Origin of the sequence: Streptomyces sp. NPDC050147 (genome assembly GCF_040660195.1) — a bacterium.
GTDB lineage: Bacteria > Actinomycetota > Actinomycetes > Streptomycetales > Streptomycetaceae > Streptomyces.
In genome coordinates this window covers 1-113,797 of record NZ_JBFALJ010000016.1, presented here as the reverse complement: position 1 = coordinate 113,797, position 113,797 = coordinate 1, and the positions used below count along the sequence as shown (strand labels likewise).

At 71.4% G+C, this 113,797-nt stretch carries 100 protein-coding genes and 1 riboswitch (1 of these 101 cut by a window edge); of the genes, 52 read left to right on the top strand and 48 right to left on the bottom strand.

Features of this window, described 5'->3' with window-relative positions; translation table 11 throughout:
• Window positions 1-1,582, bottom strand: partial view of an MMPL family transporter gene (locus AB0I94_RS24210; protein ID WP_363311711.1) — the 5' portion only. 620 nt of this gene lie to the left of the window's left edge; the window shows 1,582 of its 2,202 coding nt (coding positions 1-1,582); its start codon is at window positions 1,580-1,582; the stop codon falls past the left edge of the window.
• 132 nt (window positions 1,583-1,714) lie between these two features.
• On the opposite strand from AB0I94_RS24210, the gene rpe reads away from it, so the two are divergent.
• From rpe to AB0I94_RS24185, 5 genes are all read left to right on the top strand, one after another.
• Window positions 1,715-2,401, top strand: a complete 687-nt coding sequence (gene rpe, locus AB0I94_RS24205; protein WP_363311710.1) for a ribulose-phosphate 3-epimerase — start codon at window positions 1,715-1,717, stop codon at window positions 2,399-2,401.
• A gap of 223 nt (window positions 2,402-2,624) precedes the next feature.
• Window positions 2,625-3,623: a sugar-binding domain-containing protein gene (locus tag AB0I94_RS24200; RefSeq protein ID WP_363311788.1), complete on the top strand. Its 999-nt coding sequence runs from the start codon at window positions 2,625-2,627 to the stop codon at window positions 3,621-3,623.
• Between the two features lie 99 nt (window positions 3,624-3,722).
• A complete protein-coding gene (locus tag AB0I94_RS24195) occupies window positions 3,723-4,124 on the top strand; it encodes a ribonuclease domain-containing protein (protein WP_363311709.1) in 402 nt (133 codons plus the stop codon).
• The gene (locus tag AB0I94_RS24190) at window positions 4,121-4,498 is read left to right on the top strand and encodes a barstar family protein (protein ID WP_363311708.1); all 378 of its coding nucleotides are present in this window, start codon (window positions 4,121-4,123) and stop codon (window positions 4,496-4,498) included. The genes AB0I94_RS24195 and AB0I94_RS24190 overlap by 4 nt, the downstream gene beginning before the upstream one ends.
• A gap of 174 nt (window positions 4,499-4,672) precedes the next feature.
• Complete coding sequence (locus AB0I94_RS24185; RefSeq protein WP_363311707.1) at window positions 4,673-6,115, top strand: GuaB1 family IMP dehydrogenase-related protein; 1,443 nt, start codon at window positions 4,673-4,675, stop codon at window positions 6,113-6,115.
• A 70-nt stretch (window positions 6,116-6,185) separates the two neighbouring features.
• On the opposite strand, the gene AB0I94_RS24180 is transcribed toward AB0I94_RS24185, so the two are convergent.
• Complete coding sequence (locus tag AB0I94_RS24180; protein WP_363311706.1) at window positions 6,186-6,998, bottom strand: NAD(P)H-binding protein; 813 nt, start codon at window positions 6,996-6,998, stop codon at window positions 6,186-6,188.
• A 131-nt stretch (window positions 6,999-7,129) separates the two neighbouring features.
• On the opposite strand from AB0I94_RS24180, the gene AB0I94_RS24175 reads away from it, so the two are divergent.
• A complete protein-coding gene (locus AB0I94_RS24175; protein ID WP_363311705.1) occupies window positions 7,130-7,558 on the top strand; it encodes a helix-turn-helix domain-containing protein in 429 nt (142 codons plus the stop codon).
• On the opposite strand, the gene AB0I94_RS24170 is transcribed toward AB0I94_RS24175, so the two are convergent.
• From AB0I94_RS24170 to AB0I94_RS24160, 3 genes are read right to left on the bottom strand one after another with little or no spacing between them, the layout of a single operon-like run.
• Window positions 7,534-8,754 (bottom strand): GDSL-type esterase/lipase family protein, encoded by a 1,221-nt coding sequence (locus AB0I94_RS24170; RefSeq protein ID WP_363311704.1) that lies wholly within the window; start codon window positions 8,752-8,754, stop codon window positions 7,534-7,536. The genes AB0I94_RS24175 and AB0I94_RS24170 overlap by 25 nt on opposite strands.
• The gene (locus AB0I94_RS24165) at window positions 8,751-9,641 is read right to left on the bottom strand and encodes an SDR family oxidoreductase (RefSeq protein WP_363311703.1); all 891 of its coding nucleotides are present in this window, start codon (window positions 9,639-9,641) and stop codon (window positions 8,751-8,753) included. The genes AB0I94_RS24170 and AB0I94_RS24165 overlap by 4 nt, the downstream gene beginning before the upstream one ends.
• Window positions 9,638-10,753, bottom strand: coding sequence for an LLM class flavin-dependent oxidoreductase (locus tag AB0I94_RS24160; protein WP_363311702.1), 1,116 nt, complete (start codon window positions 10,751-10,753; stop codon window positions 9,638-9,640). The genes AB0I94_RS24165 and AB0I94_RS24160 overlap by 4 nt, the downstream gene beginning before the upstream one ends.
• Before the next feature lie 307 nt (window positions 10,754-11,060).
• Here AB0I94_RS24160 and AB0I94_RS24155 point away from each other — a divergent pair, with 307 nt between their 5' ends.
• Together AB0I94_RS24155 and AB0I94_RS24150 are read left to right on the top strand one after the other, a co-directional pair.
• Window positions 11,061-12,530, top strand: coding sequence for an amino acid permease (locus AB0I94_RS24155; protein WP_363311701.1), 1,470 nt, complete (start codon window positions 11,061-11,063; stop codon window positions 12,528-12,530).
• 10 nt (window positions 12,531-12,540) lie between these two features.
• Window positions 12,541-12,996: an Lrp/AsnC family transcriptional regulator gene (locus AB0I94_RS24150; RefSeq protein ID WP_363311700.1), complete on the top strand. Its 456-nt coding sequence runs from the start codon at window positions 12,541-12,543 to the stop codon at window positions 12,994-12,996.
• A gap of 15 nt (window positions 12,997-13,011) precedes the next feature.
• Here the strand turns inward: AB0I94_RS24150 and AB0I94_RS24145 are convergent, their stop codons facing one another.
• Together AB0I94_RS24145 and AB0I94_RS24140 are read right to left on the bottom strand one after the other, a co-directional pair.
• On the bottom strand, window positions 13,012-13,566 hold the full coding sequence (locus tag AB0I94_RS24145; RefSeq protein WP_363311699.1) for a Repetin: 555 nt from the start codon (window positions 13,564-13,566) through the stop codon (window positions 13,012-13,014).
• A 183-nt stretch (window positions 13,567-13,749) separates the two neighbouring features.
• Window positions 13,750-14,382, bottom strand: coding sequence for a Repetin (locus tag AB0I94_RS24140; RefSeq protein WP_363311698.1), 633 nt, complete (start codon window positions 14,380-14,382; stop codon window positions 13,750-13,752).
• A gap of 333 nt (window positions 14,383-14,715) precedes the next feature.
• On the opposite strand from AB0I94_RS24140, the gene AB0I94_RS24135 reads away from it, so the two are divergent.
• The gene (locus AB0I94_RS24135) at window positions 14,716-15,504 is read left to right on the top strand and encodes a carbon-nitrogen hydrolase family protein (RefSeq protein WP_363311787.1); all 789 of its coding nucleotides are present in this window, start codon (window positions 14,716-14,718) and stop codon (window positions 15,502-15,504) included.
• Window positions 15,505-15,609: 105 nt separating this feature from the next.
• Complete coding sequence (locus tag AB0I94_RS24130) at window positions 15,610-17,319, top strand: NAD(P)/FAD-dependent oxidoreductase (RefSeq protein WP_363311697.1); 1,710 nt, start codon at window positions 15,610-15,612, stop codon at window positions 17,317-17,319.
• Between the two features lie 123 nt (window positions 17,320-17,442).
• Here the strand turns inward: AB0I94_RS24130 and AB0I94_RS24125 are convergent, their stop codons facing one another.
• Both AB0I94_RS24125 and AB0I94_RS24120 read right to left on the bottom strand, forming a co-directional pair.
• A complete protein-coding gene (locus AB0I94_RS24125; RefSeq protein ID WP_363311696.1) occupies window positions 17,443-18,375 on the bottom strand; it encodes an LLM class F420-dependent oxidoreductase in 933 nt (310 codons plus the stop codon).
• 88 nt (window positions 18,376-18,463) lie between these two features.
• On the bottom strand, window positions 18,464-19,168 hold the full coding sequence (locus tag AB0I94_RS24120; protein ID WP_363311694.1) for a DUF5995 family protein: 705 nt from the start codon (window positions 19,166-19,168) through the stop codon (window positions 18,464-18,466).
• 229 nt (window positions 19,169-19,397) lie between these two features.
• On the opposite strand from AB0I94_RS24120, the gene AB0I94_RS24115 reads away from it, so the two are divergent.
• Window positions 19,398-20,525 (top strand): glycoside hydrolase family 6 protein, encoded by a 1,128-nt coding sequence (locus AB0I94_RS24115; RefSeq protein WP_363311785.1) that lies wholly within the window; start codon window positions 19,398-19,400, stop codon window positions 20,523-20,525.
• Here AB0I94_RS24115 and AB0I94_RS24110 read toward each other — a convergent pair.
• Both AB0I94_RS24110 and AB0I94_RS24105 read right to left on the bottom strand, forming a co-directional pair.
• Complete coding sequence (locus tag AB0I94_RS24110) at window positions 20,504-21,922, bottom strand: solute carrier family 23 protein (RefSeq protein WP_363311692.1); 1,419 nt, start codon at window positions 21,920-21,922, stop codon at window positions 20,504-20,506. The two genes, AB0I94_RS24115 and AB0I94_RS24110, sit on opposite strands and share 22 nt — an antisense overlap.
• A 77-nt stretch (window positions 21,923-21,999) precedes the next feature.
• Window positions 22,000-23,205, bottom strand: a complete 1,206-nt coding sequence (locus AB0I94_RS24105) for an MFS transporter (RefSeq protein WP_363311691.1) — start codon at window positions 23,203-23,205, stop codon at window positions 22,000-22,002.
• A 97-nt stretch (window positions 23,206-23,302) separates the two neighbouring features.
• Here AB0I94_RS24105 and AB0I94_RS24100 point away from each other — a divergent pair, with 97 nt between their 5' ends.
• From AB0I94_RS24100 to AB0I94_RS24050, 11 genes are all read left to right on the top strand, one after another.
• A complete protein-coding gene (locus AB0I94_RS24100) occupies window positions 23,303-24,454 on the top strand; it encodes an ROK family transcriptional regulator (RefSeq protein WP_363311690.1) in 1,152 nt (383 codons plus the stop codon).
• A 135-nt stretch (window positions 24,455-24,589) separates the two neighbouring features.
• A riboswitch (FMN riboswitch) is annotated at window positions 24,590-24,720 on the top strand.
• A gap of 218 nt (window positions 24,721-24,938) precedes the next feature.
• A complete protein-coding gene (ribD, locus tag AB0I94_RS24095; protein ID WP_363311784.1) occupies window positions 24,939-25,994 on the top strand; it encodes a bifunctional diaminohydroxyphosphoribosylaminopyrimidine deaminase/5-amino-6-(5-phosphoribosylamino)uracil reductase RibD in 1,056 nt (351 codons plus the stop codon).
• Between the two features lies 1 nt (window position 25,995).
• On the top strand, window positions 25,996-26,625 hold the full coding sequence (locus tag AB0I94_RS24090; RefSeq protein ID WP_363311689.1) for a riboflavin synthase: 630 nt from the start codon (window positions 25,996-25,998) through the stop codon (window positions 26,623-26,625).
• Between the two features lie 56 nt (window positions 26,626-26,681).
• Window positions 26,682-27,269, top strand: a complete 588-nt coding sequence (locus AB0I94_RS24085; RefSeq protein WP_363311783.1) for a nicotinamide mononucleotide transporter family protein — start codon at window positions 26,682-26,684, stop codon at window positions 27,267-27,269.
• A complete protein-coding gene (locus AB0I94_RS24080; RefSeq protein ID WP_363311688.1) occupies window positions 27,266-28,567 on the top strand; it encodes a bifunctional 3,4-dihydroxy-2-butanone-4-phosphate synthase/GTP cyclohydrolase II in 1,302 nt (433 codons plus the stop codon). The genes AB0I94_RS24085 and AB0I94_RS24080 overlap by 4 nt, the downstream gene beginning before the upstream one ends.
• Window positions 28,568-28,638: 71 nt before the next feature.
• The gene (ribH, locus tag AB0I94_RS24075; protein ID WP_160503731.1) at window positions 28,639-29,124 is read left to right on the top strand and encodes a 6,7-dimethyl-8-ribityllumazine synthase; all 486 of its coding nucleotides are present in this window, start codon (window positions 28,639-28,641) and stop codon (window positions 29,122-29,124) included.
• Window positions 29,125-29,159: 35 nt separating this feature from the next.
• Window positions 29,160-29,432: a phosphoribosyl-ATP diphosphatase gene (locus AB0I94_RS24070; RefSeq protein ID WP_135330016.1), complete on the top strand. Its 273-nt coding sequence runs from the start codon at window positions 29,160-29,162 to the stop codon at window positions 29,430-29,432.
• 51 nt (window positions 29,433-29,483) lie between these two features.
• Window positions 29,484-30,332, top strand: coding sequence for an ATP phosphoribosyltransferase (gene hisG / locus AB0I94_RS24065; RefSeq protein ID WP_363311687.1), 849 nt, complete (start codon window positions 29,484-29,486; stop codon window positions 30,330-30,332).
• A gap of 21 nt (window positions 30,333-30,353) precedes the next feature.
• Complete coding sequence (locus tag AB0I94_RS24060) at window positions 30,354-30,791, top strand: PH domain-containing protein (RefSeq protein WP_363311686.1); 438 nt, start codon at window positions 30,354-30,356, stop codon at window positions 30,789-30,791.
• Window positions 30,792-30,989: 198 nt separating this feature from the next.
• Window positions 30,990-32,333, top strand: a complete 1,344-nt coding sequence (locus AB0I94_RS24055; protein ID WP_363311685.1) for a hemolysin family protein — start codon at window positions 30,990-30,992, stop codon at window positions 32,331-32,333.
• Entirely contained in the window at window positions 32,330-33,406 is a 1,077-nt protein-coding gene (locus AB0I94_RS24050) for a hemolysin family protein (protein WP_363311684.1), read from the top strand. The genes AB0I94_RS24055 and AB0I94_RS24050 overlap by 4 nt, the downstream gene beginning before the upstream one ends.
• A gap of 17 nt (window positions 33,407-33,423) precedes the next feature.
• On the opposite strand, the gene AB0I94_RS24045 is transcribed toward AB0I94_RS24050, so the two are convergent.
• Window positions 33,424-35,295: an AAA family ATPase gene (locus AB0I94_RS24045; RefSeq protein ID WP_363311683.1), complete on the bottom strand. Its 1,872-nt coding sequence runs from the start codon at window positions 35,293-35,295 to the stop codon at window positions 33,424-33,426.
• A gap of 433 nt (window positions 35,296-35,728) precedes the next feature.
• Window positions 35,729-36,373, bottom strand: coding sequence for a hypothetical protein (locus tag AB0I94_RS24040; protein WP_363311682.1), 645 nt, complete (start codon window positions 36,371-36,373; stop codon window positions 35,729-35,731).
• Window positions 36,374-36,577: 204 nt separating this feature from the next.
• On the opposite strand from AB0I94_RS24040, the gene AB0I94_RS24035 reads away from it, so the two are divergent.
• A complete protein-coding gene (locus tag AB0I94_RS24035) occupies window positions 36,578-37,942 on the top strand; it encodes a peptidase C39 family protein (RefSeq protein WP_363311681.1) in 1,365 nt (454 codons plus the stop codon).
• Window positions 37,943-38,010: 68 nt separating this feature from the next.
• Here the strand turns inward: AB0I94_RS24035 and AB0I94_RS24030 are convergent, their stop codons facing one another.
• The 4 genes from AB0I94_RS24030 to AB0I94_RS24015 all read right to left on the bottom strand — a co-directional run bounded on the left by AB0I94_RS24030 (window position 38,011) and on the right by AB0I94_RS24015 (window position 41,592).
• Entirely contained in the window at window positions 38,011-39,135 is a 1,125-nt protein-coding gene (locus AB0I94_RS24030; protein WP_363311680.1) for a hypothetical protein, read from the bottom strand.
• The gene (locus AB0I94_RS24025; RefSeq protein WP_363311679.1) at window positions 39,122-39,535 is read right to left on the bottom strand and encodes a hypothetical protein; all 414 of its coding nucleotides are present in this window, start codon (window positions 39,533-39,535) and stop codon (window positions 39,122-39,124) included. The genes AB0I94_RS24030 and AB0I94_RS24025 overlap by 14 nt, the downstream gene beginning before the upstream one ends.
• A gap of 254 nt (window positions 39,536-39,789) precedes the next feature.
• The gene (locus AB0I94_RS24020; RefSeq protein WP_363311678.1) at window positions 39,790-39,981 is read right to left on the bottom strand and encodes a hypothetical protein; all 192 of its coding nucleotides are present in this window, start codon (window positions 39,979-39,981) and stop codon (window positions 39,790-39,792) included.
• A gap of 126 nt (window positions 39,982-40,107) precedes the next feature.
• Entirely contained in the window at window positions 40,108-41,592 is a 1,485-nt protein-coding gene (locus tag AB0I94_RS24015; protein WP_363311677.1) for a M1 family metallopeptidase, read from the bottom strand.
• Window positions 41,593-41,869: 277 nt separating this feature from the next.
• On the opposite strand from AB0I94_RS24015, the gene AB0I94_RS24010 reads away from it, so the two are divergent.
• Window positions 41,870-42,031 carry an SCO1431 family membrane protein gene (locus tag AB0I94_RS24010; RefSeq protein ID WP_363311676.1) on the top strand — a complete coding sequence of 54 codons (162 nt, stop codon included), beginning with the start codon at window positions 41,870-41,872 and terminating at the stop codon, window positions 42,029-42,031.
• On the opposite strand, the gene AB0I94_RS24005 is transcribed toward AB0I94_RS24010, so the two are convergent.
• From AB0I94_RS24005 to AB0I94_RS23995, 3 genes are all read right to left on the bottom strand, one after another.
• Window positions 42,009-42,929: a hypothetical protein gene (locus tag AB0I94_RS24005; protein WP_363311675.1), complete on the bottom strand. Its 921-nt coding sequence runs from the start codon at window positions 42,927-42,929 to the stop codon at window positions 42,009-42,011. The two genes, AB0I94_RS24010 and AB0I94_RS24005, sit on opposite strands and share 23 nt — an antisense overlap.
• A complete protein-coding gene (locus tag AB0I94_RS24000; RefSeq protein WP_363311674.1) occupies window positions 42,926-43,849 on the bottom strand; it encodes a DUF6114 domain-containing protein in 924 nt (307 codons plus the stop codon). The genes AB0I94_RS24005 and AB0I94_RS24000 overlap by 4 nt, the downstream gene beginning before the upstream one ends.
• A gap of 71 nt (window positions 43,850-43,920) precedes the next feature.
• Entirely contained in the window at window positions 43,921-44,535 is a 615-nt protein-coding gene (locus AB0I94_RS23995) for a DUF6230 family protein (RefSeq protein WP_363311673.1), read from the bottom strand.
• 170 nt (window positions 44,536-44,705) lie between these two features.
• Between AB0I94_RS23995 and AB0I94_RS23990 the strand changes: the two genes are divergently transcribed.
• A complete protein-coding gene (locus tag AB0I94_RS23990) occupies window positions 44,706-45,332 on the top strand; it encodes a TetR/AcrR family transcriptional regulator (RefSeq protein WP_363311672.1) in 627 nt (208 codons plus the stop codon).
• 71 nt (window positions 45,333-45,403) lie between these two features.
• On the opposite strand, the gene AB0I94_RS23985 is transcribed toward AB0I94_RS23990, so the two are convergent.
• A complete protein-coding gene (locus tag AB0I94_RS23985; protein WP_363311671.1) occupies window positions 45,404-46,681 on the bottom strand; it encodes a glycoside hydrolase family 18 protein in 1,278 nt (425 codons plus the stop codon).
• A 399-nt stretch (window positions 46,682-47,080) separates the two neighbouring features.
• On the opposite strand from AB0I94_RS23985, the gene AB0I94_RS23980 reads away from it, so the two are divergent.
• Window positions 47,081-48,256 (top strand): acyl-CoA dehydrogenase family protein, encoded by a 1,176-nt coding sequence (locus AB0I94_RS23980; RefSeq protein ID WP_363311670.1) that lies wholly within the window; start codon window positions 47,081-47,083, stop codon window positions 48,254-48,256.
• Here the strand turns inward: AB0I94_RS23980 and AB0I94_RS23975 are convergent.
• Complete coding sequence (locus tag AB0I94_RS23975) at window positions 48,219-48,542, bottom strand: hypothetical protein (RefSeq protein ID WP_363311794.1); 324 nt, start codon at window positions 48,540-48,542, stop codon at window positions 48,219-48,221. The genes AB0I94_RS23980 and AB0I94_RS23975 overlap by 38 nt on opposite strands.
• A gap of 431 nt (window positions 48,543-48,973) precedes the next feature.
• Here AB0I94_RS23975 and AB0I94_RS23970 point away from each other — a divergent pair, with 431 nt between their 5' ends.
• Both AB0I94_RS23970 and AB0I94_RS23965 read left to right on the top strand, forming a co-directional pair.
• Entirely contained in the window at window positions 48,974-50,101 is a 1,128-nt protein-coding gene (locus AB0I94_RS23970; protein WP_363311669.1) for a hypothetical protein, read from the top strand.
• 13 nt (window positions 50,102-50,114) lie between these two features.
• On the top strand, window positions 50,115-51,215 hold the full coding sequence (locus AB0I94_RS23965; protein ID WP_363311668.1) for a phosphotransferase family protein: 1,101 nt from the start codon (window positions 50,115-50,117) through the stop codon (window positions 51,213-51,215).
• A gap of 3 nt (window positions 51,216-51,218) precedes the next feature.
• On the opposite strand, the gene AB0I94_RS23960 is transcribed toward AB0I94_RS23965, so the two are convergent.
• Window positions 51,219-51,656: a hypothetical protein gene (locus AB0I94_RS23960; protein ID WP_363311667.1), complete on the bottom strand. Its 438-nt coding sequence runs from the start codon at window positions 51,654-51,656 to the stop codon at window positions 51,219-51,221.
• A 199-nt stretch (window positions 51,657-51,855) separates the two neighbouring features.
• Between AB0I94_RS23960 and AB0I94_RS23955 the strand changes: the two genes are divergently transcribed.
• The 4 genes from AB0I94_RS23955 (at window position 51,856) to fxsA (ending at window position 56,192) form a co-directional block, all read left to right on the top strand.
• Window positions 51,856-52,296 carry an Lrp/AsnC family transcriptional regulator gene (locus AB0I94_RS23955; protein WP_160503714.1) on the top strand — a complete coding sequence of 147 codons (441 nt, stop codon included), beginning with the start codon at window positions 51,856-51,858 and terminating at the stop codon, window positions 52,294-52,296.
• A 58-nt stretch (window positions 52,297-52,354) separates the two neighbouring features.
• A complete protein-coding gene (locus tag AB0I94_RS23950; protein WP_363311666.1) occupies window positions 52,355-53,998 on the top strand; it encodes an amidohydrolase in 1,644 nt (547 codons plus the stop codon).
• Between the two features lie 489 nt (window positions 53,999-54,487).
• Window positions 54,488-55,465, top strand: coding sequence for a glycosyltransferase (locus tag AB0I94_RS23945; protein WP_363311665.1), 978 nt, complete (start codon window positions 54,488-54,490; stop codon window positions 55,463-55,465).
• Between the two features lie 145 nt (window positions 55,466-55,610).
• Entirely contained in the window at window positions 55,611-56,192 is a 582-nt protein-coding gene (gene fxsA / locus AB0I94_RS23940) for an FxsA family membrane protein (protein WP_363311664.1), read from the top strand.
• 119 nt (window positions 56,193-56,311) lie between these two features.
• Here the strand turns inward: fxsA and AB0I94_RS23935 are convergent, their stop codons facing one another.
• The 4 genes from AB0I94_RS23935 to AB0I94_RS23920 all read right to left on the bottom strand — a co-directional run bounded on the left by AB0I94_RS23935 (window position 56,312) and on the right by AB0I94_RS23920 (window position 59,839).
• Window positions 56,312-56,686: an RNA polymerase-binding protein RbpA gene (locus tag AB0I94_RS23935; protein ID WP_030360404.1), complete on the bottom strand. Its 375-nt coding sequence runs from the start codon at window positions 56,684-56,686 to the stop codon at window positions 56,312-56,314.
• Window positions 56,687-56,942: 256 nt separating this feature from the next.
• A complete protein-coding gene (locus tag AB0I94_RS23930) occupies window positions 56,943-58,295 on the bottom strand; it encodes an MFS transporter (protein ID WP_363311663.1) in 1,353 nt (450 codons plus the stop codon).
• Between the two features lie 48 nt (window positions 58,296-58,343).
• Window positions 58,344-59,111, bottom strand: coding sequence for a glycerophosphodiester phosphodiesterase (locus AB0I94_RS23925; protein WP_363311662.1), 768 nt, complete (start codon window positions 59,109-59,111; stop codon window positions 58,344-58,346).
• Window positions 59,108-59,839: a hypothetical protein gene (locus AB0I94_RS23920; RefSeq protein ID WP_363311661.1), complete on the bottom strand. Its 732-nt coding sequence runs from the start codon at window positions 59,837-59,839 to the stop codon at window positions 59,108-59,110. Before AB0I94_RS23920 ends, AB0I94_RS23925 begins: the two co-directional genes overlap by 4 nt.
• A 64-nt stretch (window positions 59,840-59,903) precedes the next feature.
• Here AB0I94_RS23920 and AB0I94_RS23915 point away from each other — a divergent pair, with 64 nt between their 5' ends.
• Window positions 59,904-61,403 (top strand): PLP-dependent aminotransferase family protein, encoded by a 1,500-nt coding sequence (locus AB0I94_RS23915; protein WP_363311660.1) that lies wholly within the window; start codon window positions 59,904-59,906, stop codon window positions 61,401-61,403.
• A 25-nt stretch (window positions 61,404-61,428) separates the two neighbouring features.
• Here AB0I94_RS23915 and AB0I94_RS23910 read toward each other — a convergent pair whose 3' ends face one another.
• Window positions 61,429-63,117 (bottom strand): ATP-binding protein, encoded by a 1,689-nt coding sequence (locus tag AB0I94_RS23910; RefSeq protein WP_363311659.1) that lies wholly within the window; start codon window positions 63,115-63,117, stop codon window positions 61,429-61,431.
• Window positions 63,118-63,164: 47 nt separating this feature from the next.
• Window positions 63,165-63,359, bottom strand: a complete 195-nt coding sequence (locus tag AB0I94_RS23905) for a hypothetical protein (RefSeq protein ID WP_160503705.1) — start codon at window positions 63,357-63,359, stop codon at window positions 63,165-63,167.
• Between the two features lie 297 nt (window positions 63,360-63,656).
• Between AB0I94_RS23905 and AB0I94_RS23900 the strand changes: the two genes are divergently transcribed.
• From AB0I94_RS23900 to AB0I94_RS23880, 5 genes are all read left to right on the top strand, one after another.
• Window positions 63,657-64,049 (top strand): ankyrin repeat domain-containing protein, encoded by a 393-nt coding sequence (locus AB0I94_RS23900; RefSeq protein ID WP_363311658.1) that lies wholly within the window; start codon window positions 63,657-63,659, stop codon window positions 64,047-64,049.
• A gap of 300 nt (window positions 64,050-64,349) precedes the next feature.
• Window positions 64,350-65,768 (top strand): HEAT repeat domain-containing protein, encoded by a 1,419-nt coding sequence (locus AB0I94_RS23895; RefSeq protein ID WP_363311657.1) that lies wholly within the window; start codon window positions 64,350-64,352, stop codon window positions 65,766-65,768.
• A 110-nt stretch (window positions 65,769-65,878) separates the two neighbouring features.
• Window positions 65,879-67,009: a glycosyltransferase family 1 protein gene (locus AB0I94_RS23890; RefSeq protein WP_363311656.1), complete on the top strand. Its 1,131-nt coding sequence runs from the start codon at window positions 65,879-65,881 to the stop codon at window positions 67,007-67,009.
• Window positions 67,006-68,247, top strand: coding sequence for a glycosyltransferase (locus tag AB0I94_RS23885; RefSeq protein WP_363311654.1), 1,242 nt, complete (start codon window positions 67,006-67,008; stop codon window positions 68,245-68,247). The genes AB0I94_RS23890 and AB0I94_RS23885 overlap by 4 nt, the downstream gene beginning before the upstream one ends.
• On the top strand, window positions 68,244-69,098 hold the full coding sequence (locus AB0I94_RS23880; protein WP_363311653.1) for an SGNH/GDSL hydrolase family protein: 855 nt from the start codon (window positions 68,244-68,246) through the stop codon (window positions 69,096-69,098). Before AB0I94_RS23885 ends, AB0I94_RS23880 begins: the two co-directional genes overlap by 4 nt.
• 47 nt (window positions 69,099-69,145) lie before the next feature.
• Here AB0I94_RS23880 and AB0I94_RS23875 read toward each other — a convergent pair whose 3' ends face one another.
• The 5 genes from AB0I94_RS23875 to AB0I94_RS23855 are packed head-to-tail and all read right to left on the bottom strand — an operon-like array spanning window position 69,146 to window position 73,548.
• Window positions 69,146-70,015: a biotin-dependent carboxyltransferase family protein gene (locus tag AB0I94_RS23875; RefSeq protein ID WP_363311652.1), complete on the bottom strand. Its 870-nt coding sequence runs from the start codon at window positions 70,013-70,015 to the stop codon at window positions 69,146-69,148.
• The gene (locus AB0I94_RS23870) at window positions 70,012-70,662 is read right to left on the bottom strand and encodes an allophanate hydrolase subunit 1 (RefSeq protein WP_363311651.1); all 651 of its coding nucleotides are present in this window, start codon (window positions 70,660-70,662) and stop codon (window positions 70,012-70,014) included. Before AB0I94_RS23870 ends, AB0I94_RS23875 begins: the two co-directional genes overlap by 4 nt.
• Window positions 70,659-71,423 carry a 5-oxoprolinase subunit PxpA gene (locus AB0I94_RS23865; RefSeq protein WP_363311650.1) on the bottom strand — a complete coding sequence of 255 codons (765 nt, stop codon included), beginning with the start codon at window positions 71,421-71,423 and terminating at the stop codon, window positions 70,659-70,661. Before AB0I94_RS23865 ends, AB0I94_RS23870 begins: the two co-directional genes overlap by 4 nt.
• 35 nt (window positions 71,424-71,458) lie before the next feature.
• A complete protein-coding gene (locus tag AB0I94_RS23860; protein ID WP_363311649.1) occupies window positions 71,459-72,250 on the bottom strand; it encodes a putative hydro-lyase in 792 nt (263 codons plus the stop codon).
• Window positions 72,247-73,548, bottom strand: coding sequence for an MFS transporter (locus AB0I94_RS23855; RefSeq protein WP_363311648.1), 1,302 nt, complete (start codon window positions 73,546-73,548; stop codon window positions 72,247-72,249). Before AB0I94_RS23855 ends, AB0I94_RS23860 begins: the two co-directional genes overlap by 4 nt.
• 151 nt (window positions 73,549-73,699) lie before the next feature.
• Here AB0I94_RS23855 and AB0I94_RS23850 point away from each other — a divergent pair, with 151 nt between their 5' ends.
• The 4 genes from AB0I94_RS23850 to AB0I94_RS23835 all read left to right on the top strand — a co-directional run bounded on the left by AB0I94_RS23850 (window position 73,700) and on the right by AB0I94_RS23835 (window position 81,749).
• Window positions 73,700-74,416, top strand: coding sequence for a GntR family transcriptional regulator (locus AB0I94_RS23850; RefSeq protein ID WP_363311647.1), 717 nt, complete (start codon window positions 73,700-73,702; stop codon window positions 74,414-74,416).
• Window positions 74,417-74,497: 81 nt separating this feature from the next.
• Window positions 74,498-76,024 (top strand): hypothetical protein, encoded by a 1,527-nt coding sequence (locus tag AB0I94_RS23845; RefSeq protein ID WP_363311646.1) that lies wholly within the window; start codon window positions 74,498-74,500, stop codon window positions 76,022-76,024.
• A 76-nt stretch (window positions 76,025-76,100) separates the two neighbouring features.
• Window positions 76,101-76,994 carry a hypothetical protein gene (locus tag AB0I94_RS23840; protein ID WP_363311645.1) on the top strand — a complete coding sequence of 298 codons (894 nt, stop codon included), beginning with the start codon at window positions 76,101-76,103 and terminating at the stop codon, window positions 76,992-76,994.
• A 63-nt stretch (window positions 76,995-77,057) separates the two neighbouring features.
• The gene (locus AB0I94_RS23835; RefSeq protein WP_363311644.1) at window positions 77,058-81,749 is read left to right on the top strand and encodes a hypothetical protein; all 4,692 of its coding nucleotides are present in this window, start codon (window positions 77,058-77,060) and stop codon (window positions 81,747-81,749) included.
• Here the strand turns inward: AB0I94_RS23835 and AB0I94_RS23830 are convergent.
• From AB0I94_RS23830 to AB0I94_RS23810, 5 genes are all read right to left on the bottom strand, one after another.
• Window positions 81,746-82,873 carry an aromatic ring-hydroxylating dioxygenase subunit alpha gene (locus AB0I94_RS23830; protein WP_363311643.1) on the bottom strand — a complete coding sequence of 376 codons (1,128 nt, stop codon included), beginning with the start codon at window positions 82,871-82,873 and terminating at the stop codon, window positions 81,746-81,748. The genes AB0I94_RS23835 and AB0I94_RS23830 overlap by 4 nt on opposite strands.
• A gap of 13 nt (window positions 82,874-82,886) precedes the next feature.
• A complete protein-coding gene (solA, locus tag AB0I94_RS23825) occupies window positions 82,887-84,041 on the bottom strand; it encodes an N-methyl-L-tryptophan oxidase (protein WP_363311642.1) in 1,155 nt (384 codons plus the stop codon).
• Between the two features lie 83 nt (window positions 84,042-84,124).
• A complete protein-coding gene (locus tag AB0I94_RS23820) occupies window positions 84,125-86,545 on the bottom strand; it encodes an FAD-dependent oxidoreductase (RefSeq protein ID WP_363311782.1) in 2,421 nt (806 codons plus the stop codon).
• An 89-nt stretch (window positions 86,546-86,634) separates the two neighbouring features.
• Window positions 86,635-87,720: an S-(hydroxymethyl)mycothiol dehydrogenase gene (locus AB0I94_RS23815; protein WP_363311641.1), complete on the bottom strand. Its 1,086-nt coding sequence runs from the start codon at window positions 87,718-87,720 to the stop codon at window positions 86,635-86,637.
• A 203-nt stretch (window positions 87,721-87,923) separates the two neighbouring features.
• Window positions 87,924-88,775, bottom strand: coding sequence for an IclR family transcriptional regulator (locus tag AB0I94_RS23810; protein WP_363311639.1), 852 nt, complete (start codon window positions 88,773-88,775; stop codon window positions 87,924-87,926).
• Between the two features lie 189 nt (window positions 88,776-88,964).
• On the opposite strand from AB0I94_RS23810, the gene AB0I94_RS23805 reads away from it, so the two are divergent.
• Together AB0I94_RS23805 and AB0I94_RS23800 are read left to right on the top strand one after the other, a co-directional pair.
• Window positions 88,965-89,285, top strand: coding sequence for a bifunctional 3-phenylpropionate/cinnamic acid dioxygenase ferredoxin subunit (locus AB0I94_RS23805; RefSeq protein WP_363211107.1), 321 nt, complete (start codon window positions 88,965-88,967; stop codon window positions 89,283-89,285).
• Window positions 89,282-90,439, top strand: a complete 1,158-nt coding sequence (locus AB0I94_RS23800) for an FAD-dependent oxidoreductase (protein ID WP_363311638.1) — start codon at window positions 89,282-89,284, stop codon at window positions 90,437-90,439. The genes AB0I94_RS23805 and AB0I94_RS23800 overlap by 4 nt, the downstream gene beginning before the upstream one ends.
• 35 nt (window positions 90,440-90,474) lie before the next feature.
• On the opposite strand, the gene AB0I94_RS23795 is transcribed toward AB0I94_RS23800, so the two are convergent.
• Window positions 90,475-91,026, bottom strand: coding sequence for a hypothetical protein (locus AB0I94_RS23795; RefSeq protein WP_363311637.1), 552 nt, complete (start codon window positions 91,024-91,026; stop codon window positions 90,475-90,477).
• Window positions 91,027-91,466: 440 nt separating this feature from the next.
• On the opposite strand from AB0I94_RS23795, the gene AB0I94_RS23790 reads away from it, so the two are divergent.
• Genes AB0I94_RS23790 through AB0I94_RS23770 form a run of 5 tightly spaced genes read left to right on the top strand, consistent with a single transcriptional unit; the run spans window position 91,467 to window position 99,650 of the window.
• Window positions 91,467-94,496 (top strand): nitrate- and nitrite sensing domain-containing protein, encoded by a 3,030-nt coding sequence (locus AB0I94_RS23790; protein ID WP_363311636.1) that lies wholly within the window; start codon window positions 91,467-91,469, stop codon window positions 94,494-94,496.
• Entirely contained in the window at window positions 94,493-94,933 is a 441-nt protein-coding gene (locus AB0I94_RS23785; RefSeq protein WP_363311635.1) for a roadblock/LC7 domain-containing protein, read from the top strand. The genes AB0I94_RS23790 and AB0I94_RS23785 overlap by 4 nt, the downstream gene beginning before the upstream one ends.
• 9 nt (window positions 94,934-94,942) lie before the next feature.
• On the top strand, window positions 94,943-95,347 hold the full coding sequence (locus AB0I94_RS23780) for a DUF742 domain-containing protein (protein WP_363311634.1): 405 nt from the start codon (window positions 94,943-94,945) through the stop codon (window positions 95,345-95,347).
• A gap of 24 nt (window positions 95,348-95,371) precedes the next feature.
• On the top strand, window positions 95,372-99,064 hold the full coding sequence (locus AB0I94_RS23775) for a hydantoinase B/oxoprolinase family protein (protein ID WP_363311633.1): 3,693 nt from the start codon (window positions 95,372-95,374) through the stop codon (window positions 99,062-99,064).
• On the top strand, window positions 99,045-99,650 hold the full coding sequence (locus tag AB0I94_RS23770) for an ATP/GTP-binding protein (RefSeq protein ID WP_363311632.1): 606 nt from the start codon (window positions 99,045-99,047) through the stop codon (window positions 99,648-99,650). The genes AB0I94_RS23775 and AB0I94_RS23770 overlap by 20 nt, the downstream gene beginning before the upstream one ends.
• An 83-nt stretch (window positions 99,651-99,733) precedes the next feature.
• Here AB0I94_RS23770 and glpK read toward each other — a convergent pair whose 3' ends face one another.
• The 5 genes from glpK to AB0I94_RS23745 all read right to left on the bottom strand — a co-directional run bounded on the left by glpK (window position 99,734) and on the right by AB0I94_RS23745 (window position 104,958).
• Window positions 99,734-101,254 (bottom strand): glycerol kinase GlpK, encoded by a 1,521-nt coding sequence (gene glpK, locus AB0I94_RS23765; RefSeq protein WP_363311631.1) that lies wholly within the window; start codon window positions 101,252-101,254, stop codon window positions 99,734-99,736.
• Window positions 101,255-101,268: 14 nt separating this feature from the next.
• On the bottom strand, window positions 101,269-102,024 hold the full coding sequence (locus AB0I94_RS23760; RefSeq protein ID WP_363311630.1) for an MIP/aquaporin family protein: 756 nt from the start codon (window positions 102,022-102,024) through the stop codon (window positions 101,269-101,271).
• Window positions 102,025-102,418: 394 nt separating this feature from the next.
• Entirely contained in the window at window positions 102,419-103,609 is a 1,191-nt protein-coding gene (locus AB0I94_RS23755) for a lipid-transfer protein (RefSeq protein WP_363311629.1), read from the bottom strand.
• Window positions 103,606-104,049 (bottom strand): zinc ribbon domain-containing protein, encoded by a 444-nt coding sequence (locus tag AB0I94_RS23750; RefSeq protein WP_363311781.1) that lies wholly within the window; start codon window positions 104,047-104,049, stop codon window positions 103,606-103,608. Before AB0I94_RS23750 ends, AB0I94_RS23755 begins: the two co-directional genes overlap by 4 nt.
• 102 nt (window positions 104,050-104,151) lie before the next feature.
• Window positions 104,152-104,958 (bottom strand): M15 family metallopeptidase, encoded by an 807-nt coding sequence (locus AB0I94_RS23745; RefSeq protein WP_363311628.1) that lies wholly within the window; start codon window positions 104,956-104,958, stop codon window positions 104,152-104,154.
• Between the two features lie 108 nt (window positions 104,959-105,066).
• Between AB0I94_RS23745 and AB0I94_RS23740 the strand changes: the two genes are divergently transcribed.
• Window positions 105,067-105,600 carry an NUDIX domain-containing protein gene (locus AB0I94_RS23740; RefSeq protein ID WP_363311627.1) on the top strand — a complete coding sequence of 178 codons (534 nt, stop codon included), beginning with the start codon at window positions 105,067-105,069 and terminating at the stop codon, window positions 105,598-105,600.
• Here AB0I94_RS23740 and AB0I94_RS23735 read toward each other — a convergent pair.
• Window positions 105,591-107,957, bottom strand: a complete 2,367-nt coding sequence (locus AB0I94_RS23735; RefSeq protein WP_363311626.1) for a TIM-barrel domain-containing protein — start codon at window positions 107,955-107,957, stop codon at window positions 105,591-105,593. The genes AB0I94_RS23740 and AB0I94_RS23735 overlap by 10 nt on opposite strands.
• Before the next feature lie 213 nt (window positions 107,958-108,170).
• Here AB0I94_RS23735 and AB0I94_RS23730 point away from each other — a divergent pair, with 213 nt between their 5' ends.
• On the top strand, window positions 108,171-110,153 hold the full coding sequence (locus tag AB0I94_RS23730; RefSeq protein ID WP_363311625.1) for an acetoacetate--CoA ligase: 1,983 nt from the start codon (window positions 108,171-108,173) through the stop codon (window positions 110,151-110,153).
• A 76-nt stretch (window positions 110,154-110,229) separates the two neighbouring features.
• Window positions 110,230-111,123: a hypothetical protein gene (locus AB0I94_RS23725; protein WP_363311624.1), complete on the top strand. Its 894-nt coding sequence runs from the start codon at window positions 110,230-110,232 to the stop codon at window positions 111,121-111,123.
• A 58-nt stretch (window positions 111,124-111,181) separates the two neighbouring features.
• On the opposite strand, the gene ptsP is transcribed toward AB0I94_RS23725, so the two are convergent.
• Window positions 111,182-112,852 (bottom strand): phosphoenolpyruvate--protein phosphotransferase, encoded by a 1,671-nt coding sequence (ptsP, locus tag AB0I94_RS23720; RefSeq protein WP_363311623.1) that lies wholly within the window; start codon window positions 112,850-112,852, stop codon window positions 111,182-111,184.
• A gap of 74 nt (window positions 112,853-112,926) precedes the next feature.
• The gene (locus AB0I94_RS23715) at window positions 112,927-113,376 is read right to left on the bottom strand and encodes a PTS glucose transporter subunit IIA (RefSeq protein WP_363311622.1); all 450 of its coding nucleotides are present in this window, start codon (window positions 113,374-113,376) and stop codon (window positions 112,927-112,929) included.
• Window positions 113,377-113,797: the final 421 nt, after the last annotated feature.

Below are 113,797 nucleotides of genomic sequence, written 5' to 3'. Positions count from 1 at the left end.
CGCCCACCTTCGCGTCCGCGTCGGGCACCTCGTGCACCGCGTCGCGCACCCGCTCCACGGTCTGTTTGGCCGCCTCGCTGTCGCCAGGGTCGGTCGGTGTCGCCTCGAACAGGACCCTGCCACCGGACTCCGCCTTCGTCCCGGGCGGTACGGCGATGCTCGCCGGGTCCACCCCACGCGTCCGCGCGACCGCGTCGCGGACCTCGTCGCCCTGGTCCGCGTCCGCCACGATCACCAGCGGATCACCGCTGCCCGCGGGGAAGTACTTTCCCTGCACCTCCTGGCCCACGATCGAGTCGGGCTTGTCCGTGAAGGAGTCCGCGTTGCTGAGTCCTTCGGCGCGCAGCTGAGTCAGGCCGAGGGCCAGGGCCGCGAGCGCCACCGCGGTGATGCTCCAGGTCAGGCGGGGGCGGCGGGCGATGCGGCGGCCCGCGCGGGCCCAGACGCCGCGTTCCGTGGGCTCGTCCGAGCCGTTGTGCGGGATCAGCGGCCAAAAGAGCCACCGGCCGCAGACCACCAGGAGCGCGGGGAACAGCGAGAGCATCGCGAGCAGGGCCACCGCGACGCCGATGGCGGAGACAGGGCCGAGGCCGCGCGTCGAGTTCATGTCGGCGGTGAGCAGCACCAGCATGCTGACCACGACCGTGGCGCCCGACGCGATGACCGCGGGCCCGGCCCGGTGCAGGGCGAGCTGCATCGCCTCGTGCCGGTCCTCGTGGCGGCGCAGCTCCTCGCGGTAGCGGGCGACAAGGAGCAGGGCGTAGTCCGTCCCCGCGCCGAACACGAGGACCGTCAAGATGCCCGCGCTCTGGCCGTTGACCGTCAGGCCCGCGTGCTCCGCCAGGAGATAGATCAGCGCCTGCGCGGTGAAGAGGGAGACGACCGCCGCGAGCAGCGGGACGATCAGGAGGACGGGACTGCGGTAGGTGATCAGGAGGATGACGATGACGACGGCGGCAGCGGAGAGGAGCAGCGTCGAGTCGATGCCCTCGAACGCCTCGGAGAAGTCCGCCGACGTACCGCCGGGCCCGGTGACGTGCACCGAGAGGCCGTCGGTGCCTTCGCCGGTCCCGCCCACACGCTCGCGCATGGAGTCGACGGCGGGCGTGATCTTCTCCCAGCCCTGCTCGTCCATGGTGATGGGCACGAAGATCTGAGCCGCCTCGGCCGCGTCGGCACCCGAGGTCTCCTTCGTGTCGAAGACGGGGCCACGGGTCTCGGCGCCCCGGACGCCGTGGGCGCGCAGGTCCTTGAGCTCGCTGACGTCCTCGGCGATCCGCGCCCGGTCCTCGGACGTCAGCCCGCCGTCACGGGCGTACACGATGATCGCGGGAATCTGTTCGGGCCTGAACTCCTCGGAGATGTCCAGGACTTGGGTGGATTCCGCGGAGCCGGGCAGCCAGGAGGAAGCCTGGTTGTCCTGGGCGTCGGTGAGCTTCTGGGCGAGCGGTGCGGCGGCGACGATGACCACCAGCCAGAACAGCACCACCAGCCACTTGGTGCGCCGTCCGCACACCAGCCAGGCCACCCCGCGGCCCGCTTGCCGCTGTCCGCCCGCTCCGTCCGACCGTTCGTCCGGCATCGCTACCCCCGCTGCCCCACGTGATCCCGGTGGACCGCCCAGCATGGCATGCGGTCCATGGTCAAAGGAGCCGGTCGGCTCACGCTACGGACCGCGGATGGCAACGAGCGCGGGGCATGGCAGTCTTGGGGCATGGCCGTGCAGATCAACCCCAGCATCCTGTCCGCGGATTTCGCCCGTCTTGCCGAGGAGGCAAGGGCGGTCGAAGGTGCCGACTGGCTCCATGTCGACGTCATGGACAACCACTTCGTCCCCAACCTCACCCTCGGGGTGCCGGTCGTAGAGTCTCTCGCCCGGGCGACGGACACGCCCCTGGACTGCCATCTGATGATCGAGGACGTCGATCGCTGGGCTCCGCAGTACGTCGAAGCGGGCGCCGGGTCGGTCACCTTCCACGTGGAGGCGGCCGCGGCTCCCGTACGTCTGGCCCGTGAGATCCGCGCCCAGGGCGCCCGCGCCTCCATGGCGCTGAAGCCCGCGACGCCCATCGAGCCGTACGAGGACCTGCTCTCCGAGCTCGACATGCTGCTGATCATGACCGTCGAGCCCGGGTTCGGCGGCCAGGCGTTTCTCGACATCATGCTCCCGAAGATCCGCCGTACCCGCGAGTTGATCAGCAAGCACGGCCTCGAACTCTGGCTCCAGGTCGACGGCGGTGTCTCGGCCGCGACCATCGAGCGCTGCGCCGAGGCCGGCGCCGACGTCTTCGTCGCGGGCTCCGCGGTGTACGGCGCGGACGACCCCGCGGCGGCGGTACGTGCACTGCGCAACCAAGCGGCCGGGGCGACCTCCTCGGCTCCATGGGCATGCGGACACTGAGCCACGGATACATGAACGCAGTCCTTCAGGGCTGATCAAGTACGCCGGATCTGCAAGGATGAACGACGAACCCAGGTTGCGCTGCGGCAATGCGCGAGAAGCCGTGGCCATGCACGCGAAACCGCACCCATGCGCGTGAACGCGTATGCGTGTGAATGCGTGAACAACAGTTGCTTGAAATGACAGTGAGGAGATCGTCGTGTCGACGGGCGGCCGGTCAGCCATGCGGATGGGACCCGCGGAGCTGGTGCAGGCGGCGGCCATGGCCCGCCGCTTCTATCTCGAGGGCAAGTCGAAGATCCAGATCGCCGAGGAGTTCGGCGTCAGCCGCTTCAAGGTGGCCCGGGTCCTGGAGACCGCCCTGGAGCGTGATCTCGTACGGATCGAGATCCGTGTGCCCGCCGAGCTGGACGCGGAGCGCTCGGACGCGTTGCGCGCCCGCTACGGCCTGCGGCACGCGGTCGTCGTGGAGTCACCGACGTCCACCGACGAGATCGACGACTCTCCCGACCCCGAGAACCTCGGCGAGGTCGCGGCCGATCTCCTCGGCGAGCTGGTCAACGAGGGCGACGTGCTCGGCCTCGCGTGGGGGCGCTCCACCATTCACATGGCGGCCGCCCTCGACCAGCTGCCGCCGTGCACAGTGGTGCAGCTGACGGGTGTGTACGACGCCGGGACCGCCGAACGCGGCTCGGTGGAGGCCGTGCGGCGTGCCGCCCAGGTCTCCGGCGGCGAGGCCCACCCCATCTACGCGCCGATGCTCCTGCCGGACCCGGCCACCGCGGCGGCACTGCGCAACCAGACGGGCATCGCCCGCGCCTTCGAGTACTTCGACAAGGTGACCGTGGCTGCGGTGTCCATCGGCTCCTGGGAGCGCGGCATCTCCACCGTCCACGACATGCTCAGCGACGAGGAGCGGGCACATTACGCCTCGCTGGGAGTGGCCGCCGAGATGTCCGCGCACCTCTTCGACGCCGAGGGGCGTCGGGTCGGCCGGGATCTGGGGGAGCGGTGCATCACCGTCGAGGCCGACCGGCTGCGACGGATTCCCGAGGTTGTCGCCATCGCCGGTGGGCAGCGGAAAGCCGCCGCGATCGACGCGGTGCTGAGGTCCGGGCTTGTCACCAGCCTGGTGACGGATACGGCTGCTGCCGATCAGTTGCTGGTCATGGGGCACACGCCGCATCCCGCCTTGGACCGGGCGGATCCGGACGGGGCCTGATCCCCCGCGGCTCCGCTGTGGCTGGTCGTGCCCACGCGGCGGAGCCGCACATGTCGCAGCCCCGCGCGCCTGCCAGGGCGCCGTGGCAGCATCTGTCGCATGCTGACCCGGTTTGTCCTCCGTGTGCTGGCGGCGCTGCTGGTCTGTCTCGCTGTCCTCGTCACCGGGTGTTCCTCCGGAAGTGGCGGGGAGGCGGAGACCTCCGCTCCCGCCTGGGCGCACGGCATGCCCACCGTCCCCGCCGACCGGCTGCCCGCCGAGGCGCGGCGGACGTTGCGGCTCATCGATGACGGCGGGCCCTTCCCGTACGCCAAGGACGGGTCCGTCTTCGGCAACTTCGAGGGCGAGCTGCCGAAGCGGCGGCGCGGCCACTACCGCGAGTACACCGTGCCCACGCCCGGCGAACGCGACCGGGGCGCGCGGCGGATCGTCACCGGGAGCGGTGGCGAGACCTACTACACGGACGACCACTACACGTCCTTCAAGGCGGTACTGAGATGACGCCCGAACCGTCGGCGGCCGAGCCGCTGGCACCCGTCCTCGAGGCCGTCCGCGCCGCAGGACTGAGCACCGTCGCGCTGGACCTGACCGGGGTGAGCGACAAGGCCGCCTTCATGGAGCGCTGCGCCCGCGCGCTCGGCCTGCCCGACTGGTTCGGGCGCAACTGGGACGCGCTCGCCGACTGCCTCACCGACCTGGAACGGGCGCCCGCCGCACCCGGACGGCTGCTCGTCGTCACCGGCTGGCAGGAGTACGCCGAAGCGGCGCCCCAGGAGTGGACCGTCGCCCAGGAGGTGTTCGGGGGCGCGGTGGAGTACGCCCGGGAGCGCGGGACCGGCCTGGAGATCGTTCTCGCGCTCGGCACGCGCGCCTGAGCGGACGGTGACCGCCGCGGGCCGGTCTTGGAGGATCCGACCAGGCCGCTCGCCGCACGGCTGGGTGATCGTCCCAGGCGGCGCATCACCCAGGACATGGGACACTGAAGTACGTGCTTTTCCCTCGGCCTAACTGTCCGGGGGCCACCTCTGATCGACTGGGATGAGCAGCACGTGCGTTTCCTCAATGACATCCAGCCTGCGTACGACCTCACGTACGACGACGTCTTCATGGTGCCGCGGCGTTCCGCCGTCGGATCGCGTCAGGGCGTGGACCTCTCCTCGCCGGACGGCACCGGCACCACGATCCCGCTGGTCGTCGCGAACATGACCGCGATCGCGGGACGCCGGATGGCCGAGACCGTCGCCCGCCGCGGTGGCCTCGTCGTGATCCCGCAGGACATTCCGATCGAGGTCGTCACCGAGGTCATCTCCTGGGTCAAGACGCGCCACCACGTCCTTGACACCCCGATCGTCCTGGCCCCCACGCAGACCGTCGCCGACGCGCTCGCCCTGCTGTCCAAGCGCGCGCACAACGCGGGCGTCGTGGTGGACGACGACCAGAAGCCGGTCGGCGTCGTCACCGACACGGACCTGAACGGCGTCGACCGCTTCACCCAGCTCTCCGAGGTCATGTCCAGGGACCTCGTGCTGCTCGACGCGGACATCGACCCGCGCGACGCCTTCAACAAGCTGGACCACGCCAACCGCCGGTACGCCCCCGCGGTGGGCAAGGACGGCCGCCTCGCCGGCATCCTGACCCGCACGGGCGCCCTGCGCGCGACCCTCTACTCGCCGGCCCTCGACGCCAACGGCAAGCTGCGCATCGCCGCCGCCGTCGGCATCAACGGCGACGTCGCCAGCAAGGCCAAGCAGCTCCTCGACGCGGGCGCGGACACGCTCGTCGTGGACACCGCGCACGGCCACCAGGAGTCGATGATCGCCGCGGTCAAGGCCGTGCGCGCGCTCGACCCGCAGGTGCCGATCGTCGCGGGCAACATCGTCGCCGCCGAGGGCGTACGGGACCTGATCGAGGCCGGTGCCGACATCATCAAGGTCGGCGTGGGCCCCGGCGCCATGTGCACCACGCGCATGATGACCGGCGTCGGCCGCCCGCAGTTCTCCGCGGTGCTCGAATGCGCCGCCGAGGCCAAGAAGTTCGGCAAGCACGTGTGGGCCGACGGCGGTGTCCGGCACCCCCGTGACGTCGCCATGGCGCTGGCCGCCGGTGCGTCGAACGTCATGATCGGCTCGTGGTTCGCCGGGACGTACGAGTCCCCGGGCGACCTGCAGCAGGACGCCAACGGCCGCCTCTACAAGGAGTCGTTCGGCATGGCCTCGGCCCGCGCGGTCAAGAACCGCACCAGCGAGGAGTCGGCGTACGACCGTGCCCGCAAGGCGCTGTTCGAGGAGGGCATCTCGACTTCGCGGATGTTCCTCGACCCGGAGCGTCCCGGCGTCGAGGACCTGATCGACTCGATCATCGCGGGCGTCCGCTCCTCCTGCACGTACGCCGGTGCGGGCTCCCTCGAGGAGTTCGCCGAGCGGGCCACGGTGGGCGTGCAGAGCGCTGCCGGGTACGCGGAGGGCAAGCCCCTCCACGCCTCCTGGAGCTGACCGCCGCGCGGGGACTGCCGGATGCCACTGCGGGATCGCCGTGGCTGGTCGCGCAGTTCCCCGCGCCCCTTCAGGGGCGCACCGTCGCCGCGTACACCTCGATGGCCGGGCGTGGCTCCCTGCCCAGCAGGGTGCGCAGCGCCCCTCGGTCCTCGATGCCCGTGCCGTCCAGGAAGCCGCCCGCGATCGCCGCGTACGTGCTCAGGAGCATCGGCACCTGGAAGGGCAGCGCCTGTCCCGCCGCGGTGATCGCCTCGCGGGTCGCGGCGAGCTCACCGGGTTCGTACGAGCCGCCGGTCGCGGCGGCGAGGTCGGCGCCGCCCAGGGCGTGTTCGCCGACCAGTTCGTAGGTGCGGCCCGCGTGGGCGGCCGGAGCCGTCGCCACCCGTACCGCGACGTCGGCCAGGTCTTCGCGCGCCACGGCTGCCAGGCGCCCCTCGCCGAGCGGCGCGGCGATGGTTCCGTCGGGTCCCGGAGCGGCGACGGCCGCGAGGAACTCCGCGTACAGGCCGTTGCGCAGGACCGTCCAGTCCAGCGAGGAGCCGCGCAGTCTGCGTTCGGTCCAGCGGTGGGCGAGCGCGTAGGTCAGGTGGTCGCCGTCGCCGCTGAGGCTGGTGTAGACGAGGTGGCCGACGCCCGCCTTCTCGGCGGCGGAGATCACGGTCTCGTGGCGGGCGATGACCACGTCGTCCTCGGCGGCGCCCGCGGAGATGACCAGCAGGGTGTCGACGCCGGTGAAGTCCAGGGACGCCGGGTCGTCGAAGTCGACGCGGCGGCCGCCGGGGGCGGGGTCGCGGGTGCCGATGACGACGTCGTCGCGGCCCGTGAGACGGGCGGTGACGAGCGTGCCGAGGGCGCCCGTGGCACCTGTGATCATGAGCATGGGAAGGTTCCCCCGTGGTCGGTGGTTGTGCCCGCTGTCTTGTCCGGGGTGTCCGGGCGGGACGGGACCGGGCGTCCGGCTCCTGTGACCATGGTGAACGGCGCGACGCCGCCGCATAAGGAGGCACTCTCATGTCAGCAGGGCACACGGCGGTAACCACCTCGCAAGGCGCCCCGGCCCCCGTCGAGCCGGTGATCAGCTGTGAGACCCCGCAGGACGAGTGCGGGGTGCGCGACGTCCTGGACCGGCTCGGGGACAAGTGGTCCGTGTACGTGGTGGTGGAACTCGCCTCGGGCGTCCGGCGGTTCAAGGAGCTGCAGCGCAGGATCCACGGCGGCATCTCGCAGCGCATGCTCACCCTCACCGTGCGCCGCCTGGAGCGCGACGGGCTGGTCAAGCGCACGGTGTACCCGACGATTCCGCCGCAGGTCGAGTACGAGCTGACCGAGATGGGCCACAGCCTCACGCACCTCGTCAAAGCCCTCGCCGACTGGTCCATCGACCACCGTCCCGCCATCGCCGCCGCCCGCGAGGCCTACGACGAAGCGGCCCAGGAGTGATCCTTCGGCGGCTTCGGCGGCTTTGGTGACTTGGGTGGTTTGCGCAGCTTCCGCAGCGCTGACGCCACCGCCTCCGCGAGGACGCCGTGGCCCGCGTCGCCCGGATGCACCCCGTCCACCAGGTGTCTGGCGTCAAGGAGACCACCGCCCGGCAGCAGCTCGGCCCCCGCGTCCAGGGCCGCCCGCTCCACGGCGGCCCGCAGGTCCCGCAGGGTGGCGCCGAGCAGGTTCGGCACCGCTTCCGCGTCCGGGCGGACCACCGGGGAGACGACCAGGAGGGGGACGTCCGGGTGGCCTTGGCGCACCAGATCCAGGAACGACCGTGCCGTCTCGTACAGCAGCCTCGCCGAATGCGGCGTACGCGACCAGCAGTTCGTACCGAAGGCGAGAGTGATCAAGTCGGCGTCCAGCGAGGCGAGTTGCTGGGCCGAAGCAAGCTCCCCGCGCGCCGCGCCCGCGTACCCGAGGTTCACCGTCTCGATCCCGAGGGCACGCCCCGAGAGCGCGGGCCACGCCAGGTGCGGGCGGCTCGTCGACCAGCCCTCGGCGATCGAGTCGCCGTACACCAGCCAGCGCGGCTGCCTTTGCCGGGGTTCCAGCGTGCCGCCGCCGACGGCACGGAAGCCGGTGAGCGCGGGGCGCAGTGCCTCCGGGAGGTGGAGGACGAAGTCGCCGTCCGGGTGGGGGAGTTGGATGACCACCGTGTGAGAACCCGGCGCCGCGGGGGTGTCCCAGACGGCTCGCGTGCGGCCGTCGCGCGGTGCGGGCGGGCCGGTGGCAGGCACGTGTGCGCCCTGCGTGTCGGTGTGCTGCCGCGCGAGACCGTCGTCGTCCGCCCCCGCGTCGTCCGTGCCCGTGTCGCCTGTACCCGTGTCGCTTGTCCTCGCGTTGCCCGTGCCTGCGTTGCCCGTGTCACCCGCCCCCGCGCGGATGCCGCCCCTCTCGCCGCCGGAGTCCGTGAGCAGTGTGAAGACGGGAGGCGCGGTGCCGTACGCATCTGTTCGCGACGGTGGCGACGCGGTGTACGCGACCTCCACTGCGCTGACTGCGCGCGCGGTGAACTCAAGGCGCACTCCGGCCGGGAGACCCGCCCGCTCCCAGGTGTCCCCGGCCAGCCGCGCGCGGTCGGCCGGGTCGGCGCGCACCACCCGGCCGTCCTCGGTCCACCAGGGCGCACCCCGTACGAACTCCCTCACCGCGCACCCCCGATGGTCGGATACGGGAACTTCACGCCGACCCCACCGTCCACGACGAGCGTCTGCCCGGTGACGTACGACGAGAGCGGCGAGGCGAAGAAGAGCAGGGCCGACGCGATGTCCGAGGTCTCGGCCACCCGGTCGAGCGGGGCGTTGCGGGCGTTGCGCGCGCGGCCCTCCTCGCCGATCAGGCCCGCCACGCGCGGCGTCCAGACGACGCCGGGCGCCACCGCGTTCACCCGTACCCCGCGCGGGCCGTACTCCACCGCCGCCGAGCGGACCAGGGAGATCAGGCCCGCCTTGGCAGCGCCGTACGCGGCGTGCAGGGGCGCCGCCGTCAGGCCCGACACCGACGCGACGAAGACCAGAGGGCCGCCGCCCGCGTCGGCGAGCGCCGCACCGCCGTACTGCACCGCCAGCCAGGCGTGCCGCAGGACGAGGGAGAAGTGCCAGTCCCAGGACGCGTCGTCAAGATCCTCCAGAGGCGTGTAGCGGGCCATGCCGACGATGTCGACGACACCGCCGAGCGGGACCGACTCCCGCCGCACGTAAGCGAAGAGCGCCCGCATGTCCTCGCGCCGCGTCACGTCGGCGACGTACGCGGTGCCGCCCGTCTCGGCCGCGACCGCGTCCGCGCGGCCCTTGTCGAGGTCCACGCACAGGACCCGCGCGCCCGCGGCCGTGAGCGCGTGCGCGGTCTGGCGGCCGATGCCGTTGCCCGCGCCGAGCAGCACGAAGGCGCGGCCGTCCAGGCGGTGGAGGGTGGCGTAGTCGGGGACGGGGGAGGTGTCGAGGGGCTCGCCCACGGCAGCGCCCGTCGCTGTTTTGCTCACGGCGGCGCCCGTCGCTGTCTCGTTCGCGGCGCCGCCCGCCGGTGTCCCGCTCACGGTGCCGCCCGCCGGGGCCGGTAGGCGGCCAGCTCCGGGATGACCTCCTTGCCCAGGATCTCGATCGTGCGCAGGATCTCCTGGTGCTCCAGATAGCCCCACTGGACGTAACAGATGAGCTGGTCGATGCCGAGGTCGGCGTAGCGCTTGGCCTTGCGGACGATCGTCTCCGCGTTGCCGATCAGGATCATGTCGCCGTCGCTGAACTCCTCGACGGGGACGTTCCCTTCGATGATCGGGGTGAGGAAGGGGAAGGTCCGCTCGCGCTCCTCGGGGGACAGGTGCGGCAGCTCCCAGTCGAGCGTGAACTGGGCCAGGTTGCGGTACCACCAGGCCACCGAGGACCAGACCCGCCGCGAGGGGCGGTCCGCCACGTGCACCAGTGTGTACGCGCTCACGCGGTCCGTGGTGACGTCCGTGATCGGGGACGGCGTGCGCGCAGCCGCGCGGTAGGCGGCGACCTGGCGGGCCATCGCCTCCAGCGGCTGCATGATCGAGAACGAGAGCAGGCCGAGGCCCGCCGCGCCCGCCACCTCCGCCGAACCGGGGGAGGTGGCAGCCATCCAGCACGGGGGATGTGGGTCCTGGACCGGCTTCGGCGTGACCATCCGCCGGGGGAAGGTGAAGCGCTCCGACTCGTACGCGAAGTACTCCTCGCGCCACATGCCCGTCACGATCTCGATCGCCTCGCGCCAGTCGGACCGCGACTGCTCCCTGTCGACGCCGAAGGCCGTCTGCTCCATGGGAGTGGAGCGTCCCGTGCCCCATTCCACGCGGCCTTCCGACAGCACGTCCACGGCCGCCACCTTCTCCGCGATCCGCTGCGGGGGAGTGAAGCCGAAGGGAGTGAGGGTGACGCCGAAGCCTAGGCGTATCCGTTCGGTGAGTGCCGCGAGATGGGCGAGAAGCACCTCCGGGGCGGGGCAGTGCGAGCGGCCCTCGCGGAAGTGGTGCTCCACCGCCCACACCGTTCGGAAGCCGACCCGGTCCGCGAGGCGGATCTGTTCCACGGCCTCGCGGTAGGCACGCTGCTCGGCGGTGCGCTGGCCGCGCGGATGGGGTCCGTTCCACGGCTTCGGTACGTCGATCTCGTACAGCACATCGAGGTCCATGGCCTGCTGCCTCCCTCTCGACCGGGGTGCACGATGAGGCAGATCTGACGAAGTGTCAACCACTTCCCCGGAGCCCCGGCACGCAACGGACGAAACGGACTGCGCAACGAAGACCCGCAGGAAGGGGAAGTACGCAACGATCATGCGGTCCTGCGCAAGGTTGCTGCATTACGTACGTGAAGCACGTCTCATAGAGTCATCCGCTGTACGTGGTGTGGCGGGGACCGCCTGCTCGGCGGTCCCCATCCATGCGTGGGTGCTGCCGCCGGTCCCGCCGCCCTGACCGGCAGCGATGAAGGAGCCACGCGTGCTCGACCAAGGCGCACCCCCGCAGAACCGCCCAAGCCCCCCGGGGGGCTCGGGACTCGGCGCCCGCTTGATGCGGCGCAAGCCGGTGGAACTCCTGGTCGCGGAGGGCGGTCAGGGTGAGGGCGGCTCGCTGCGGCGCTCCCTCGGCATGTGGCAGCTGACCATGATCAGCATCGGTGCCACGCTCGGTACCGGCATCTTCGTCGTCCTCGGCGAGAGCGTCCCCAAGGCCGGACCCGCCGTCACGATCTCCTTCGTGATCGCCGGACTCACCGCGCTCTTCTCCGCACTCTCGTACGCCGAGCTGGCCGGCACCATACCGGTCGCGGGCTCCTCCTACTCGTACGCGTACGCAACCATGGGCGAACTCGTCGCCTGGGTCTGCGGCTGGTGCCTGGTCCTGGAGTACGGCGTTTCCGTGGCCGCCGTGGCCGTCGGCTGGGGCGAATACCTCAACGAACTGCTCGACGGCACCATCGGGGTCACCATCCCGGACGCCCTCTCGGCGGCGCCCGGCGAGGTCGACGGCGCCATCATCAACCTGCCCGGCCTGATCGTCGTGCTGCTCGCCATGGTGTTCCTGCTCGGCGGCGCCAAGGAGTCGGCGCGGGCCAACACGATCATGGTCATCGTGAAGATCGCCGCGCTCGTGCTCTTCTGCACCATCGGCTTCATGGGCTTCAAGTCCGGCAACTACTCCGACTTCATGCCGCTCGGCACGGCCGGTGTCAGCGCCGCCGCCGCGAGCCTCTTCTTCTCGTACATCGGCTTCGACGCCGCCTCCACCGCCGGTGAGGAAGCCAAGAACCCGCAGCGCGACCTGCCCCGCGCGATCATGCTCTCGCTGGTCATCGTCACCGCCCTCTACGTCCTGGTCGCCGCCGTCGCCGTCGGCGCCTGGAACTGGAAGGACTTCGAGGGCTCGGAGGCCGCGCTCGCCGCGATCATGAACGACGTCAGCGGCCAGAGCTTCTGGGGCACGCTGCTCGCCGCCGGCGCCGTCATCTCCATCGCGTCCGTCGTCCTGACCGTCCTCTACGGCCAGACCCGCGTCCTGTTCGCCATGTCGCGCGACGGCCTGGTCCCCAAGGCGTTCGGCAAGGTCAGCAAGAAGACGGGCACGCCCCGTGTGAACACCGTCATCGTGTCGCTGTTCTGCGCCGCGCTCGCCTCGGTGATCCCGCTCGGCAAGCTCGTCGACGCCACCAGCATCGGTACGCTCTTCGCCTTCGGCCTGGTCAACATCGCGGTGGTCGTGCTGCGCCGGACCCGCCCGGACATGCCGCGCACCTTCCGCGTGCCGCTGGGCTGGCTCTTCCCGGTGCTCGGCTTCGCCTTCTGCGCGTACAACATGTTCAGCCTCGACTCCGTCACCTGGGTCGTGTTCGGTGTCTGGATGGCCGTCGGCCTCGTGTTCTACTTCCTGTACGGCATGAGCCGCTCCCGATTGGCCTCCGCAGAGAAGTGACCCACCCCCAGTGCGACTGAACGATCTCGACGAACGCATCGTGCACGCCCTCGCCGAGGACGCCCGCCGTTCCTACGCCGACATCGGCCAGCTGGTCGGGCTCTCCGCGCCCGCCGTGAAGCGGCGCGTGGACCGGCTGCGGGAGACGAAGGCCATCACGGGATTCACCGTGCGGGTCGACCCGGCCGCACTCGGCTGGGAGACCGAGGGGTTCATCGAGATCTACTGCCGTCGCAACACCTCGCCGGAGGCGATCCGGCGAGGTCTCGAGAGGTATCCGGAGATCGCGTCCGCGTCCACCGTCACCGGTGACGCGGACGCGGTCGTCCAGGTCTTCGCCGCGGACATGCGGCACTTCGAGCGGGTCCTTGAGCGGATCGCGGGGGAGCCGTTCGTGGAGCGGACGAAGTCCGTGCTGGTGCTCTCGCCGCTGATGCGGAGATTTTCCTCCGGGGCGCCTGCCTAGGGCCCTTCCGCGGCGCTACTTCATCGGCAGTACGCGCAGGTCGCCGCTGCCGGGCTTGGTTCGGTCGAAGGGGGCCGCGCTCACGCACTTGGGCATGTCCTTCGGAAGGTCGTTCGGGATGCCGACCATGGCCCAGCTGTAGCCGAAGCGGTCCTGCTTGCCCTGGTCGTGGACCGTCATGCCGACGCGCTTGCCGATCGCCCCTTTCAGGCCGCCGTCCGCCTTCGTGACGACCGCCGACACCGTGGCGACCTTTCCGCCGGTCAGCAGGCAGTCCACGCGGGCCTCGGCGGAGCCGCCGAACTCGGGGTTCTTCATGTAGTGGCTGAACTTGATGGTGCCGTGCGCGGCCCCGGGGTCGTTCTTGTCCTTGGCGTCTAGATGGGCGTCGAAGGTGATGGTGGCGTTGTCGCCGGGCGGCCGGTCCAACTTGGCGGTTCCGGTCAGGGCGGCGGCCTCCCTCCCGGGGTGCGGGGCGTCCGACGCGGTCGCGGAGCCTGCGGCGCCGGCGAGCGCGAGGAGCGTGGCGCCCACGGCGACGACTCGGATGAAGGTGGAGCGGCGGTGCATGGGAAGCCCCCGTCTGGCTGTGGTCAGCCCGGTCCCTCCGGGCGTGATCCACATTCCCGTGGGCCGATGCCCGGTGCATCGTGCCTGAGGGGGTGACCGCCTCCGCCGTGCGGCGGGGTGCGGCGCTTCCCGAGGAGGAGACGCCGGGCCCGCCCGATCCCTCGTACGGGCGGGCCAGGCGGGTCACCGGGTCGGGTACGGCACGTTCCAGGGAAGGACGCGGAAGTCGCCGGTGCCGTTCTTGACCTTCTCGAACGGGGCGGCGCTGTTGCACTTCGACAGCTTCTTGGTGCCGTCGGGGCCGCCCGTCGCGGCCCAGCTGTAGCCGACGCGGTCGTGCTTGCCCTGGTCGTGGACGCTGAAGCCGACGCGGCCGCCCTTGGTCGAACGCATCATGGCATCGGGGCTGGTCTCGGTGATGATCCCGGTCGCCGTGGCCACCTTGCCGCCCGTGGCCAGGCAGTCGATGCGGCCCTTCGCCCAGCCGCCCTTGCCGCCCGGCTTGTCCAGGTGGACGAACTTGAAGGTGCCGGTCGCCTTGTCCGGGCGCTTGTTGTTCTCGGCGGCCAGATGCGCGTCGAAGGTGAACGTCACGTCCTCGGTGGTCTTGCGGTACAGCTTCGCGCTGCCGGTGAGGGCGGCGGCTTCGCGGGCCTGCGTCTTCGAGGAGGCCTCGTGCGTCCCGCCGTCGTCCGACGCGACGGCCGCTCCCACCGCCCCCACCGAGAGCAGCAGGGCGGTCCCTACGGCGACCACCCTGCCGCGGGTGCTTGTCAGGCGGCTGTCAGCGATCCGGGTGCTTGCGTTGCGGCTCACGTGGAGCCTCCGTCCGAAGTGCCGTTCACCCGGTCCTTCCGGGCGAGATCACGCTCTCGCGGAAGGTGGTCCCGGCACGTCCGGCCACGGGCGGCAATCCGCCTCCGCCGTGCGGCGGGGAAGACCCCGCGCCCCCTGGGCCCAGTGGCGGACACCACTACGACCCCGGTCGCACACCGCCACACAACGAATCGCCGCCGCGGGCCCACAGTGCGCAACAGATCGAGCATCCGCCCGCAACGCTCGCGTCTTGTCCGGACAGCGCCGCTGACCGTAACGTCTAACGGACCCCACCTGCCCCTTCGTACGCCCCGAGGATCCGCCATGCCTGCGCTGCGCACCGCCCTGCTCCAGAGTTCCGGGCAGCTCGGCTCCGTCGCCGAGAACCTCAAGGCGTTCGACGACGCGGCCGGCCGTGCGGCGACGGCGGGGGCGGGCCTCCTGGTGGCGCCCGAGCTGTACCTCACCGGGTACGCGATCGGCGACGACATGCCGCGCCTCGCCGAGGCCGCCGACGGGGCGTCGGCCGCCGCGATCGCGGAGATCGCCGTACGACACGGCGTCGCGGTCGCCTACGGCTACCCGGAGCGGGACGGCGAGACGGTCTTCAACTCCGTCCAGCTGATCGGCCCCGACGGCTCGCGTCTGGCGAACTACCGCAAGACCCACCTCTTCGGCTGCTTCGAGCGCGACCACTTCACCCCCGGTGAACAGGCCGTCGTACAGGCGGAGTTGGGAGGTCTGCGGATCGGCCTGATGATCTGCTACGACGTGGAGTTCCCGGAGAACGTCCGCGCCCACGCCCTGGCGGGCACCGACCTGCTGCTCGTGCCCACGGCGCAGATGCACCCCTTCCAGTTCGTCGCCGAGTCGGTCGTGCCGGTGCGGGCCTTCGAGAACCAGATGTACGTCGCGTACGTCAACCGGGTCGGCAAGGAAGGGGAGTTCGAGTTCGTCGGGCTCTCCACGCTGGCCGGCCCCGACGGTGTCGCGCGCACCCGCGCCGGACGGGACGAGCAGCTGGTGTTCGCCGACGCGGACCCGGCCTTCCTCGCCGCGTCGCGCGAGGCCAACCCCTATCTGCGCGACCGCCGCCCGGGTCTGTACGCGTCCCTGATCTGACACCTCGATCTGACACCCCGATCTGACGGTTCCGACACCCCGATCCACCCCCTCCCGAGCCTCCCGTTCTTCTGTCCTGCCGTTCCCGCAAGGAGTCCGTACCCCATGACGTCCACGGTGCCCACCGCCGTCCAGCACACCGACGCGCAGCCGCCGATCACCATGTTCGGTCCGGACTTCCCTTACGCGTACGACGATTTCCTCGCCCACCCGGCGGGCCTCGGCCAGATACCCGCGACCGAGCACGGCACTGAGGTCGCGGTCATCGGCGGCGGCCTGTCCGGCATCGTGGCGGCGTACGAACTGATGAAGATGGGCCTCAAGCCCGTCGTCTACGAGGCCGACCAGATCGGCGGCCGACTGCGCACCGTCGGCTTCGAGGGCTGTGACGGCGACCTGACCGCCGAGATGGGCGCGATGCGCTTCCCGCCGTCCTCGACCGCGCTGCAGCACTACATCGACCTGGTGGGCCTCAAGACCCAGCCGTTCCCCAACCCCCTCGCCGAGTCGACCCCCTCGACGGTCGTCGACCTCAAGGGCGAGTCGCACTACGCCGAGACCGTCGCCGACCTGCCGCAGGTCTACCGCGACGTGGCGAAGGCGTGGAGCGACTGCCTGGAGGAGGGCGCGGACTTCTCCGACATGAACCGCGCGCTGCGTGAGCGCGACGTGCCGAAGATCCGCGAGATCTGGTCCAAGCTCGTCGAGAAGCTCGACAACCAGACCTTCTACGGCTTCCTCTGCGAGTCCGAGGCCTTCAAGTCCTTCCGGCACCGCGAGATCTTCGGCCAGGTCGGCTTCGGCACGGGCGGCTGGGACACCGACTTCCCGAACTCCATCCTGGAGATCCTGCGCGTCGTCTACACCGAGGCCGACGACCACCACCGCGGCATCGTCGGCGGCAGCCAGCAGCTGCCCCTGCGCATGTGGGACCGCGAGCCGCAGAAGATCGTGCACTGGGCGCCCGGTACGTCCCTGAGCTCGCTGCACGAGGGCGGTGTGCCGAAGCCCGCCGTGACCCGTCTGGACCGCACCGCGGGCAACCGCGTCACCGTCACCGACTCCTCGGGCGACATCCGCACCTACCAGGCGGCGATCTTCACCGCCCAGTCCTGGATGCTGCTCTCGAAGATCGCGTGCGACGACTCGCTCTTCCCCATCGACCACTGGACGGCGATGGAGCGGACCCACTACATGGAGTCCTCCAAGCTCTTCGTCCCGGTCGACAGGCCGTTCTGGCTCGACAAGGCCGTCGACGACAGGGGGAACCCGACCGGGCGTGACGTCATGTCGATGACGCTCACCGACCGGATGACGCGCGGCACCTACCTGCTCGACGACGGACCGGACAAGCCCGCCGTCATCTGCCTCTCCTACACCTGGTGCGACGACAGCCTGAAGTGGCTGCCGCTGTCGGCGAACGAGCGCATGGAGGTCATGCTCAAGTCGCTCGGCGAGATCTATCCCAAGGTCGACATCCGCAAGCACATCATCGGCAACCCGGTGACCGTGTCGTGGGAGAACGAGCCGTACTTCATGGGCGCCTTCAAGGCGAACCTGCCGGGCCACTACCGCTACCAGCGGCGCCTGTTCACGCACTTCATGCAGGAGTCGCTGCCCGAGGACAAGCGAGGCATCTTCCTCGCCGGTGACGACATCTCCTGGACGGCGGGGTGGGCCGAGGGTGCGGTGCAGACCGCCCTGAACGCGGTCTGGGGGGTCATGCACCACTTCGGGGGTGCGACCGATGCGTCCAACCCCGGGCCGGGGGACGTGTACGACGAGATTGCTCCCGTCGAGCTGCCAGAGGACTGACAGCGCCGTTCTGGCTGGGGCGCGTGGGAATCTGCGGGACCATTGCGGCTGGTCGCGCCCACGCGGCGGAGCCGCACATGTAACAGCCCCGCGCCCCCAGGACAGCGCCCCTTCGGGGCAGTCCTATACTCCGGCCGCCCGCGCCGCCTCGTACACCTCCGCCGCCACGTCCTTCAGCTCCTCCGCGTCCCGCGTGCTGCCCGCGAGTTCGATGAGGATCTCCTCCACCGCGCCCGTCGAGGCGTGCGCCTGGAGGTCCTCCACGATCTGCGCGACGTTGCCCCGGAAGGGGGCGCGCTTCTCGCCCTCGTACGCGGTCGGCGTGTACCGCGCGTTGGCCCGAAGGACGCTCTGGACCGGCCGTGTGCGCCCCCGCTCGGCGGCCAGTTCCTTCAGCGCCTGGGACTGCTCGGCCAGCTTCTCGGCGCCCACGCCCACCGGCATCCAGCCGTCGGCGCGGTCCACCAGCCTGCGCCTGGCGCGCGGGCTGTTGGCGGGCAGCAGGATCGGGATGGGACGCGCGGGCTTGGGTCCGACCACCGAGGGGGCGATCGTGGTCAGCTCACCCTCGTACGACACCGGGTCCGGGCCCCACACCGCGTGGCAGACGTCGATCAGCTCGTCCAGGACCTTGCCGCGCTTCTCGAAGGGGGCCACCCCTGAGGCCGCGTACTCGTCGTGGGACCAGCCCGTGCCGAAGCCCGCGACGACGCGGCCGCCGCTCGCCGCGTCCAGGGTGGCCAGGGAGCGCGCCAGCTGGAACGGCACGTGCAGCGGGCCGACCAGGACGCTGGTGCCCAGGCGGGCCCGCTCGGTGGCGGCCGCGGCCAGGGTCAGCGTGATCAGCGGATCGGCCACCGAGCGGTAGGTGTCGGGCCAGGGCAGGCCCTCGACGCCGTACAGACCCTGGGTCGCGGGCTCGGGGAACAGGACGCGTTCATAGACCCACAGGCTCTCGTACCCGATCTCCTCGGCCGCGCGGGCGACAGCCGGGACGTCCCGTCCGATGCTGTACTGCCGGCCCTGCGGGAGGCCGAGACCGAGTCGTGTGGCCATGCTGGTGCTCCTTCGCATCCGGGGTCACTGCGTTCAACGTACAGCTACTGTCCGGGGGTTCCTCGGCGGCGAGCGCGGAGCGGGCGGATCAGTCCGGCAGGGGAGTGAGCAGCATCCGGCTCACCAGGCCGACCGCTCCGTCCAGGCGGCACCTGAACTCGTCCGCCACGGCGGGCAGGTCATCCAGCGCCCGCATCGCCAGTGCCGTCGCCCAGGCGCTGTCCCTGGCCCGCTCCAGGCTCCAGGAGCCAAGGAGGTGGGTGAGCGGGTCGGCGATCTGGAAGAGGTCGGGACCCGGCATCAGATCTTCGCGGATGCTCTCCTCCAGCGAGACGAGGATGTCGCCCACGCGGTCGAACTCGTCCTCCAGATCCGCCGGTTCGCAGCCGAGCGTACGACAGGCGTCCATGACGGCCAGCGGAAGGTCGTGCCCGATGTGCGCGTTGATGCCCGCGAGCGCGAACTGCAGGGGACGTACGCCGGGATGGCGCCGCAGCTGGAACAGCGGGCGCCAGCAGGCGGGCGGCCTGCGGTCGGTGGCCACCGCGTCGACCGCCCGCAGATAGCGTTCGGCGAACAGGACGTCCAGCGTGACCGCGGCTCCGGTGTCCGGGAATCGGCCGTTGTCGAGATGGCGGCCGACCTCTTCGGTCACCGACAGATAGACCCGGTTGAAGACTCCGACCCCGTCGCCCGAGCGGAAGCCGGCGCCCAGCGCGCGCATCCGCGTCAGCACGCCGTCAACCCCGTGTGCCGAGCCTGTGAACTCCGCGAACCGCTGCGACTGCGCCATGGTGGCAGGGTCCCAGTCCTAGGCTGGTCCGAGTGCCACCGCACCGGCCGCTTCCCCAGAACGGGGGAACGGCGACCGTGTGTGCCCCTGGGGAGGGGCGTCGGCACGCCGTGTCAGGGGGACACGGCGGAGGGGGAGGAACAGTACTGTGACAGGAAAGCGCGCACGACACCGCGCAGAACGACGGGCCGATCGGCGGGCCGAGCGCGGCGCCGCCCGTCGTGGCGTCATGGTCGCCGCGGCCTCGGTCGTGGCCGCCGTCGGCACCGTCACCGGAATGGTGTCCGCCCTGGACGAGGGCGGCGGCAGGGACCAGGCGCGCCCGAAGGTGACGAGGTCGCCGACGCTCGAACCGCTGCCCGCGGTGCCCACGCCGTCCGCGTCGAAGTCCTCGGCGAAGCCGTCCCCGGCGAAGACCTCGGCCAAGCCGCGACCGAAGCCGGAACCGAAGACTTCGACGCAGCGTCCGAAGGAGCCGCGCAGCGCCGCTCCCTCGGCCGATTCCCTCTACCGGCACGGCGACTCCCAGGTCCTCGACTGGGTCAGAGCGAACCGGAGCGATCCGCGCAGGCCGCTCATCGAGTCCCGGATCGCCGACCGTCCCGCCGCCGTGTGGTTCGCGGAGTACGCCCCTGAGACGATCACGTCGCGCGTGCGCGCGGTGACGGCGAACGCCGGGAGCCGAGTGCCCGTCGTCGTGCCGTACGCGATACCGGACCGTGACTGCGGGGGCGCGTCGCAGGGCGGTGCGCCGGACCTCGCGGCGTACGACGCGTGGATCGGGAAGTTCGCCGCGGGCCTGGGCTCGGGCGAGGTCGTCGTCATCCTGGAACCGGACGCGATCGCGCTCTCCGAGTGCCTCTCCGCGAAGCAGCGCACCGCGCGCTATGCCTCGCTCGCCCGCGCCGGCCGCACCCTGAAGGCCGCCAACCCCAGGGCCAGGGTCTATTACGACGCCGGGCATTCCGGCTGGAACAACGCGGCCGAACAGGCCGGACGGCTGCGTGCGGCGGGGGCGGCGTCGATCGCGTCGTCCGACGGCATCTTCACCAACGTCTCGAACTTCCACCGCACCGGCGCCGAGGCCGCGTACGCCCGCAAGGTCCTGGCCGCGCTCGGCGGCCCCGCGGGCCTCGGCGCCGTCATCGACACGAGCCGCAACGGCAACGGCGCCCCGGCGGACGGCGAGTGGTGCGACCCGGCGGGCCGGGGGCTCGGGGAGAGCCCGACGCTGCGTACCGGGCAGGCCCGTGTCGACGCCTATCTGTGGATCAAACTGCCGGGAGAGTCCGACGGCTGCAAGGGCGCGCCGGGGACGTTCACGCCCGACTACGCCTACGACTTGGCGCGCGGCTGAGAGCCGTCCGCGCTCTCGTCCCCGTCGGCGTCGTCGTACGTGGACGTGCCCGAATCGAGCAGCGGTTCCTGGGACTTGAGGTGCGGCGGCGCGAAGGCGCGCAGGACGTGATAGCCGGTGATCACGACGATCGTGCCGAGCGCGATGCCGCTCAGCTCGAAGTTGTCGGTGATCTTCAGGGAGACGCCGCCGACGCCGATGATGATGCCCGCCGCGGCGGGGACGAGGTTCAGCGGATTGCGCAGATCCACCCCGGCGTTGATCCAGATCTGGGCGCCGAGCAGGCCGATCATGCCGTACAGGATGACCGTGATGCCGCCGAGGACACCGCCCGGGATGGCCGCCACGACCGCGCCGAACTTGGGGCAGAGGCCGAAGAGCAGGGCGAAGCCCGCGGCGGCCCAGTACGCGGCCGTGGAGTAGACGCGGGTCGCGGCCATCACGCCGATGTTCTCGGAGTACGTCGTGTTGGGTGGGCCGCCGACCGCCGTGGAGAGCATGGAGGCGGCTCCGTCGGCGGAGATGGCCGTGCCGAGCTTGTCGTCCAGGGAGTCGCCGGTCATCTCGCCGACCGCCTTGACGTGCCCGGCGTTCTCGGCGACCAGCGCGATGACGACGGGCAGCGCGACGAGGATCGCCGACCACTCGAAGCTCGGCGCGTGGAAGGTCGGCAGGCCGATCCAGTCGGCGTTGCCGACGGCGGAGAGGTCAAGGCGCCAGTGGTCGACGACCTTGCCCGAACCGTCCGCCGAGTGGATCTTGCCGAAGACCAGGTCGAGGACCCAGGAGAGGAGGTACCCGAAGAGCAGCCCCAGGAAGATCGCGACGCGCGACCAGAATCCGCGCAGGCACACTACGGCCAGACCGGTGAACAGCATCACCAAGAGCGCCGTCCACTGGTCCTGAGGCCAGTACGTGGACGCGGTGACCGGCGCCAGATTGAAGCCGATCAGCATCACGACGGCGCCGGTGACGATGGGCGGCATCGCGGCGTGGATGATCCGCGCCCCGAACTTCTGGACGGCGAGACCCACCAGGAACAGCGCGGCGCCGACCACGAAGACCGCGCCCGTCACGGTCGCGGAGGAGCCGCCCTGCGCGCGGATGACGGCGGCCACGCCCACGAAGGAGAGCGAACAGCCCAGGTAGCTGGGCACCCGGCCGCGCGTGGCGAGCAGGAAGATGACCGTCGCCACGCCCGACATCATGATCGCGAGGTTCGGGTCGAGGCCCATCAGGACGGGCGCCACGAAGGACGCGCCGAACATGGCGACCACGTGCTGGGCGCCGAGCCCGATGGTCCGCGGCCACGAGAGCCGCTCGTCGGGACGGACGACGGCTCCGGGCGCGGGGGTGCGCCCGTCGCCGTGCAGTCTCCAGCGCACGCCGAGATCCATGGTTCTGTTCCGCCTTCTGTGCGCCCGACTTTGTCAAGACCTGAATGAGTCAGCGCAATGTTAATCCGGCGTAAGGTTCACGGTTTCCCTGCGGGCGCGTCCGCCGGAGCGGCCCGCGTGGCCTCGCGGCCGTCCGTACGCAGCACTCCAGCGAACACCGCGAGTCCGCAGGCGAGCACCGTCACCAGGCCGAACGAGACCACCAGGCTGGTCGCGTCGGCGAGCGTGCCGATCGCGGACGGGGCGATCAGGCCCGACGTGTACGTGATGGTGGCGACGCCCGCGATGGCCTGGCTCGGATTCGGGCCGCTGCGTCCGGCCGCCGCGAAGGCGAGGGGCACCACGACCGCGATGCCGAGCCCGAGCAGCGCGAATCCGGACATGGCGATCGCCGGATGCGGCGCCATCACCACGAGCAGACCGCCGAGCGCGGCGACCACGCCGCCCACCCGCACCGTGCGGACCGCCCCGAAGCGGTCCACCACCGCGTCGCCCGCCAGACGTGCGATCGCCATGGTGAGCGTGAAGCCGGTGGTGGACGCCGCGGCGACTCCGGCCGACGAGTCGAGGACGTCCCGCAGATAGACCGCCGACCAGTCCAGGCTCGCACCTTCCGCGAAGACCGCGCAGAAGCCGACCGCGCCGATGAGCAGCGCCGACTTCGGCGGCAGCGAGAAGCGCGGCGGCGCCTCGTCCCCGGGCTCCGCCTGGAGGTCGAGCACACCCCGGCAGGCGACGAGGCCGATCACGGTGAGCGCCGCGGCGGCGAGCGCGTGGTGCATCCGGGCGTCCGAGCCCAGGTGAGCGGCGACCGTGCCGGCCGCGGAGCCGATCAGGGCGCCCACGCTCCACATGCCGTGCAGGCCCGACATGATCGACTTCTTCATGCGGCTCTCGACCTCGACACCGAGGGCGTTCATCGCCACGTCCGACATACCCGCCGTCGCGCCGTACACGAACAGGGCGAGGCAGAGCGTGAGCAGGTTCGGCGCCAGCGAGGGCAGGATCAGGGACAGCGTCCACAGGGCGAGGAGGCCGCGCAGCGCGGTCCGCGCGCCGAACCGGTGGCTGACCCAGCCCGCGAGCGGCATCGCCACGGAGGCGCCGATCGCGGGGAAGGCGAGAGCGAGGCCGAGGAGCCCCGCGCTGAGGTCGGCGTGCTCCTGGATCCAGGGCACGCGGGTCGCGAAGGAGCCGGTGACGGCGCCGTGCACACAGAAGACGGCGGCCACGGCGATCCGCGCCCGCTTCAACTGACGTACGTCGTAGGTCACTTCACTCATCGATGCTCTGCCCCTCCCGAGGTGCGCCCCGCTACGGCGACGTAAACTATCAGGAACCCTGCCTGATAAATAGCAGCTTTATGGAAGGATCCCCGGCATGCCCGCATCACCGAGCACCGCCCGGGCCATCAACGACCGGCTCGCCCTGAGGCTCCTGCAGCGCGAAGGACCGCTGACGGCCAACCAGTTGAAGCAGCTGACCGGTCTCTCCCGGCCCTCGGTCGCCGACCTGGTCGAGCGCCTTCAGGGCTCCGGCCTGATCGCGGTCGTAGGGGAGGCGGGTGCCCAGCGCCGCGGGCCCAACGCCCGGCTGTACGGCATCGTCGCCGACCGGGCACACCTCGCGGCGCTCGACGTGCGCACCGGGGGCGTCTCCGTCGTCGTCACGGACCTGCTCGGCGCGGTGCTCGCCGAGGCCTCCGCGCCCATCGGCGGCGGCACCGGACCCGCCGTCGACCGGGCTGTCGCCCTCGTGGAGCGCACCGCCCGGGACGGCGGCGTCCAGCGGCTGCACACCGTGGCGATCGGCGCCCCCGGCCTCGTCGACCCCGCCACCGGCGAACTGCGGGACACCACCTCGCTGCCCGCCTGGCACCGCGGCCTCGCCGGAGCCCTCCAGGAGCGGCTCCCGGCCCGCGTGCTCGTGGAGAACGAGACCAACCTCGCCGCCCGCGCCGAACAGCGTGACGGCGCCGCCCACGACCGCGACACGTTCGTCCTCCTCTGGCTGGGCGAAGGCGTCGGCGCCGCCGTCGTGCTCGACGGGACCCTGCGCCGCGGGGCGTCCGGCGGCACCGGGGAGATCGGCTTCCTGCCGGTTCCCGGCACGCACGTACTGCCCTCCGCCACCGGCTGCGAGGGCGGATTCCACTCACTGGCCTGCGCCGCCGCGCTCCGCGATCTCGGCGCCGAGCACGGCCTTGCGGCCGGACTCGACGCCGCGGACATGGTGCGCCGCGCCGTCGGGTCCGGCCAGGGCGCCTTCCTCGACGCCGCCGCCGACCGGGTCGCCGTGGGCGCCGCCGCCATGGCCGCGATCCTCGACCCCGGCTGCGTCGTCCTCGGCGGGGAGGTCGGCCGCGCGGGCGGCGACGCGCTCGCCACCCGGGTGGCGGACCGCCTCTCCGTCATGTCGCCGCTGCACACCGAGGTGCGCGCGAGCGTGCTCGGCGGCGCGGCGGTCCTGCGGGGTGCGCTCCTTCGCGCCAGGGACGCGGCGCAGGACGAACTCTTCGGACCGGGAGGCTGAGCCGCAGCAGCGGGAGGCCGAGCCGCTTCCGTCACCGCCGGTCAAAGACCTGTCACAGGCTGCTGTGAGCCAGGCCACAGGGGTTCGCCCGTATGGGCGTCGATCAGGCGTGGCACACTGGCCTCGTACCAAAAGCAGCGCACTCCGGGGTCGGTGTAATTCCGAACCGGCGGTTACAGTCCGCGACCCGGCCGCCTCCAGCGGTCGGTTGACCAGGTGAAATTCCTGGACCGACGGTGAAAGTCCGGATGGGAGGCAGTGCGCGGCGGGCGGGCATTCGTGCGCGTCGCCGAGTGGCTTGTTCTTGGGATACCCGTCTCTTCGGGTTTCCCGGGGAGAGGTCTCGTTTCCGGCGTCGCCCCCGGTGCCGCGGTCCGTACATTCTGTCGTCATCGACAGGCCCCGGAGTCCGTGCCTTATGAGGCAGGAGGACCCGGTGGCCACAGCACCCGCAGCAGCGGCGCACGAGCACGAGCTCGCCGCCATGCGCCGTGCCATCACGCTCGCCGCCCTCGGGCTCGGCTCCACCAGCCCCAATCCCGTCGTCGGCTGCGTGATCGTCAACGCCTCCGGAGAGATCGTCGGCGAAGGCCACCACCAGCGCGCGGGCGGTCCGCACGCCGAGGTCCACGCCCTGCGCGCGGCCGGCGAACAGGCCCGCGGCGCCACCGCCCTCGTCACCCTCGAACCCTGCAACCACACCGGCCGCACCGGCCCCTGCGCCCAGGCGCTCATCGACGCCGGGATCGCCCGTGTCGTCTACGCGGTCGGCGACCCGAACCCCACCGCGACCGGGGGCGCGCAGCGACTGCGTACCGCCGGAGTCGATGTACAGGCGGGCCTGTTGGAGGCCGAGGCCGCCGCGGGCAACGCCGCCTGGCTGACCTCCGTGCGGCTCGGCCGCCCGCACGTCACCTGGAAGTACGCCGCGACGCTCGACGGCCGCATCGCCGCCGCCGACGGAAGCAGCCGCTGGATCACCTCCGCCGAGGCCCGCGCCGACGTCCACCGGCTGCGCGCCGAGTGCGACGCGGTCGTCGTCGGCTCCGGCACCCAGCGCGCCGACGACCCGCACCTCGCCGTGCGGGGCATCGAAGGCGCCGTACAGCCGCTGCGCGTCGTCGTCGACACGAACGGCACCGCCGTCGCGCCCGGCGCCCGCGTCCTGGACGACGCGGCGCCCACGCTCATCGCCGTCGCCGAGAACGTGACGGCCGAAGCGGAGGGCGAGACGGTGCGACTGCCGCGCGCGGACGGCGGGCTGGACATCCCGGCCCTCCTCGACGAGCTGCACGCGCGCGGGGTGCGTTCCGTCCTCCTCGAAGGCGGGCCGACGCTCGCCGGAGCCTTCGTCGCCGCGGGCGCCGTCGACCGCGTCATCGCCTACCTCGCCCCCGTCCTGCTCGGCGCGGGCCCCGCGGCCCTCACCGGCGGCGGAATCACGACCATCACCGAAGCGTTGCGGCTCGACGTGAGCGAGACCGTCCGCATCGGCCCCGATCTGCGCGTCACCGCGACCCTCGTAGCGAAGGAGCACTGAAGTGTTCACCGGAATCGTCGAAGAGCTGGGCGAGATCACCGCCGTCGAGAACCTGGACGACGCGTCCCGCTTCCGCGTCCGTGGCCCCGTCGTCACCGACGGCGCGAAGCACGGCGACTCCATCGCGGTCAACGGCGTCTGTCTGACGGTCGTGGAGCACGAGGGCGACGAGTTCACCGCCGACGTGATGGCCGAGACCCTGAACCGCTCCAGCCTCGGCGCGCTCGCGGCAGGATCGCGGGTCAACCTGGAGCGGCCCACCGCGGTCGGCGACCGCCTCGGCGGCCACATCGTGCAGGGGCACGTGGACGGAACCGGCGAGATCGTCGAGCGCAAGCCCTCCGAGAACTGGGAGATCGTCAAGGTCTCACTCCCCGCGGACCTCTCCCGCTACGTGGTCGAGAAGGGCTCCATCACCGTCGACGGCGTCAGCCTGACGGTGGTCGACGCCGGGCCCGACTACTTCACCATCAGCCTCATCCCCACCACCCTCGCCCTGACCACGCTCGGCATCAAGCAGCCGGGCGACCCGGTCAACCTCGAGGTGGACGTCATCGCGAAGTACGTCGAGCGGATGCTCGGCGACCGTGTTCTCGCCGCTCCCGCTCCCGCTCAGGAGGCCACCAAGTGAACTGGCTCAACTCCGAAGCCTTCACGGCCTTCGGGCAGCACGTGATCTGGTCCGACATGGTGGGCAACACCGTCGGCCTGATCGCCCTCGCGCTCGGCTGGCGGCGCTCCATATGGACCTGGCCCGCCCAGTTCCTCTCCGGTGTCATCCTCGTCGCCGCGTACGCCTCCGCGCAGCTCTCCGGCGGCGTCGGCAAGCAGCTGCTCGTCATCGGCGTGGCCCTGTGGGGCTGGCGCCTGTGGAGAGACGGCAAGCAGCAGGCGCAGGACGGGTCCATCGCCATCCGGTTCGCGACCTGGAAGGAACGTGGCGTGCTGCTCGGCGGCACGGCCGTCGGCACCCTCGCGGTCGGCGCCCTGTTCTCCGCCGTGCCCGACCTCTCCTGGAACCCCTGGCCCGACGCCTACATCTTCGTCGGCACGCTCGCCGCGATGGTCGCCCAGGCGCGCGGTCTGGTCGAGTTCTGGTTCGCCTGGCTCCTCGTCGACCTGGTCGGGGTGCCGCTCGCGTTCAACAGTGGCCTGGCCTTCTCCGGCCTCGTGTACGTCATCTACCTCGCGCTCGTCCTGTGGGGCATGCGCGACTGGTGGCTGCGGTCGCGCATCGCGTCCTCGCAGCCCGTCATGGAAGGAGCCCCGGCATGACTGCGGCACCTGTTTGGTACAGCACGGGTCACGAAGAAGACGCGTCGGACCTCGCCCTCGACCCCGTCGAGGCGGCCATCCGCGACATCACCGCCGGGCGGCCCGTCGTGGTCGTCGACGACGAGGACCGGGAGAACGAGGGCGACCTCGTCATCGCGGCCGAGAAGGCCACGCCCGAGATCATCGCCTTCATGATGAGCGAGTGCCGCGGCCTGATCTGCGCGCCCATGGAGGGCGACGAGCTGGACCGCCTCCAGCTCCCGCAGATGGTCGAGAACAACACCGAGTCGATGCGGACGGCCTTCACCGTCTCCGTCGACGCGAGCGGCGCGCACGGCGTCACCACCGGCATCTCGGCCGCCGACCGCGCCACCACGCTCCAGATGCTCGCCGCGGGCACGTACGAGCCCACGGACTTCGTGCGGCCGGGACACATCTTCCCGCTGCGCGCCAAGACCGGCGGCGTCCTGGTCCGCAACGGCCACACCGAGGCCGCGGTCGACCTGGCGCGCCTCGCGGGCCTGCGCCCGGCCGGTGCGATCGTCGAGATCGCGGGCGAGGACGGCACGATGCTCCGCCTCCCGGAGCTGATCCCGTTCGCCCGCAAGCACGGCCTGACGATCATCTCCATCGAGGATCTGATCGCCTACCGCGGCAGCTCCGAGCCGACGGTCCGCCGCGAGGCGGAGGTCCGCCTGCCCACCGCCTTCGGCGAGTTCACGGCGTACGGCTACCGCTCCACCGTCGACGGCGTCGAGCACGTCGCCCTCGTGCACGGCGAGGTCGGCGAGGGTGAGGACGTCCTCGTCCGCCTCCACTCGGAGTGCCTGACCGGCGACGTCTTCCACTCGCTGCGCTGTGACTGCGGCCCGCAGCTCGAGGCGTCGATGCGGCGCATCACGGACGAGGGCCGCGGCATCGTGGTCTACCTGCGCGGCCACGAGGGGCGCGGCATCGGACTGCTCTCCAAGCTGCGCGCCTACGAACTCCAGGAGCGCGGAAGCGACACCCTGGACGCCAACCTGAAACTCGGCCTGCCCGCCGACGCCCGCGACTACGGCGCCGGCGCGCGGATCCTGGACGACCTCGGCGTCCGCAGCGTGCGCCTGATGACGAACAACCCCGACAAGACCGACGCGGTGATCCGGCACGGCCTGCGGGTCACCGCACGCGAGCCGATGGCGGTCACGGCGGGCGAGCACAACCTCCGGTACCTGCGCACCAAGCGGGACCGGATGGGGCACGACCTGCCCTGGCTGGACACAGCCCCCGAGGTGTCGGCCTGCGGCAGCCAGTAGGACCGGACCGCGACGAACCCCGACGAACCCGTAAACCGTACGAGTAATCAGCACAAGACCAGGAGAAGCGCGTGAGCGGCAAGGGTGCACCCGAACTGAGCGTGAAGAACTGCGGAGACCTGCGGGTCGCGGTGATCGCCGCCCAGTGGCACGAGAAGGTCATGGACGGCCTCGTCGACGGCGCGCTGCGCGCCCTGCACGAGCTCGGCATCGACGAGCCGACCGTCCTGCGCGTGCCCGGCAGCTTCGAGCTGCCGGTCGTCGCCAAGGTCCTCGCCGGACGCGGCTACGACGCGATCGTGGCCCTCGGCGTCGTCATCCGCGGCGGAACCCCGCACTTCGAGTACGTGTGCCAGGGCGTCACCCAGGGCCTTACCCAGGTCAGCATCGACACCGGCGTCCCCGTCGGCTTCGGCGTCCTCACCTGCGACACCGAGGAGCAGGCCCTGGACAGGGCGGGCATCGAAGGCTCCCGCGAGGACAAGGGGCACGAAGCGGTCACCGCCGCCGTCGCCACCGCGACCACGCTGCGTACGATCTCCGAACCCTGGCGGTGAGCGGGGCCGGGGAGCCGCGTAAAGTAAGCGACATCATGTCCAAGAAGACTTTCGAGGAGCTCTTCGCCGAGCTCCAGCACAAGGCCGCCAACGGCGACCCCGCCACGTCGCGCACCGCCGAGCTGGTGGACAAGGGCGTCCATGCCATCGGCAAGAAGGTCGTCGAGGAGGCCGCCGAAGTCTGGATGGCCGCCGAGCACGAGGGCAAGGAAGCCGCCGCCGAGGAGATCTCCCAGCTCCTCTACCACGTGCAGGTGATGATGGTCGCCCGCGGCATCTCCCTCGACGACGTGTACGCCCACCTCTGAGCCGTACGCCCACTCCGCCCGACTCCCCGTCACGCAAAGGAATCCGACCTCATGCTGCGCATCGCCGTCCCCAACAAGGGTTCACTGTCCGGACCTGCGTCGGCGATGCTCCATGAGGCCGGATACCAGCAGCGCAAGGAGTCCAAGGAGCTCGTCCTCGTCGACCCGGACAACGAGGTGGAGTTCTTCTACCTCCGGCCCAAGGACATCGCGATCTACGTCTCGGCCGGCCGCCTCGACATCGGCATCACCGGTCAGGACCTGCTGGTCGACTCGGGCGCCAACGCCGAGACGATCCTGCCGCTCGGCTTCGCACGCTCCACCTTCCGCTTCGCCGCGAAGCCGGGCACGGCCAGCACCATCGCGGACCTCGAGGGCAAGACGGTGGCGACCTCGTACGAGGGCATCGTCGCCAAGCACCTCGCGGACAGCGGCATCGAGGCCTCCGTCGTCCACCTGGACGGCGCCGTCGAGACCGCCATCGAGCTGGGTGTCGCCCAGGTCATCGCGGACGTCGTGGAGACCGGCACCTCCCTGCGCAACGCGGGCCTCGAGGTGTTCGGCGAGCCGATCATGAAGTCCGAGGCGGTCGTCATCCGGCGCACCGGCGCCGACACCGACGACCCCAAGATCCAGCAGTTCCTGCGCCGCCTGCAGGGCGTCCTGGTCGCCCGGTCGTACGTGATGATGGACTACGACTGCCGTGCCGAGCACCTGGAGCAGGCCGTCGCCCTCACCCCGGGCCTCGAGTCGCCGACGATCTCGCCCCTGCACAACGAGGGCTGGGTCGCCGTCCGCTCCATGGTCCCGGCCAAGGAGGCGCAGCGGATCATGGACGACCTCTACGCCATCGGGGCGCGGGCCATCCTGACCACGGCCATCCACGCCTGCCGCCTCTGAACGGGCAGGAGAACTCACCTCATGTCTGAGCTTCCCGCCCTGCCCGTCACCTTCCGGCCCACCCGGACCCGGGCCGTCCTGCTCACCGCGGGCGCCGCCATCTTCGTGGTCCTCACGGTGATCTCCCTGCTCATCCCCGGACTCAGCACGGGGGAGCGCCTCAGCTTCATCGTCACCGGTGCCCTGCTCTTCGGCGTCCTCGCGCTCCTGAGCCGGCCGAAGGTCGTCGCCGACGAGTCCGGCGTGACCGTCGTCAACATCGCCACCAGCAGGCGCCTGGCCTGGGCCGAGATCGTCCGGGTCAACCTGCGTCCCGGCGATGCGTGGGTGTTCCTCGACCTCAGCGACGGCACCAGCCTCCCCGCCCTGGGCATCCAGCCGGGCATCGCCAAGCAGCGGGCCATCGACGACGCCCGCGCGCTGCGTGCCCTCGCCGACGCCCGCACCTCGCAGGGCTGACGCATCGGGCCGGGTCTTGATTAATCTGGTGGCGGGGCACGCATGGTGTGCCGCCCCGCCCCTGTCGGACCCGCCCGGTCCACAGGGGCTCCTGCTACCCGAGGAGTGACTCCCTCCGGCGATGGACGGTTCGTCCTGTAGTACATGCGCCGCCCCCTCCCGACATACCGGGACCGGACAGACCAGGGAGGCGGCGGCATGACGACTTCCCTGCTGCTTCTCGGGGCGGCATTCCTGCTGATTCTGGCCAACGGCTTCTTCGTGGCCGCCGAGTTCGGGCTCGTCACCGTGGAGCGCCCGGACGCAGAGAAGGCCGCCGCCGAAGGCGACCGACGGGCCCGTACGGTCGTCGACGCCCTGAAGGAGCTGTCCTTCCAGCTCTCCGGCACCCAACTCGGCATCACCATCACCTCGCTGGTCGTCGGCATGCTCGCCGAACCGGCCCTCGCGCATCTGCTCGCGAGCCCCTTCACGGCGACCGGTCTTCCGGAAGGTGCCGTACCGGGCGTCTCCGTAGTGGTCGGGATGCTTCTGGCGTCCGCCGTGCAGATGGTGATCGGCGAGCTGGTGCCGAAGAACTGGGCGGTGTCCAAGCCGCTCCAGGTCGCGCGGTTCGTCGCGGGCCCGCAGCATGTGTTCGCACGCCTCCTCAGGCCCGTCATCTCCCTCCTGAACGCCGCGGCCAACCGGCTCGTGCGGTTGTTCGGCGTCGAGCCCGCCGACGAGCTGGCCTCGGCCCGGACCCCCGGCGAACTGGTCTCGCTCGCCCGGCACTCGGCGCGGGCCGGCACCCTCGAACAGGACACGGCGGATCTGTTCGTCCGCACGCTCTCCCTCGGTGAGCTGACCGCGCAGCACGTCATGACCCCGCGCGTGAAGGTGAGCGCGCTGCAGACGTCGGCCACCGCCCAGGACGTGGTGAACCTGACCCGTGCCACCGGACTCTCGCGCTTTCCCGTGTACCGCGAGCGCATCGACGAGATCGTCGGCATGGTGCACCTCAAGGACGCCCTCGCGGTCCCGGCTCACGAGCGGCTGCGGGCACCCGTCGGCCGCATCGCCCAGGCGCCTGTCCTGGTCCCCGAGACGCTGCCGGTGCAGCAGCTCCTGGAGCTGCTGCGCAGCCGGCAGCCGATCGCCGTCGTCGTCGACGAGTACGGCGGCACGGCCGGGGTGGTCACCCTGGAGGACATCGTGGAGGAGCTCGTCGGCGAGGTCCGTGACGAGCACGACGTGCTCGACCTGCCCGAGATCGCCGCGGCACCGGCCGAGGACGGCCGTCCCGCGTGGGAGGCCGACGGCAGCTGCCGCGTCGACACGCTCCAGCGGATCGGACTCGACGTCCCCGAGGGGCCCTACGAGACCGTGGCGGGGCTCGTCGCCGACCTGCTCGGTCGCATCCCCGTCCCCGGCGACCGGGCCGAACTCCCGGGCTGGCGGCTCGCGGTGCGCCAGGTGGACCACTACCGCGCCGAGCGGGTCCGGCTCGTACGGACCGCGGGCGCGACCGACGCCATGAGCGTGCCGGGGGCCGCCCGATGAGCGTGCTGCAACTCCTGTTCGCCCTCCTCCTCGTCCTCGCCAACGGCTTCTTCGTCGGGGCCGAGTTCGCTCTCGTCTCCGTACGCCGCAGCCAGATCGAACCGCTGGACGGCAAGCGGGCCCGCCAGGTTTTGTACGGCCTTGAGCATCTGCCGCAGATGATGGCGGCCGCCCAATTCGGCATCACCGTGTGCTCGTTGACGCTCGGCGCGGTCGCCGAGCCCACCGTCGCGCATCTCCTGGAGCCCGTCTTCGAGGCGGCGCACGTCCCCGAGGGCGCGATCCATCCGCTCGGGTACGCCATCGCGCTGGCCGTGGTGGTCTTCCTCCACCTCGTCGTCGGCGAGATGGTCCCGAAGAACCTCGCGATGGCGGCTCCGGAGAAGACCGCGCTCTGGTTCAGCCCCGGACTCGTCGCCTTCGCCCGCCTCTGCCGTCCGGTCACGGTGGCGCTCGGGGCGTGCTCGCGGGGTGTGCTGGGGCTCTTCGGGGTCGAGCCCAAGGACGAGGTCGAGGCCGTCTTCACCAGTGAGCAGCTCAACCGCCTCGTCGGTGACTCGGGCCAGGCGGGACTGCTCGGCCCCGAGGAGCAGGAGCGCCTGGAGGACGCCCTGGAGCTGGGCTCGCGCCCGGTGACGGACGTCCTGCTCGACCGGGCGTCGCTGGTGACCGTGGGCGCCGGGGTCACCCCGGCACAGGTCATCGAACTCACCGGGCGCACCGGCTACTCCCGCTTTCCGGTCTGCGCGGAGAACGGCGCCTTCATGGGCTACCTCCACGTGAAGGACGTACTCGATCTCACCGACGGCGCCGAGATTGACCGCGCGGTGCCGCAGCAGGTGTGGCGCCCGATGACGACGCTGCGCGCCGAACTCCCCCTGGACGAGGCCCTGACGGTGATGCGCCGCGCCGCGACGCATCTGGCGCAGGTCGCCGACGCGTCGGGCAAGGTGCTCGGCCTGGTCGCTCTGGAGGACGTACTGGAGCTCCTGGTCGGCGAGGTCCGCGACCCCGCGCACCGGGTCGCCGTGCCCCGCAAGCCGCAGGAGGCACGGGGTGGCGCCCTGGTGTGACGGGCGGGGCGGGGGCCTCAGACCCTCGGCGGGTCCTGTGGCCCTCGCCCCGAGAGCACCTCGCCGTAGGCCTGCATCAGGTCCGGCAGCCGCAGGGTCGACAGGTCGTCACGGCTCGGCTCGCCGGGGTAGCCGGAGAGCCGCAGGTCACGGTAGGCGCAGCTCTTCTCGTAGAGGGTGCGCAGGAAGCGGCCGTTGCCCAGTTCGTCGATCCACGCCTGGTCGACGACGTGCCCGCTGATGGAGCGCAGCTCTTCGAGCGCCTCCTCGTCCCAGACGTCGCCGTTGTCGGCGGCCAGGACCTCGCCGATGGAGGTGAGCTCCAGCGGGCGGTACGAGGGGAAGTCCACGCGGGTCGTGAAGCGGGACGAGAGTCCTGGGTTGGCGGCCAGGAGGCGGTCCATGCCCTCCGGGTAGCCCGCGAGGATGACGACGAGGTGGTCGCGGTTGTCCTCGGCGCGCTTGAGCAGGACCTGGAGGGCCTCGTCGCCGTACGCGTCGCCCTTGCCGTACCCCGAGTTGGACAGGGAGTACGCCTCGTCCACGAAGAGGACGCCGCCGATCGCCGAGTCGATCAGTTCGTTGGCCTTCACCGCGGTCTGGCCCAGATACTCGCCGACCAGGTCGGCGCGTTGCGCCTCCACCAGGTGGTCGCCGCCGAGCAGGCCGAGTGCGTAGAAGGCGCGGCCCAGGATGCGGGCCACGGTGGTCTTGCCGGTGCCCGAGGGGCCGGAGAAGACGAAGTGTCGTTTCGGCGGCTGCACGGGCAGCCCCTGCGCGGCCCGCAGGCGCGCCATGTTCAGCTGCGCCGAGAGCGCCTTGACCTGCCGCTTGACCGGTTCGAGGCCGACCATCCCCTCCAGTTCGGCGAGGGCGGCCTCCAGGAGCGCGGGGTCGGTGGGCCCCGGTGGCAGTTGCGGCGGTCCCGGCTGGATCGGGATCACGGCCTTCTCGCGCACCGAGTCGGTCCCGGCGGCGGCGCCGGTGGACGGCAGTTCGGGCTCGGTGACCTTCAGGTCGCGGCCTTCCGTGCCGAAGAGCGGATCGGTCCCGTCGGGGCCGTCCATCACGTCCTGGCCGAAGCCGGTCAGGGCGATCGCCGCCAGGTCGGTGACGTCGTCGTACCCGTCGCCCTCGGAGATCGCCGCGAGCCGCGCGGAGGTGTCCATGAAGGAGGGGTCCACCCGGTGCACGGCGCGGTAGAGCGGCAGCGCCGCCGCCGAGCGGCCCGTGCCCTCGTGCGCGCGGGCCAGCCAGTAGCGGAGCTCCTTGCGCTGCGGCTGCTCGCTGCGGCAGCGCATCAGGGCGGCGGACAGGAGCGGCTCCGCCTGGCCGTACATCTCCAGGCGTACGCGGGCCATGCCTCCGAAGAGCCCTGCCTCGATGCCCAGCATCGCGTCGTCGATCAGCGAGTCCGTGTGCCGGACCAACTGCTCCCAGTCCTTGACCAGGTAGGAGCGGCAGGCGTGCAGGAACCGCACCTGCGGATCCGCGTCGACCGGCGGCAGACCCGCCAACGCCCGGTCGAGCTCCGGGACATGACGCCCGTCGAGCCAGTGCGACGCGTGCGCGAGCAGCAGATCGCGCGTGCTTTCGAGGACGGGCTGCACCCACCAGCCCAGCCAGTACCAGGAGTTGAGCGTGCGTCCGTGCCGGGTGCGCTGCTCCCCGAACCTGTCCCGGTGCTGGAACATCCGAAGCAGCGCCGTCGTCGTGTCGATGCGCAGCGCGTGCAGGCCGAGCCAGCCGTCGGCCATCCCCGGATCGATGCGCACCGCGGCCCGGAACTCCTCCTCCGCCTGTGGATAGGCGCCCATCGTGTAGGCGTCGACGCCCCTCAGCCAGGCGAGGTCGGCCGGGGCGGGTGAGCCCACCGCGTCGAAGTCCATCACGTCCCCCACAAACCGTGCCCCCGTTTGTGTACCGCCGGACCGGTGCCCGTCGGCAACTTCGCTGAACCGCCGTGCTGCGGACGGACGTTGAACCGGTGCGCAGAGAAGCCGTCCGTAAGTCGCACCGAAAGGCATCGTACCTGCGGGGGAGTGCTCGGCCGTAGGGTGCCGCAGCGCCGGATCAGGCACGTGAAGGGAGGCCACTTCGTCACCGAGGGTGAGCGAAAGGCGGCTCGCAGCGTCCGGAATGCGAGGATGGAGGGCAGAACGAAGCCCCCGATCACGGGGGAACAACCGGGGGCTTCGCGTCTGCGGGCGGCCTCGAAAGACCGCGCATTCAGAACGTAAGTCCTGTAAGGGCCCTCGGTCAAGCGGAGTTGAGGCACTCATGGAAACTGGCGCGAACTTCTGGGAGCGCTCTTTGAGAGGGTCAGCTGACCGCCTCTGGTCCCTCACCCTGCGTGACCGATTGGGTGTGCGCAGGCGTCTCATTCGGTCCCCGCAGCACCTCATATCCCTCGCGCCACTGTCGCACCAAAGACTGAGCGAAGGGGCGCGAAGGGTCTTCCGCGAAGTGCCGGCGCTCCGCGGGCTCCCACCCGTCCCAGAAGCCGCTCTGAACCTCTCCGTCCCGCTGGCGCCCCCTGCCCCAGGCCTCGTCACGTGGCAGCTCCATCCACAGCAGCCACGCCAGGTAGGGGCGCAGCGCGCGGCGGCCCGCGCCGACCCCCTCGACGAGGACCACGGGGGCGGGCGGCAGGGTGCGGATCTGGGGGCCGAAGCGGCGAGCGTGCCAGTCGTACGTCTCGTAGCGCGCCGTCTCGCCGCGCGAGAGCGGCACGACGACCTGGCGCCGCAGCCGATCCGTCCAGCCGAACAGCGCGTCGTGGCTCGCGATGTCGTCGAGGCGCAGGACGGGCGCACCGCCCAGGGCGTCGGCGAGGCGGTCGGCGAAGGTCGACTTGCCGGAGCCCGCGTGCCCGTCGACGGCGACGAGACGGACGGGGCCGCAGGAGGGCGGCAGACGCAGCAGCTCCGCGGCGACGCGTGACAGGGGAGTGGCGTGAGCGGTCATCGCCTGCCAGCGTACGGGTGCTCCATCCCGCACTCCGCGCGCCGTCCCAGCTCACGCCAGTGGTCGAGGCCAATATTGGCGGACACGGTGGTGGTCGAAGCGCTGGCAGAAGTCGGCGTGAAGCAGCCATAGTTGGCCTACCGCCGTGTACCTGACCTGCCCCTTCCGGACCCGTCCGGAACCCACGTCGACTGGGGGTCCGCCATGGACCGAGCTGATGACATGTCCCGCAGAACCGTCCTCGCCGCCGCGGCGGCCGTGGCGGCGCTGGCCGCCACCGCGAGCCCGGCGCTCGCGTCGGGCGGCCCGGCCTCCGCGCCGCGCGCGAAGCGCCCCGTGAGCAACCGCTTCTGGGCCTCGCACGCGGACTGGAGCGCCGGCACCGCCGAAGGCACCCGTGCCGTCTCCGGAGCCCGCCCCGCCGTGGAGATCGCCGAGGCCGCGGGCCGCACCGACTACGCCGACCCGCACACCGGCAAGACCGCCACCTGGGAGTACGCCCGGTGGACCTCGCCCGTGCACCGGCCCACCGTCCCCGCGACGGAGGTCGTCGCCTCCTGGAACGCCCGCACGCCCACCGGCACGTGGCTCCAGGTGGAGCTCCAGGGAACGTACTCGGACAAGGCGAAGACTCCCTGGTACGTCCTCGGCCGCTGGGCCTCGGGCGACGACAAGGAGAAGGACATCCGCCGTACGTCGGTCGACGACCAGAGTGACGGCAAGTCGAGCATCTGGACGGACACCTTCTCCATCGACGACACGACGACGAGCCTGCGACTCGTCTCGTACCGGCTGCGTCTGACCCTGTACCGCAAGCCCGGCGCCACGGCGACGCCCAGCGTGTGGCGGCTCGGCGCTATGGCGTCCGCCGTCCCCGACCGCTTCACCGTCCCGGCGTCCGAGCCGGGGCTCGCCAAGGAGCTGAAGGTCCCGCGCTACTCGCAGGAGATCCACGTCGGTGAGTATCCGGAGTACGACAACGGCGGCGAGGCCTGGTGCAGCCCGACCTCCTCGCAGATGATCATCGAGTACTGGGGCCGCAAACCGACCGCCGACGACCTCGCCTGGGTCGACCCGTCCTACGCCGACCCGCAGGTGTGCCACGCGGCCAGGTACACCTTCGACTACCAGTACGCGGGCTGCGGCAACTGGCCCTTCAACGCGGCCTACGCGTCGACGTACAAGGACATGCAGGGCGTCGTCACGCGCCTCGCCTCGCTCACCGAGCTGGAGTCGCTGATCGCGGCGGGCATCCCGGTCATAACGTCCCAGTCGTTCCTCAAGGAGGAGCTGACGGGCGCGGGCTACGGCACGGCGGGGCACCTGATGACGGTGATCGGCTTCACGACGAAGGGCGACGTGATCGCCAACGACCCGGCATCGCCGAGCAACGCGGCGGTGCGCCGGGTCTACAAGCGACGCGAGTGGGAGAACATCTGGCTCCGCACGAAGCGCTACAACTCCACGGGGAAGGTCGTCTCCGGCACGGGAGGCGTCTGCTACCTGTACTTCCCGACGAAGCTCTCCGCGAAGCAGAAGGCGGCGCTGGCCGGCGTGGGAATCCACTGAGACCGCGTACGAAGGCCCCCTCTCCGCTGAGTGGAGAGGGGGCCTTCGTACGCGGTGTCGACCGCCGGTCACGGAGCCATGCCCGGAAGCCGCAGCGTCCGCGCGAAGTCGTCCAGGGGCTCCATGGCCGCGGCGATCACTTCCGGATCGTCGTGGTGCCCGCGGAGGCAGACGTCGGGGAGGCCGGGCGGGGTGTGCCAGTGGTACGTCACCGAGGTCATCATGATGGTGCTGTCCGCGGGGTAGGAGCGGGTGACACGGACCCCGTCCGCGCCCAGGTGCGGGGAGCCGAAGGCGACGCTGCCGGATCGCTGCTGCCACTCGGGGATGCGCGGGTGCGGCACAGTGGGCGCGGTGATGCCCTCGCAGGAAGCAGCGTCAGGCGCCTCGCAGTGGATGCGGGTGGCGTGCATCACCAGCGGCATGTAGGTCAGCGGCACGGGGTGATAGATGAACGCCTCGTCGGCCTGGAGCTTGTCCCGGAGCGTCACGACCGTCTGCTCGTAGAAGTCCGGGCATGAGCGGTCTCTTTCGTCGGGGGCGCGGGCAGGGCGGCAGCCTTCAGGCATAGCTCCAGCGGAAGGGCCCATGACGGCATCGAACAGCTCCACGAGAGTGTCGTAGAAGGCAGGGTCCGAGCCGGGCGCGATGAGGGCGCTGAAGGAGAAGGTGAGGTACTGGTCGGGGTCGCTGTCCGGGACCGGCACGAAGTACTCGGCTTGGCGGTGAGCGACATCGATGCCCTGCGTGGGGTCGGCGGGTACATCTCGCTCCGAGCGCAGCGCCGCAGTGTCGTCGAGCTCCCGCACCTCGGCTCCTGGGGTCTCGGAGGCGAGCGCGAGCAGGACCGCTTCTGGGCCGCTGTCTGGCCTGACTCTCGGAATTTCGATCGGTTCCGATGCGACGATCGAGACGGGCAGCGCAACGCCGTGGAGCCGTTCGGTGGGGAGGCAGAGGGTCATGCCCCCCTTGGCGCTTGCCCGGCGGACGACCTTCTTCATCTCCTGGGTGAGCTTCAGCCGGGCCTTTGGAATGTCGTCCTTGGGGAAGCCCACGGGCAGCTGCGAGACCGCCTTGCGGACGATGCGGTCCATCGCTTCCTCGGTACCCGTGTGCAGCGGAATCACGTCCCAGCCGGGCGGCGGCACCAGGTTGAAGCCGGTCGGGGCCCGGCGGTGTTCAGCGGTGGCCATGATGCTCCCGCATCCCTTCCACGACATAGACAACCCCGACGAAGATCGCCCATGCAGGGGCGGCGATCATGCCCGGCCAGAAACCGAGCATCAGCGAGGGCAGGAAGAAGCCGCCGCCCATGGCGAGATCCCGGGTGAGATAGGGCGGACGGCCCGCGTATCGGGGGTACTTCGCGAAGACCCAGACGTAGTGCAGAAGGCAGCCAATGATCCCGGCCTCATAGGCGTAGAGAACGTCGTCCCTCAGGAACTTCGGCACCAGGATCATGATTCCGATCACCGGAAAGACCAGTGGCATTCCGATGAACAGGGTCAGCCGGAGCCGACGGTTGGGGCCGGTGCCGAGTCCGGTGCGAGCGGCTTCGGCCTCGGCGATGCGTTGTGCCGAGTGCAGGTCCATGGTCGTTCCTCATGACCTGAATCTTGTGGATGGCGGCATCCAGGGCACCTTCGGGCAATCAACGAGTCACGCCGTCGCGCATGGGGAGAAGGCTGGCCACCCGCGCACCATCCGCCCAGTGTCCGGCGAGACCTCCGGGTTCCTAGCCGACAAGGCTGATCCGATCATCTGCGACGGCCCGTTGGCCGAGCCTGAGAAGCACAGCAAACGGCCCCTCCCGCATGTGCGGGAGGGGCCGTCGGTGACCGCAGGGGCTACTTCCCCTCGGGAGTACCCCGCCGCATCCGTGCGGCCTTCTCGTCCACCTCTGCCTGGGACGTGCCGGCCTGTACCACGACCACCGCACGGGTGCCGTCGGGCAACGTCGCCTCCCGCATCTCCGTGCCCAGCAGTGGCGGTCGTCTCCGCTCCTGCTCGTAGTCGTCGTAGACCTCGTCGTCCGACATGAGACCTCCCAGCTCGGCGGAGACCCAACGTAACCCCGGTTCACCCGCGGATCCCGCCGTACAAGCGATCGATGGCGCACTTCACACGAACGCCGCCGCCGGACGACGGACCGGTGATCAGGGGCCTCAGCCCTGGACCGGATTCACCACCCAGTCCGGATGCCCCGGCATCGGCGGTGTCTTCGGGCCGTACAGCCACGGTCGCAGGAAGCCCTCCAAGTCCTCGCCCGCGACCTTCGACGCCAGGTCGATGAAGTGCTGGGTGCCTGCCGCCTTCCCGCGGAAGTCGCTCACCCACGCCCGCTCGATCTTCTGGAACGTCGCGTCGCCGACCTGCTCCCGCAGGGCGTACAGGACCAGGGCCGAGCCGTCGTACCGCATACGCTTGAAGAGGTTCGGCTCGGTCGGCTCCGCGGGGGCGCCGAAGTCGTGGCGCCACTGGTCGTGAGCGGCGTAGGCCGTCTTCATGGCGGTCTCGAAGCTGTCGCCGCCGTGCTCCTCGGAGTACATGCGCTCGTAGAAGCGGGCGTGCCCCTCGCTCACCCACAGGTCGGACCAGCTCTTCAGGGCCACGCTGTCACCGAACCACTGGTGGGTCAGCTCGTGCACCATGTTCCGCTCGGCGTCGACCTTCGTGCCGAGGAGATCCGCCTTCGGGATCAGCGAGAGCGTCTGCGTCTCCAGGGCGACGGCCAGGTCCGTGTCGCCGACCAGGAGGCCGTAGCGGTTGAAGGGGTAGGGGCCGAGCTTCTCCTGGAGCCAGGTGAGGTGGTCCGGAGTGAGTTCGCGGTATGCAGCCGTCGGCTCGACCAGGGCGTCGGGGACCACGTCACGCAGCGGCAGACCGCCCGGACCCTTGCCGTCGATCAGCTTGAACTTGCCGACCGCCAGCTGCACCAGCTGGGTGGAGAGCGGCTGTTCGGAGTCGTACGTCCAGCGCACCCGGTCACCGGGACGCTCCGTGCGGTCGACCAGCTCGCCGTTGGCGACCGCCGTCAGGTCCTTCGGTGTGGTGATGCGGAAAGTGATCGGGGCCCGCTGGCTGGGATGGTCGTTCGCCGGGAAGATCAGCCGGGCCCCGTTCGGCTGCGGATAGACCACCGTGCCGTCGGCGGTGGGTATCCAGCCGTAGTCCTCGATGGCGTCGTCACGGTGCCGCGTCTGCGTCGGGTCGGCGGTGTACGTGACCTTGGCGGTGAACGAACGGCCCTTCGTTATCGCTGACTTGGGCGTGACCGTCAGCTCGTCCCCGGCGCGGGACGTGCGCGCGGCGGAGCCGTCGACCTTCACACCGTGCAGGGTGTTGCCCCCGAAGTCCAGGTTGAAGCGGGAGAGCGACTGCGTGGCGGTCGCCTTGATCGTGGCCGTGGCCTCGAACGGCGTCCTCGGCGCCTGCCAGTCGAAGTCCAGGGTGTAGCGGTCGACCCGGTAGCCCCCGTTCCCGTCCAGCGGGAACATCGGGTCGCCCAGGCCGGGCGCGCCGGGCGAGGGTGTCCCGGATGCGGACGGCGCGGCCTGTGACACCGTGCCGGTGAGGGCCGCCGTCACGGTGACGGCGGCCGCGAGGGTGAGCCGCGCTCTGCGGCGGCGGGGCGTCCGGTACGTGCTCATCAGAAACCTTCCGGTCGGACGGTTGCGCGGACGAGTCGGCGGGGGCGCATGGAGTCGGCGGCGCCTGGAATCGGCGGCGGTGCGCCTGGGGGGTGTGCCCCACCACGTGATGTGAGACGCGCGGCACTCGGCCCAAGTTGCACGGGTTCCGGCCGGCGAGTGACCAAGCTCTCGCCCGCGAGGGCGGAATCCGGTGGCAAGGTGGATGGGTCAGTGGGGGGAGTCCGCTGCCGGACGTCACGCCGAGAGGTGTGACGCATACGTATCGAGTGATGCCATGACCGCTGCCACAGCCACTGCCACTGCCACCGCACAGCCCCGGGCAACCACCCGCACCGGCGGCCCCGAGGAAGACGGCTCGAAGGTGCTCGAGCACGTCCTCGGCTGGACGCTCGTCGTCGTCCTCGCGATGCTCGTCACGCAGATCGGTCTGATGTGATCCCGGTCTCCTGACCGTCGTGGGCCGGACCTGGATCGAGATCGGCCCGCCAGTGCCGGTGCACCACGCCCACCAGGCCGTAGAGCCATCGCACGGGCGAGCGCCGCGACAGCAGCGTGAGCCCCGCGAGGACCGCGTACAGCGGCAGGCCTAGCCACCCGCCCAGCAGCCGGACGAGGACGCTCGCGACGAGTGCGCCGACGAACGGCAGGCCGTAGACCCCGGCCGCCGCGACGGCGATCGCCAGGAACCGGTGCACTTTCCGGTCCTCGTCCGCGCCGGGCAGTGACCACCCCTCCATCAGCCAGCCGATCTGCGTGAGCAGCATTGTGCCGATCACGGCCGCGCCGAAGACCAGCAGCGCGAGGAACGTCCCGGACGTCAGGAAGTCCAGTACGTGGTTGACCACACTGTCCTGTCCCCAGTCGGCGAAGTCCCGCGCCTCGGCGGAGAAGAACCGCTCGTACCCCCTGCCGTCCCAGCCGTGGACCAGCGTCCAGAACAGCAGGAAGTAGCCGCCCACGCACTGGAGATACGCCCAGTAGCCCGCCCCCACCAGGACGAGCCCCTGCGCCACCAGGAACCCGAGGACCGCGGCGACGGGTATGCCGCCCGCGTAGAGGAGCACGAACCCCGCCCACACGCCGTCGTGCCCGTCCGCGACGTGCATCGTCGCCCACGCGGGGTTCTGCCAGAGCAGGAAGAGACCCGTCGGCACCATCAGGACCGCGGCGAAGAGCACGGTGAGCGCCAGATACGGATTGGCGGCGCGGCTGCGCGTCCGCGGCCCCTCGCCCGCGTTGATCCGCTCCCACACCTGGAGCTGCCGGGCCGCGGAGAGCGCGGACGTCGCGCCGATCGCGTACGCCCAGAAGAGCGCGGCCTGGATCTGGATCATGCCGTGGCCTTCAGCGTGAGCCCGCCCGCGACGATCAGATCCGAGGTGACCAGGGCCTGTTCCGCCTGTACGTCGGTCATGAAGACGAACGGCGGCACGATGGGCGGCACCGGCAGTTTGTCGGGCGTGAAGGTCAGACAGAGCAGCCCCTCCAGGCAGCCTTTGAACTTGGTCAGATAGAGCGTGACGGAGCCGCTGAGGTCCAAGGTGTCGGCGCCCAGGGCCAGTTCCTCGTTCCCGTCGCGCGTCTTCAGCCGGTAGTCGGTGAGCGAGGCGGCCTTCATGCGCAGCACCATGACCTTCAACGGACCGTCGGCCGTCGGGATCTCGCGTACGCCGGCCAGGATGAAGCCCTGCGGCGAGAAGAGTGTGGTGGTGATCGTCGGCGGAGTCCTCGCGGCCATGACCGCCGGGCGGGGCGCCGCCGCGATCGTGTCGCCGGGAGCCGCCTTCGCCGGGGTTCCGCCCCAGAGCGTGGCCCCCACGATGACCACCGGCAGCAGCACGCCGAGCGTCCGCGTGCCCTGCCCGTCCCGCACCTTCGGCCGCTCCGGGTCCTCCTCGGAGCCCTCGGGCACAGGCGTCCAGCCGAAGCCCATCGCGCTGCCGACGATGCCGAGCACCATGCCCACCAGGAACCCGCCGAGGTTCGTGGCCGCGAACGAAAGCACCGACAGGATCAGGGCGTTGACGCTCACATAGTGGTGGGCGTGCGGCAGCAGCCACAGGAAGACCCCGGCGGCGATCAGGGCGAGCCCGATGCCGATCGCGGCGAGCCCGCCGAGCCCCAGGCTGACCAGGACGGTCAGCGGCGACAGCGGCACGAGGAGCAGTTCGGCGCCGCCGAGGATCAGCAGCAGGCCGCCCCAGAAGGGCCGGGTGCGCCGCCACCTGCGCAGCACCCGGCGAGGCTCACGCATCGGCAGGCGCTCGTCCAGCCATCCGCCGCCGTCCGCGCCCCACGCCCTGACACCAGCTCGCCGGCCGCCGGTCAGAAGCACTTCTTGCCGCCGATGCTGACATCGAGCTTCATGCCCTTGAGGCGGAAGTTCCCGCCGGTCGCCGACCAGGCGTGGGACTTCACCCCGGAGACGGTGATGTCCCCGGCCTGCAGCCCGAACTTGCCCTTCTCGCCCTTGACCCCGGCCACCTCGTCCAGGGTCGACGCGTCCCGGCCGATCTCGGCGGTCCCGAAGCGGGCGTCGCCCTCCAGGTCCTCGGCGTCGATGATGAGATTGCTCGCGGTGACCTCGCCCGCCGGACCGCCCGCGGTCAGCTTGAACACCACGGTGCCCACCGGGGTCTTGACCTCGGCGGCCTGGCAGATGTCGGACAGGGTCGCGTCACCGATCCCGAGGAGCGCCACCGGGTGCCCCTTGCCGTCGATGTCCCGGTCGGTCTGTACGTAGGAGGACAGGCCCTCGCTGGTGAGCTTGCCGGATGAGACCTGGAAGCTGGTGCCGGAGACGGCGAAGGAGGCGGCGAGCGCCCCCTCGGCCATCACGGAGGCCATCGCGCCGACGGCCAGGACGGCCGGCAGGGCCACCACGGCCGTCTTCTTCCAGGAGGTTCTGCCTTCGCGCAAAGGGGTACGTGCCGCGCTCATGAGTCTTCCTCCCGTACGTCGGTCCAGGTGCGTAGGGGGAGTGCGTGAGAGAGCGCCTTCGGACACAGAACCGGCGGGTGGCGTGCTTCTGCCATACTGCGGATTCCCGAGGCAGTTGGAGACTAGGGCCGAAATTGAATAATAGTCAACAGCGCGGCACCGACCGTCCCGTGGACGCTCGCCCGCAGGCGCGCGGCACCGACCGTTCCGTGGCCCGTCGCGCCGAACTCATCAGCATCGGGCGGAAGTTGTTCGCCGACACGTCGTACGACGCGCTCTCGATGGACGACATCGCCAAGCAGGCGTCCGTCGCCAAGGGGTTGATCTACTACTACTTCAAGTCCAAGCGCGGCTACTACCTCGCGATCATCGAGGACTCGGTCGCGGAACTGGTCGCGCGGGCCGGGCGCCACGACGACCTGCCGCCCGTGGAGCGGGTGCACAGCACCATCGACGGCTATCTGCGCTACGCCGAGCACCACCAGGCGGCGTACCGCACCATCATCAGCGGCGGTGTCGGCTTCGACGCCGAGGTGCACGCTATACGCGACGGGGTGCGCGAGGCGTTGATCGGTGCGATCGCCGACGGCGCGTACGGCCGCCGCGACATCCCGGAGCTGGCGCGCACGGCGCTGCTCGGCTGGCTGTGCAGCGTCGAGGGCGTCACGCTCGACTGGATCGGCAACCGTGGCCTGCCGCGCCAGACGGTGTGCGACCTCCTGGTGAGGACCCTCGGCGACACCCTGCGCGTCATCGAGGAGTTCGAGCCGTCCTTCCCGGCGCCGCCGCGGTCGTGAGGGTCCGTCGGCGGCCATGAGGAAGGGGCGGGAGCCGATCGGCTCCCGCCCCAATCCGTCTGCGCGCGACGTCAGTTGATGGCCTTGATCAGCTCGCCGTCCGCCGTGTCGCCGCTGAGCTCCCAGAAGAAGGTGCCGCCGAGACCGGCCTGGTTCTTGTAGTCCATCTTCCCCGCGATGGTCGCCGGGGTGTCATAGCTCCACCAGTCGGTCCCGCAGTGCGCGTACGCGGTCCCGCCGACCGTGCCGTTGGCCGGGCACTTGGCTTTGAGTTCCTTGTAGTCGTCGATGCCCGCCTCGTACTTGCCGGCTGCGGCCCCGGTGGCGGTGGAGCCGGGCTCCTTCTGCGTGACGCCCGTCCAGCCGCGGCCGTAGAAGCCGATGCCGAGGAGCAGCTTGTCGGAGGGGATGCCGAGACCCTGGAGCTTCTTGATCGTGGCGTCGGTGTTCCAGTTCGCCTTGGGCGCGCCCTCGTACGTCTTCAGCGGTGAGTGCGGGGCGGTCGGGCCCTTCGCCTCCCAGGCGCCGAAGTAGTCGTACGTCATCGGGTTGTACCAGTCGACGTACTGGGCGGCGCCCGCGTAGTCGGCGGCGTCGATCTTGCCGCCCTCCTCGGCGTCGGCCGGGATGGCCGCGGTGACGAGGTTGTCCCCGCCGAACTTCGAACGCACCGCGGACATCAGGTCCTTGTACGCCGCGCGCCCGCTGGTGTCACAGGTCAGACCGCAGGCGCCCGGGTACTCCCAGTCGATGTCGATGCCGTCGAAGACATCGGCCCACTTCGAGTTCTCGACCAGGTCGTAGCAGGACTGGGCGAACGCGGCCGGGTTCTTGGCCGCCTCGGTGAAGCCGCCCGACCAGGTCCAGCCCCCGAAGGACCACAGGACCTTGAGATCGGGGTGGAGCTTCTTCAGCTTGCGCAGTTGGTTGAAGTTGCCGCGCAGGTCCTGGTCCCAGGTGTCGGCGACACCGTCGACGGACTGGTCGGCGGTGTGCGCCTTGTCGGTCGCCGCGTAGGCGTCGCCCATCGTGCACTTGCCGCCCTGGACGTTGCCGAAGGAGTAGTTGATGTGCGTGAGCTTGTCGGCCGAGCCGGACGTCTCGATGTTCTTGACGTGGTAGTTCCGGTCGTAGACACCCCACTCGGTGAAGTAGCCGACGACCTTGGAACCGGCCGAACCGGCCGCGGCCCGGGAGTTCGCGGCCTTGCCGGAGCCGGAGCCGGAGCCGGTGTCGGGACCGGCGGTGGCGGTGCCCGCTCCGGCGAGCAGGCCCCCGCCGAGCACGGCACAACACGCGGTGGCGAGGAGCGCCTTGAAGGGCGCGTGGGGGAGGTGTGGTCTGAGCATCGTTTCTCCTCGTGGGGGGAGAGGGCGCATGGGGGGGCGTGGTGCTGTTCGACCTGCGGGTGCCCGAGTTCCTGACCTGCGGGTGCCAGGCGGGCATCCATGAATCTTGAATTGGCATGAACGCGGAAAGGCGCTCGGCTGGACTGTAGGAGGACTAGACCAGTGTGGTCAATGGTTCGGACCAATTCCGCGCCCCTCTTGCGGGCGTCGGTTATCTTTTAAGTAAGCGGTCGTTAACTAGTGACTGGCCGCCGCCGGTCGGGCATACTCAACGCGCCAGAGCCGCTGGTCACAGCACCTTCCGCGACCCGGAAGCGTGCACCATCGGCCGGGCGTGAGACACGGTGGCGCCGCACTACCCCGCGGGTCCGCCGCAGTGCCGAAAGGGAGGATGCGATCGTGCCTGAGCGAAGCTTGCCGCAGCCGGTGGACCGTCAGCTGCCTACGGACGAGGCGCGGGATCTGTTCTCGCTCGTCCGTGAACTCGTCCAGCGGGAGATCACTCCCCGCGCGGCCGAGGAGGAGGACGCCGGACGCTTTCCGCGCGAGGTCTTCGCCCTCCTCTCCGAATCCGGGCTGCTCGGGCTGCCGTACGCCTCGGAATTCGGCGGCGGCGACCAGCCGTACGAGATCTACCTCCAGGTACTGGAAGAGCTCGCCGCGGCCCGGCTCACCGTCGGCCTCGGCGTCAGCGTCCACTCCCTGTCCTGTCACGCGCTCGCGGGCTACGGCACCAAGGAACAGCAGGCCGAGCACCTGCCCGCGATGCTCGGCGGCGGTCTGCTCGGGGCGTACTGCCTCTCCGAGCCGGCGTCCGGCTCGGACGCCGCGTCCCTGCGGACCAAGGCCGTTCGTGAGGGCGACAGCTGGGTGATCAGCGGAACGAAGGCGTGGATCACGCATGGCGGGGTCGCCGACTTCTACACCGTCCTCGCCCGCACCGGCGGCGAAGGTGCCCGCGGCATCTCCGCGTTCCTGGTGCGGGGCGACGCCGAAGGGCTCACCGCGGCGCTGCCCGAGAAGAAGATGGGCATGAAGGGCTCGCCCACCACGCAGATCAACTTCGACGGGGTACGGGTGTCCGATGCCCGCCGCATCGGCGAGGAGGGCCAGGGTTTCGCGATCGCGCTCTCCGCGCTCGACTCGGGGCGGCTGGGCATCGCGGCCTGTGCGATCGGCGTGGCGCAGGCGGCGCTCGACGAGGCACTTCGATATGCCACCGAGCGGCGGCAGTTCGGGCGGCCGATCGCGGACTTCCAGGGCCTTCGGTTCATGCTCGCGGACATGGCGACGCAGATCGAGGCCGGCCGGGCGCTCTATCTCTCGGCGGCGCGGCTGCGTGACGCGGGCAGGCCGTTCTCCAAGCAGGCGGCCATGGCGAAGCTGATGTGTACGGACGCCGCGATGAAGGTCACGACGGACGCCGTTCAGGTCCTCGGCGGCTATGGCTACACCGCGGACTTCCCGGTGGAGCGCTTCATGCGCGAGGCGAAGGTGCTGCAGATCGTCGAGGGGACCAATCAGATCCAGCGGATGGTCATCGCCCGTCACCTCGCGGGTCCCGACTCGCGCTGAACTGCCCGAGCCTGACCACGGGCGCCGCGAGCCGCACCCACTCCGGGTCGTGCCGCCCCGGCAGGGTCTTGCCCCGCTCGGCCCAGATCCGGATGAGGGCGCGGTAGATGGGCGGGTCCTGGATGTGCGGCGGCTGGGGCTGCGGCTGGTGGTGCGAGTGGGGGCGCTGCGGCTGCTGATGACGCTGGGGAAGCGATTCTGCGTCGGGCGGGGGAGCCGTCAGGAGGGTGCGCCTGCGGCGGCCGGTCGGCGGGGGCGCCAGGGGCGTCGGCGTGGGGGTGGTCATACGGGGCCAACGCGGACAGCGGGGGACAGGTCACCGCCCGCAAGATTCGAGCCTCAGTTCGCGCCATGCCCGTGTCGAGGGCGTGGCGGAGTGCGCGGCGGTGCCGGGGATGGGGGCGCGTGCGGCGGTGCCCCGCGTTCCGGCGATCCGGGCGGGGGGCGCGGCTTCTGGAACCGGATCATGGCTCCTGAACGGGGGGCACGGCGCCCTGAACTGGGACCACGGCTTCCGGAACCGGACCACGGCGCCCTGAACAGGGGCCACGGCGCCCGGAACTAGGGTCACAACGCCCGGAGCCGGGGTCACCGCGCCCTGAACGTGGGCCGGCGCGTGTCTGGCTCCGTCACGCGCTCTGACGTACCGTCAACTCCGCGCCGAGGGCCCGCGTCGTCCGCGCGCCCGCAACTGCCGTGCGCCCAGGGAGGTTTGCCGTGGCAGACGACCGTCCCGTCCCGCTCGACGAGTACCCGATCCATCAGGTCCCGCTGTCCATGAAGCAGGTCGCGACGGGCGACCGCAACGCCTACGACCGCTGCATCTTCCACCTCTTCGACCACCAGGGGCGCACGCTCCTCATCCTCGGGCTCGGGGTCTACCCGAACGTCGGGGTGATCGACGCGTACGCCACTTTGCGCGCCGGAGACACGCTCCACGCCGTACGCGCGTCCGACGCCCTCGGCGACGACCGGATGAACCTCTCCGTCGGCCCCTTGGCCATCACCGTCGAGGAACCACTGCGACGGCTGCGCCTGACCTGCGCCGCCGACCCCGAGGACCCGGACTCCCTCTCCTACGACATCACATGGACCGCGGACTTCCCTGCCCTCTGGGAGCCGCACCACATCCAGCGGCGCGGCGACCGGCTCTCCCTCGAAGGGCGCCGATTCGTCCAGGCGGGCGGTTGCGCCGGGGTGATCCGCGTCGGCGGCGAGGACATCGCGGTGACGGCCGGGGAGTGGACCGCGACCCGTGACCGCAGTTGGGGTGTGCGGCCCATACCCGGAGAGGAACGCGGGCGCCTGGAGGAGGAGTTCGCCACCGAGGGCTTCCACTGGATCTGGAGCCCGGTGCGCTTCGAGGACCGCTTCCTGATGGTCATCGCCCAGGAGGACGCGGACGGCTACCGCTCCCTGAACGACGCCACAGTCGTACGCCCCGGGGTGCGCGACCGCCAACTCGGCTGGCCCCAGGCCGACATCACCTACCGATCCGGTACCCGGCACCCCGAGCGCGCCGTCATCCACCTCACCGACCTCGACGACCGCAAACCCCTTGAACTCGGCGTCGAGGTCCTCACGTCCCTGCCGCTCGCCGTGGGCGCCGGATACCCGCCCGCGGACGACTGGCAGCACGGCAGCTGGCAGGGGCGGGGCTGGACCGACCGCCGCGCCTACGACCTGTCGGATCCGGCGGCGCACCCGAGGGCCGCGTACGGAGTCATCGACCACGCCGCACGCTTCACCCTCAACGGGCAGACGGGGTACGGCATCTTCGAACACGGCAGTTTCGGCCGCCACGACCCGAGCGGCTTCACCGGCTTCGACTCCCTCGCGCCCTGAGAGGAACCCCGCGATGGCGACAGAACCCCGCAGGCCCCGCCTCCGCACCACCACCCGCGACCCCGAGGAGCTGGCCCGCAGACTCACCGCCTGGCTCGCCGTGCGGCTGCCCGGCGCCAAGGCCACCGGCGTGCGGGTGCCCGAGTCCAACGGCATGTCGAGCGAGACCCTCCTCTTCGACATCGAGCACCCCGAACCACCGCTGCGGGCCTGCGCGTTGCGCGTGGCGGCGGACCCGGCCGCGTACACGATCTTCCCGGTCTACGACCTGCCGCGCCAGCACCGCACGATGCGGCTCGTCGCCGAACACACCGACCTGCCGGTGCCGCGCGTGCTGTGGCTCGAGGAGGACCCCGGCCCACTCGGCGCGCCGTTCTTCGTCATGGAGCGGGTCGAGGGACGCGTACCACCGGACGTCATGCCCTATACGTACGAGGGGAATTGGCTGCACGCGGCGAGCGACGCCGAACGCGCGCACCTGGAGGAGGCGTCGATCCGCCTGGTCGCCCACCTGCACGACCAAGTACCGCTCGCCGAGGCAGAGTTCCTCGCGCTGCCGGGCGAAGGCAGTCCGCTGCGCCGCCACGTCGACGCCCAACGCGCCTACTACGGCTGGGTCGTCGAAGGCCTGCCCCGCTCGCCCCTCATCGAGAGTGCCTTCGACCGGCTTGCGCAGTGGTGGCCGGACGACGAGGGCGAGACCGTCCTCAACTGGGGCGACGCACGCATCGGGAACGTCATCTACGACGGTTTCGAGCCCGCGGCCGTCCTGGACTGGGAGATGGCCGCGCTCGCACCCCGCGAGGTCGACCTGGGATGGCTGATCTATCTGCACCGCTTCTTCCAGGACCTGACGGTCGGCTTCGGGCAGCAGGGTCTGCCCGGCTTCCTGCGCCGCGACCACATCGAGGAGCGCTACGCCCGGCTCACCGGTCACACGCCCCGGTTCATGGACTTCTACTCGCTGTACGCGGCGCTGCGGCACGCCATCGTCATGCTGCGGGTCGCCTACCGCCAGGTGCACTTCGGTGAGGCAGCGGTCCCCGAGGACCCGGACAGGCTGATCCTGCACCACGGCAGTCTGACGGCCATGGTGCAGGGCAGCTACTGGTAGGCGTCAGGCCGCGGAGCGCCCGTCCTGCTCGGGTACGCGGCGCGGGCCCTGGCCGCCGGCGTGCGAGAAGGGCTGGGTCCGCCAGTCGAGCCCCTGAGGAAGCGTCAGGAGCAGGGCGGTGTCCTGCTCCTGAGCCTCCATCGTCTCGTCAGCGGGCTCCGCGTCGGCAGCGGGGCGGCCCGTGCCCGTGCACACCGTGAGCCCGAACGGGTCCCATCGGGTGGCGCACAGCGCGTGCTCGGGCAGGACGTCCTCGTCCGCCAGGAGCGCGATCGGCTGCGCGCAGTCGGGGCACGTCACCCGGTACATCTCGAAGGTGTCGTACGCGTCGAACTCGGTCTCTGCCGGTTCGACGCCCTCCGATACGAGTGCGGACGCGGATTCATCGGAGCGCTGCTGCTTACTGCGGGCAGGGCGACCGGGGCGCTTCAAGTTCTGCATGGGATTCTCCCCCTTGGGTGGGCCGAGAAGGCGCTGCGGCCTCGACCACAGCAAGCACTTCCCGTCCCGTCGTAGAGGTAATCGTGGCATCCCTTTGGACACGGTCACAGGTATGTGGCGTTCGTCACATGCCCCGAGAAGATGCCGCCGTCGCGCCTACCGGTATCCGGAGGGATCAAGAGCCCTGTAGGTTCGGCGCATGGAGGAGCTGGACCGACAGATCGTGCAGCTGCTCGTCAAGGACGGGCGGATGAGCTACACCGACCTGGGCAAGGCCACGGGCCTGTCCACATCGGCCGTGCACCAGCGGGTGCGCCGCCTGGAGCAGCGCGGCGTCATCCGGGGATACGCCGCGGTCGTGGACGCTGAGGCCGTCGGCCTTCCGCTCACGGCGTTCATCTCGGTGAAGCCGTTCGACCCCAGCGCACCCGACGACATCGCCGAACGCCTCGCGGGCGTCCCGGAGATCGAGGCGTGTCACAGCGTGGCGGGCGACGAGAACTACATCCTCAAGGTGCGCGTCGCTACTCCACTGGAACTCGAGCACCTGTTGAGCCGTCTGCGAGCGCTCGCGGGCGTCTCCACACGTACGACGGTCGTGCTCTCCACTCCGTACGAGGCCAGGCCTCCGCAGGTCTGAGCCGCCCGTGGGCGACCCCTGCGCGGGCCCCGCGCCAGGAGGGGGCCAGACTGGTCCCATGAGCGAGAGCACCACCCCCCAGAACGGCCCTCAGGGCCACCGCACCGTGCTGCTGCGCGGTGGCGACGTCCACAGTCCCGCCGATCCGTTCGCCACGGCCATGGTCGTCGAACGCGGACACGTCGCCTGGGTGGGATCGGAGGGCGCGGCCGATGCCTTCGCCGAGGGTGTGGACGAGGTCGTCGACCTCGAAGGAGCGCTCGTCACCCCCGCGTTCACCGATGCGCATGTGCACACCACGTCGACCGGTCTCGCCCTGACGGGCCTCGACCTGACGGGTGCCCGCTCCCTCGACGACGCGCTCGCCCTCGTACGTGAACACGCCGCCGCCCGGCCGCACGACCGCGTCCTGCTCGGTCACGGCTGGGACGCGGCCCGCTGGGCGGACGGCCGTCCGCCCACGCGCGCGGAACTCGACGAAGCGGCCGGTGGCCGTCCCCTCTACCTCACCCGCATCGACGTCCACTCCGCCGTCGTCACCACGGCCCTGCTCGACCTCGTCCCCGGCATCACCGGCCGCACCGGCTTCCGCCCGGACGCACCGCTGACCGCCGACGCCCACCACGCCGTGCGCGCCGCCGCCCTCGGCGCGCTCGCCCCGTGGCAGCGCACCGAGGCCCAGCGCGCCGCGCTGAAGCACGCCGCGTCCCTCGGCATCGGCTCCGTGCACGAGTGCGCCGGGCCCGAGATCTCCAGCGAGGACGACCTCACCGGGCTGCTGCGCCTCGCCGCGGACGAGGCCGGGCCCCGCGTCGTCGGCTACTGGGCCCAACAGGGCGAGGAAGGCGTCGCCCGTGCAAAGGAACTGGGCGCCATCGGCGCCGCGGGCGACCTCTTCGTCGACGGCGCCCTCGGTTCGCACACCGCCTGCCTGCACGAGCCGTACGCCGACTCGGGCCACACCGGCACCGCGTACCTGGACGCCGCCGCCGTCGCCGCGCACGTCGTCGCCTGCACCGAGGCAGGGGTTCAGGCGGGCTTCCACGCCATCGGTGACGCCGCGGTGACCGCCGTCGTCGAAGGCATCCGCGCCGCCTCCGACAAGGTCGGCCTGGCCCGCATCCGCGCCGCCAGGCATCGCGTCGAACACGCCGAGATGATGACCCCCGAGACGATCGCCGCCTTCGCGGAGCTCGGCCTCACCGCCTCCGTCCAGCCCGCCTTCGACGCACTGTGGGGCGGCGGCGACGGCATGTACGTCCAGCGCCTGGGCGCCGAACGGGCCCGCACCCTCAACCCGTACGCGGCGCTCCTGCGCACCGGCGTCCCGCTCGCCTTCGGCTCCGACAGCCCCGTCACCCCGCTCGACCCCTGGGGCACCGTCCGCGCCGCCGCCTTCCATCAGACCCTCGAGCACCGCGTGTCGGTGCGCGCCGCGTTCACCGCCCACACCCGGGGCGGCTGGCGGGCCATCGGCCGGGACGACGCGGGGGTCCTGGTACCGGGGGCGCCCGCCGACTACGCCGTCTGGCGTACCGCGGATCTCGTGGTCCAGGCGCCGGACGACAGGGTCGCCCGCTGGTCGACCGATCCGCGCTCCGGCACGCCCGGACTGCCTGACCTGACCCCCGGCGTCGAACTCCCCGTATGCCTGCGCACGGTGGTCTTCGGACAGCCGGTCTTCGTACGGCCGGACGAGTGATGTCCCGGCGGTGCGTACCGCCGATCGCGGCCCGTTGTCGCCTCGCGCGACCTGCGTATCCCCGGCACTGACCTGGCTGTCTTTGGAGTCGGTCCAGTTCAGACGGCTATTGACAGAAAGCGGCCGTCGGCCGGTAGGTTCGGCCGGGTCCACCAAAGGACGTCCGACCGGAGAAATTCCACGCAACCGTCGAACGCCGCTGGGCCATGGGCGGTGTGCCGCACCGGCGCACCACCACTGGGAGCCAGGTCCAGCGCCCGCGCCACGGAAGCGGGGGAACGTTCCACCGGGCTGGCAGGTGTGACCCGGGTGGGGCCCGGACGCTCAGTAGACAACGGCTCTCGGTCGACCCGCAGCCAGCGGGCCCCAGGTCGGCCCGAAGGGCGCCGGGCCCCGATCCGCAGTACTCCCCTCAACCGTCCGTGCCGCCGTGGCCCTGCCGGAAGCGGCCACTATGGTGGTCCTCTGCGTACGAACGAAGGGGCAGTAGTGAACGACGGCGGCGCGGTCTCCGATACCGGTGACCAGGGGAGGCAGTTCGGCCCGCTCGGCCTGGCCTTGGTGATCATTCCGACCTACAACGAGGCGGAGAACATCCAGGCCATCGTCGGTCGTGTCAGGGTCGCCGTGCCCGAGGTACACATCCTCGTCGCCGACGACAACAGCCCCGACGGCACCGGAAAGATCGCCGACGAGCTCGCGGCCGACGACGACCATGTCCACGTACTGCACCGCAAGGGCAAGGAAGGGCTCGGCGCGGCCTATCTCGCGGGCTTCCAGTGGGGCCTGGACCACGGGTACGGCGTGGTGGTCGAGATGGACGCCGACGGCTCCCACCAGCCCGAGGAGCTGCCCCGGCTGCTCACCGCGCTCAAGGGCGCCGACCTCGTCCTCGGCTCGCGCTGGGTGCCGGGCGGGCGGATCGTCAACTGGCCGAAGTACCGCGAGATGATCTCCCGCGGCGGCAGTACGTACTCCCGGCTGATGCTCGACGTGCCGATCCGCGACGTCACCGGCGGCTACCGCGCCTTCCGCCGCGAGACCCTCGAAGGCATCGGCCTCGACGAGGTCGCCTCGCAGGGCTACTGCTTCCAGGTCGACCTGGCGCGCCGCGCGATCAAGGCGGGTTACCACGTCGTCGAGGTGCCGATCACCTTCGTCGAGCGGGAGCACGGCGACAGCAAGATGAGCCAGGACATCGTGGCCGAGGCCCTGTGGCGGGTCACCGCGTGGGGTGTGGGCGAGCGGGTGGGCCGCGTGGGCCGCGCGCTGGGCCGCAAGGGCTCGGAGGCTGCTCCGGAACCCGCCAAGGGCCGCGAGGTGTCTGCTGGGCCCGCCAAGGGCGCCGAGGGTGCCGAGGGCGCCGAGGCGTCTCCCGAGCAGATCAAGGGTTCCGAGGCGGCCCCGGAACCCGCCAAGGGCCCCGAGGCGTATCCCGAGCCGCCCAAGGACCTCAAGGCCCCCTGATCCTCAAGACCTCTTGATCTTCAAGGTCTCCTGATCCGCAAGGCCCTCTGGTCGCCGGTGCGGCGGCCGTCCCGGCCGTCTGCCGCGTCTCTTGTCGATCATCCCCCTTATGCCGGTCTGAGCCGGGTCCAGGCACACTGGAGCCATGACGACTGGCGTACCGCCCACCCGACCCGCCCGGCCCCGGCGCTCCCGCGTCCTGAGGTTCCTGCCGCTCGGCATCGCCGCATGGCTGGTCCTCGAGATCTGGTTGCTCACCGTCGTGGCGGGCGCAGCCGGCGGGCTCACGGTGTTCCTGCTGCTCGTGGCCGGTGTCGTGCTCGGCGGCATGGTCATCAAGCACGCCGGGCGCCGTGCCTTCCGCGAGTTGAGCGAGGCGGTGCAACAGCAGCAGAGCGGCCTGGCGCCGCATCCCTCCGAGCGAGGCGGCGGCAATGCCCTGACGATGCTGGGCGGCCTGCTGATCATCCTGCCGGGGCTGATCTCCGACGCCCTGGGACTTCTCCTGCTGGTGCCGCCCGTCCAGAAGGCCGTCAGCCGAACGGCGGAGAAGACCTTCGAGCGCAAGGTCCGCGAGGCTGCCACTCAGGGCGGTCTCGGCGAGGCCTTCCAGCAGGCGCGCATGCACCGCCCGGACGGCAAGGTCGTCCAGGGCGAGGTCATCAGGGACGACGAGCGGCAGCCCCGCGGCCCCCACCCGGACGACCCGCAGCTGCCGCCTCGCTGAGGCCGAGCGGGCCGGCGCTGTCACCAGCCCGGCGCAGCACGATCCGGCACAGCACGAAGGCCGGGGCCACTGCTGAGCAGTGGCCCCGGCCTTCGTGTGCGGTGTTGTTCAGTTCGCCGTCAGGCGGACTTGCGGCTGTCCCGCGGATGCACCGCGATGTTCATGGCTCCTGACCGGAGAACCGCGAGGCGCTCCTCCAGGACCTCCTCGAGTTCTTCTCGAGTACGGCGCTCCATGAGCATGTCCCAGTGCGTACGCGCAGGCTTGCCCTTCTTTTCCTCAGGTCCATCGCCGTCTACGAGGAGTGCCTGGGCCCCGCAGACCTTGCACTCCCACTCCGGCGGGATTTCTGCCTCTACCGAGAACGGCATCTCAAAGCGATGTCCGTTCTGGCATGCGTACTCCACGGCCTGGCGCGGAGCCAAGTCGATGCCGCGGTCGGTCTCGTAGCTGGTCACCACGAGGCGCGTGCCGCGAAGAGCTCGCTCACTCATGAATTGTGCCTCCCGGGCTTGTCGCCCACAGGACAGGTGTCGCTGTCGTCGTCATCCGGTCAACGTCCGGTCGGCGGTAAAGATTCCCGTTCAGGGTCATGCGTCGCCGTCGTATGCCGCCCCTTGTTGTACCCACCAGCGCCCGGTTTGTCACATCTGGTAACAGATGTCACCCAGCGATTCTGAATCTCCAGCGCGCAGTAACGGTCCGCCTGGTAGGCCAAACGCGTACACTACCGCCCTTTGGCTTCAGTTGCTAAATCCTGGCGGGTACGGGATTTCCCGCGTCGCGGATCGCGCGCCGTACGGGTACCCGCGCGAGCAGGACGAAACCGATCACGAAGAAGGCCACGAGCGAGACGATCGCGTCCCGGTAGCTCCCGGTGAACTGATACGTCAGGCCGAAGATCAGCGGCCCGAGCCAGGCCATGCCGCGATCACTGATCTCGTACGCGGCGAAGTACTCGGCCTCCTTGCCGGCGGGCACCAGATGCGAGAACAGGGACCGCGAGAGCGCCTGCGAACCCCCGAGCACCAGGCCGATCCCCGCCGCGAGCGCGAAGAACCACACCGGCGCGCCCGCGGGCAGGAAGAACCCGGCCCCGATCGTCACCGTCCACGCGACGAGCGAGCCGAGGATGATCCGCTTGGCGCCGTACGTCCGTGCGAGGCGTCCCATGGCGAGCGCCCCCGCCACCGCGAGCACCTGAACCAGGAGGACCGCCACGATCAGCGTGGACTGTCCGAGACCGAGCTCTTCGGAGCCGTAGACGGACGCCTGGGAGATCACCGTCTGCACGCCGTCGTTGTAGACGAGATACGCGAGCAGGAAGGACAGGGTGTGCGGATGGCGGCGCATGTCGCGCACGGTCGACGCCAGCTGCCGCCAGCCGCGGGCCGACGCTTCCGAAGGCGATGCCTTCCGGTCACGGAGCCGCCGCAGCGGTACGAGGGTGAAGGCGCCCCACCACACGCCCGCCGAAGCCAGGCAGATGCGCACGGCCGTCGGCTCCGAGACGCCGAAGGTGTCGTGGGCCAGGAACAGGACCAGGTTCGCCACCAGGACGAGCGCCCCCGCCGCGTAGCCGAACGCCCAGCCGCGCGAGGAGACCGCGTCACGCTCCTGGGGAGGAGCGATCTGTGGCAGGTAGGCGTTGTAGAGCACCATCGAGACGGCGAGCGAGGCGTTGGCGACGATCAGCAGGAAGCCGCCGAGGAGATAGCGGTCGCCGTCCAGGAAGAACATGCCCGCCGTCGCCGCGGCTCCCAGGTAGGCGGCCACCGCGAGCAGCGGCTTCTTGCGGCCCGTACGGTCGGCGGCGGCGCCCGCCATCGGCATGACCACGACGGACAGGAGCACCGACGCCGACACCGCGTACGCGAAGAAGGACCCGGCGCTGACCGGGATGCCGAGCGGGTGGACGTATCCGTCCTCGTCCGCCGCCGACTTGGCGATCTGCGTCAGATACGGGCCGAGGAACACGGTCAGGACGCTCGTCGAGTAGACCGAGCACGCCCAGTCGTAGAAGTACCAGCCGCGCTGCTCCCGTCGTCGGTCGGCGGCGCTCTCGTCGGCCGGTGGTGTCGCCCGCACGGTGTCGGTACCCACCCGTGCCCCCTCGCTGGTCCCCGTGGTCCGCTGTCGCCCGCCAGGCGGTCAGGCCCAGGCTCCCCGGTCCCTCAGCACGTCGCGCAGCGTCTCGATGTGATCAGAGATGATGCCATCTACACCGAGGTCGAGAAGAGCGGCCATGCGTCCGGCGTCGTTCACCGTCCAGACGTGCACCTGGAGCCCGCGCGCGTGGGCCGCGCGGACGAAGCGGTGGTCCACGACCCGTACCCCGCCATGCGTCTCCGGCACCTGCGCGCACACCGCGGAGCGGCGGACCCCGGCGGGAACGCCGAACGAGCTCAGCCGCAGGGCCGCCACGCCCCGCGTACCGAACGAAGTGGCGAGGCGGGGGCCCGCGATGCGCTGGGCGCGGGCCACGCGGGCCTCGGAGAACGAGCCGACGCACACGCGGTCCCAGGCGCCGGTGCGGCGCAGCAGCTCCAGGAGCGGAAGCAGGGCGGGTTCGGCCTTGACGTCCACGTTCCAGCGGACGCCGGGGAAGGACTCCAGGAGCTCTTCGAAGAGGGGCACCGGCTCGCTGCCCGCCACGCGCGCGTGGCGCACGGCGCTCCACGGAAGGCCGGCGATCTGCCCGGCCGTGTCCGTCACCCGGTCCAGCGTCGCGTCGTGGAAGGCCACGAGGCGGCCGTCCGCCGTGGCGTGCACATCCGTCTCGATGTAGCGGTACCCCAGGCCGACCGCGCGCCGGAACGCGGCGGCGGTGTTCTCCAGGCCGTCCGCCGCCCCGCCGCGGTGGGCGAGCGCGAGCGGGCCGGGATGGTCGAGATAGGGATGGCGTACGCGCGAGGTCACGGCTGCAGTATCGCCTGCTCCGGCTGACCACCGGCAGCCACTGTGCCTCCCTCGGACGGAGCGGGGGCGGCGAAGAAGCGCAGGAAGAACTGGGCCAGCGGCCCGATCGCCAGGGCGTAGAGCACCGTTCCGACGCCCACCGTGCCCCCGAACGCGAAGCCGGTGGCGACCACGGCCACCTCGACCAGCGTCCGCATCAGCCGGATCGAGCGGCCCGTGCGCTGATGCAGGCCCGTCATCAGACCGTCCCGGGGCCCTGGCCCGAACTTCGCGGCGATGTAGAGCCCGGTCGCCACGCCGTTCAGGACGATTCCCGCCACGAGGAGCGGAACGCGGGCGGAGAGCGCGTGCACCTCCGGCATCAGCGCGAGGGTGCCGTCCATCGCCAGGCCGACGACGAAGACGTTGGAGACCGTGCCGAGGCCGGGGCGCTGCCGCAGCGGGATCCACAGCAGCAGCACCGCAGCGCCGATGAAGATGGAGACGACGCCGATGGACATCCCCGTCAGCTCGGCGAGGCCCTGATGCAGCACGTTCCACGGTTCGAGGCCGAGCCCGGCCACCACCAGGAGCCCGGAACTCGCGCCGTAGAGCGCCAGACCGACGTACAACTGGATGAGCCGCCGTGCGAGGTGCGGCTTCGCCGATCGCGTGGGTGAGGTCGGTGGTGTCGGTGGCTTCGTCGTGGACAAGAGGTTCCCCCTGCTGGTGGTGGTGGCCTGACGCATGACACTCTGTGGCTCGTAAAGGGATGCCAACCATGGCCAATTCCAGGAAGGTGGACTGGGAATCATGGCTCAGTGGACTTCAGCGGTCGGCGCCACACAGCTCGCCCGGCTGCTCAGCTCTCAGCAGACGCGCCCCGCGGGCCCCGGCACGCGCCGCCCGCCCGCCTACCGCGCCCTGGCAGACGGCATCCGCATGCTCGTCCTCGAAGGCCGCGTCCCGGTCGCCGCGCGCCTGCCCGCCGAGCGCGAGCTGGCCGTGTCCCTCGCCGTCAGCCGGACCACGGTCGCGGCCGCGTACGAGGCGCTGCGCACCGAAGGCTTCCTGGAGTCCCGCAGGGGAGCGGGGAGCTGGACCGCTGTCCCGGCCGGCAACCCCCTGCCCGCACGCGGGCTCGAACCCCTGCCGCCCGAGGCGCTCGGCTCCATGATCGACCTGGGCTGCGCTGCGCTGCCCGCGCCGGAGCCCTGGCTCACTCGCGCCGTACAGGGCGCCCTGGAGGAACTCCCTCCGTACGCGCACACGCATGGCGACTTCCCGGCCGGCCTGCCCGCGCTGCGCCAGATGCTCGCCGAGCGCTACACCGCGCGCGGCATCCCGACGATGCCCGAACAGATCATGGTCACGACCGGAGCGATGGGCGCCATCGACGCGATCTGCCACCTGTTCGCACCGCGCGGCGAACGCATCGCCGTCGAGTCCCCGTCGTACGCCAACATCCTCCAGCTGATGCGCGAGACAGGCGCCCGTCTCGTCCCCGTCGCGATGTCCGAGGGGCTCCAGGGATGGGACATGGACCGCTGGCGCCAGGTACTGCGCGACGCGGCGCCCCGGCTCGCCTACGTGGTCGCGGACTTCCACAACCCCACGGGCGCCCTCGCCGACGAGGACCGGCGGCGCAAGCTCGTCGACGCCGCGCGCTCCGCGGGCACGGTCCTCGTCGTCGACGAGACCATGATCGAGCTGCAGCTCGACGACGACCTGACGATGCCGCGCCCCGTCTGCGGCTTCGACCCGGCGGGCTCGACCGTCATCACCGTCGGCTCGGCCAGCAAGGCCTTCTGGGCGGGCATGCGCATCGGCTGGGTGCGGGCCGCGCCCGACGTGATCCGGAGCCTTGTCTCGGCACGTGCGTACGCCGACCTGGGGACCCCCGTCCTGGAACAGCTGGCCGTGAACTGGCTCCTGAGCACCGGCGGCTGGGAATCGGCCGTGCAGGTGCGCAGGACCCAGGCCCGCGAGAACCGCGACGCCCTGGTGGCCGCCGTCCGCCGCGAACTGCCCTCATGGGAGTTCGACGTACCGGCGGGTGGCCTCACCCTGTGGGCGCGTTCAGGGGGCCTGTCCGGCTCCCGCCTCGCCGAAGTGGGGGAACGGGTGGGAGTCAGGGTCCCGTCAGGGCCGCGCTTCGGGGTGGACGGAGCCTTCGAGGGGTATGTGCGGCTGCCGTTCACCGTGGGAGGCGCGGTGGCGGAGGAGGCGGCGGTGCGGTTGGCCGCGGCCGCGCGTCTCGTGGAGACAGGGGCGGCCGGGGGAGTGGAGACGCCGCGGGCCTTCGTGGCCTGAGAGCCCCGGGGCCACGGGGGAGCCGTCAGCCTTCGGCGGGCACGGGCTCCGGCTGCCGACCCGGCTTCGCCGTCACGGTGCCGGCCTCGGCGTCGGCGGCGACCTCTGCGCCCGGCTGGACTGCGCCCGGCTGGACTGCGCCCGGCTGGACTGCGCCCGGCTGGACTGCGCCCGTCTCGACTGTGCCCGTCTCGGCGTCGGCGGGGGCGCTCCGTGCGGGCAGCAGCTCCGTCACCGCCCGCCGGTGGGCCTCGCTCGTCGCGTCGTCGTACGGATCGGGCGTCGCGGGCACCTGGAGACGGTGCACCTGGCCCGAGCCGAGCCGGGCGTAACCGCGGCCGGGCGGGACGACGGACGTGGGCGTCGTGCGGGGCGGTACCCCGAGGATGTCCTCGACCTGGTCCAGCGTGGTGGGTCCGAGGACCACGCGCGCGCGTGTGTGCTGGCGCACCGGGTCGCTCAGGGCGTCGAGGCTGTCGAACTGATCGGCCACGACGACCGTGACGTTGGCCGCCCTGCCGTGCCGCAGGGGCACCTGGAGCAGGGACTGCGGGTCCTCGCGTCCGTCGGCCGCCGCGAGGTGACCGAGCACGCTGGGGCGGTCCATGAGGATCCACAGGGGGCGCTTGGTGTCCTCCGGGGCCGGGTGGCCCGCCTGGCGGGCGCGGTTGGCGCAGATGAGGCGGCGCTCCGTCTCGTGCGCCGCCCACTCCAGGCTCGCCAGGGCGCCGGCGAGCCCGCACTCGATGGCCAGGACGCCGTCACGCCCGGTCAGGCAGGCGTAGTCGCCGATGCCACCGCCCTCGACGATCAGTACGTCGCCGTGCAGCAGGGCCTGCAGGGCGATGGAGCGCAGCAGGGTGGTGGTGCCGCTGCCGGGCTCGCCGACCACCAGGAGGTGCGGCTCGGTGGAGCGGGGGCCGGTCCGCCAGACGACGGGGGGCACGTCGCGCAGTGCGTCGCCGTCCGCCACGGGGAGGGTGCGCTGGACCCCCGTGGGGTCGGTGAAGCCGAGCACGGTCTCGCCGGGGGCCGTGACGAACCGCTGGGCGGCGATGTCGGTGGGCAACGGGGGCAGCACGTTCACCGTGAGCTGGTTGCCCTCCTCGTCCCACTCGAAGTGGTACTCGCGGCCGCGGCCCGCCTTGGCGTGCAGCAGGTGCTCGATCCGTGTGCGGGAGTCGGCCTCGCCGTCCGTGAAGTACGCGGGGTAGCGCACCACCAGATGCGAGACACGTCCGTCGTCGTCGAACTCGTACGACGTGAGGGCCTTGTCCCACTCCCCGCCGTGCGCGAAGAGCGGCTCGGGGTCCTCGGGAACGGAGAAGTACGGCACGAGCGCCTCGTAGAGGGACTGCAGCCGCTGGGTCTGCGCCTCGTCGGGGCCGGTGGGGGCCGGCGCGGCGCGCTCCCTGCCGCTCCACGCGGCGGCCGCCATCAGGCAGATGGCGGCGAGCAGCGGGCCGTACGGCATGAGGGTCACGACCAGGAACACGGAGGCCACGAGGAACAGCAGCGGTCCGCGCCGGTCCTTGGGGGTGTCGACCCACTTGCGCCGCCCGGCCGCCGCCAGCCGGCGCAGTCCACGAGCGATCGTGATCAGCGGGTGGAGGACGTCGGTGGCGCTGTCGGCGGCCGACCGCGCGAACTCCCGGCTGCGGGCGATCGAGGCGGTGCCGTTGCTCAGGATGCGGGGGAGGGGGCGCCGGGCCACGTCAGTCTCCAGGTGGTGCGAACGAAGTACTACAGGGGCAGGAGGCGTCAGAACTTGATCCCGCCGAGGAGGCTCGCCAGGCTCGCGCTGCCGGCCTTGATGCTCGGGGCGATGGCGGTGCCCGCCATGAAGAAGCCGAAGAGCGCGCAGACCACCGCGTGGGACGCCTTGAGTCCGTCCTTGCGGAAGAACAGGAAGACGATGATGCCGAGCAGCACGACGCCCGAGATGGAAAGGATCATGACGGTTCTCCTGGTCGGTGGGGACAGTCACCATGAGTTGTTCCAGGTTCACAGCATGTATCCATACGATAAAAGGTGCAAATGGGGGAATTTACGAGGAATTCCCTCGAATGGCGGAGTCCTGTCAGGCCTCCCGAGCGTGGGTGGGGAAGGTGTCCGGGTCCGTTCGTGACCATTGCCGCGGGCGCGCCCCGTCATGTGCCCGGACGCGCAGTACCCTGTCGATTCACTCGTACGGCTGCACTGGGCGCCGTACGCACCCCCGAGTCACCCCGCAGTCGAAAGGCGGTCCGGTCCATGAGTGAAGCCCCCGACCCGGAGGTCGTGGAGCTGGCGACCAAGATCTTCGATCTGGCGCGCCAGGGCGACACCGCGGCCCTCGCCGCATACGTGGACGCAGGCGTTCCGGCGAACCTCACCAACGACAGCGGCGACTCGCTCGTGATGCTCGCCGCCTATCACGGCCACGCGGACGCGGTCCGTGCCCTCCTGGAGCGGGGCGGTGACGCCAACCGTGCCAACGACCGGGGGCAGACGCCGCTCGCCGGTGCCGTCTTCAAGGGCGAGGAAGCGGTGATCCGGGCGCTGCTCGACGGAGGAGCGGATCCGGCAGCGGGCACGCCGTCGGCGGTGGACACCGCCCGGATGTTCGCCAAGACGGAGCTGCTCAAGCTGTTCGGGGCGGCCTGAGCGGGTACTTGACCAGCAACAACGGGGGCGCTGGAAATGTGGTCGCGGCGGGCTGAACCGCTGGGCCATCATGACGAAGTGATTCACGGACGCGACGGTGGGGCAGGAGTTGCCGCACCGCGCGGACCGTGAGCGGCCCGCCCCCGGACCTCCCGTCCGGGATCCCACGGGTCACCGACGAGAGGCAGAGGAAGATGGTCTACAACAAGCAAGAGGCGGCGGGCGGCCCGACGTGTTGGCGCACGGCCAGGTAATCCACGATTCCCGGTTGCGTCGACGCTTGATGTGAGGCTGTTTCCCATGTTCGATCCGGTCATAGCGCCCAGCGGTACGCTGCTCGGCCTGCTGCAGCGGGGCCGCGGCGACGGCACGCTGCACGCACTCACCGCACCCCGTTCCGAGGCGCTCGCCGCCCTGGAGACCTGCGTGCTCCACGACCCGCGCCACGACTGGCAGGTGGAGAACCGCTCCCTGTACTACGCCAGGCTCTATCTCGATCTCCGCGGCGGGCTCGAGCAGATCGAGCGGCATCTCTTCGACGCCGAGGACGTCCTGAACACGGACGAGACCCGCACCGGCCTCGCGCTCGCCGTCCTGGGGCACCTCGCCTCGTACGGCAGGTACGACGCCCTCGAACTGCTGCGGCGGTACGCGGCCTTCGGCAGCAACTGGGCCTGGGCCCTGGACGAACTGGCGCTGCGTGACGGCGACGCGGGCCTGCGCGCCCTCGCCGTGCCCGTGCTGGCCAGATTCCCCGAGGACGCGCAGGGTGAGGCCGAACTGGCCGCCACCGTGCGCGACGCCTATGAACCCCGGCCCTGGCGGCTGTGGGAGGAGGACCCCCGGGAGGCCGTCGGTGCCCGCGTGCGCGCCGCACGGGAACAGGGCTCCTTCGACCGCTGGCAGCGGCAGATGCGGCCATCGGGGCCACGGCCCGGGTGGAGCGTCCAGGCCGTCTTCGACTGGGCACAGGAAGGGCTCGAACGCGGCGCCGTACTGCACGTGCCCGCCGCCCGCTGCCTGAGCGCGGTGGCCGGGCCCGAGGACCGCGCCGAGATCCTCGAAGCCGCCCGCAACGGCTCCGACGGGGCGCGCGGCACGGCCCTGCGCTACCTCGCGGACGCCCACGATCCCGACGTGTTCGACCTGATCGAGTGCGCGATGGAGAGCCCGTCACGGGCCGTCGTGGACGCCGCGGCCGAGGCCTTCGAACGGATGCGCAGCGTGGCCGCCGTGGAGCGCGCCCGCCGCTGGGCCCAGCGGCCCGACGAGCTCGGCGCCGCCGCGGGACGGGTGCTCGCCTGCAGAGGCGGCGCCCAGGACAGCAAGCTCGTACTCGCCGCGCTCCGCGAGGCCGTCCGCGGCGAAGGCCCGGACGCGCCGACCCTGTGGACACTTGTCGACGGCGCGGGCCGACTCGGCATCGCCTGCGCGGCACCCGTGCTGCGCCACGTCTACCGCGAGACCGCCTCGTCCCACCTGCGCGGCCGCGCGGCCCGCGCGCTCGCCGCCACCGACCCCTCCTTCGCCACCGGATTCGCCGTCGAATGCCTGTGGGACTGCGAGGAGTCCACCCGCGAGGTCGCCGCACGGCACGCCGAGACCGGCGACGCCCGCGTGGTCACCCAGCTCAGAAGGCTCGCCGCGGACCCCGCCGAGGAGGACGAGGTACAGAGCGCGGTACGGAGCAGGATCGACCCCGACGCGGCCGAGGTGTAGCCGGCGCGCCCAAGGGCGGGGCGCGTGCGGAGGGCAACGCTCATGGGACGTTCCTCGCCAGGAAAGATCCACGTTGACGTGACCACGCCCCGCACGACGACAACACGGGTATGCGTGTCGTCATCGTCACCGAATCCTTCCCTCCCGACGTCAACGGCGTGGCGCACTGCGCCCTGCAGACCGCCCGGCAGCTCGCCGCACGCGGTCACGACCCCCTGGTCATCGCCCCGGCTCCCGCGGTCGGGGCGGCCGCCGCAGCCGACGCAAGTGCGCCCTGCCCCGTCATCCGTGTCCCCTCCCTGCCCCTTCCCGGATATCCCCAGGTCAGGGTGGCACTGCCCAGCCGACGCCTGTCGGCCGCGCTGAGCGCGCACCGGGCCGAGATCGTCCATCTGGCCAGCCCGTTCGTGCTCGGCGTGCGCGGCATGGCGGCCGCCGCGCGCCTGGGCATACCCGCCGTCGCCGTCTACCAGACGGATCTCGGCGGCTACGCCCGTACGTACGTGGGGCGGGGGGAGTCCACCGCCTGGCGCCGCATCCGGGCCGTCCACGCCGCGGCCGACCGCACCCTCGCCCCGTCAACCGCCGCCCTGCGTGATCTCGTGACGCACGGGGTTCCCCGGGTGCGGCTGTGGCCGCGGGGTGTGGACACCGCCCGGTTCGGGCCTGCCCATCGGGACGAGGCCGTACGCCGTGAACTCGCGCCGAACGGCGAGCTGATCGTCGGCTATGTAGGGCGGCTCGCTCCCGAGAAGCGGGTCGAACTCCTCGCCCGGGCGGACCGCCTTGAGGGCGTGCGCCTTGTCGTCGTCGGCGACGGACCCAGCGAGGCTTCCGTCCGGGCGGCGCTGCCGGGCGCCGTCATGCCGGGGCGCCGCACCGGCGCCGAACTGGCGCGGATCTTCGCCTCGTTGGACCTCTTCGTGCACACCGGGCCCTACGAGACGTTCTGCCAGACCGTCCAGGAGGCGATGGCCAGTGGTGTGCCGGTGATCGCGCCCGCCGTCGGCGGACCGCTCGACCTCGTCGTCCCCGGCCGCACGGGCGTCCTGGTGCCGCCCCAGGACGCCCTCGCTGTGCGTGACGCGGTCTGGGCGCTCGCCGCCGATCCGGGGCTGCGCGCGGCGTACGGAAGGGCCGGGCGCGCGGCCGTCGAGGGGCGGACCTGGGGCGCGGTGGGCGAGCAGCTCGTCGACCACTACGCCGAGGTGCTCGCCGCGCGGACGGCGGTGGCGGCATGAGGGCGGCCCTGTACAGGGAAGCGGCCTACCGTGCGGCGGCCGCACGGGGCGGCGAGCGCCCCGTCGAGTCGCTGCGCATCGTGCGGCTCGCCAACTTCGTGGCCCCCTCGTCGGGCGGACTGCGCACCGCCCTGCGGGAGCTCGGGCGCGGCTACCGCGCGGCCGGGCACGAGCCCGTGCTGATCGTGCCCGGCGAGCGGGCCGGTGTCCGCGACACCGACCAGGGCCGCGTCGTGACTCTGCCCGGTCCGCTGCTGCCCGGCTCCGGCGGCTACCGCGTCCTCACGGACCGCCGGAGGGTGGCCCGGGTCCTCGAACACCTCGCTCCCGACCGCATCGAGGTGTCCGACCGCACGACCCTGCGCTGGACCGGAGCGTGGGCCAGGCACCGCAGGATCCCGGCCGTGATGGTCTCCCACGAGACGGCCCATGGCGTTCTCCGTACCTGGGGCATGCCCGAGCAGGCCGCACTGCGGGCGGCCGACGCCCTCAACTCCCGTACCGCACACGCCTATGCGCGCGTCGTGTGCACCACGGAGTGGGCCGAGCGGGAGTTCGTCCGCATCGGGGCGCGCAATGTCGTGCGCGCGCCCCTGGGCGTGGACCTGGTGGGCAGCCATCCGGGACTGCGTGATCCACGCGTGCGTGCCCGCCATGCGCGCGAGGGCGAGGCGCTGCTGGTGCTGTGCTCGCGGCTGTCCGTGGAGAAGCGGCCGGGCACGGCGCTGGACGCCCTGGAGGCGCTCCGTGGGCGAGGCGTTCCCGCGGTTCTCGTGGTCGCGGGGGACGGTCCGCTGCGTGCCCGTCTCGAACAGCGGGCGCGCGAGCGGCGGTTGCCGGTGACCTTCCTGGGGCATCTCGCGGACCGCGCGGCCTTGGGGGCGCTGCAGGCCACGGCCGACGTCTGCCTCGCGCCCGGCCCCTGCGAGACGTTCGGACTCGCGGCCCTGGAGGCGCTGGCGTGCGGCACACCCGTGGTGGCCAGCGCGTCGTCGGCGCTCCCGGAGATCGTGGGCGGCGCGGGCGCGATGGCGACGGACAGCGGCGACGCGTTCGCGACCGCCGTCCAAAGGCTCCTCGCCCGTCCCGAGCGCTCCCGCGGGCAGGCGGCACGCGCGCGTGCGGAGTGCTTCGGGTGGGAGGGGGCGATTGCCGCCTTCTTGAGGGCTCATGAGGCGGGGTCCGGAGCTGGGGCTCCCGGTGAGGGGCCTGCTCACCGCGAGGGGCGTCTCTCATGAGGCCGCTGCGTTTCGTCGCCATGGGTGACTCCCTCACGGAGGGCATCGGCGACCCCGTGGAGCAAGGCCGGCGAGGATGGGCGGCGCTGCTTGCCGCGGGCCTCGCGGCGCGTGAGGGGGAGGTGCGGTTCCACAATCTCGCCGTCAGCGGAGCCCAGACCTCGGACGTGTTCGAGGGGCAGCTGCCCGTGGCGCTGGAGCTGCGGCCCGACCTGGCGTCCGTGATCGTCGGGGTCAACGACACCCTCCGCTGTACGTTCGACATCCAAGGCGTGGCCACGCGGCTCGACGCGATCTACGGAGCCTGCGCACGGCAAGGTGTCCCGCTGCTCACCGCCTGCCTCCCCGACCCGGGGGCGATGCTCGGCCTGCCGGGCACGCTGGCCCGCCCGCTGGCCCGGCGGCAACGCACGGTCAACGCCGTCGTGCACGCGCTGTCCGAGCGGTACGACGCCGTACACCTGCACCTCGCGCAGGATGCGTGGGTCGCCGACCGCACCCTGTGGAGCGCGGACCGGCTGCACCCCGGCGAGCGTGGCCACCGGCTGGTCGCCGCGCGGTTTCACGCGCTGCTCGCCGCCCGGGACCTCGCGGCGGGCAGCCCGCCCTCGTGCGAGCCCCAACTGCCGCCGCCCGGACGGGCGGCGAGCCTGTGGCGGCTGACCACCGCGGGCACCGGCTGGGTGGCGCGCAGATGCACCGATCTGCTGCCCCAGCTGCTCACCCTCGCGGCCGACGAGGTACGCCATCAGCTGCGGGGCAGCAGCGCCCGGCTCGACCTGAGCGCCACCCAGGCGGTGACGGCGGCGCTGGCCGCGCTCACCGCGGCCGAGCATCCGGAGGCGGCGTAGGAGTGGAGAACCCAGGGGCCTCAGCGGACCTCGGCAGACGTTACGGATCAGCGCCGCGCCGCCGGGACGAAACGGACCGGCGTCCCCGGCACCGCCTGCGCCGCACCGGGCAGATCAGCCTCCCTGACCACCGCGATCACCGGATAGCCCCCGGTCGTCGGGTGGTCGGCGAGGAACACCAGGGGCCGGCCGTCCGGCGGCACCTGGACGGCTCCGAGGACCATGCCCTCGCTGGGAAGCTCACCGGTGAACGACCGCTCCAGCAAGGGCCCTTCGGTGCGCAGACCAATGCGGTTGCTCGCCGAGGACACCCGGTACGCGCGCGTGGTCAGCGTGCGCAGGGCCGCCGGAGTGAACCAGTCGGCGCGCGGCCCCGGCATCACCCTCAGGACCAGTTCGCGGGGTGGCGCGGTGTGCGGGACGGTGTCCACGCGCGCGTGGAGCGCGGTGGGTCTGCCCAGCGGGATGACGGCCCCGTCCGCGAGGGGCGGGGGGCCGAGCCCGGAGAGCAGGTCCGTGGAGCGGCTGGCGAGGACCGGGTCGACGGCCACTCCACCACTGAACGCGACATAGCAACGTACTCCGGAGACGGCCGCTTCGACGTCCAGCAGCGCACCGGCCGGAACCCGCACGGGCGCGCCCCACGCCACCGGGCGGCCGTCGACCGTCACCGGGCAGGGCGCCCCCACGACCGCCACCGTCACCGCGCAACGCGGCCGCACCGAGCAGCCGTCGAGCGTGGTCTCCAGGACGGCCGCGTCGGCCGGATTGCCGACGAGGCGGTTGGCGAGGCGGGAGGCGGCCGGATCGAGGGCCCCGGAGCGCGGCACTCCGAGGTGCGCGTGCCCGGGGCGGCCCTGGTCCTGCACGGTGGTCAGCGCCCCGGCCCGTACGACGGCGAAAGCGCGGTCCGTCATCGTGCCTCCGAGCCGGGCACGGACGGGCCCGGCCGAGACGAACCGGGCACGAAGCGCACCCGGACGCCGGGGGCGAGCAGCGCGGCGGGCACGCGCGCGTGGTCCCACAGCACGGCGTCGGTCGTGCCGATCAGCTGCCAGCCACCGGGTGAGGAGCGCGGATACATCCCTGTGTACGGTCCCGCGAGGGCGACGCTGCCGGCCGGGACGCTCGTACGAGGCGTGGCCCGGCGAGGCACGTCGTAGCGATCGGGCAGTCCGGTGAGGTAGCCGAAGCCGGGCGCGAACCCGCAGAAGGCGACCCGGAATTCGGTCGCCGCGTGAATCCGCGGCACCTCCGTCACCGGCACTCCCCAGTGGGCTGCCACATCGGCCAGATCGGGCCCGTCGTAGCGGACCGGAATCTCTCGTACGTCCTCCGCGCGCGCCGACAGCGGCGGTATCTCCAGGGCGGCCAGCTCCGCGCCGACGCGTCCGGGATCGTCGAGGCCGTCCAGGAGCACCGTGCGGGCCGCGGGCACGATCTCCCGTACGCGGATCAGGCCCGCCGCCCTGCGGCGCAGCAGCTCGGCGTGGAGCGCCTGCGCCTCGTCGCCGTCGGCGAGTTCCACGAGCAGCGCCTGGTCGCCGACCGGAAGCACTCTCACGCGAAGGCCTCCACCCGGACGCCCGCCGCTTCGAGGCGCGCCCGGACCTGCCGGGCGAGGGCCACCGCCCCCGGGGTGTCGCCGTGCAGGCACAGCGAGCGCGCGCGGACGCCGATCCGCTGTCCGTCCGAAGCGGTGACGGTCCCGGACCGGGCCATGCCCACGGAGCGTTCGGCGACGGCGTCCGCATCCGTGATGACGGCGCCGTCGCCGCCGCGCGGCACGAGCGTGCCCTGCGGGGTGTACGCGCGGTCCGCGAACGCTTCGGTGACGACGGGCAGTCCGGCCTTGCCGGCCACCTCCAGGAAGCGCGATCCGGGCAGCCCGAGGACGGGCAGCGTGTCATCCGCGAGCAGGACCCCCTCGACGACGGCCCGGGCCTGGACCTCGTCGTGGACGACGCGGTTGTAGAGCGCGCCGTGCGGCTTCACGTACGACACGCGCGTGCCCGCCGCCCGCGCGAAGACCTCCAGCGCGCCGATCTGGTACGCCACTTCGGCCGCCAACTCGTCGGCGGGTACGTCCATGGAGCGGCGCCCGAAACCCGCCAGGTCGCGGTAGGAGACCTGGGCGCCGATCCGGACGCCGCGCGCGGCGGCCTGCTCGCACACGCGGCGCATGGTGGCCGCGTCCCCGGCATGGAAGCCGCAGGCCACATTGGCGCTGGTGACGACGGAGAGCAGCTCCTCGTCGTCGGTCAGGTGCCAGCGGCTGAAGCCCTCACCGAGGTCGGCGTTGAGGTCGATCACGGCATCGGTCATGCGGGTGGTTCTCCTGTTTCCGTACGGTGGCCTGCTCAGGCCACCCGGTACTGCTCGTCCCGGGCATCGGTGATGAACATCTGCCCCGGCGCGTGCGTGATCGCGAACGGCGGTCGCGAGGCCATCACCGCGGCCTGCGGTGTCACTCCGCATGCCCAGAACACCGGGATGTCACCGGGCTCGGCGGCCACCGGGTCACCGAAGTCGGGCCGGGCCAGATCGTCGATGCCGAGCCCCGCGGGCTCCCCGCAGTGCACCGGAGCGCCGTGCATCGCCGGAAGCAGGGAGGTCTCCCTGATCGCCGCCGAGAGGTGCTCGGGCGGCACGTGGCGCATCGACACCACCATGGGGCCGTGCAGCCTGCCGGCCGGACGGCAGGGGCGCGCGGTCACGTACATGGAGACGTTGCGGCCCTGCTCGACATGGCGCATCGGAACGCCGGACTCCGTCAGCGCCCACTCGAAGGTGAAACTGCAGCCGATGAGGAACGACACCAGGTCGCCCCGCCACCGGTCGACCACGTCCGTGGGCTCGTCGGCCAACTCGCCGTCCTCCCACACCCGGTAGCGCGGCAGGTCCGTCCGCAGATCGGCGCCGGGCGCCAGGGGTGTGGTCCAGGAGCCCGCGTCCGTGACGTCGAGCACCGGGCAGGGCTTGGGGTTGCGCTGGCAGAACAGGAGCATGTCGTACGCCCAGTCGGCGGGCACGGCGATCAGATTGGCCTGGGTGTGGCCGGCCGCCCACCCCGTGGTCGGCCCGCTCGTGCCCGAACGGAAGAGCGCGCGGGCCTCTCCGGGGCTCCGCAATGCCGCGGCGGCGGGGCTCATACCAGCTCCTTCCCGCGGGTCTCGGGCAGCCCGAACAGAGCGAGCACGGCGAGCGCGTAGCCGAACGCACCGAAGATCAGCGCGCCACCCACGCCCCAGCTGTCGGCCAGGAAACCGACCATGGTGGGGAACACGGCGCCCACGGCGCGTCCGGTGTTGTACGTGAAGCCTTGCCCCGTGCCGCGCACGGCCGCCGGGTAGAGCTCGCTGAGGAACGAACCGAAGCCGCTGAAAATGGCCGACATGCAGAAGCCGAGCGGGAAACCGAGCACAAGGAGAAGGCCGTTGGCCCCGTCCGGGATGTTCGTGTAGGCCAGGATGCTGGCGGCGGAGAGGAACGCGAAGAGCGTGATGTTCCGTTTGCGGCCGAGCACGTCGGTGAGATAGCCGCCGGCCAGATAGCCGATGAAGGCCCCGGAGATCAGGAACGTCAGGTACCCGCCCGTGCCGACCACCGTCAGTCCGCGCTCGGTCTTCAGGTACGTGGGCACCCAGGTGGCGAGCGTGTAGTAACCGCCCTGTACGCCGGTGGAGAGCAGGACCGCGAAGAGCGTGATGCGCAGGAGGCCGGGTTTGAAGATCGCTGTGAACGACCCCTTGTGCGCGCTCTTCCTGCGCTCTTCGGCCGCCTCCGGGGCGTCGTGCACGTTGCGGCGCACGTAGACGACGAGGAGGGCGGGCAGCGCGCCGGTCCAGAACATCACGCGCCAGGCGATGTCCTCGTCGAGGAACTGGAACACCACGGTGTAGACGATCACCGCGAGCGCCCAGCCGACCGCCCAGGAGCTCTGGATCACGCCGAGCGTGCGGCCGCGGTTCTTGGCGGTGGTGTACTCGGCGACCAGGATCGCGCCGACCGCCCACTCGCCGCCGAAACCGAGGCCCTGGAGGGCGCGGAAGACCAGCAGGGTCTCGTAGTTGGGCGCGAAGCCACAGGCGACGGTGAAGACGGCGTACGTGATGACCGTGATCAGCAGCGCCTTGACGCGGCCGATCCGGTCCGCGACCACCCCGGCGACCGCGCCGCCTATCGCGGAGACGACCAGCGTGACGGTGGTGAGCAAGCCGGTCTGTCCGCTGTCCAGACCGAAGTACGCGGCGAGCGCGACCATGGTCAGCGGAAGCGTGAAGTAGTCGTAGGAGTCGAGCGCGTAACCACCGAAGGCGCCCGCGAAGGCGCGACGGCCGCGCGGGCCGAGGGCGCGCAGCCAGCCGAACGCGCCCTTGCCGTCGGGGGGTTCGCCGCCCACGGGGCGGGCGTCGGCCGTCAGGGCCTGGGGCGGTGGGGGAGTGCTCATGGGCACCTCGCAGGAGGGGGACGGAGGGTGCGGAGCGGGCAGAGGTGGGGCACGGGCAGGGACTGAGCCGTGTCCGACAAGGTAGAGGATCGTTGAACGATCCCTCAATACCCATGTTGTTTCGTTCTTGTATCTGCGATTGAATCCGGTCATGGCTGAGGGAATGGCTGACCCGAGCGGACTGGCCGACGACCGTGTGCTGCTGGGGCGCACCAGCACCGCGGAGCGGGTGTCGGACATCCTCCGGAGCCGCATCGCCGAGGGGTACTTCCCGCCGGGAGCGCGCCTGTCGGAGGACAGCATCGGCGGCGCGCTCGGTGTCTCACGCAACACGCTGCGCGAGGCCTTCCGTCTCCTCACGCACGAACGACTGCTGGTCCACCAGCTCAACCGCGGGGTATTTGTCCGAGTTCTCACGGTTGAGGATGTCGAGGACATCTACCGCACCCGACGCCTCGTGGAGTGCGCGGTCGTTCGCGGCCTCGGCGATCCGCCCTTCGTCCTCGACGGGCTCGCGAGCGCCGTCGCGGACGGCACGAAGGCGGCCCGTGAGCGCAAGTGGAAGGGCGTCTCCACCGCCAACATCCACTTCCACCGGGAGCTCGTCGCGCTCGCCGGAAGCGCCCGCACCGACGAGGTGATGCGCAGCGTCTTCGCCGAACTGCGCCTGGCCTTCCACGTGGTGGACGATCCCCGCCGACTGCACGAGCCCTACCTCCTGCGCAACCGACAGATACTGCAGACCTTGCAGGAGGGTGACGCCGCGGAAGCCGAGCGGCTGCTCGCGGTCTACCTGGACGACTCGCGCCACGGCCTCGTCGAGGTGTACGGCCGGCGCGTGGCGCAGGGCGAGCGGGCGGGCGGCTGAGCCCTCGGCGGACCGGCTGAGCGCGCTGCCAGATCTGCGCCGTTTCGACCGTTGTCAGACCGAGGATCTAGTCTGTGCACCGTGACTTCGCCTGCCGTTCCGGACACCGCTCCGCCCCAGCTCAGCGCGGGGCCGAGGCCCGCTAGGGGCCCGGCCGCCGACGAGGGCCTGGCGCGGCGGCTCCGCGCGCTCGCCTGCACGGCGCCGCTGCACGACCTGGACGTGCGCAAGGCCAACCTCGCGGGCGAGTACTCCGTGTACGCGATGGCGGAGGTGGCCCTCTCCGCCATCGACCTCGTCACCCTGAACATGGACTTCGACACCGGCGCCGACCACGAGGAGATAGTGGCCAGGCTGCTCCCGCGCGTCGGAGCCCAGGCCCCCCGCCGCCCCGTCGCCGAGCACGAGCGCGTGGCCCGCTGGGTCCTGGAGAACCTGATCAACGTCGGCAGCGTCGACCGCGGCTTCCGCGCCGTGTACGGCACCTTCGCGCCCGACGGCACCTATGTGCGCAGGGACTACGACTTCAAGCTGATCGAAGAGGTCCCCGGGTACGGGGGAGGTGTCTATCTCCGTACGACGGACGAGGCGGTCAACGTCCTCGTCGGCGCCCTCGACACCGACGTCACGAGCGCCCAGATCGCCGCCGAGGTCAAGCTCGAGGTGCTCATCAGCCGCGGCCGCCTCGCCGACGCCCAGCTCGCCGCGGAGCAGGCGCGATATCGGACGGTGCAGTATTCGGAGACGCTCCGCAGGGCCCTGGACGCGACCCGGCGCAACGTCCGCGCGGTCGACTGGCTCAAGGCCGTCCCCGACATGATCGCGGAAGCGCTCGACCACGTCGCCGACCGCTATCGCCACGAGAACGCGATCCTGACGAACATCCGCAAGGCACGCGACGAGTCCGAAGACCCCGAGCACAAGCGCCGCGCCGCCGAGCTCGTGGACATCGTCAAGGACTGCATCCGCCGCCACACACAGCTCCAGTCCCGGCTCCTCGAAGCGGGACCGCTGTTCCGTGCCGAACAGGACCGCCAGGCCTTCGCGGCCCCCACCTCCCGGACCGGCCTCGATCTGTACGGCCAGCTCGTCGCCCCCCTCCTGCCCCTCCCGGTCGAGCAGGCGAGCCGCGTGACCGGCGCGTTCTTCGCGCGCGGGACGGGGCTGCGCACGCCCGTCTCCGTCCGCGTCGGCGACCTGGTCGACATACTGCTCACGCCGCCGCAGGAGCGGGAGCACCTGGGCATGGAGATGCCCGAGCCGGACCTCGTCGCCACCCCCGACGACAGCCGCTTCAGCGAGGAACAACTCGCCGACGCCATGGAACTGCTCGACCTGCCGGCCGACGCACCGAGGCGCCTGTCCGGGCTGCTCGCCGACGCCCGCAGGCGCGACACCGAACTGCCCTATCTCGTCGCCCTCCTCGCCGTCCACGCGGCCAGCCCGCCGGTCGGCACCGCATACCGCCAGGGCGAGGAGAAGCTCCTGTTCGCCGTGGACGACGGCGCCCAACTCGACGACCCGGAGTTCGGCGGCGCCGACCTCATCGTGGGCACGGCGCTGCTCGACGCCGCCGGCATGGCGGCCGGCCGGACGGAGGGCACGTGAGCACTCCTGAGCCGCTCGTGAGGACCCCCGACCCCTGCCACCCCCTCCCGCTCAACCGCCGCAAGGAGCACCAACCGTGACCGAGCACCCCGCAGAGCACGCCGCGTGGGGCGAGCCGGACGCGACGGCGGCGCCCGCGGCGACCGCCCCCATCACCCCGGCCGACGCCGCCGACGCCGCGCGGCTCGTCGCCTTCGGACTCCAGCCCAAGCTCCAGCCCGCACGCGACCAGGAGTACGCCGAGCTGCTGCGCCGGTACCGCGAGGACCCGTCGTTCGCGCGGCTCGCCGACGCCGTCGCCGCCGGGCTCGGGCTCGTCGTCCTCGAGGTGTCCCCGCGCGCGGGAATGGCCGTGACGGCTGCCGAGGACTCCGTGTTCGCCGTCCGCATGGGCGACTACGCACGCCGTACGGCCGCCGACTCCACCGACCGCTTCCTGCACGGCCTCGCCCATCTCGCCGTCGCCGCCCTGGCGTTCCCACGCCCGGAGGACCTCGCCGACGACGGATACATCGGGCGGGTGACGGTCAATGGGGTCGACGCCTTCGTACGACAGGCCTGCCACCGCCTGGAGGAGCGCGCCGAGGAGCAGGGCGAGAACACCGACCCCGAGACCGACACCCCCGGCCTGGAGGCCGCCTGGCGGATCTGGGCACGGCGCAGCTCGACGGGCGCCACCAAGGACGCCCGCCGCCTCGCCGGGTCGACCACCGGAATCATCGGCAAGGCCGTCGCGTTCCTCACCGACTCCGGGTTCCTGCAGCGCACGGGCGACGACTCCGGCGGCACGTACCGCACCACCGCCCGCTATCAGCTGCAGGTGCGCGACATGGCGGGCGGCGCCGCCATGGCCGAACTCCTGGAGCTCGGCATCGTGCCCGTCACGGACGGGTCCGCGACCCTGTTGCCCCCCGAAGAGACCGACGATCTGGAGCTGGCCGCCGACGCGGGGCTGCCCTTCCACTCCTGAAGCCTCTCGCCCCGCCCCCACATCCCCGCTGTTCCCCACGACTTACGACGAGAGTCCGCCGCCATGTACGAGCTGTCCCGGGTCCGCCTCTACTCCATCGGCCCAGCCGGTGCGCGCTACGCCGACACCGTGCTTGACCTGCGCGGCGTCGGCGCGGAGGTGCCCGACCCCGCGCCCGCCCAGGCGGAGTTCTTCGAGGACGAGCCGGTCGGCCCTCCGCGCCGCCCGGCGCCCGCGGGCGTGCTCTTCCTGGAGAACGGCGGCGGCAAGTCCGTCCTGCTCAAGCTGATCTTCTCCGTGATGCTGCCGGGCCACCGGAACACGCTGGGCGGCGCGAGCTCCGGAGTGCTGCGCAAGTTCCTGCTCGCCGACGACTGCGGCCACGTCGCCCTGGAGTGGCAGCACACCCTGACCGGCGAGTGCGTCGTGGTCGGCAAGGTCAGCGAATGGCGCGGGCGGCAGGTCTCCAACGACCCGCGGAAGTTCGCCGAGGCGTGGTACTCCTTCCGTCCCGGACCCGGCATGAGCCTGGACTCGCTGCCGGTCGCCGAGTCGTCCGCCGTACGGCCGTCCGTGGAAGGCGCGTCGGGCGCCCAGGGGCGGCGGCGCACCATGAAGGGCTTCCGTGACGCGCTGACCGAGGCGGGCAAGGCGTACCCCCACCTCGAAGTGCACTGGGAGGAGATCCACGACCGCTGGAACGAACACCTCGGCGACCTGGGCCTGGACCCCGAACTCTTCCGCTACCAGCGGGAGATGAACGCCGACGAGGGCGAGGCCGCGGGCCTCTTCGCCGTCAAGAAGGACTCCGACTTCACCGACCTGCTGCTGCGCGCCGTCACGGACACGCGCGACACGGACGGCCTGGCCGACCTCGTCCACGGCTTCGGCAACAAGCTGGGCCGCCGCTCCGAACTCATCGCCGAGCGGGACTTCACCGCGGGCTCCGTCGACCTGCTCGGCCGGATCGTCGACGCCGCCGACACACGCGCGCGTGCACGTGACGTGCACGCGGGCGCCGAGCGCCGCACCCGTACGCTCGCCCGTCGCCTCTCCGCGCGCGCCGTCGCAGAACGGAGCCGCGCGGGGGACCTCGCCGAGCGCGTCACCGCCGCCGCGCAGACCGTCACCACGGCGGAGGAGGCGCGCGGCAGGTCCGCCCTGATCTCCGCCGAACTCGCCTTCCGGCACGCCTCCTTGGCGCTCACCGTCGCGGAGAAGGCCGCCGCCGCCCAGCGCCGGGAGCTGGCCGACGCGCGTCAGCTGCACTCCGCCTGGCAGGCAGCCGAGGCCGTCCTGCGCCACCGCGCGGCCGCCGACCGCTCCGCGCGCGTGGCCTCCGCGATCCTGGAGGCCGAGCGGGACGCGGCGCCCGCGCTCGCCGCCCGCTCCAAGGCGGCGGCCGACCTCGTCCGGGTCCTGCACACCGCGGCCGAGGGCGCCGAGTCGCTCGCCAACGAGGAGGAGGAGCGCTCCGCCGCCCTCCAGGAGACCGGCGAGGCCGCCCACCGCGACGCCACCGTCGCCGCGACCGAGGCACAGCGTGCCCGCAGCGAGGCGGGGCACCTGCGCCAGCGCCTCTCCGAGGTCGAGCAGGAGACCGCGGAAGCGGTCCGCGCGGGCTGGCTGGACGACACCGCACCGGACGCCGACCCGGCGCGCGCCGCGCTGGCCGCGAGCGACGCCGAGAAGTCGGCGGCGGCCGCCTGGGACGCCGCCCGCGAGACCTCCCTGCGCGCCACCGAGCACGCCAAGGAGGCAGCCGCCGCCGAGGCCCGCGCCGAACTCACCGCGGCCCGCGCGTCGGACGCCGCGGACGCGGCCGAGCACGCGTACGACGCGGAACGCCGTGCGGCGGAGTCGATCGCCGGGGACGAGCGCCTCGCCGAGCTGCTCGGTCTGCCGGGGGCGAGCTCCCAGGGCGGGGTGCCGCAGCCTCGCCAGGGGGCGGCGCAGACGGGCACCGGCAGCGACCGCGAGGACGCGAACGCCACCAAGGTCACCAAGGCCGCCACCGCCACCCGCACGCTGAGCGAAGGCCCGCTCTCCCTGACCGAGCTCGACCGCAGCGCCGACGACCTCCGCACCCTCCTCGAAGACGGGGTCGCATCCGCCGAGCGGCAGCTCTTCGAGCTCCGGACCGCCGCCGCCGACGACTCCCGCATCCTGGGCGCCCTCGGCGACGGCGGACTTCTTCCGCCGGGCCCCGACGTCCTGGCCACCGTCGAGTTCCTCGGCGAGCACGGCATCCCCGCGCTGCCCGGCTGGCGCTACCTCGCGCAGGCCGTCGACCCCACCGACCACGCGCGCGTGCTCGCCGCCCGGCCCGAGCTGGTCGACGGAGTCGTCATCACCGACCCCGCCACCCACGCACGGGCCCGCGAAGCCCTCGCCGGCGCCGCCCTGCTGCCCCGCTCCGCCGTCGCCGTCGGCACCGCGGCCGCCCTCCTCGCCCCGACCCCCGGTGAGGACGCACAAGGCGGCGACGTCTTCCTCGTACCGCCGAACCCCGCCATGCACGACGAACACGCCGCCGACGAGGAGCGGCAGGCGCTGCGCGCACGTGCGGCGCGGCGCGACGAGGAGATCCGGGCGCTCGCCGTGCGCCTCGCCAAGGACCGCGAGCTCGCCGCGCGGCTCGCCTCCTGGCGCGGCGGCTGCCCGGCCGGACGCATCGAAGAGCTCGCCGCCGCAGCGCGCAGCGCCCGCGCCTTCGCCGAAGAGGCCGAGGCCGAACTCGCCGAGGCGCGTATGGTCCGGGCCGAGGCCGACGAGGCGGCTGCCGAAGCGGCACGCGCGCGTGACGAGCGGCAGGAGGCCGCCCAGCGCGCGCGGCGCGTCGCCGACGCACTCGCGGGCCTCGCGTTCCGCCTGCGCGAGCGCGCGAGCTGGCAGACCAAGCTGCGTGAACTCGCCGATGACGCCGTCGAGTCGGAGGCCCGCGCCCAGACCTGCCTGGACCGGGCCCGCGCCGCGGACGAGGACCGGCGCGCCGCCCAGCGCGCCGCCGACGACGCCCGCCGCACCGCCCGTGCCCTGCGCGCCGAGCGCGCCGAGATCGCGGGCGCTCCCGAGGACGTTCCCGAGGACACCGGCGCCCCCAAGGCGTCGCTGCCCGCACTCCGCGAGGCCTACCGCGCGGCGTCCCAGCTCTACGAGAAGGTCGGCGTCGGCGCGGACCTGCGCGCCGAACAGGCCCGCGCCGAGAGCGACGAGAGCAGCGCCCTCGCCGAGCTGGACCGGCTCAGCAACAAGGTCCGCACCCGCGCCGCCTCCCTCCTGGAGGGCACGGACGGCTCCGACGGCCCCTCCCGGCAGGCCGCGTCCGCGCGCGCCGAGGCCCAGGTCCAGCTCATCGAGACCCGGGCGTCCGCCGCGAGCGAGCAGCTCGGCAGGCTCCGCGGCGAGGCAGAGCGGCTCGCCCCCCAGGACGACGCCGAAGCGCACACCGAGCTCCCCGAAGAGCTCGTCCCCGCCGACGCCGAGCACGCGCAGGCCCTCCTGCGCACCGCCACCGCCGAACTGGCCTCCCGCACCGATGCGCTGAGCCAGGCCAAGGACGCGCACGCCACCCTCCTGCAGGCCCAGCGCGCCACCGAGGACGCCGCCGGCGGTTTCGACGAGACGGCAGCCCTCCTGCGCGACCTGCTGCGCGAGCAGCACCACGAAGAGGAAGCGACCGAGGAGCCCGAGCCCTACCCCGGCTCCCTCGAAGAGGCCCGCAACGCCGCGTCCGAGGCCCGGCGCTCCCTGCGCGGCTGCGCCGCCGACCTCTCCACTGCCGAGGCCGCCGTCCGCGAGGCCAGTGACATCCTCGTACGGCACGCGAACTCCACCCGCTACGAGCAGGTGCGCACCCCCGCCCGCCAGCAGATCCGCGAACTGCCCGCCTCCGCGCTGCCGGAGCACGCCAAGAAGTGGGCCGACGCCTTCGCGCCCCGGCTGCGTGTGCTCACCGACGAGCTGGAGCAGTTGGAGCGCAACCGCGACAGCATCGTGGACCGCCTGCGCGGCCTCGTGGAGTCCTCGCTGGCCACGCTCCGCTCGGCGCAGCGCCTCTCGCAGCTGCCCGAGGGCCTGGGGGAGTGGTCGGGCCAGGAGTTCCTGCGCGTCCGCTTCGACGAGCCCGACCAGGCGACGCTGACCGAGCGCCTCGGCGAGGTCATCGACGAGGCGACGCGGGCCGCGGTCAAGAAGAACTCCGACATGCGGCGGGACGGAATGTCCCTGCTGCTGCGCGGAGTCCAGGCCGCCCTCGAGCCGCGCGGCATCGCGGTGGAGATCCTCAAGCCGGACGCCGTGCTGCGCGCCGAGCGGGTGCCGGTCGGTCAGATGGGCGACGTCTTCTCCGGCGGTCAGCTGCTCACCGCGGCCATCGCCCTGTACTGCACGATGGCCGCCCTGCGCAGCAACGACCGGGGCCGTGACAAGCACCGGCACGCCGGCACGCTCTTCCTGGACAACCCCATCGGCCGCGCCAACGCCACCTACCTCCTGGAGCTCCAGCGGGCCGTGTCGGACGCGCTCGGTGTGCAGCTGCTGTACACCACCGGTCTGTTCGACACGACAGCGCTCGCGGAGTTCCCGCTGGTCATCCGGTTGCGAAACGACGCGGACCTGCGTGCGGGACTGAAGTACATCAGCGTCGAGGAGCACCTGCGGCCGGGGCTGCCGCAGCAGGACCCGGCCGAGGAGACCGTGCACGGGGAGATCACGGCGACACGCATGTACAAGCGCCCGGCCCCCACGGCTTAGCCCAGCAGGCCGGCCAGCCACTCATGGAAGAGGCCGATGTGATGCTCGGTCGGTACGAGCACCCCGCCCCCGCGATAGGCGCGTGACGCCATCGCGGGCTGGGTGCGCTCGCAGGCCTCGAAGTCCTGTTCGTTGACCCGGTGGAAGAGCTCCACGGACTTGGCGAGGTCGACGCCGGACGCGACCACCTCGGGTGCGTACAGCCAGTCGCACTCGACGACCGTGCGGTCCTCGGCCAGCGGGAACATCCGGTGCAGGATCACATGGTCCGGGACGAGGTTGATGAAGACGGTCGGCTTGATCGTGATCGCGTAGTAGCGGCGGTCCTGGTCCTCGGCGACCTCGGGGAGGCGGTCGAAGCCCGCGCTGCCGTCGACGGTGAATCCAGCGACCTCCTCACCGAACGAGGCGCCGTGCCCGACGTAGTACTGGGCGGCGAACCCGTCCGTGAACTCCGGCAGCACATCGGTCAGTTCGGGGTGGATGGTCGCGCAGTGGTAGCACTCCATGAAGTTCTCGACGATCAGCTTCCAGTTGGCGCGCACGTCGTACGTGACGCGTTTGCCGAGGGCGAGCCGCTCGGTTCCGTAGCGCTCGATGGACGCCGCGTCGCCCAGGCGCTCCACGGCCGCGCCGACGACGGTCTCCTCGAAGGACGGCGGTTCGTCGGCCAGGCACACCCAGGCGTAGCCCAGCCACTCCCGCAGCGCGACCTTGACCAGGCCGTACGCGGTGCGGTCGACGTCGGGCATCTTCACCAGGTTCGGCGCGGCGATCAGCTTGCCGTCGAGATCGTAGGTCCACGCGTGGTAAGGGCATTGAAGCGCGCGGCGCACCTCGCCGGACTCCTGCGTGCACAGCCGGGCGCCGCGGTGCCGGCAGATGTTGAGGAAGGCGCGCAGCTCACCGGAGCGCGAGCGTGTGACAAGGACGCTCTCGCGGCCGATCTGGACGGTGCGGAAGGCGCCGGGTTTGTCGAGGTCGGCGGCGCGCACCGCGCAGAACCAGAGCGATTCGAAGACGCGTTCCTGTTCCTGCCGGAAGATCTCGGGGTCGGTGTAGAAGTGGCCCGGCAGCGTGGACATCAGGCTGGCTGCGGACGGGGCCTCGGGGGTCGTCGTCACGGTGGCGTGCTCCTCAAGCGGGCGCGGCGGCCAGGCGGCTGGGATCGAAGAGTTCGATGGGGTGTTCGGTGGTGCCCCGCAGCGCCAGATCGGCGACGATCTCGCCGACGACCGGCACGAACTTGAAGCCGTGCCCGGAGAACCCGGCGGCCACGGTGACCGAGTCCGGGTGGGCCGGGTGGCGGGCGATGACGAAGTGCTCGTCGGGTGAGTTGGAGTACATGCAGGTCGCCGCCTTGAGGAACTGCCCGGGCAGGGAGGGGATGTGACCTGCCATGTGCTCCGCCATCGCGGCGACCTCGTGCTCGTGGACCGTGCGCTCGATGTTCTCGGGCGTGCAAGGCGTGCCCTTGCGGAAGAAGGCGACCTTGGCGCCCAGGTCGGGCCCGTCGATGGCCGGGAAGCCGTAGACCTGGATGTCGTCCGCGTCCTCCCAGATGTAGATCGGGTGGTTTTGCGGAAGGAAGGGCCGCACACCGCCGGTCGGCTGGAACCAGTACATGACCTGCCGCTCGATGGTGAACGGCACCCCGATGTCGGTCAGGAGCTGCGGCGCCCAAGCCCCGGGACAGATGACCAACTGACCAGCGGTGTAGGCGTCTTCGGGAGTGTGCACGCGGACGCCGTCCCGACACGGCTCCCAGCGCGTCATCGGTTCCTCGAAGTGCAGGTCGGCGCCCTGCCGCGTGGCGAGCTGCAGATGGGCGGCGACGGTGTTCTCGGGGCGGACGAGCCCGGCCCGTGACTCGTACAGCGCGACTTCGTCGTCGCGCGGGCTGAGCGTCGGGAAGCGGCGGCGTATCTCGGGGGCGTCGAGCATCTCGTGGGGGAGGTCCCACTGCCGCGCGGAGAGCAGCGAACCGGAGACGGTGCGGCTCTCGGGGCGGCCGACCATCACGCCGCCGCACAGGGTGGCGATCTCGCGGCCGGTGTCGCGCTCCAGGCGCGCGTACAGCTCGTGCGAGCGAAGGAGCAGCGGGACGTACGCGGGGTCCTCGAAGTAGGACTGCCGGGTGATGCGCGAACCGCCGTGGCTGGAGCCGCGGTTGTGGACGGGACCGAACTTCTCCAGGCCGAGGACACGGGCGCCGCGCGCGGAAAGATGGTGGGCGGCGGCGCTGCCCATGCCGCCGAGGCCGATCACGATGACGTCATAGGTGGGGGACACGGAGCTTCCTCCAGAACAGAACAGAACAGAACAGAACAGAACAGCGCAGAGCCGGAACAGCCGGAGCTGAAACCGACGGGCCTCTAGCGGCGGATGCGGGTCATCTTCGGGTCGAACAGCGGCTCTTCGGCGACCGTCGCGGGCACCTTCTCGCCGAAGTACTCGATGTGCACGCCCGCGCCCGTCTCCAGCACCGGCAGCCACGCGTAGGCGACGCAACGGCCCAGCGTGTAGCCGTACGAGGCGCTGGTGACGTACCCGGCCGGTACCCCGTCGACGTAGACGGGCTCCTTGCCGAGGACCACGGCCGCCGGATCGTCGAGCAGGAGAGCGGTGAGCTTCCGTGCGCTCCGGCCGTCGCGGGAGCCGAGCCGTTCGAGCGCCGCCCGGCCCACGAAGTCGCCACGGTCCATGCGGACCGCGAAGCCGACACCCGCCTCGTACGGGTTGTGTTCGGTGGTCATGTCCTGCCCCCAGGCGCGGTACCCCTTCTCCAGGCGCAGGCTGTTGAACGCCGAACGCCCGGCCGCGATCACGCCGTGTTCCTGCCCCGCCTGCCAGAGGGTGTCCCAGAGCCGGAGCCCGGTGTCGGCGCTCGTGTAGAGCTCCCAGCCCAGCTCACCGACGTACGACAGACGCATCGCCGTCACCGGGACATGCCCGATGTATGTCTCCTTGGCCCGGAAATAGCCGAACGCCTCGTGCGAGAAGTCGTCCCGGGTGAGTGGTTGGACGAGGTCTCGGGCGAGCGGGCCCCAGACGCCGATGCAACAGGTGCCCGCTGTGATGTCCCGCAGGTGCACGTCGTCGGGGGCGTGGCGCAGCAGCCAGTCTAGATCGGCCGGGCTGTTGGCGCCGACCTGGAAGCGGTCCGGGGCGAGCCGGGCCACGGTGAGGTCGGAGCGGATGCCGCCCGCCTCGTCGAGGAGCAGGGTGTACGTCACCGCGCCGGGCTTCTTCGCCAGGTTGTTGGAGGTCATGCGCTGCAGGAAGGCGAGCGCACCGGGTCCTGACACCTCCAGACGGCGCAGGGGAGTCATGTCGTAGAGGGCGACCTTCTCGCGGGTCGCCTTCGCCTCGGCGGCCGCGATCGGGGACCAGTGGCGGGCCGACCAGGCGTCGCGTTCGGGGACCTCGACGTCCGTGAGGAGCGGGGCGTTCGCCTCGTACCAGTGCGGGCGCTCCCAGCCGCCGCCCTCCAGGAAGATGGCGCCCAACTCCTGCTGCCGGGCGTAGAAGGGGCTGACGCGCAGCGGCCTGGGCCGTTCCATCGGCTGAAGGGGGTGCAGGACGTCGTAGACCTCGACGAACTGCTGGGCACCGCGGTCGGCGACGTACGCGGGAGAGCGCTGGGCGTCGTCGAAGCGGGTGAGGTCGCAGTCGTGTACGTCGACGGAGGGCCGCCCGTCGATCATCCACTCGGCGACCGCCTTGGCCACCCCCGCGGAGTGCGTCACCCACACCGCCTCGGCCAGCCAGAAGCCGCGCAGCGTACGGGACTCACCGAGGACCGGCATCCCGTCCGGGGTGAAGGAGAAGACGCCGTTGAAGCCCTCCGCGACGCCGGCGCCGCGCAGCGAAGGCAGCAGCCACCCGCACTCCTCCCAACTGGGCGCGAAATCCTCCTCGGTGAAGGGGTACGAGGACGGCATCTCCGTCGTCACGTCGTCGTACGCCGGGACCGTGAACGCGTCGACAGGTAGTGGCCGGTGGGCGTACGAACCGATGCCGATGCGGTCGGTGTGCTCCCGGAAGTACAGATCGCGGTCCTGGAAGCGGAGGATCGGCTTCGAGGCTTCCGTGCGCGGGTCGTTGACGCCCGCGAGCTCGGGGAGCGGCTCGGTCTTGGCGTACTGGTGGGCGAGGGGGAGGAGGGGGATGTCGACCCCGGCCATGCGACCGATCACCGGCCCCCAGAAGCCCGCCGCCGACACGACGTGGTCGGCGGGGAACGTGCCTCGGTCGGTGACGACGGCGGTGACGCGTCCGTCCTCCTGCTCTATGCCGGTCACGGTGTGCCGGTCGAGGAAACGCGCGCCACGCGCGCGTGCCCGCTCGATCTGCGCGCGGCAGGCGAGCACGGCGCGGGCGAGGCCGTCGTCGGGGGTGTGCAGGCCGCCGAGGACCTTGCTCTCGTCGATGAGCGGCCACATCTCCTTGCACCGGGCCGGACCGACCAGCTCCGCGCGGATGCCCCAGGAGGCGGCGTACCCGGCCTTGCGGTGCAGGTCGGCCCAGCGCTCGGGCGTGGTCGCGAGTTCGATGCCGCCGACCGGGTTGAAGCAGGACAGGCCGTCCACTTCCAGGGCCCCGAACTTCTCCACCGTGTACGTCGCGAAGGCGGTCAGGGTCTTGGACGGACCGGTCTGGAAGACGAGGCCGGGGGCGTGCGAGGTCGAGCCGCCGGGGGCGGGCAGCGGCCCCTGTTCGAGGACCGTGACGTCGGTCCAGCCGCGGACGGTCAGCTCGTCGGCCAGCGAGCAGCCGACGATGCCGGCGCCGATGACGACGACGCGGGGCGGGCGGGGCTCGGGGGGCGGCTGCGGCTCGCGGGGCTGCCGGGGCTCCCGGCCGCCGGGCGCGGACGTGTCGTTCACAGGACCACCACCGAACGCAGCACCTCACCGCGGTGCATCCTGCCGAAGGCCTCCTCGACCTGGTCGAGCGTGATGGTCTCCGAGACGAAGCCGCCGAGGTCGAGCCGGCGGCTGAGGTACTGGTCGACGAGGATCGGGAAGTCCCGGGTCGGCAGGCAGTCGCCGTACCAGGAGGACTTGAGGGCGCCGCCGCGCGAGAACAGGTCGATCAGCGGCAGGTCGATCTCCATCTCCGGGTCGGGCACTCCGACCTGCACGAGGACACCCGCGTGATCACGCATGTAGAAGGCCTGCTTGTACGTCGACGGGGTGCCGACCGCGTCGATCGCGACGTCCACCCCGAAGCCGCCGGTGAGTTCCCGGACCGCCTCGACCGGGTCCGTGCCGCGGGAGTTGACGGTGTGCGTGGCACCGAACCGGGTCGCGCCGTCGAGCTTGGCCTCGTCGATGTCGACGGCGATCACGCGGCGCGCGCCCGCCAGCGAGGCACCCGCGATGGCGGCGTTGCCCACACCGCCGCAACCGATGACGGCCACGGTGTCGCCGCGGCCCACCTGCCCGGTGTTCACCGCGGCCCCGTAGCCCGCCATCACTCCGCAGCCGATGAGGCCGGCAGCCTCGGGGCGGGCAGCCGGGTCGACCTTCACCGCCTGCCCGGCGGCGACCAGGGTCTTCTCGGCGAAGGCGCCGATGCCCAGGGCGGGGCTCAGGGGGGTGCCGTCCAGGAGGGTCATGGGCTGGGCGGCGTTGCGTGAGTCGAAGCAGTACCAGGGGCGGCCGCGCAGGCAGGAGCGGCAGGCGCCGCAGGGTGCGCGCCAGGCGAGCACCACGTAGTCGCCGGGGGCGAGGTCGGCGACATCGGTGCCGATCGCCTCGATGGTGCCCGCTGCCTCATGGCCGAGCAGGAACGGGAAGTCGTCGTTGATCGCGCCTTCCCGGTAGTGCAGATCCGTGTGGCAGACCCCGCAGGCCTGCACGGAGACAAGTACCTCTCCCGGTCCGGGATCTGGCACGACGATCGTCTGCACCTCGACGGGTGCGCCCTTTTTCACGGCGACGACGGCACGGACCTCGTGTGGCACGACCAGACTCCTCTGCTGTTGCGCACTGCACGACGGGTTGCGCTATGAGAGACATACTGGGAACGCCATCAAGAGGCCGTCAAGGGGTGGGAGTTAACCCTTGGCAAATCGGCTGGGCACGGCGAGACACCGTCGACACGCAACGAGGGCGGAGCCAGGAATCCCTGACTCCGCCCTCGTGCCGGGCGTCTGGCGGCGGTCCCTCAGAATCCGTAGCCCATGCGCCGCGACAGCTCCACGGCCGCCGCGACCGTGCGCTTGGCGTGCTCGGTGAGGCGGTCCTCGGTCAGGCGGTACACGGGCCCCGACGCGCTGAGCGCCCCGATCACCTTGCCGTCGTGCGCGCGCACCGGTGCGGCGACGGCCGCCAGGCCCACCTCGAGTTCCTCCACCGCGATGGCGAACCCCTGGTCGACGACGGCCTCCAACTCGCCGCGCAGCGCCACCGTCCCGGTCACCGTGTGATCGGTCAGGCGCGGCAGCGTCCGCGCGATCAGGCCCTCGCGCAGCGTCGTCGGCAGATGAGCGAGGAGGATCTTGCCGCTGGAGGTGGCGTGCAGCGGCGTGCGCCTGCCCAGCCAGTTCTGCGCGGTCACGGACGCCGGGCCGCGCGCCTGCATGATGTTGACCGCGGCGTCGTCGTCCAGGATCGCGATGTTGACCGTCTCGCCCAGTTCGTCGGCGAGGTCGCGGCAGACCGGGCCGCCCTCCTGGGAGATGTCCAGACGCACTGCCGCCGCCCCCGCGAGGCGCAGTACGCCGGCCCCCAGGAAGTACTTCCCGCGGTCCTTGGCCTGGCCCACGAGGCCTCGGTTCTCCAGGACGCCGAGCAGTCGGAAGGCCGTCGACTTGTGCACCCCCAGCTCGTCGGCGATCTCGGTGACCCCGGCCTCGCCGAGCCGGGCGAGTATCTCCAGGACGCTGACCGCGCGGTCCACTGACTGGACGGATCCCGGTGCGCCCTTCGGCTGCTTCTCGCGGGACTCGGGTCGGTCTTCGGGGCGGTCCTCGCGCGGCTCCTCGTTGTGATCAGGCTGTTTCCGCGTGCCGGTCATATCTCAACTCTCACCACCTCGCGGCTCGTTGGAGCCGCATCTACGGGAAGCCCTTGACGCGGTGGGCTTCCCGGCCGGAGTCTGTTGCGTATAGCGCGTTCTGGTGCGCCATGCGAAACGTCATGTTACCGAAGGGTCCTGGGCCGAGAAGGGGTCAGGGCCGGCCGAGAGAGATCAAGAGGGGGGCCCATGATTCCCGTCTGCCGCCTTGAAGACCTCCCCGCGGGCGAATCCGTCCGCGTCGACACCACACCTCCCGTCGCGGTGTTCAACGCCGATGGCGAGATCTACGCCATCGACGACACCTGTAGCCACCAGGACGCCTCTCTCTCCGAGGGGTGGCTCGAGGGCTGTCTGGTCGAATGCCCGCTCCATGCCGCCTCGTTCGATCTCCGTACCGGGCGGCCGACCTGCCTGCCCGCCCGCCGCGCCGTGCGCACCCATCGGGTGAGCGTCGACGACGGCACGATCCATGTCCACCTCGTGGCCGAGGAGGGTTCCGCCGCATGAGGACCATCACCGTGGTGGGCGCCTCGCTCGCCGGGCTCTACGCGGCGCGCGAACTGCGCGCCCAGGGATACGACGGGCGGCTCGTGATCATCGGTGACGAGCCGCATCAACCGTACGACAGGCCGCCGCTCTCCAAAGACTTCCTCACCGGCAAGGCCGACGAGGCCCAACTCGCCCTGTCCGACGACGAGGAGACCGACGAGCTCGCCGCCGAGTGGCTGCTCGGGGTGCGCGCCCGGGGCCTGGACCCGCGTGGTCGCACCGTGCTCCTGGAGGACGGCAGGACCGTCGCGAGCGACGGGGTGGTCATCGCGACCGGCGCCTTCGCGCGCCGGCTCCCGGGGCCCTCGCTGTCGGGGGTGCACAGCCTGCGCACCCTGGACGACGCCCGCGCCCTGCGCACGCGGCTGACCGCGGGTTCGCAGCGAGTGGTCGTGATCGGCGGCGGTTTCATCGGGGCGGAGACCGCGTCCTCGTGCGTGGCACTCGGGCACGAGGTGACGGTCGTCGAGGCGGCCCCGCTGCCTCTCCTGCCGCAACTGGGAGCCGACATGGCGGCGTTCTGTGCCGGCCTGCACGCGCGTGGGGGAGCGGAGCTCGTGACGGGCGCCGGTGTCTCCGCGCTGCACGGCGAGAGGGCCGTACGCGCGGTGGAGCTGGCCGACGGCCGTCTGCTCCCCGCCGATGTGGTCGTCGTAGGCATCGGTGCCGTCCCCAATACCGGCTGGCTCGCGGGCTCGACTCTCGCCGTGGGCGACGGAGTCCTCTGTGACGACGGCTGTGTCACCGGGTTGCCGCACGTCGTCGCGGTGGGCGATGTCGCACGCGTGGGCGGCGCGCGGGCCGAGCACTGGACGAGTGCCACGGAGCAACCCCGTGTCGCCGTACGCAACTTGCTGGCCGGGCACACCGCCGAGACCGTGCGCCCGCTGCCGTACTTCTGGTCCGATCAGTACGGCTGCCGCATCCAGTTCGCCGGGCGTCGGCGCGCCGACGACACCGTGCGCCTCCTCGAAGGGACACCGGAGGAGGGCAGCTTCCTCGCCGCGTACGAGCGGGAGGGGCAGACCACCGCGGTCCTCGCGGTGGACCGGCCGCGCCCGTTCATGCGCATGCGACGCGGTCTGCTCGCGGAGGCGCCCGTCGCGGCCTAGGCCCCTTCCGGCGGATCTCCGTGGGAGAAGAAGCCCTAGGTGTGCGACAACTGCCCGGCCCTGCCACGCCTCCGTATGCGATCCTCGCTCCGCGCCGCCGTCCGGGCCTGCCGGCGGGCCCGGCGCCGCTCGCGCCGCAACTGACGCGCCGTGCTGCTCGGCACCGACACCACGCCGTTGCGCTGGTTCCACACCTGGCGTGTGACCCACACGTCCAGGACGCCCCAGGTGGCGACGACGGTGCTGGCCACGCTGCTGAGCACCATGGGGAAGGACAGCCAGGATCCGGCCATCGTGCACAGGAACGCCGTCATCGCCTGTATGAGGGTCAGCGCCACGATGAGCACGGCTCGCACCGCGGCCGTACGCACCGGATCGGGCAGGCGCCGTCTGCGCGCCGGTTCCTCGACCCACAACTCCCCGCGGCTCTCCCCGCCTTCACGGGCCTCCCGGTCTTTGCGGGCCTCCCGGTCTTCACGGGCCTCGCGGTTCTCGCCGGACTGGTCCATGGACGCCTCGTGCTCGCTCCCGCGCCCGGATGCCTCCTGCTCGTCCCCGGTCGTCCTCTGGCGCTCTGCCGTGGCCATCAAACTCGTCACTCCCCCGATGCTCTCGGGCCGTTCGCTGAGATGTCGGCGGACCCGACCCTCCACTGGCTGCCCGTTATACGCGGCTTTACGCCACCTGATGGCGGCATGCGTTCCCGTGGTGCCGCTGTCCCCAATTCCCTTACTCAAGGACGAACAAGAAGACCGGAAGATTCCCGCCCGGTTCAAAAAAGCGAAGAGATCCGGCCAACTGGATAGATCGGCAAGGGTGACTGTGCCGAGTGGCATGTGCCACACGCGGGATGCAATCTCCCGAATTGGAGGGACAACTAGGGACGTCCTTTTTGCGTCACGGCTGAAATCCGTCCGGACGTGTCTTCGAGTTGCTCCTGTGTCAGTAGTAGGCTCACGCCGTTTGTTGACGCACATGTGTGCCCCTGGCCATAGCGCGGCCGCAGGGGGCCGATCTGGGGGAGGCCATGCGCTTTCGCGGGAAGTCCATCCGCCGGAAGATCGTGGCATTGCTGCTGGTGCCGCTCATTTCCCTGACCGCGATGTGGGGTTTCGCCACTTACCTCACCGGCCAGTCGGCCAAGGACCTCATCGACGTCTCCCATGTCGTCGACAAGATCGGCTACCCGATCGAGGACACGGCCCGGGTCGTCCAGCAGGAACGTCGCCAGACCCTCGTCTATCTCGCCGACCCCCGCGCCTCGGACGCGCTCGCGGCGCTGCGCCGCAGCCAGACGGCCACCGACGAGATGATCGTCAGGGTCGTGGAGAACGCGGAACACCCGGACGTGCGGGACGAGGTCACCGGAGAGTCGGCGGACCGGCTCGCTTCGCTCCTCGACTCCTTCGAGGGCATCGATGCGCTGCGCCGCACGGTCGAGGAAGGCACGATCACCCGCGCCGGCGCGCTGAAGATGTACACGAAGCTGATCGACCCCTGCTACGGCTTCCTGATGACCCTGCACGGTCTCGACGACGTGGAGATGGACCAGCAGGGCCGGGCCCTCGTCGGAGTGGCCCGCGCCCGTGAACTGCTGTCCCGTGAGGACGCGCTGCTCGGTTCCGCACTGATCGCGCGCCGGCTCACCAAGGCCGAGATCCGCGAGATCTCCGACCTCAGGGCCCAGCGCACGCTGCTGTACGAGGTCAACCTCGCCCAGCTGCCGGAGGATGAGCGCGCCGGCTACGAGCGGTACTGGAACGGCGCGGAGACGACCGAGCTCAGGTCCGCCGAGAAAGCCGTCGTCGAATCCTCGTCAGGCACCCCGCGCGCCGTCACGTCGGCGCGCTGGGACGCCGCTTCGGGCAAGGTCCTGAAGGACCTCGCCGAGCGCGACAAGGCGGCGGGCGACCGCTTCCAGGAGCGCGTCGAACCGGTGGCGGTCGGCGTGATCGTGCGGGTCGTCGTCGCGGGCGTGTTCGGTCTGCTCGCGCTCCTGTTCTCGGTCTTCATGTCCGTGCGCGTCGGCAGCAGTCTCATCCGCGACCTGCGCCGACTGCGCCTTGAGGCCCATGAGGCCTCCGGCGTCCGGCTGCCCGGCGTGCTGCGCCGCCTGGCGGCGGGCGAACAGGTCGACGTGGAGACCGAGGCACCACGCCTGACGTACGAGAAGGACGAGGTCGGCCAGGTCGGCCAGGCCCTCAACACCCTGCAGCGCGCCGCGGTCGAGGCCACCGTCAAACAGGCCGACCTGCGCCGCGGTGTCTCCGAGGTCTTCGTCAACCTCGCCCGGCGCAGCCAGGTCCTCCTGCACAAGCAGCTCACCCTGCTCGACACCATGGAGCGCAGGACCGAGGACACCGACGAACTCGCCGACCTCTTCCGCCTCGACCACCTCACCACGCGCATGCGGCGGCACGCCGAGGGCCTCGTGATCCTCTCCGGCGCCGCCCCGTCCCGGCAGTGGCGCAAGCCCGTCCAGCTCATGGACGTCGTCCGCGCGGCCGTCGCCGAGGTCGAGGACTACGAACGCATCGAGGTGCGCCGCCTGCCGCGCATCGCCGTCACCGGGCCCGCGGTCGCCGACCTCACCCACCTGATGGCCGAACTCCTGGAGAACGCCACGGTGTTCTCGCCCCCGCACACCGCGGTGCAGGTCCTCGGGGAGCACGTCGCGAACGGCTTCACCCTGGAGATCCACGACCGGGGCCTCGGCATGGCGGCCGACGCCCTCCTGGACGCCAACCTCCGCCTGGCGGAGACACCGGAGTTCGAGCTCTCCGACACCGACCGCCTCGGCCTCTTCGTGGTGAGCCGCCTCGCCCAGCGCCAGCGCGTACGCGTCTCCTTGCAGCCCTCTCCGTACGGCGGCACCACTGCCGTCGTGTTCATCCCGGAGACGCTGCTCACGGACGACGTGCCGGACACGAACGGCGTCGGGTTCCGCCTCGACCGCCCGCAGCCCAAGCAGGCCGTGGGCCGCGACGCCGCGGGCGACAAGCAGGCCGCGCTCGGCCAGGTCCCCGTACAGCTGCCGGGTCTTCCCGCGTCCCTCCTCGACGGTCCCGTCGAGCTGGAGGCGCCGGTCGGCATGGCGGGCCTCGACCCCTTCCCGGGCGCGCTCGGCGACCTCGACGACGCCGACAGCGAGCGCGGCGGCCTCTTCCGCCCCCGCCGCCGCGTGGCCGGGGTGCAGAGCGACGAGCAGCACCAACAGGCCCGCGATGAGCGCGAGACGGGCGAACGCGAGCCCACCCGCCCCGATGACCTCCCCTCACGCGAAAGCGGCAGAGGAAGCGGCAATGGCGACGGCAACGGAAGTGGCTTCGGCGCCCCCAGCGACGACACGTCCCCCGCAGACCCCGTACAGCTGCCCCGCCGCAGAACCCCGAAGCTGGTCTCTTCCCACGGCCGCCCCGTGACGCACAACAGGCCACGTGGCGTGGCGGACGACGAGGACGCGGCACCGCAGCGCCCCGGACGCCCCGAGCGCCCTCAGGCCCCCGTGGGACGCCCCCAGGGCGGTGCGGTGGACCGGGACCGCGACGGCCGGCCCGCGGCCGAGCCCATCGACCTGCCGCGCCGCCCCGAGCCGCAGTCCGCCTGGCCCGACCTCTCCCCGCCGCACCGCGACGTCACCGCGGCCGATGCCCCGCCGGACCTCCCGAGGCGCAGCCGGCGCACGGAGTCCGCGCGTACGGAGATCTCGCGCAAGGAGTCCCCACGTTCGGAAACACCGCGTACGGAAACACCGCGTACGGAGGCCGAGTCCCGCGTCGGCCAGGCACCGGCTCCCACCACCGCACCCGGCGGGCTGCCCCGGCGTGTGCGCCAGGCCAACCTGGCCCCACAATTGAAGGACGGGCCGGACCACCGCACGGAACGCGACCCGGCCCCGGCCACGACCAGGCCGGAGGAGCGTGACGCCGACGAGGTACGCAGCCGGATGGCTTCGCTCCAGCGTGGCTGGCAGCGTGGCCGAGAAGAGAACGCCGCGGGCGAAGACGCCTCTGACGGCACAGCACCAGGAACGACATCTGAGGGGGACGGTCGATGACCGCACCGAAGGCCGACGCACGTACCGTCACACCCGGGGGAGCGAGGGAGCTGAACTGGCTCCTCGACGATCTGGTGCAGCGAGTCGCCAGCATTCGCAAGGCGCTCGTGCTCTCCGGCGACGGTCTGCCCACCGGCGTATCGCAGGATCTGACCAGGGAGGACAGCGAACACCTCGCTGCTGTCGCCTCCGGCTTCCACAGCCTCGCCAAGGGCGTCGGGCGTCACTTCGAGGCGGGCCGGGTCCGCCAGACCGTGGTCGAGCTCGACGACGCGTTCCTCTTCGTCACGGCCGCGGGCGACGGGAGCTGCCTCGCTGTCCTCGCGGACGCGGACTCCGACGTAGGTCTGGTGGCGTACGAAATGACGCTGCTGGTCAAGAGGGTGGGTGTGCATCTGGGTACGGCGCCGCGCACCGACCTGCCCACGGGAGGGTAGCGGGAGGGTATGAGCGAAGACGGCACAGGGACACAGAGGACGCCTCGCTGGTTCGACGACGACGCCGGGCCCGTGGTGCGGCCGTACGCCATGACGCGCGGCCGGACCACGAGTCCGGCCCAGCATCGCCTCGATCTGATCGCGGTCGTCATCGCGGAGGCCCGTGCCGGTGATCCGGAGGCGGACAGGAGGCTGTCTCCGGAGCACGTGGACATCGTCGGGCTCTGCCGTGACAGCCCCCAGTCCGTTGCCGAACTGGCGGCCGAACTAGACCTTCCCATCGGCGTGATCCGCGTCCTCATCGGCGATCTCGTCGACGACGAACTGGTGCACGTGACACGTCCCGTACCCCCGGCGGAACTCCCTGACGAGAGTATTCTGCGCGACGTGATCAACGGCCTCCGGGCGCTCTGAACAGCGCGGAAGCGGGAGTGAGACGTGACTGGCTGGCAGTTCTGGGTCGACAGGGGCGGCACCTTCACGGACATCGTCGCGCGGCGGCCCGACGGACGGCTGCTCACGCACAAACTCCTGTCGGACAACCCGTCCCGCTATACCGACGCGGCCGTCGCGGGCATCCGTGAACTCCTGGGCGCCGCTCCGGGCGTCCCCGACGGCACGGCGGACGTTCCCGTCGACGCCGTCCGGATGGGCACCACCGTCGCGACCAACGCCCTCCTGGAGCGCAAGGGAGAGCCCACCGCCCTGGTGATCACCCGCGGCTTCGGCGACGCCCTGCGCATCGCCTACCAGAACCGCCCCCACATCTTCGCCCGCGAGATCGTCCTCCCCGAGCTGCCGTACGAACGGGTCATCGAGGCCGACGAGCGTGTCACCGCCGAGGGCGAGATCCTGCGGGCACCCGATCTGGAACAGCTCGCCGGGCCGCTGCGCCAGGCCCACGAGGACGGCATCCGAGCCGTCGCCGTGGTCTGCATGCACAGCCACCTGTACCCCGCCCACGAGCAGGCCATCGCCGAACTGGCGGTCCGCACGGGCTTTGCGCAGGTCTCACTCTCCAGCGAGGTCAGCCCGCTGATGAAGCTGGTCCCGCGCGCGGACACGGCGGTCGTCGACGCGTATCTGTCGCCCGTCCTCGACCGCTACATCCAGCATGTCGCCGACGAACTCGACGGCGTACGCCTGATGTTCATGCAGTCGAACGGCGGCCTCACCGAAGCGGGACAGTTCCGCGGCAAGGACGCGATCCTGTCCGGGCCCGCGGGCGGCATCGTCGGCATGGCCCGCATGTCGCACCGCGCGGGCTTCGACCGCGTCATCGGCTTCGACATGGGCGGCACGTCCACGGACGTGTCGCACTACGCGGGCGAGTACGAGCGGGTCTTCACCACCCAGATCGCGGGCGTACGGCTGCGCGCGCCGATGCTGGACATCCACACCGTCGCGGCGGGCGGCGGCTCCGTGCTGCACTTCGACGGCAGCCGCTACCGCGTGGGCCCCGACTCGGCGGGCGCCGCTCCGGGCCCGGCGAGCTACCGGGGTGGCGGTCCGCTCACCGTTACGGACGCCAACGTCGCCCTCGGGCGCGTCCAGTCCGCCCATTTCCCCCGGGTTTTCGGGCCCGGCGGCGACCAGCCGCTCGACGAGGCACTCGTGCGCGACCGCTTCACCGCGCTGGCCCGCGACATCAGGGAACGCACCGGCGACGACCGCACCCCGGAGCAGGTCGCCGAGGGGTACCTGCAGATCGCCGTCGCCAACATCGCGGCAGCCGTCAAGCGCATCTCGGTCCAGAAGGGCCATGACGTCACCCGCTACGCCCTCACGACATTCGGCGGCGCCGGCGGCCAGCACGCCTGCATGGTCGCCGACTCGCTCGGCATCCGCACCGTCCTCGTACCCCCCATGGCGGGTGTGCTCTCCGCGCTCGGCATCGGACTCGCCGACAGCACCGCGATGCGCGAGCAGTCCGTGGAGGCCCGCCTCGAACCGTCGGCGATGCCCCGCGTCCTGAAGACCGCCGACGACCTGGAGGAAGCGGCCCGCGCCGAACTCCTCGCCGAGGACGTGCCTGAGGACCGCATCCGCGTCACACGCCGCGCCCAACTGCGCTATGACGGCACCGACACCACCCTCACCGTGGAGCTCAGCGAGCCGGACAGCATGGTCCGCGTCTTCGAGGAACGCCACCGCACCACCTACTCCTTCACCCTGGACCGACCCGTCGTCGTCGAGGCGCTCTCCGTGGAGGCCACCGGCCTGACCGAGCAGCCCGACCTCTCCGTGCTCGCCGGTGACACGCGGCGAGGCACCGCGCGGACCGTCAGCCTGCACACGGGCGGCACCTGGCGCGATGTGCCCCTGCGTCGGCGCGAGGAGCTGCCGCCCGGCGAGAGAGTCGACGGACCCGCGATCATCACCGAGGCCGGCGCCACGACGGTCGTGGACGACGGCTGGCAGGCGTCGATGTCACGCGAGGGACACCTGGTCATGGAACGTGTGACGGCGCCCGCGGGTTCCGCCGTGAGCACCGAGGCCGACCCCGTCCTCCTCGAAGTGTTCAACAACCTCTTCATGTCGATCGCCGAACAGATGGGCGCCCGCCTGGAGTCCACGGCCCAGTCGGTCAACATCAAGGAGCGGCTCGACTTCTCCTGCGCGCTCTTCGACCCGGACGGCAACCTGGTCGCCAACGCCCCGCACATCCCGGTCCACCTGGGCTCGATGGGCACCAGCGTGAAGGAGGTGATCCGGCGCCGGGGCAGCAGCATGCGACCCGGGGACACCTACGCGGTCAACGACCCCTACCACGGCGGAACGCACCTGCCGGACGTCACCGTCATCACCCCCGTCTTCGACACTCAAGGGGAGCGGGACACTTCGGGGCGACAGGTCCTCTTCTACGTGGCGTCGCGCGGTCACCACGCGGAGATCGGCGGCATCGCCCCCGGTTCCATGCCGGCCAACAGCCGCACCATCGAGGAGGAGGGCATCCTCTTCGACAACTGGCTCCTTGTGGAGGACGGCCGACTCCGCGAGGCCCAGACCCTGAGCCTGCTCACCGACGGCCCGTACCCCTCCCGCAACCCGGCCACCAACCTCGCCGACCTGCGCGCCCAGATCGCCGCCAACCAGAAGGGCGTCGACGAAGTCGGCCGCATGATCGGGAACTTCGGGCTCGATGTCGTCCAGGCGTACATGAGGCACGTACAGGACAACGCCGAAGAAGCGGTACGCCGTGTCATCGACGCCCTCGAAGAAGGCGAGTTCGCCTATCCCACCGACTCGGGGGCCGTCATCCGGGTCCGCGTCTCGGTCGACCGCGACGCCCGCTCGGCGACCATCGACTTCACCGGTACGTCCCCCCAGCTCGCCACGAACTTCAACGCGCCCTTCGCGGTGGTCAACGCCGCCGTCCTGTACGTCTTCCGCACCCTGGTGGCCGAGGACATCCCGCTCAACGACGGCTGTCTGCGCCCCCTGCGGATCATCGTGCCGCCGGGCTCCCTTCTCGCCCCCGAGCCACCGGCGGCCGTCGTCGCGGGGAACGTCGAGACCTCGCAGGCGATCACCGGCGCCCTCTACGGAGCCCTGGGGGTCCAGGCCGAGGGCTCCGGGACGATGAACAACGTCACCTTCGGGAACGACCGCCACCAGTACTACGAGACGGTGGCCTCCGGGTCCGGGGCGGGCGACGGTTTCGACGGGGCGTCCGTCGTCCAGACCCACATGACCAACTCCCGGCTCACCGACCCCGAAGTCCTCGAATGGCGCCTGCCCGTGCTGCTCGAGGAGTTCGCGGTGCGACGCGGGAGCGGCGGAACCGGGCGGTGGGTCGGCGGGGACGGGGCGGTGCGCCGCATCCGCTTCCGCGAGCCGATGACGGTCTCCACGCTCGCGCAGCACCGCAGGGTGGCGCCGTACGGCATGGCGGGCGGCGGCCCCGGAGCGCTCGGCGCCGGGCGTGTGGAGCGTGCCGACGGCGGCGTCCAGGAGCTCGGCGGCAGCGACTTCGCGGACGTGGGCCCCGGCGACGTACTCGTGATCGAAACCCCGGGCGGCGGCGGATACGGTCCGGCCCCGCGCGACACCACAGGCCCGAGTGACACCACTGATCCAAGTGACACCACCGATCCAGGAGAAGCGAGCGATGATCTTCAAGCGTGCTGAGCGCGGCAAGGCCCCCGTCGAGCCGGTGACGCTGAAGATCCTGGTGGCGGGCGGCTTCGGCGTGGGCAAGACGACCCTTGTCGGCGCCGTCAGCGAGATCAAGCCGCTGCGCACCGAGGAACTGCTCAGCGAGGCGGGCCGCCCGGTCGACGACACCAGCGGCGTCTCGGACAAGCACACCACCACCGTCGCCATGGACTTCGGGCGCATCACGCTCCGCGAGGACCTGGTCCTCTACGTCTTCGGCACCCCGGGCCAGGACCGCTTCTGGTTCCTCTGGGACGAGCTGGCCACCGGGGCGCTGGGCGCCGTGGTCCTCGCCGACACCCGCCGCCTGGAGGACTGCTTCGCGGCCGTCGACTACTTCGAGCGCCGCTCCATACCGTTCGTCGTCGGCGTCAACTGCTTCGAGGGCGCGTCGCGTTACCCCGCCGAGGTCGTGCGGCAGGCGCTCGACCTCGACCCCGATGTCCCCGTGTTGATGTGCGACGCACGCGAGCGGCAGTCCGTCAAGGAAGTGCTCATAGGAGTGGTCCAGCACGCGATGGCGGTCGCCGCCGCGGCCAGGGAGCCCGCGACGACGTGAGCGCGTGAACCCGCGAACAGCCACGGCCCGTACCCCCGCCGACCGGGGTACGGGCCGCGGTCACTCTCGGCTCGGCTCCCGGCTCAGCTCGCGCCGTCCTCCTGCCAGCCGAAGCTCCGCTCCACCGCCTTGTGCCAGTTGTGGTACTCGCGCTCGCGGGCCTCCGTGTCCATCACCGGCGTCCACTCGACGTCCTGCTGCCAGTGCGCCTTCAGCTCGTCGAGGTCGTTCCAGACACCGGTCGCGAGACCGGCGGCGTACGCGGCGCCCAGACACGTCGTCTCGGAGACCTTCGGCCGGATCACCGGCACCCCGAGAACATCCGCCTGGTGCTGCATCAGCAGGTTGTTCTTGGTCATGCCGCCGTCCACCTTCAGGGACCGCAGCCGCACCCCGGAGTCCTGGTACATCGCGTCGACGACCTCGCGGGTCTGCCAGCTGGTCGCCTCGAGGACGGCGCGTGCCAGGTGCGCCTTGGTCACGTAGCGGGTGAGTCCGGTGACGACGCCGCGGGCGTCGGAGCGCCAGTAGGGCGCGAAGAGACCGGAGAACGCGGGCACGATGTACGCGCCGCCGTTGTCCTCCACGCTCGCGGCCAGCGTCTCGATCTCGTCCGCGCTGCGGATGATGCCGAGCTGGTCGCGGAACCACTGCACAAGCGCGCCGGTGATCGCGATCGCCCCTTCGAGACAGTAGACGGGCGCCTCGGAACCGATCTTGTAGCCCATGGTGGTGAGCAGCCCGTTCTTCGACGGGACGGGCCGGTTACCGGTGTTGAGCAGCAGGAAACTGCCGGTGCCGTACGTGTTCTTGGCCGTCCCCGTGTCATAGCAGGCCTGCCCGAAGATGGCAGCCTGCTGGTCGCCGAGCGCGGAGGCGACCGGCACACCGGAGAGCTGCCCGACCGCGGTGCCGTAGACCTCTGCCGATGACCTGATCTCCGGGAGGATCGCCTCGGGGACGTTCATCGCGGCCAGGATCGACTGGTCCCACTGCAGGGTGGCCAGGTTCATCAGCATGGTGCGCCCGGCGTTGGTGACGTCCGTGACGTGTACGCCGCCGTCCGTGCCGCCGGTGAGGTTCCAGATCAGCCACGAGTCGATGGTGCCGAAGGCGATCTCGCCGCGCTCGGCGCGGGCCCGCAGGCCCGGCACGTTGTCGAGCAGCCAGGCGGCCTTCGGCCCGGAGAAGTAGCTGGCGAGGGGCAGACCGGTCTGCTCCCGGAACCTGTCCTGGCCGTCCGCACCGCCAAGCTCGTTGCAGAGAGCCGCCGTGCGGGTGTCCTGCCAGACGATCGCGTTGTGCACCGGCTTGCCCGTGGCGCGGTCCCACAGGACCGTCGTCTCGCGCTGGTTGGTGATGCCGAGGGCGCTGAGCTGGTCGGCACGGAGACCGGCCTTGGCGATCGCTCCCGCGACCACGGCCTGCACCTTGGACCAGATCTCGGTGGCGTCGTGCTCGACCCACCCCGGCTTCGGGAAGATCTGGCGGTGTTCGCGCTGGTCGACGGCGACGATCTCGCCCGAGTGGTTGAAGATGATGCAGCGGCTGGAGGTGGTGCCCTGGTCGATCGCGGCGACGAACTTCTCGGAGTTGTCCGGCATGGCTACCCCTAGCGTCAGAAGGCTACGTTGTAGATGAGACCTGCGAGCGCTCCGCCGATCAGCGGCCCGGCCACGGGGACCCAGGCGTAACTCCAGTCGGACGTTCCCTTGTTCGGGATCGGCAGGAACGTGTGCACGATGCGGGGGCCCAGGTCACGGGCCGGGTTGATGGCGTAGCCGGTGGGCCCGCCGAGCGAGAGGCCGATGCCGACGACCAGGAACGCCACGATCAGCGTCTGCGTGCCGGACTCGCCGAGCCCCTTGGTGAGCCCGAAGGCGAGGATGGGCAGCACCAGGGCGATGGTAGCGATGATCTCCGTGACCATGTTGGCGACCGGGTTACGGATCTCCGGGATGGTCGAGAAGATACCGAGAGTCGGCGTCGGCTCGTGCGCGCTCGTCACCTTGTCCTTGACGCTTCGCGAGACGTTGGCGTTGAACTGCGCGAAGTACACGAGATACGCGAGGACGGCGCCGAGCATCGCGCCGACCATCTGGCCGAGCAGGTAGATCCAGACCTTGCCCCACTCCTCGGTGTCGATCGCGATGCCGAGCGTGACCGCGGGGTTGAGATGGCCACCGGAGAGAGGGCCCGCGGTGTACGCGCCGGCGAGCACGCCGAAGCCCCATCCGAAGGCGATGACGACCCAGCCGGAGGCTTTCGCCTTCGAGTGGTTCAACGTGACGGCGGCGCACACGCCGGCGCCGAAGAGAATCAGGATCGCGGTGCCGATGATCTCACCGACGAAGATGTCCCCATTCGAGTACATGGCGGCTCCTAGGGCCTCGCCCGGGGCGGTGGCCCCGGTACTCCGTGCTGGGTGCGTTCCACGACTACTGCCTGGCTTTGCCCGGTGACTTCAGCCGAAGGCAGGGGTGTCCCGCGCCCCGCCCGGCTTCCATGGCGAGCGTGCCGTCGCAGTCGAATCGCCCAGAGGGGGATGACCCGCTGAACAGGCCCTTCGTGCGGACCATTCACGCGTACAGGGGCCCTGAGTGGCGCGGAGCCGAAGTGCGACGATGCCGACTGACACCGGAAGTGTTCACCGGTGGTGATGGAGCGTCAAGGTCGCGGACGGCAACGGTTAACCGGCGTACGCCCTTCCTCTGTGAGGCACCCGTGGTCCTGCCCCACGACGACCGGCCGGGGGCCGGTGGCGGCGCTCAGCGCACCGCGACGACCGCGGAGCCGTGCCCGAAGAGCCCTTGGTTCGCGGTGATCCCCGCATGCGCGCCCTCGATCTGCCGCGCCCCCGCCGCGCCCCTCAACTGCCATGTCAGTTCGCACACTTGGGCGATGGCTTGCGCCGGAACGGCCTCTCCGAAGGAGGCGAGTCCGCCACTGGGGTTGACCGGTATGCGGCCGCCCGGAGCGGTTGCCCCCTCCCGCAGCAGCTTGGCCCCCTCTCCCTCGCCGCACAGCCCCAGGTCCTCGTACCACTGCAGTTCGAGCGCGGTGGAGAGGTCATAGACCTCCGCCAAGGAGAGCTCGTCGGGCCCGATAGCCGCTTCCTCGTACGCGGCGTGCGCGATGGAGGCGCGGAAGGTCCCGTCGGCCGGTGCCACGACGGCCGCGGAGTCCGTCGCGATGTCCGGCAGGTCCAGGACCGTGGTCGGGTACGTCGGCGTCACCGTGGACACGGCCCGGATGCGCACCGGGCTGGTCGCGCCGTGCCGTCGGGCGAACTCCATGCTGCAGAGCACGAGCGCCGCCGCGCCGTCGGAGGTCGCGCAGATGTCGAGCAGCCGCAGGGGGTCGGCGACGACCGCCGACGCGGCCACCTCCTCGGCGGTGACGGTCTTGCGGTAGCGCGCGTTCGGATTGAGCGCCCCGGCAGCCGCGTTCTTCACCTTGACCTGGGCGAAGTCCTCCAGTGTGTCGCCGTGCACCGCCATCCTTCGGCGTGCGTACAGACCGAAGTACGTGGGATTGGTGGCCCCGAGGAGCCGGAACCGCAGCCAGTCCGGGTCGTCGTGCCGGTCCCCTCCGGCCGGGCGGAAGAACCCCTTGGGCGCGGCGTCCGCCCCGACCACGAGGACGACATCGGCGAGACCCGCGAGGATCTGCGTACGCGCCGTGTTGATCGCCTGGGCCCCGGACGCGCACGCCGCGTACACGCTGGCGACCCGCGCGCCCTGCCAGCCGAGCGCCTTCGCGAACGTCGCCCCCGCCACATACCCGGGATAGCCGCCGCGCACCGTGTCCGCGCCGACGACCGACCCCACGTCGCGCCAGTCCACCCCGGCGTCGGCGAGCGCCGCGCGTGCCGCCGCCGTGCCGTACTCGACGAAACTGCGGCCCCACTTGCCCCAGGGGTGCATGCCCGCGCCGAGAACCGCCACCTCGCTGGTCATGCGCCCACCCCCACCGGCCGCCAGTACCACGTCGTCCAGGTCGTGGCCGGGTCCTCCTCGGGTCCTTCGGCCTCCTCGAGCACGCCGGGGACGACTTCCACCTCCATGCCGATCTCCAGATCGGTGACGTCGACCCCTGGAGTCGCCTGGCCGAGTACGACCATCCGCTCCGTTTCCAGCTCCACAGCGATCAACGCGTAGGGATGCCAGGGAAGTTCCGGATCGGACACGTACGGCGCGGGCGGGCGGTAACGGCTGTCCGTGTACGACCAGACCCGCCCGCGCCGGGAGAGCGGCACCTCTTCGAGGTCGCCGCCGGAGCATCCGGGGTTGCGGCAGAAGCCGTCCTCGCGGGGGAAGAAGACACAGGCGCAGGCAGAGCAGCGCGTGCCCAGAAGACGGAAGTTGTCTCCCTCCCCGGCGAACCATCCGGTCACCACAGGAGTACGCGTACGCGACAAGGCTCCTCCATGACACTCAATCTGACGGGACGTCAGAAGTGTGTCACGGGCAACCGGATTCCGTCAGTAGCGCTGCGCCCGCTACTTCCCCTGAAGGGAGCGGCGCGCCACGGGGAAGTCGAAGTAGGTGTCAGGGAAGAGCTCGGGCTTGTACGTGAAGTGCCACCACTCCTCGGGGAGGTTGACGAAACCGACCTTGGTCAGCGCGCCCCGCAGCAGATCGCGGTTGGCGCGCTGTGCGCCGGTGATCCGGGGGTCGTCCGTGTGAGAGAGGGTGTCGAAGCAGTCGAACCCCGTCCCCATGTCCAGAGAGTTGTCGGGGAACCGCTCTGCCTGGGGTCCGAAGCAGGGCCTGAGCGGCTCGCCGGGGACGTACGGACGGGTCGGCAGGGCGGGCAACTTCACGACTGTCAGATCGAGCGTCGAGCCCCGGCTGTGCCCGGACTTCGCCGCGATGTAACCATCCTCGAACAACCGCGACTTGTCGACATGGGGATAGAACTCCGCCTTCATGCGTACGTCGCCGAGATCCTCGGCCCAGCGCACGAACTGGTCGACCGCCCGCTGCGGCCGGTAGCAGTCGTACACCTTCAGGGAGTAGCCCTTGCGCAGCAGCGTGCGCTGGGCCTTGTGCAGCGCCTTCGCCGCCGGCTCGGTGAGGATGCACATCGGCTTCTTGTAGCCGTCGATGGGCTCACCCACGAAGTTGTGCGGCGTCAGGTAGCGCATCTCCTGGATGATCGTCGGGTCGACGTCGCGCAACGCCACGAACTCATCGGGGGCCTTGGGTTCGGGCTTGGCATGGGCGGGCGCGGGGGCGGCGGCCACGGCGACGAGAGCGGTGGCGGTGACGGCGAGATTCCGCAGTGCGGTGGCAAGTCCTGTCATGAACCCTGCATCTATCAGGATCCGGGCCCACAGGGAAAGACCGTCACCGCCCGGAGGGAAAGACCGTCACCGCAGTGAGTCGGACAGAGACCGGCTACAGTCCGCGGCGTGTCCGCATCCCAGCACCGCGCCGCACCCGCCCCGGGCTCCCACTGTTCGAGCTGCGGAGCGCTTTACCGGGACCCTCTTTCCGCATGGCCCCGCACCTGCGCCTGCTGCGGCACGGCGGCCTACCGAAATCCGCTCCCCGTAGCGGTGGCGCTGCAGCCCGTGTACGACACCAAGGGCACCGCCCTCGTCGTCGTGACCCGGACCATCGCCCCCGCGCGCGGGGGAGTGGCCCTGCCCGGAGGGTTCATCGACGACCGGGAGGACTGGCGGGACGCCGTCGTCCGAGAACTCCAGGAGGAGACCGGCATCGGCGCGAAGAGCCGTGACATCCGCCTCGCGGACGCGCTCAGCGCACCTGACGGCTACCTCCTGCTCTTCGGTCTCCTGCCCGAGCGCCCGGCGGCGGAGCTGCCCGACCCGGCCCCCACGGACGAGACCGAAGGCTGGCACCTGCTGCACCGCCCGGCCGAACTCGCCTTCCCCCTGCACACCTTGGCCGTACGCGCCTGGTTCGAGGGGCGCTACATCTGACGGCACGCGCTTCCCCGCACCGTCACCGGCAGCCCGACATCACCCGCTTCCTCGCCGTCCCGCACGACCACCACACGCTTTCCGGCCCACCGCGCGGTGAACCGCTCGATCTCCGGCTCCTCCCACCCGTCACCCGCGTCCCTGACCACCAGGCCGCCCCCCGTACGCCCCGGCGCCGGAGCCCACACCTCCAGTTCCAACCCGCCGTCGGCACCTTGCACCGGCAGCACCGCGCCGGCCCGCGCGAGCACGGGGATGCGGGACAGCGGAGCCTCCAGGAGGACACGGGCCGGTCCCTCGTACGCCTGGCCGGTCGCCGTGTCGTACCAGCGGCCCGCCGGCAGCCGAACCGTACGGCGGACGGCCCCCGGCTCGAACACGGGCGCCACCAACAGACAGTCCCCGAGCAGAAACGCGTCCTCGCAGTCACGCAACCCCCGGTCCTCCGGACTGCCCCACCACACAGGCCGCGCATACGGCGCTCCCGTACGCCGAGCCAGATGCGCGAGCGTCACGAAGTAGGGCAGCAGCCGGCGGCGTTCGTCGAGCGCCACGCGCGCGTGCTCCAGCACATCAGGACCGAACTCCCAGGGCTCCCTGCGCCCGGCCCGCAGCGCGGCGTGCGTGCGGAACAGCGGCAGATACGAGCCGAGCTGGAACCACCGCAGATACAGCTCGGGTGACGGACTGCCGTCGAAGCCGCCCACATCAGGACCCGAGTACGGCACACCGCACAGCCCCAGACCGAGCACCAGCGACAGAGACGCCCGCAGCCCCGGCCACCCCGTGGCCACGTCCCCGGACCACGTCCCTCCGTAGCGCTGCATCCCCGCCCACCCGGAGCGCGAGAACAAGAAGGGCCGCTCCTGGGGATGCAGTTCGCGTAACCCCTCGTACCCGGCGCGCGCCATGCCGAGGCCGTACACGTTGTGTGCCTCGCGGTGGTCGCCCCCGCGGCCCTCCAAGGCGTGCCGGGCGGAGCGGGGCAAGGTCGGCTCCCCGAAGGCGGCGAAGGACACCGGCTCGTTCATGTCGTGCCAGAAGCCCGAGAACCCCTGGGCGAGCCGTTCCTTGTAGAGGCCGCCCCACCACGCCCGCACCCGCGCGTCCGTGAAGTCGGGATACACCGCCCGGCCCGGCCAGACGACCCCGTGCACCGTCCGCCCCGCGGCATCGCGCACAAAGGCGTCCGTCGCGCTGCCGCTGTCGTAGACCTCATTGCCCGGCTCGGCCTTCACCGCCGGATCGACGATCGACACCAGCCGCACGCCGTCCTCGAGCAAGTCGTCGGCCAGCTGCGGCACATGGGGATAGGTCTCCTTGTCGACGGTGAACACCTGATGCGCTTCGTAGTGGTCGATGTCCAGATGGACGGCGTCCAGCGGCAGCCCCCGCTCCCGGTAGCCGGCGACGATCCGCCGCACCTCGCGCTCACTGCCGAAGCCCCACCGCGCGTGATGGTGCCCGAGCGCCCACGCGGGAGGCAGCGCGGGCGGCCCCGTCAGGGAGCTCCAGGCGTGCAGCACGCGCGCGGGGGAGCCCACCATGGCCCAGCATCGCAGCGGCCCGCCGTCCATGCGCACCTCGCACGCACCCGCCCTGTCATGCCCCGACCCCGCCCCCTCCGTACCCTCGCGCACCGCCACGGTGCCGTCCCACGTGTTGTCGTGGAACACCAGATGACAGCCGACATCGGCCACGACGAACTGCACGGGCATGGTGATGTACAAGGGATCGTCGCCAGGCCCGAACGAACCGCCGGGGTCGGTGTTCCACAGCCGGTACGTCCCGTTCCGCAGCCGCGGCCCCCGCGCGCGACCCCCAAGACCGAAGAACCGCGCGTCCGCCGCCACCTGCGAGCGCTGCAGCCAGCGCGTGGCACCGCCGGCCGACTCCCACCAGCGAGGCGGCAGATCACGGCGCAGCATCAGACCACCGGGCGTCCGCAGCTCCACGGCGCCCAGCCGCGACACGACCACCGTCGCCCGCTCCGACACCACCCGCCAGCCGCCCTCCTTGTCCGGCTCGAGGACGGCCCGCGGGTCCGCCTCAGGGCCCCCGCTGACCAGCGCGTAGGAGGGATCGGGCTCCGCACCGTCCCAGCCCCAGAAGATCGCCCCGCCCGTCGTGACCCGCACCCGCAGCTCGGAACGGGCGAACCGCACCACCCCGCCGCCGGGCCCCGGCTCCACGCCCGTCACCGGACCGGGCACCCGCGCGCGCTCGACACCCCGGGGAGCGAGCCCGGCCGCGTCCGTCCGCCGCCTACGCCAAGAGGACCGCACCGCACGCAACCCCTGCGCCGTACCGACCAAGCTGACCGCCTTCACCGAACGCACCAGGTCACGACCGTTCATGCTGCTCACCCTGCCACCGAAGAAGCCGCCCGTGTGGATCGTTCAACTGCCGTTCACCTGGGGTGACGGCACACAGCCGCCTCGCCGACTGTGTGAGGCACACCCTGGTGCCGCAATCGATCACGTGGCATCGTCCCTGTCAGCCGTGTCGCGCGCACAACCAGCACGCGCGCACCCACACGCATACGACGCGTAAAGCCCGGGAGCCGCCCCATGTCCTCAGCGAACCCCTCACCGCTCTGGCAGCCCGACCAGGAACGGATCGCCGCCGCGCAGATCACGCGATTCCAGGCATGGGCCGCCGAACACCACGGAGCACCCGCCGACGGCGGCTACGCGGCGCTGCACCGCTGGTCCGTGGACGAACTGGACACGTTCTGGAAAGCGGTGACCGACTGGTTCGACGTGCGGTTCTCGACGCCCTACGCGCGCGTACTCGGCGACCGCTCGATGCCCGGTGCCCAATGGTTTCCCGGAGCCACGCTCAACTACGCCAAACACGCACTGCGGGCCGCGGAGGACCCCTCACGCACCAACGACCCGGCCCTCCTCCACGTGGACGAGACCCACGAACCGGCCGCCGTCACCTGGGGCGAGCTGCGCCGCCAAGTCGGCTCCCTGGCGGCCGAACTGCGCACCCTCGGCGTGCGCCCCGGAGACCGCGTCAGCGGCTACGTCCCGAACATCCCGCAGGCCGTCGTCGCCCTCCTGGCCACCGCGGCCGTCGGCGCCGTCTGGACCTCCTGCGCCCCGGACTTCGGCGCACGCAGCGTCCTCGACCGCTTCCAGCAGGTCGAACCGGTCGTCCTGTTCACCGTCGACGGCTACCGCTACGGCGGCAAGGAGCACGACCGCCGCGACGCCGTCGCCGAACTGCGCCGCGAACTGCCCACGCTGCGCGCCGTCGTCCACATCCCGCTGCTTGGCACCGAGGCCCCCGAGGGCGCCCTGGAATGGGCCGCCCTCACCGCCTCGGACACGATCCCGGTCTTCGAGCCGGTCCCGTTCGACCACCCCCTGTGGGTGCTCTACTCCTCCGGCACGACAGGCCTGCCCAAGGCCATCGTCCAGTCCCAGGGCGGCATCCTCGTCGAACACCTCAAGCAGCTCGGCCTGCACTGCGACCTGGGCCCCGAGGACCGCTTCTTCTGGTACACGTCCACCGGCTGGATGATGTGGAACTTCCTCGTCTCCGGCCTCCTCACCGGCACCACGATCGTCCTCTACGACGGCAGCCCCGGCTACCCCGACACCGGCGCCCAGTGGCGCATCGCCGAACGCACGAAGGCCACGCTCTTCGGCACATCGGCGGCCTACGTCATGGCCTGCCGCAAGGCGGGCGTGCACCCGGCCCGCGACTTCGACCTCTCCACCGTCAAGTGCGTCGCAACGACCGGATCCCCGCTCCCGCCCGACGGATTCCGCTGGCTGCACGACGAGTTCGAAGACACGCCCGGCGGCCTGTGGACGGCCTCGGTCAGCGGCGGCACGGACGTCTGCTCCTGCTTCGCCGGAGCCGTACCGACCCTCCCCGTACACATCGGCGAGCTCCAGGCCCCCGGCCTCGGCACGGACCTCCAGGCCTGGGACCCCCAGGGCAAACCCCTCGTCGACGAGGTCGGCGAACTCGTGGTCACCAACCCGATGCCCTCCATGCCGATCCACTTCTGGAACGACCCGGACGGCAGCCGCTACCACGACAGCTACTTCGACACCTATCCCGGCGTCTGGCGCCACGGCGACTGGATCACCGTGACCTCGCACGGCTCCGTCGTCATCCACGGCCGCTCCGACTCCACGCTCAACCGCCAAGGCGTACGCATGGGCTCGGCCGACATCTATGAAGCGGTAGAACGCCTCCCCGAAATCCGCGAAGCCCTCGTCATCGGCGTCGAACAGCCCGACGGCGGCTACTGGATGCCCCTGTTCCTCCACCTCGCGCCCGGCGCCACCCTCGACGACGGCCTGCGTGAGCGCATCAAGCAGACGATCCGCGCACAGCTCTCCCCGCGCCACGTCCCCGACGAGGTCATCGAGGTCCCCGGCATCCCCCACACCCTCACCGGCAAGCGCATCGAGGTCCCGGTCAAGCGACTGCTCCAGGGCACCGCGCTGGACAAGGCGGTCAACCCCGGCTCGGTGGACAACCTCGACCTCCTCCGCTTCTACGAGGACCTGGCCCGCAAGCGCTCCTGAACTCCCGCCCAGCCGCCGTTGTCAGTGCCCGCAATTACTCTGAGTGAGCATTGACCGACGTACCGCAGGGGGAATCATGACGCGCACCCAGCACACCACCATGCGGCGGGCACTACGCCGCGAAGTCGCCGGTACCATCGGCCTGTTGGCCGACGAGGACGACTTCGCGGCGATGCGCCGCTACCGAACCTTCACCTTCGACGACCACACGACCTACCTCCGGCAGGCCGAAGGCCTCCTCAGATCACTCGCGTCCGAGGGCGGGCACACCGCCATCGCCCTCTTCGACCCCGAGGAGTACGCGGAGTACTGCGCCGAGGCCGGCCTGGACCCCGACGCCCCGGCCAGCCGCACCCGCTTCACCGCCGAACTCGCCGCCACAGGGCCCACCGTGCCGTACGACGGCCGACCACTCGCCGATCTGCTCCCCGACCTCGTCGACGAAGCGGTCCGCCGGGCCACCTGGGAGTACGCGACCATGCTCCTGGCCCGCCTCGGCGCCTGCGCGGTCTGCGGCGAGGACATCGGCCGCGCCGCCTTCAACCGGGCATCGGACCTCCTCGTCCAGCTGCTCGACATCCCCGGCCCCGGCACCCGGCACCTCGTGTGCAGCGTGCCCGCGGCCCCGGAGACACTCCTCGCCGCTCTGCACACGGCACAGGACACCGAGGGCAACACGCAGCTCGACGAGACCGAAGCCCTGGAGTTCACCACGATCCTCGCGGCCGGCATCGCCACCCACAGCGCCGCGGGCCTGGTGATGCGCACCGTCGCGGACGGCCGACGCGACCGCGTCCAGGGCTGGCGCCTGCACGGCGAGCGACTGCTGCCCCTGACCGCGGCCGAGGTCTTCGACGCCTACTGCACCGACGCGGTGTCAGGGGATCTGGTCGCCCCGGAATCCGGCGTCGACTACTGTGCCGCACCGACCGTCGGGGACGCGGAAGCCGAGGGGGGACACCGCCACTGAACGCCGAGGGGCGCCCCACCCACGACGGATGGAGCGCCCCTCACACACTTGCTTGCGGCTACTCGCCGGACAGAACGGCCTGCGCCGCCTTCCGCGCATCCTCGGCACTGTCCGCGGCACGCGCGGCGGACGCCGCACGCTCGCACTGAGCCAGCGTGTACTTGCCCAGCGTCGCCCGCACGTAGGGAATGGACGCCGCACCCATCGACAGGGAGGTGACACCGAGACCGGTCAGCACACACGCGAGCAGCGGGTCGGAAGCCGCCTCGCCACACACGCCACAGCTCTTGCCCTCGGCCCTGGCCGCCTCGGCGGACAGCGAGACCAGGTCGAGCAGCGCGGGCTGCCACGGGTCCTGGAGCCGCGACACAGCGCCCACCTGACGGTCGGCCGCGAACGCGTACTGCGCGAGGTCATTGGTGCCGAGCGACAGGAACTCGACCTCCTGGAGAATCGAGCGCGCCCGAAGAGCGGCCGACGGAATCTCCACCATGGCACCGAACTTGGCCTGCAGTCCCGCCTCACGGCACGCGTCGGCGAACGCCTTCGCGTCGATACGGTCGGCAACCATCGGCGCCATGACCTCGAGGTAGACCGGCAGCCCCTCCACGGCCTTGGCAAGCGCCGTCAGCTGCGTACGAAGCACATCGGGGTGCTCGAGCAGCGACCGGAGACCGCGCACGCCAAGCGCCGGGTTCGGCTCATCGCCGGGGGTCAGGAAGTCGAGCGGCTTGTCGGCACCCGCATCGAGCACACGCACGACGACACGACCCTCGGGGAACGCCTCGAGGACCTTGCGGTACGCCTCGACCTGCTTCTCCTCCGACGGCGCCTTGCTGCTGTCGTCGAGGAAGAGGAACTCGGTGCGGAAGAGACCGACACCCTCGGCCCCGGCCTCCACCGCCGCAGGCACGTCGGCGGGACCGCCGATGTTGGCCAGCAACGGCACCTTGTGCCCGTCGGACGTCGCACCGGGACCGGTCGACGCGGCGAGAGCGGCCTTGCGCTCGGCCGCCGAGGCCTCGAGCTGAGCCCTCTTCTCCGCACTCGGCTCGACGAAGATCTCACCGGTGCTGCCGTCCACGGCGACAACCGTGCCCTCGGCCAGCTCACCCGCGCCCGGCAGCGCGACAATCGCCGGCACACCGAGCGCACGCGCGAGAATCGCGCTGTGACTGGTCGGTCCGCCTTCCTCGGTCACGAAACCGAGCACCAGCGTGGGGTCGAGCAGAGCCGTGTCCGCCGGCGCGAGGTCACGCGCGATCAGGACGTAGGGCTCGTCGCTGTCCGGAACGCCGGGCATCGGAACGCCCAGCAGACGGGCGACGATACGATTCCGCACGTCATCAAGGTCAGCGACGCGACCGGCCATGTACTCGCCGGCGCCCGCGAGCAGCTCGCGGTAGTGCGAGAACGCGTCATAGATGGCGCGCTCGGCCGAGCTGCCGACGGTCACCCGACGGTCGACGTCAGCCATGAGTTCCGGGTCCTGAGCGATCATGGCCTGCGCCTCGAGAACTCCCTGCGCCTCACCACCGGCCAGGTTGCCGCGCGCATTCAGGTCGGCCGCCACAGCTTCCACCGCCTGGCGGGCGCGCCCCTGTTCGCGCTCCGCTTCCTCCGCGGGAATCTGCTTGGCAGGCGGCTCAAGCACCGCCGTCCCCATGTGCCGAACCTCGCCGATCGCCACACCGTGGCTCACGCCGACGCCTCGCAGCGTTGTCTCCATTTCACCCGTCTCCGATAGAGCGACGGGCCCAGCCGCCGCGGTGTATGTCGTGCCTGCCGTCAGGGACGGCGGCGTCACTTCCAGCTGAAGAGGGAGTCCCCAGCCTTTACGTCGCCATCCTCCACGAGACCGGAAAGGGACTCGGCAGTGGCCTCGAGCGCCACGATCGGGCAGATCGGAGACTTGCCGGCCGCCTCGACGCCCGCCGGGTCCCAGCGCACGATGGACTGACCGCGCTGAACGGTGTCGCCCTTGTTGACGAGCAGCTCGAAGCCCTCGCCATTGAGCTGGACGGTGTCGATCCCCAGGTGCGTCAGCACACCGTGTCCCTGGTCGTCCACGACGACGAAGGCGTGGGGATGGAGCGAGACGACGATGCCGTCGACGGGGGCGACAGCCACGGAGGGCTCGCGCGCGGGGTCGATGGCCGTGCCGGGCCCGACCATCGCGCCGGAGAAGACGGGGTCCGGTACAGCAGAGAGCCCAATGGCGCGTCCGGCAAGCGGGGACGTCACGCTGGTCATGGCAAGCCTCCCAGGGGGTGGAGATACGTAGCCGCCGTCACTACCTGTCCTGGACGACGCGCTGTTCAGAAGGGTAAGTCATAAAAAGTCCCGGTTCCGCGCGAGTGGTCCCGGATGACTGAGTAGGGGCACCGCACAAACGATTTGCGCCCGCCCCAACCACCGATGTACAGTCGGACTCCCGCCTGAGGCAAGCGACGCGGCAAGCGTCCGGACTCGGTGGCATCTACCAAGACAGATCCTAATCCCTGGGTCAGATTCTGCGTGCTCGCAGATGAGTGGTCAGGGAGGCGAAAAAGTCCTGATAGAGTTTGGAACACAACGAAGGAAGCGCCCGGAGGAAAGCCCGAGAGGGTGAGTACAAAGGAAGCGTCCGTTCCTTGAGAACTCAACAGCGTGCCAAAAGTCAACGCCAGATATG

Bases quoted from the DNA above. Each gene is read 5' to 3' on its own strand.
- AB0I94_RS23725 (WP_363311624.1), top strand. From the start codon at position 110,230: ATGACGCGCACCCAGCACACCACCATGCGGCGGGCACTACGCCGCGAA.
- AB0I94_RS24015 (WP_363311677.1), bottom strand. From the start codon at position 41,592: ATGAGCACGTACCGGACGCCCCGCCGCCGCAGAGCGCGGCTCACCCTC.
- AB0I94_RS23955 (WP_160503714.1), top strand. From the start codon at position 51,856: ATGGAGGAGCTGGACCGACAGATCGTGCAGCTGCTCGTCAAGGACGGG.
- AB0I94_RS23835 (WP_363311644.1), top strand. From the start codon at position 77,058: ATGTACGAGCTGTCCCGGGTCCGCCTCTACTCCATCGGCCCAGCCGGT.
- AB0I94_RS23950 (WP_363311666.1), top strand. From the start codon at position 52,355: ATGAGCGAGAGCACCACCCCCCAGAACGGCCCTCAGGGCCACCGCACC.
- fxsA (WP_363311664.1), top strand. From the start codon at position 55,611: ATGACGACTGGCGTACCGCCCACCCGACCCGCCCGGCCCCGGCGCTCC.
- AB0I94_RS24160 (WP_363311702.1), bottom strand. From the start codon at position 10,753: ATGGACCTCGATGTGCTGTACGAGATCGACGTACCGAAGCCGTGGAAC.
- AB0I94_RS24180 (WP_363311706.1), bottom strand. From the start codon at position 6,998: ATGCTCATGATCACAGGTGCCACGGGCGCCCTCGGCACGCTCGTCACC.
- AB0I94_RS24175 (WP_363311705.1), top strand. From the start codon at position 7,130: ATGTCAGCAGGGCACACGGCGGTAACCACCTCGCAAGGCGCCCCGGCC.
- AB0I94_RS24000 (WP_363311674.1), bottom strand. From the start codon at position 43,849: ATGCGTGAGCCTCGCCGGGTGCTGCGCAGGTGGCGGCGCACCCGGCCC.
- AB0I94_RS23865 (WP_363311650.1), bottom strand. From the start codon at position 71,423: ATGACCGATGCCGTGATCGACCTCAACGCCGACCTCGGTGAGGGCTTC.
- AB0I94_RS24035 (WP_363311681.1), top strand. From the start codon at position 36,578: ATGGACCGAGCTGATGACATGTCCCGCAGAACCGTCCTCGCCGCCGCG.
- AB0I94_RS23805 (WP_363211107.1), top strand. From the start codon at position 88,965: ATGATTCCCGTCTGCCGCCTTGAAGACCTCCCCGCGGGCGAATCCGTC.
- AB0I94_RS24020 (WP_363311678.1), bottom strand. From the start codon at position 39,981: ATGTCGGACGACGAGGTCTACGACGACTACGAGCAGGAGCGGAGACGA.
- AB0I94_RS23975 (WP_363311794.1), bottom strand. From the start codon at position 48,542: ATGACCACCCCCACGCCGACGCCCCTGGCGCCCCCGCCGACCGGCCGC.
- AB0I94_RS24200 (WP_363311788.1), top strand. From the start codon at position 2,625: ATGCGGATGGGACCCGCGGAGCTGGTGCAGGCGGCGGCCATGGCCCGC.
- AB0I94_RS23965 (WP_363311668.1), top strand. From the start codon at position 50,115: ATGGCGACAGAACCCCGCAGGCCCCGCCTCCGCACCACCACCCGCGAC.
- AB0I94_RS23875 (WP_363311652.1), bottom strand. From the start codon at position 70,015: ATGACGGACCGCGCTTTCGCCGTCGTACGGGCCGGGGCGCTGACCACC.
- AB0I94_RS24080 (WP_363311688.1), top strand. From the start codon at position 27,266: ATGACTGCGGCACCTGTTTGGTACAGCACGGGTCACGAAGAAGACGCG.
- AB0I94_RS23785 (WP_363311635.1), top strand. From the start codon at position 94,493: ATGACCGCACCGAAGGCCGACGCACGTACCGTCACACCCGGGGGAGCG.
- AB0I94_RS24040 (WP_363311682.1), bottom strand. From the start codon at position 36,373: ATGACCGCTCACGCCACTCCCCTGTCACGCGTCGCCGCGGAGCTGCTG.
- AB0I94_RS24010 (WP_363311676.1), top strand. From the start codon at position 41,870: ATGACCGCTGCCACAGCCACTGCCACTGCCACCGCACAGCCCCGGGCA.
- AB0I94_RS24060 (WP_363311686.1), top strand. From the start codon at position 30,354: ATGTCTGAGCTTCCCGCCCTGCCCGTCACCTTCCGGCCCACCCGGACC.
- AB0I94_RS23915 (WP_363311660.1), top strand. From the start codon at position 59,904: ATGGCTCAGTGGACTTCAGCGGTCGGCGCCACACAGCTCGCCCGGCTG.
- AB0I94_RS23960 (WP_363311667.1), bottom strand. From the start codon at position 51,656: ATGCAGAACTTGAAGCGCCCCGGTCGCCCTGCCCGCAGTAAGCAGCAG.
- AB0I94_RS24030 (WP_363311680.1), bottom strand. From the start codon at position 39,135: ATGGCCACCGCTGAACACCGCCGGGCCCCGACCGGCTTCAACCTGGTG.
- AB0I94_RS24105 (WP_363311691.1), bottom strand. From the start codon at position 23,205: ATGAGTGAAGTGACCTACGACGTACGTCAGTTGAAGCGGGCGCGGATC.
- AB0I94_RS23795 (WP_363311637.1), bottom strand. From the start codon at position 91,026: ATGGCCACGGCAGAGCGCCAGAGGACGACCGGGGACGAGCAGGAGGCA.
- AB0I94_RS23760 (WP_363311630.1), bottom strand. From the start codon at position 102,024: ATGTACTCGAATGGGGACATCTTCGTCGGTGAGATCATCGGCACCGCG.
- AB0I94_RS24025 (WP_363311679.1), bottom strand. From the start codon at position 39,535: ATGGACCTGCACTCGGCACAACGCATCGCCGAGGCCGAAGCCGCTCGC.
- AB0I94_RS23715 (WP_363311622.1), bottom strand. From the start codon at position 113,376: ATGACCAGCGTGACGTCCCCGCTTGCCGGACGCGCCATTGGGCTCTCT.
- AB0I94_RS23995 (WP_363311673.1), bottom strand. From the start codon at position 44,535: ATGAGCGCGGCACGTACCCCTTTGCGCGAAGGCAGAACCTCCTGGAAG.
- AB0I94_RS24130 (WP_363311697.1), top strand. From the start codon at position 15,610: ATGACGTCCACGGTGCCCACCGCCGTCCAGCACACCGACGCGCAGCCG.
- AB0I94_RS24190 (WP_363311708.1), top strand. From the start codon at position 4,121: ATGACGCCCGAACCGTCGGCGGCCGAGCCGCTGGCACCCGTCCTCGAG.
- AB0I94_RS23745 (WP_363311628.1), bottom strand. From the start codon at position 104,958: ATGACAGGACTTGCCACCGCACTGCGGAATCTCGCCGTCACCGCCACC.
- AB0I94_RS24050 (WP_363311684.1), top strand. From the start codon at position 32,330: ATGAGCGTGCTGCAACTCCTGTTCGCCCTCCTCCTCGTCCTCGCCAAC.
- AB0I94_RS24110 (WP_363311692.1), bottom strand. From the start codon at position 21,922: ATGGATCTCGGCGTGCGCTGGAGACTGCACGGCGACGGGCGCACCCCC.
- AB0I94_RS23735 (WP_363311626.1), bottom strand. From the start codon at position 107,957: ATGAACGGTCGTGACCTGGTGCGTTCGGTGAAGGCGGTCAGCTTGGTC.
- AB0I94_RS23790 (WP_363311636.1), top strand. From the start codon at position 91,467: ATGCGCTTTCGCGGGAAGTCCATCCGCCGGAAGATCGTGGCATTGCTG.
- AB0I94_RS23850 (WP_363311647.1), top strand. From the start codon at position 73,700: ATGGCTGAGGGAATGGCTGACCCGAGCGGACTGGCCGACGACCGTGTG.
- AB0I94_RS23770 (WP_363311632.1), top strand. From the start codon at position 99,045: ATGATCTTCAAGCGTGCTGAGCGCGGCAAGGCCCCCGTCGAGCCGGTG.
- AB0I94_RS23905 (WP_160503705.1), bottom strand. From the start codon at position 63,359: ATGATCCTTTCCATCTCGGGCGTCGTGCTGCTCGGCATCATCGTCTTC.
- AB0I94_RS23860 (WP_363311649.1), bottom strand. From the start codon at position 72,250: ATGAGCCCCGCCGCCGCGGCATTGCGGAGCCCCGGAGAGGCCCGCGCG.
- AB0I94_RS24005 (WP_363311675.1), bottom strand. From the start codon at position 42,929: ATGATCCAGATCCAGGCCGCGCTCTTCTGGGCGTACGCGATCGGCGCG.
- ribD (WP_363311784.1), top strand. From the start codon at position 24,939: ATGCGCCGTGCCATCACGCTCGCCGCCCTCGGGCTCGGCTCCACCAGC.
- AB0I94_RS23895 (WP_363311657.1), top strand. From the start codon at position 64,350: ATGTTCGATCCGGTCATAGCGCCCAGCGGTACGCTGCTCGGCCTGCTG.
- AB0I94_RS23730 (WP_363311625.1), top strand. From the start codon at position 108,171: ATGTCCTCAGCGAACCCCTCACCGCTCTGGCAGCCCGACCAGGAACGG.
- AB0I94_RS23900 (WP_363311658.1), top strand. From the start codon at position 63,657: ATGAGTGAAGCCCCCGACCCGGAGGTCGTGGAGCTGGCGACCAAGATC.
- AB0I94_RS24045 (WP_363311683.1), bottom strand. From the start codon at position 35,295: ATGGACTTCGACGCGGTGGGCTCACCCGCCCCGGCCGACCTCGCCTGG.
- rpe (WP_363311710.1), top strand. From the start codon at position 1,715: ATGGCCGTGCAGATCAACCCCAGCATCCTGTCCGCGGATTTCGCCCGT.
- AB0I94_RS23755 (WP_363311629.1), bottom strand. From the start codon at position 103,609: ATGACCAGCGAGGTGGCGGTTCTCGGCGCGGGCATGCACCCCTGGGGC.
- AB0I94_RS23890 (WP_363311656.1), top strand. From the start codon at position 65,879: ATGCGTGTCGTCATCGTCACCGAATCCTTCCCTCCCGACGTCAACGGC.
- glpK (WP_363311631.1), bottom strand. From the start codon at position 101,254: ATGCCGGACAACTCCGAGAAGTTCGTCGCCGCGATCGACCAGGGCACC.
- AB0I94_RS23810 (WP_363311639.1), bottom strand. From the start codon at position 88,775: ATGACCGGCACGCGGAAACAGCCTGATCACAACGAGGAGCCGCGCGAG.
- AB0I94_RS23880 (WP_363311653.1), top strand. From the start codon at position 68,244: ATGAGGCCGCTGCGTTTCGTCGCCATGGGTGACTCCCTCACGGAGGGC.
- AB0I94_RS23920 (WP_363311661.1), bottom strand. From the start codon at position 59,839: ATGCGTCAGGCCACCACCACCAGCAGGGGGAACCTCTTGTCCACGACG.
- AB0I94_RS23935 (WP_030360404.1), bottom strand. From the start codon at position 56,686: ATGAGTGAGCGAGCTCTTCGCGGCACGCGCCTCGTGGTGACCAGCTAC.
- AB0I94_RS24195 (WP_363311709.1), top strand. From the start codon at position 3,723: ATGCTGACCCGGTTTGTCCTCCGTGTGCTGGCGGCGCTGCTGGTCTGT.
- AB0I94_RS24145 (WP_363311699.1), bottom strand. From the start codon at position 13,566: ATGCACCGCCGCTCCACCTTCATCCGAGTCGTCGCCGTGGGCGCCACG.
- AB0I94_RS23885 (WP_363311654.1), top strand. From the start codon at position 67,006: ATGAGGGCGGCCCTGTACAGGGAAGCGGCCTACCGTGCGGCGGCCGCA.
- AB0I94_RS24120 (WP_363311694.1), bottom strand. From the start codon at position 19,168: ATGGCGCAGTCGCAGCGGTTCGCGGAGTTCACAGGCTCGGCACACGGG.
- AB0I94_RS24100 (WP_363311690.1), top strand. From the start codon at position 23,303: ATGCCCGCATCACCGAGCACCGCCCGGGCCATCAACGACCGGCTCGCC.
- AB0I94_RS24115 (WP_363311785.1), top strand. From the start codon at position 19,398: ATGGTCGCCGCGGCCTCGGTCGTGGCCGCCGTCGGCACCGTCACCGGA.
- AB0I94_RS23800 (WP_363311638.1), top strand. From the start codon at position 89,282: ATGAGGACCATCACCGTGGTGGGCGCCTCGCTCGCCGGGCTCTACGCG.
- AB0I94_RS24125 (WP_363311696.1), bottom strand. From the start codon at position 18,375: ATGGCCACACGACTCGGTCTCGGCCTCCCGCAGGGCCGGCAGTACAGC.
- AB0I94_RS24085 (WP_363311783.1), top strand. From the start codon at position 26,682: ATGGTGGGCAACACCGTCGGCCTGATCGCCCTCGCGCTCGGCTGGCGG.
- AB0I94_RS23780 (WP_363311634.1), top strand. From the start codon at position 94,943: ATGAGCGAAGACGGCACAGGGACACAGAGGACGCCTCGCTGGTTCGAC.
- hisG (WP_363311687.1), top strand. From the start codon at position 29,484: ATGCTGCGCATCGCCGTCCCCAACAAGGGTTCACTGTCCGGACCTGCG.
- AB0I94_RS23855 (WP_363311648.1), bottom strand. From the start codon at position 73,548: ATGAGCACTCCCCCACCGCCCCAGGCCCTGACGGCCGACGCCCGCCCC.
- AB0I94_RS24055 (WP_363311685.1), top strand. From the start codon at position 30,990: ATGACGACTTCCCTGCTGCTTCTCGGGGCGGCATTCCTGCTGATTCTG.
- ptsP (WP_363311623.1), bottom strand. From the start codon at position 112,852: ATGGAGACAACGCTGCGAGGCGTCGGCGTGAGCCACGGTGTGGCGATC.
- AB0I94_RS24070 (WP_135330016.1), top strand. From the start codon at position 29,160: ATGTCCAAGAAGACTTTCGAGGAGCTCTTCGCCGAGCTCCAGCACAAG.
- AB0I94_RS23985 (WP_363311671.1), bottom strand. From the start codon at position 46,681: ATGCTCAGACCACACCTCCCCCACGCGCCCTTCAAGGCGCTCCTCGCC.